Annotated in this window: 88 protein-coding genes and 1 pseudogene; 40 read left to right on the forward strand and 49 right to left on the reverse strand. The window is 51.5% G+C overall.

The annotated features are described in order from the left end of the window. Window positions 1-417 precede the first annotated feature (417 nt). The 7 genes from ispE (at window position 418) to GN107_RS06955 (ending at window position 8,340) form a co-directional block, all read left to right on the forward strand. Window positions 418-1,266, forward strand: coding sequence for a 4-(cytidine 5'-diphospho)-2-C-methyl-D-erythritol kinase (ispE, locus tag GN107_RS06925; RefSeq protein WP_155287006.1), 849 nt, complete (start codon window positions 418-420; stop codon window positions 1,264-1,266). A 27-nt stretch (window positions 1,267-1,293) separates the two neighbouring features. Continuing rightward, a complete protein-coding gene (locus GN107_RS06930) occupies window positions 1,294-2,175 on the forward strand; it encodes a cation diffusion facilitator family transporter (RefSeq protein ID WP_155287007.1) in 882 nt (293 codons plus the stop codon). A 432-nt stretch (window positions 2,176-2,607) separates the two neighbouring features. Further along, a complete protein-coding gene (gene purR, locus GN107_RS06935) occupies window positions 2,608-3,456 on the forward strand; it encodes a pur operon repressor (protein WP_155287008.1) in 849 nt (282 codons plus the stop codon). Continuing rightward, window positions 3,456-4,595 (forward strand): VanZ family protein, encoded by a 1,140-nt coding sequence (locus GN107_RS06940; RefSeq protein WP_155287009.1) that lies wholly within the window; start codon window positions 3,456-3,458, stop codon window positions 4,593-4,595. The genes purR and GN107_RS06940 overlap by 1 nt, the downstream gene beginning before the upstream one ends. Before the next feature lie 196 nt (window positions 4,596-4,791). Further along, entirely contained in the window at window positions 4,792-5,610 is an 819-nt protein-coding gene (locus tag GN107_RS06945; protein WP_155287010.1) for a LysM peptidoglycan-binding domain-containing protein, read from the forward strand. A 216-nt stretch (window positions 5,611-5,826) separates the two neighbouring features. Next, the gene (gene glmU / locus GN107_RS06950) at window positions 5,827-7,218 is read left to right on the forward strand and encodes a bifunctional UDP-N-acetylglucosamine diphosphorylase/glucosamine-1-phosphate N-acetyltransferase GlmU (protein ID WP_155287011.1); all 1,392 of its coding nucleotides are present in this window, start codon (window positions 5,827-5,829) and stop codon (window positions 7,216-7,218) included. A 138-nt stretch (window positions 7,219-7,356) separates the two neighbouring features. Continuing rightward, window positions 7,357-8,340 (forward strand): ribose-phosphate diphosphokinase, encoded by a 984-nt coding sequence (locus GN107_RS06955; protein WP_155287012.1) that lies wholly within the window; start codon window positions 7,357-7,359, stop codon window positions 8,338-8,340. Window positions 8,341-8,964: 624 nt separating this feature from the next. On the opposite strand, the gene GN107_RS11495 is transcribed toward GN107_RS06955, so the two are convergent. From GN107_RS11495 to GN107_RS06970, 3 genes are all read right to left on the reverse strand, one after another. Beyond that, a complete protein-coding gene (locus GN107_RS11495; RefSeq protein ID WP_371863481.1) occupies window positions 8,965-9,063 on the reverse strand; it encodes a type I toxin-antitoxin system Fst family toxin in 99 nt (32 codons plus the stop codon). 846 nt (window positions 9,064-9,909) lie between these two features. Then, a complete protein-coding gene (mscL, locus tag GN107_RS06965) occupies window positions 9,910-10,299 on the reverse strand; it encodes a large conductance mechanosensitive channel protein MscL (RefSeq protein WP_155287013.1) in 390 nt (129 codons plus the stop codon). 70 nt (window positions 10,300-10,369) lie between these two features. Then, window positions 10,370-11,428, reverse strand: coding sequence for a YdcF family protein (locus tag GN107_RS06970; RefSeq protein WP_155287014.1), 1,059 nt, complete (start codon window positions 11,426-11,428; stop codon window positions 10,370-10,372). A gap of 73 nt (window positions 11,429-11,501) precedes the next feature. Between GN107_RS06970 and GN107_RS06975 the strand changes: the two genes are divergently transcribed. Then, complete coding sequence (locus tag GN107_RS06975) at window positions 11,502-11,957, forward strand: NUDIX hydrolase (RefSeq protein WP_155287015.1); 456 nt, start codon at window positions 11,502-11,504, stop codon at window positions 11,955-11,957. Here the strand turns inward: GN107_RS06975 and yidA are convergent. Further along, window positions 11,954-12,769 carry a sugar-phosphatase gene (gene yidA / locus GN107_RS06980; protein ID WP_155287016.1) on the reverse strand — a complete coding sequence of 272 codons (816 nt, stop codon included), beginning with the start codon at window positions 12,767-12,769 and terminating at the stop codon, window positions 11,954-11,956. The two genes, GN107_RS06975 and yidA, sit on opposite strands and share 4 nt — an antisense overlap. A gap of 32 nt (window positions 12,770-12,801) precedes the next feature. Next, window positions 12,802-14,157 (reverse strand): HD domain-containing protein, encoded by a 1,356-nt coding sequence (locus GN107_RS06985; RefSeq protein ID WP_155287017.1) that lies wholly within the window; start codon window positions 14,155-14,157, stop codon window positions 12,802-12,804. 171 nt (window positions 14,158-14,328) lie between these two features. Between GN107_RS06985 and GN107_RS06990 the strand changes: the two genes are divergently transcribed. The 5 genes from GN107_RS06990 (at window position 14,329) to GN107_RS07010 (ending at window position 19,830) form a co-directional block, all read left to right on the forward strand. Beyond that, a complete protein-coding gene (locus GN107_RS06990) occupies window positions 14,329-14,766 on the forward strand; it encodes a YwiB family protein (RefSeq protein ID WP_155287077.1) in 438 nt (145 codons plus the stop codon). Between the two features lie 96 nt (window positions 14,767-14,862). Next, window positions 14,863-15,387, forward strand: coding sequence for a DNA-directed RNA polymerase subunit delta (gene rpoE / locus GN107_RS06995; RefSeq protein ID WP_230678572.1), 525 nt, complete (start codon window positions 14,863-14,865; stop codon window positions 15,385-15,387). An 817-nt stretch (window positions 15,388-16,204) separates the two neighbouring features. Then, window positions 16,205-17,806, forward strand: coding sequence for a CTP synthase (gene pyrG / locus GN107_RS07000; RefSeq protein WP_155287019.1), 1,602 nt, complete (start codon window positions 16,205-16,207; stop codon window positions 17,804-17,806). A gap of 347 nt (window positions 17,807-18,153) precedes the next feature. After that, a complete protein-coding gene (gene murA / locus GN107_RS07005; RefSeq protein WP_155287020.1) occupies window positions 18,154-19,425 on the forward strand; it encodes a UDP-N-acetylglucosamine 1-carboxyvinyltransferase in 1,272 nt (423 codons plus the stop codon). Between the two features lie 153 nt (window positions 19,426-19,578). Then, a complete protein-coding gene (locus GN107_RS07010; RefSeq protein ID WP_155287021.1) occupies window positions 19,579-19,830 on the forward strand; it encodes a type B 50S ribosomal protein L31 in 252 nt (83 codons plus the stop codon). Between the two features lie 130 nt (window positions 19,831-19,960). Here the strand turns inward: GN107_RS07010 and GN107_RS07015 are convergent, their stop codons facing one another. From GN107_RS07015 to GN107_RS07125, 22 genes and pseudogenes are all read right to left on the reverse strand, one after another. Continuing rightward, window positions 19,961-21,223 (reverse strand): tyrosine-type recombinase/integrase, encoded by a 1,263-nt coding sequence (locus tag GN107_RS07015; protein ID WP_125706618.1) that lies wholly within the window; start codon window positions 21,221-21,223, stop codon window positions 19,961-19,963. Between the two features lie 51 nt (window positions 21,224-21,274). Beyond that, window positions 21,275-21,547 carry a helix-turn-helix domain-containing protein gene (locus GN107_RS11460; protein ID WP_125706616.1) on the reverse strand — a complete coding sequence of 91 codons (273 nt, stop codon included), beginning with the start codon at window positions 21,545-21,547 and terminating at the stop codon, window positions 21,275-21,277. 349 nt (window positions 21,548-21,896) lie between these two features. Then, entirely contained in the window at window positions 21,897-22,154 is a 258-nt protein-coding gene (locus GN107_RS07025) for a helix-turn-helix domain-containing protein (RefSeq protein WP_107773120.1), read from the reverse strand. A gap of 20 nt (window positions 22,155-22,174) precedes the next feature. Beyond that, entirely contained in the window at window positions 22,175-22,573 is a 399-nt protein-coding gene (locus tag GN107_RS07030) for a sigma-70 family RNA polymerase sigma factor (protein ID WP_107773122.1), read from the reverse strand. Between the two features lie 688 nt (window positions 22,574-23,261). After that, window positions 23,262-24,686, reverse strand: coding sequence for an FAD-dependent oxidoreductase (locus GN107_RS07040; protein WP_155287022.1), 1,425 nt, complete (start codon window positions 24,684-24,686; stop codon window positions 23,262-23,264). Window positions 24,687-24,708: 22 nt separating this feature from the next. After that, window positions 24,709-25,038, reverse strand: coding sequence for an arsenite efflux transporter metallochaperone ArsD (gene arsD, locus GN107_RS07045; protein ID WP_107773126.1), 330 nt, complete (start codon window positions 25,036-25,038; stop codon window positions 24,709-24,711). A gap of 123 nt (window positions 25,039-25,161) precedes the next feature. Beyond that, window positions 25,162-26,457, reverse strand: a complete 1,296-nt coding sequence (locus GN107_RS07050) for an arsenic transporter (RefSeq protein ID WP_107773128.1) — start codon at window positions 26,455-26,457, stop codon at window positions 25,162-25,164. A 56-nt stretch (window positions 26,458-26,513) separates the two neighbouring features. Continuing rightward, on the reverse strand, window positions 26,514-28,244 hold the full coding sequence (gene arsA, locus GN107_RS07055; protein ID WP_155287023.1) for an arsenical pump-driving ATPase: 1,731 nt from the start codon (window positions 28,242-28,244) through the stop codon (window positions 26,514-26,516). Between the two features lie 82 nt (window positions 28,245-28,326). After that, complete coding sequence (arsD, locus tag GN107_RS07060) at window positions 28,327-28,689, reverse strand: arsenite efflux transporter metallochaperone ArsD (RefSeq protein ID WP_125706689.1); 363 nt, start codon at window positions 28,687-28,689, stop codon at window positions 28,327-28,329. After that, window positions 28,676-29,026, reverse strand: coding sequence for an ArsR/SmtB family transcription factor (locus GN107_RS07065; protein ID WP_155287024.1), 351 nt, complete (start codon window positions 29,024-29,026; stop codon window positions 28,676-28,678). Before GN107_RS07065 ends, arsD (GN107_RS07060) begins: the two co-directional genes overlap by 14 nt. Window positions 29,027-29,210: 184 nt before the next feature. Continuing rightward, window positions 29,211-29,528: pseudogene (locus GN107_RS07070) on the reverse strand (transposase); the annotation flags it as partial. 474 nt (window positions 29,529-30,002) lie between these two features. Next, window positions 30,003-30,926 carry a conjugal transfer protein gene (locus GN107_RS07075; protein ID WP_155287025.1) on the reverse strand — a complete coding sequence of 308 codons (924 nt, stop codon included), beginning with the start codon at window positions 30,924-30,926 and terminating at the stop codon, window positions 30,003-30,005. Beyond that, window positions 30,923-31,456, reverse strand: coding sequence for a hypothetical protein (locus GN107_RS07080; protein ID WP_054714498.1), 534 nt, complete (start codon window positions 31,454-31,456; stop codon window positions 30,923-30,925). The genes GN107_RS07075 and GN107_RS07080 overlap by 4 nt, the downstream gene beginning before the upstream one ends. 9 nt (window positions 31,457-31,465) lie before the next feature. Continuing rightward, window positions 31,466-32,461, reverse strand: coding sequence for a bifunctional lytic transglycosylase/C40 family peptidase (locus tag GN107_RS07085; protein ID WP_056962985.1), 996 nt, complete (start codon window positions 32,459-32,461; stop codon window positions 31,466-31,468). Then, window positions 32,458-34,548: a CD3337/EF1877 family mobilome membrane protein gene (locus GN107_RS07090; protein ID WP_155287026.1), complete on the reverse strand. Its 2,091-nt coding sequence runs from the start codon at window positions 34,546-34,548 to the stop codon at window positions 32,458-32,460. Before GN107_RS07090 ends, GN107_RS07085 begins: the two co-directional genes overlap by 4 nt. Further along, complete coding sequence (tcpF, locus tag GN107_RS07095; protein ID WP_155287027.1) at window positions 34,535-37,000, reverse strand: conjugal transfer ATPase TcpF; 2,466 nt, start codon at window positions 36,998-37,000, stop codon at window positions 34,535-34,537. Before tcpF ends, GN107_RS07090 begins: the two co-directional genes overlap by 14 nt. Continuing rightward, on the reverse strand, window positions 36,984-37,376 hold the full coding sequence (locus GN107_RS07100) for a conjugal transfer protein (RefSeq protein ID WP_155287028.1): 393 nt from the start codon (window positions 37,374-37,376) through the stop codon (window positions 36,984-36,986). The genes tcpF and GN107_RS07100 overlap by 17 nt, the downstream gene beginning before the upstream one ends. Window positions 37,377-37,437: 61 nt before the next feature. After that, a complete protein-coding gene (locus GN107_RS07105; RefSeq protein WP_155287029.1) occupies window positions 37,438-37,935 on the reverse strand; it encodes an antirestriction protein ArdA in 498 nt (165 codons plus the stop codon). Between the two features lie 3 nt (window positions 37,936-37,938). Further along, a complete protein-coding gene (locus GN107_RS07110; RefSeq protein ID WP_003606383.1) occupies window positions 37,939-38,160 on the reverse strand; it encodes a hypothetical protein in 222 nt (73 codons plus the stop codon). A gap of 98 nt (window positions 38,161-38,258) precedes the next feature. Then, a complete protein-coding gene (locus tag GN107_RS07115) occupies window positions 38,259-38,993 on the reverse strand; it encodes a DNA-methyltransferase (RefSeq protein WP_155287030.1) in 735 nt (244 codons plus the stop codon). 130 nt (window positions 38,994-39,123) lie between these two features. Continuing rightward, the gene (locus GN107_RS07120; RefSeq protein ID WP_155287031.1) at window positions 39,124-39,450 is read right to left on the reverse strand and encodes a hypothetical protein; all 327 of its coding nucleotides are present in this window, start codon (window positions 39,448-39,450) and stop codon (window positions 39,124-39,126) included. Then, on the reverse strand, window positions 39,440-40,630 hold the full coding sequence (locus GN107_RS07125) for an XRE family transcriptional regulator (protein WP_155287032.1): 1,191 nt from the start codon (window positions 40,628-40,630) through the stop codon (window positions 39,440-39,442). The genes GN107_RS07120 and GN107_RS07125 overlap by 11 nt, the downstream gene beginning before the upstream one ends. Before the next feature lie 344 nt (window positions 40,631-40,974). Between GN107_RS07125 and GN107_RS07130 the strand changes: the two genes are divergently transcribed. After that, a complete protein-coding gene (locus GN107_RS07130; RefSeq protein WP_155287033.1) occupies window positions 40,975-43,545 on the forward strand; it encodes a Spaf_1101 family AAA-like ATPase in 2,571 nt (856 codons plus the stop codon). Here GN107_RS07130 and GN107_RS07135 read toward each other — a convergent pair. The 11 genes from GN107_RS07135 to GN107_RS07185 all read right to left on the reverse strand — a co-directional run bounded on the left by GN107_RS07135 (window position 43,502) and on the right by GN107_RS07185 (window position 53,602). Next, window positions 43,502-43,774, reverse strand: coding sequence for a hypothetical protein (locus GN107_RS07135; protein ID WP_155287034.1), 273 nt, complete (start codon window positions 43,772-43,774; stop codon window positions 43,502-43,504). The two genes, GN107_RS07130 and GN107_RS07135, sit on opposite strands and share 44 nt — an antisense overlap. Continuing rightward, window positions 43,771-44,046, reverse strand: a complete 276-nt coding sequence (locus GN107_RS07140; protein ID WP_125706703.1) for a hypothetical protein — start codon at window positions 44,044-44,046, stop codon at window positions 43,771-43,773. The genes GN107_RS07135 and GN107_RS07140 overlap by 4 nt, the downstream gene beginning before the upstream one ends. Next, window positions 44,036-45,424 carry an FtsK/SpoIIIE domain-containing protein gene (locus tag GN107_RS07145; protein ID WP_155287035.1) on the reverse strand — a complete coding sequence of 463 codons (1,389 nt, stop codon included), beginning with the start codon at window positions 45,422-45,424 and terminating at the stop codon, window positions 44,036-44,038. The genes GN107_RS07140 and GN107_RS07145 overlap by 11 nt, the downstream gene beginning before the upstream one ends. Beyond that, entirely contained in the window at window positions 45,421-45,708 is a 288-nt protein-coding gene (locus GN107_RS07150) for a hypothetical protein (protein ID WP_125706705.1), read from the reverse strand. The genes GN107_RS07145 and GN107_RS07150 overlap by 4 nt, the downstream gene beginning before the upstream one ends. Window positions 45,709-45,727: 19 nt before the next feature. Then, window positions 45,728-45,979: a hypothetical protein gene (locus GN107_RS07155; RefSeq protein WP_125706706.1), complete on the reverse strand. Its 252-nt coding sequence runs from the start codon at window positions 45,977-45,979 to the stop codon at window positions 45,728-45,730. 13 nt (window positions 45,980-45,992) lie between these two features. After that, window positions 45,993-46,256: a hypothetical protein gene (locus tag GN107_RS07160; protein ID WP_155287036.1), complete on the reverse strand. Its 264-nt coding sequence runs from the start codon at window positions 46,254-46,256 to the stop codon at window positions 45,993-45,995. 74 nt (window positions 46,257-46,330) lie between these two features. Continuing rightward, complete coding sequence (locus GN107_RS07165; protein ID WP_155287037.1) at window positions 46,331-46,702, reverse strand: YdcP family protein; 372 nt, start codon at window positions 46,700-46,702, stop codon at window positions 46,331-46,333. A gap of 18 nt (window positions 46,703-46,720) precedes the next feature. Further along, window positions 46,721-47,044: a DUF961 family protein gene (locus GN107_RS07170; RefSeq protein WP_155287038.1), complete on the reverse strand. Its 324-nt coding sequence runs from the start codon at window positions 47,042-47,044 to the stop codon at window positions 46,721-46,723. A gap of 42 nt (window positions 47,045-47,086) precedes the next feature. Continuing rightward, window positions 47,087-47,329, reverse strand: a complete 243-nt coding sequence (locus tag GN107_RS07175; protein ID WP_045137143.1) for a hypothetical protein — start codon at window positions 47,327-47,329, stop codon at window positions 47,087-47,089. Between the two features lies 1 nt (window position 47,330). Continuing rightward, the gene (locus GN107_RS07180; protein ID WP_196246282.1) at window positions 47,331-51,140 is read right to left on the reverse strand and encodes a SpaA isopeptide-forming pilin-related protein; all 3,810 of its coding nucleotides are present in this window, start codon (window positions 51,138-51,140) and stop codon (window positions 47,331-47,333) included. A 674-nt stretch (window positions 51,141-51,814) separates the two neighbouring features. Beyond that, window positions 51,815-53,602: an ABC transporter ATP-binding protein gene (locus tag GN107_RS07185; RefSeq protein ID WP_155287040.1), complete on the reverse strand. Its 1,788-nt coding sequence runs from the start codon at window positions 53,600-53,602 to the stop codon at window positions 51,815-51,817. A gap of 1,048 nt (window positions 53,603-54,650) precedes the next feature. On the opposite strand from GN107_RS07185, the gene GN107_RS07190 reads away from it, so the two are divergent. From GN107_RS07190 to cshA, 4 genes are all read left to right on the forward strand, one after another. Then, window positions 54,651-55,316: a DUF2238 domain-containing protein gene (locus GN107_RS07190; protein WP_230678570.1), complete on the forward strand. Its 666-nt coding sequence runs from the start codon at window positions 54,651-54,653 to the stop codon at window positions 55,314-55,316. A gap of 92 nt (window positions 55,317-55,408) precedes the next feature. Then, on the forward strand, window positions 55,409-56,158 hold the full coding sequence (locus GN107_RS07195) for a hypothetical protein (protein WP_155287041.1): 750 nt from the start codon (window positions 55,409-55,411) through the stop codon (window positions 56,156-56,158). Between the two features lie 90 nt (window positions 56,159-56,248). After that, a complete protein-coding gene (locus tag GN107_RS07200; protein WP_155287042.1) occupies window positions 56,249-57,634 on the forward strand; it encodes a UDP-N-acetylmuramoyl-tripeptide--D-alanyl-D-alanine ligase in 1,386 nt (461 codons plus the stop codon). 245 nt (window positions 57,635-57,879) lie between these two features. Further along, on the forward strand, window positions 57,880-59,448 hold the full coding sequence (cshA, locus tag GN107_RS07205; RefSeq protein WP_155287043.1) for a degradosome RNA helicase CshA: 1,569 nt from the start codon (window positions 57,880-57,882) through the stop codon (window positions 59,446-59,448). Window positions 59,449-59,540: 92 nt separating this feature from the next. Here the strand turns inward: cshA and GN107_RS07210 are convergent, their stop codons facing one another. Then, the gene (locus GN107_RS07210) at window positions 59,541-60,074 is read right to left on the reverse strand and encodes a redoxin domain-containing protein (RefSeq protein ID WP_155287044.1); all 534 of its coding nucleotides are present in this window, start codon (window positions 60,072-60,074) and stop codon (window positions 59,541-59,543) included. Between the two features lie 277 nt (window positions 60,075-60,351). On the opposite strand from GN107_RS07210, the gene GN107_RS07215 reads away from it, so the two are divergent. After that, entirely contained in the window at window positions 60,352-60,699 is a 348-nt protein-coding gene (locus GN107_RS07215) for a hypothetical protein (RefSeq protein WP_155287045.1), read from the forward strand. A 286-nt stretch (window positions 60,700-60,985) separates the two neighbouring features. Beyond that, window positions 60,986-62,236 carry an N-acetylmuramoyl-L-alanine amidase gene (locus GN107_RS07220; RefSeq protein ID WP_155287046.1) on the forward strand — a complete coding sequence of 417 codons (1,251 nt, stop codon included), beginning with the start codon at window positions 60,986-60,988 and terminating at the stop codon, window positions 62,234-62,236. Between the two features lie 1,160 nt (window positions 62,237-63,396). On the opposite strand, the gene GN107_RS07225 is transcribed toward GN107_RS07220, so the two are convergent. Then, on the reverse strand, window positions 63,397-65,730 hold the full coding sequence (locus GN107_RS07225) for a cation-translocating P-type ATPase (RefSeq protein WP_155287047.1): 2,334 nt from the start codon (window positions 65,728-65,730) through the stop codon (window positions 63,397-63,399). 237 nt (window positions 65,731-65,967) lie between these two features. On the opposite strand from GN107_RS07225, the gene GN107_RS07230 reads away from it, so the two are divergent. The 5 genes from GN107_RS07230 (at window position 65,968) to GN107_RS07250 (ending at window position 70,265) form a co-directional block, all read left to right on the forward strand. Then, a complete protein-coding gene (locus GN107_RS07230) occupies window positions 65,968-66,879 on the forward strand; it encodes a proline iminopeptidase-family hydrolase (RefSeq protein ID WP_155287048.1) in 912 nt (303 codons plus the stop codon). A gap of 20 nt (window positions 66,880-66,899) precedes the next feature. Beyond that, on the forward strand, window positions 66,900-68,153 hold the full coding sequence (gene pepT / locus GN107_RS07235; protein WP_155287049.1) for a peptidase T: 1,254 nt from the start codon (window positions 66,900-66,902) through the stop codon (window positions 68,151-68,153). 102 nt (window positions 68,154-68,255) lie between these two features. After that, window positions 68,256-68,456, forward strand: coding sequence for a hypothetical protein (locus GN107_RS07240; protein WP_155287050.1), 201 nt, complete (start codon window positions 68,256-68,258; stop codon window positions 68,454-68,456). 79 nt (window positions 68,457-68,535) lie between these two features. Then, window positions 68,536-69,072 (forward strand): GNAT family N-acetyltransferase, encoded by a 537-nt coding sequence (locus tag GN107_RS07245; RefSeq protein ID WP_155287051.1) that lies wholly within the window; start codon window positions 68,536-68,538, stop codon window positions 69,070-69,072. Then, entirely contained in the window at window positions 69,069-70,265 is a 1,197-nt protein-coding gene (locus GN107_RS07250; protein WP_155287052.1) for a multidrug effflux MFS transporter, read from the forward strand. Before GN107_RS07245 ends, GN107_RS07250 begins: the two co-directional genes overlap by 4 nt. A gap of 55 nt (window positions 70,266-70,320) precedes the next feature. Here GN107_RS07250 and GN107_RS07255 read toward each other — a convergent pair whose 3' ends face one another. Then, a complete protein-coding gene (locus tag GN107_RS07255; RefSeq protein WP_155287053.1) occupies window positions 70,321-70,791 on the reverse strand; it encodes a MarR family winged helix-turn-helix transcriptional regulator in 471 nt (156 codons plus the stop codon). Between the two features lie 144 nt (window positions 70,792-70,935). Between GN107_RS07255 and GN107_RS07260 the strand changes: the two genes are divergently transcribed. Further along, window positions 70,936-71,865 (forward strand): alpha/beta hydrolase, encoded by a 930-nt coding sequence (locus GN107_RS07260; protein ID WP_371863482.1) that lies wholly within the window; start codon window positions 70,936-70,938, stop codon window positions 71,863-71,865. Window positions 71,866-72,206: 341 nt separating this feature from the next. Next, window positions 72,207-73,076: a DegV family protein gene (locus tag GN107_RS07265; protein WP_196246279.1), complete on the forward strand. Its 870-nt coding sequence runs from the start codon at window positions 72,207-72,209 to the stop codon at window positions 73,074-73,076. A gap of 349 nt (window positions 73,077-73,425) precedes the next feature. Here GN107_RS07265 and GN107_RS07270 read toward each other — a convergent pair whose 3' ends face one another. Further along, entirely contained in the window at window positions 73,426-74,802 is a 1,377-nt protein-coding gene (locus tag GN107_RS07270; protein ID WP_155287056.1) for a hemolysin family protein, read from the reverse strand. A 138-nt stretch (window positions 74,803-74,940) separates the two neighbouring features. On the opposite strand from GN107_RS07270, the gene GN107_RS07275 reads away from it, so the two are divergent. Then, on the forward strand, window positions 74,941-75,558 hold the full coding sequence (locus GN107_RS07275; RefSeq protein ID WP_196246280.1) for a type 1 glutamine amidotransferase: 618 nt from the start codon (window positions 74,941-74,943) through the stop codon (window positions 75,556-75,558). On the opposite strand, the gene GN107_RS07280 is transcribed toward GN107_RS07275, so the two are convergent. From GN107_RS07280 to GN107_RS07295, 4 genes are all read right to left on the reverse strand, one after another. Next, window positions 75,555-76,118, reverse strand: a complete 564-nt coding sequence (locus tag GN107_RS07280) for a class I SAM-dependent methyltransferase (protein ID WP_155287058.1) — start codon at window positions 76,116-76,118, stop codon at window positions 75,555-75,557. The two genes, GN107_RS07275 and GN107_RS07280, sit on opposite strands and share 4 nt — an antisense overlap. An 80-nt stretch (window positions 76,119-76,198) precedes the next feature. Then, window positions 76,199-76,564 carry a hypothetical protein gene (locus GN107_RS07285; protein WP_155287059.1) on the reverse strand — a complete coding sequence of 122 codons (366 nt, stop codon included), beginning with the start codon at window positions 76,562-76,564 and terminating at the stop codon, window positions 76,199-76,201. A gap of 25 nt (window positions 76,565-76,589) precedes the next feature. Then, entirely contained in the window at window positions 76,590-77,378 is a 789-nt protein-coding gene (locus GN107_RS07290) for a tyrosine-protein phosphatase (RefSeq protein ID WP_155287060.1), read from the reverse strand. Between the two features lie 615 nt (window positions 77,379-77,993). After that, a complete protein-coding gene (locus GN107_RS07295; protein WP_155287061.1) occupies window positions 77,994-78,392 on the reverse strand; it encodes a helix-turn-helix domain-containing protein in 399 nt (132 codons plus the stop codon). Between the two features lie 360 nt (window positions 78,393-78,752). Here GN107_RS07295 and GN107_RS07300 point away from each other — a divergent pair, with 360 nt between their 5' ends. From GN107_RS07300 to GN107_RS07335, 8 genes are all read left to right on the forward strand, one after another. Then, complete coding sequence (locus GN107_RS07300; protein WP_155287062.1) at window positions 78,753-79,199, forward strand: universal stress protein; 447 nt, start codon at window positions 78,753-78,755, stop codon at window positions 79,197-79,199. A gap of 171 nt (window positions 79,200-79,370) precedes the next feature. Continuing rightward, complete coding sequence (locus tag GN107_RS07305; protein WP_155287063.1) at window positions 79,371-79,934, forward strand: DNA-3-methyladenine glycosylase I; 564 nt, start codon at window positions 79,371-79,373, stop codon at window positions 79,932-79,934. Window positions 79,935-79,973: 39 nt separating this feature from the next. After that, the gene (locus GN107_RS07310) at window positions 79,974-80,891 is read left to right on the forward strand and encodes a DMT family transporter (RefSeq protein ID WP_155287064.1); all 918 of its coding nucleotides are present in this window, start codon (window positions 79,974-79,976) and stop codon (window positions 80,889-80,891) included. 133 nt (window positions 80,892-81,024) lie between these two features. Then, window positions 81,025-81,519, forward strand: coding sequence for a hypothetical protein (locus GN107_RS07315; RefSeq protein ID WP_155287065.1), 495 nt, complete (start codon window positions 81,025-81,027; stop codon window positions 81,517-81,519). A gap of 127 nt (window positions 81,520-81,646) precedes the next feature. Beyond that, window positions 81,647-82,948, forward strand: a complete 1,302-nt coding sequence (locus GN107_RS07320) for a pyrimidine-nucleoside phosphorylase (protein ID WP_155287066.1) — start codon at window positions 81,647-81,649, stop codon at window positions 82,946-82,948. Continuing rightward, window positions 82,945-84,042, forward strand: coding sequence for a metallophosphoesterase family protein (locus GN107_RS07325; RefSeq protein WP_155287067.1), 1,098 nt, complete (start codon window positions 82,945-82,947; stop codon window positions 84,040-84,042). Before GN107_RS07320 ends, GN107_RS07325 begins: the two co-directional genes overlap by 4 nt. A 1,602-nt stretch (window positions 84,043-85,644) precedes the next feature. After that, complete coding sequence (locus GN107_RS07330) at window positions 85,645-86,904, forward strand: carboxylate--amine ligase (RefSeq protein ID WP_155287068.1); 1,260 nt, start codon at window positions 85,645-85,647, stop codon at window positions 86,902-86,904. 24 nt (window positions 86,905-86,928) lie between these two features. After that, entirely contained in the window at window positions 86,929-87,387 is a 459-nt protein-coding gene (locus GN107_RS07335) for a universal stress protein (protein ID WP_155287069.1), read from the forward strand. A 64-nt stretch (window positions 87,388-87,451) separates the two neighbouring features. Here GN107_RS07335 and GN107_RS07340 read toward each other — a convergent pair whose 3' ends face one another. The 3 genes from GN107_RS07340 to GN107_RS07350 form a co-directional block, all read right to left on the reverse strand. Further along, complete coding sequence (locus GN107_RS07340) at window positions 87,452-88,048, reverse strand: TetR/AcrR family transcriptional regulator (protein ID WP_155287070.1); 597 nt, start codon at window positions 88,046-88,048, stop codon at window positions 87,452-87,454. Window positions 88,049-88,179: 131 nt separating this feature from the next. After that, window positions 88,180-89,103 (reverse strand): glycosyltransferase family 2 protein, encoded by a 924-nt coding sequence (locus GN107_RS07345; protein WP_155287071.1) that lies wholly within the window; start codon window positions 89,101-89,103, stop codon window positions 88,180-88,182. 6 nt (window positions 89,104-89,109) lie between these two features. Next, window positions 89,110-89,529, reverse strand: a complete 420-nt coding sequence (locus GN107_RS07350) for a GtrA family protein (RefSeq protein ID WP_230678571.1) — start codon at window positions 89,527-89,529, stop codon at window positions 89,110-89,112. Between the two features lie 323 nt (window positions 89,530-89,852). Here GN107_RS07350 and GN107_RS07355 point away from each other — a divergent pair, with 323 nt between their 5' ends. The 4 genes from GN107_RS07355 (at window position 89,853) to GN107_RS07370 (ending at window position 95,621) form a co-directional block, all read left to right on the forward strand. Continuing rightward, entirely contained in the window at window positions 89,853-90,896 is a 1,044-nt protein-coding gene (locus GN107_RS07355) for a GH25 family lysozyme (RefSeq protein ID WP_155287072.1), read from the forward strand. Between the two features lie 257 nt (window positions 90,897-91,153). Continuing rightward, window positions 91,154-92,212: an AI-2E family transporter gene (locus tag GN107_RS07360; protein ID WP_155287073.1), complete on the forward strand. Its 1,059-nt coding sequence runs from the start codon at window positions 91,154-91,156 to the stop codon at window positions 92,210-92,212. Continuing rightward, entirely contained in the window at window positions 92,199-94,862 is a 2,664-nt protein-coding gene (locus GN107_RS07365; protein WP_155287074.1) for a YfhO family protein, read from the forward strand. The genes GN107_RS07360 and GN107_RS07365 overlap by 14 nt, the downstream gene beginning before the upstream one ends. A 66-nt stretch (window positions 94,863-94,928) precedes the next feature. Continuing rightward, entirely contained in the window at window positions 94,929-95,621 is a 693-nt protein-coding gene (locus GN107_RS07370; RefSeq protein ID WP_155288056.1) for a 2,3-diphosphoglycerate-dependent phosphoglycerate mutase, read from the forward strand. Window positions 95,622-95,711: the final 90 nt, after the last annotated feature.

Here is a 95,711-nt window from a genome sequence, read left to right on the forward strand (position 1 = left end):
TTTGGACCTAGGCATCTAAATAACCTCCATTCAGAGAATGTAGATATTTAGTTGTCTCTCCAAAAGGGACCATATCAGGCTGATATGCTGGATTCAGCCGCCACCCCGTTTCGACTCAGGGGTGGGCGCGGAGGGACGAATATCGTTATCGGTCAGTGCAGATTACGGCAATGCATCCGCAAAATATTCTGGCGTAATCGTGTGCTAGCGGTGGCTTGAGGTTTTACTCTGGTTGAATTAAATTCCACCTGCAGTTACTCAGGCAACGAACCGATTGCACTGGTAATCTCTTGCTCTTTCGCCCCGAGCGCCGGCCGTGTTGCGGACTATCAAACCATACTTTCGTGAATTGACAATGCAATCGGCTGCGTAAAATCGTATACTGAGATTAATATTACGGAACGACTGGTGGTTTCTATGGAAATTATGCAAAAAGCCCCGGCCAAGATTAATCTGAGTTTGGATGCACTCTATCGGCACCGCAACGGTGATCATGAGTGGCGGATGGTGATGACGAGTGTTGACCTCGCGGATTATGTTCACATCCGACCCGCAAAGACGATAAGTGTAACTACTGATAGTGGTTTCTTGCCTGAGGATCCCCGAAACTTGGCTTACCAAGCGGCGCGTGCACTGCAGCAAGAGTCTGGCGTGCATGCTGGCGCCCGGATACACATTGAAAAACATATTCCCGTCGCTGCCGGTCTTGGTGGCGGCTCTTCGGATGCCGCTGCGGTCCTGCGGGGGCTCAATGAGTTGTGGCATTTAGGTTATTCCCGAGAGCAACTGGCGCGCATCGGCCTACGGGTGGATTCAGATGTGCCGTACTGCGTCTACTCGGAGACGGCGCTGGTGAGTGGCCGCGGCGAAATTGTTGAACCGCTGGGCAAGCTGCCTCAATTCTGGGTGGTGCTGGCCAAGCCGAGTCTGTCGATTTCAACCCCGCGGATCCTGCGGGCTTTTGACTACAAGAGCAAGACGCTCTGCCCGGATAACGATAAAGTGCTAGCTGGCATCAAGCAAAATGATTTTGCGCTGATGACTGCCGGCATGGCGAACAGTCTGGAAGCAGTGACGGCCCAGCGGCACCCGGAGATCAACGCGCTGAAAGAGCGGCTGCTCAAGTATGGTGCGGATGTCGCCCAGATGAGCGGCTCCGGGCCGACCGTGTTTGGTCTTTGTGCCAAGCGCTCCCGGGCCGTGCGGGTTTATAATAGTATGAAGGGCTTTTGCCGGGAGGTTTACCTAGTGCACACGCTCGGTTAGACCCGCGAATTAGGAAGGAAGATTCAAATGCACGAACACCCAACGAATAGGCGGGCGTTCTCGCTGGGAATGGCGATTAACACCGTCTATGTGATTATCGAAGCAACTGTCGGGCTACTGATTGGCTCAGTGGCACTGGTTGCGGACGCGCTGCACAACTTATCAGACGTCCTCAGCCTGGCCCTGTCCTGGCTGGCGGACAAGTTGACGCACCGCAGCCCAACGCTCCGGCGTACCTACGGAATGAAGGGCGGTTCGATCCTGGCCGCGCTCATCAACGCGTTTATCCTGCTCGTGGGGATGGCTGCGATTATTATCGAAGCCATCGGGCGCTTTCGGAACCCCGGTCACGTCGCGGGTACGCCGATGATGATTGTTGCCGGCGTCGGAATTTTGATTAACGGCGGCACCGCGCTGCTGTTCATGCACGGCCGCCAGGGTGATCTCAATATCCGCAGCGCCTTCTTGCACATGGCCGCTGACGCGGGGGTCTCCGCGGCGGTGGTTGTGGCCGGCTTCATCATGAACCTGACCGGCTGGAACTGGGTCGACCCGTTGATGTCGATCATCGTCGGTGTGGTCGTTTTGGTCGCAACTTGGGGCCTGCTGCGGGATGCCGTCAACTTGGCATTGGCCGCCGTGCCGCGTTCAGTGGACGTCAAGGAAGTGGGCAAAATCATTGCGAACTACCCAACGGTCAAGTCCTACCACGACCTGCACATCTGGGCTGTCAGTACCACTGATACAGCGCTGACCGTGCACCTGGAGCGCACGACGCGGGCGGACAACGACAAGTTCATCAGCAACCTCAGCGCCCGCTTGCGGCGGCACTGCGCGATTGACCACATCACGATTCAGATTGAATGCGGTGACTATGCGAAGATGTCGGCGATGGATAATAACTACTAAAATAAATTAATTAGCGATTCTGCTGACCAAGTGCTGATGGTGCTTGGTCATTTTTGTGCACAAAAACACCGGCGCTCTGGGGACGCCGGTGCTGGGAATCGATTAGGTGGAGAAAAATGAAGAAGATGAGGTGAGCCTCTGGGAAAACTCACTTCTATGCTGTTTAATATACCCGGCAGTTGTGAAGATATTGTTGCGGGGATGTGTTTTTACGGCGGCGGTGAATGTGATTGCGCCAAGAGAGCGCGAAATAGACAATGCCAAACGTTCGTAATTAAGCCAAAATTGGTAAAGTGACGAGATTTCGCGAATAATCACGAAAATATGGCCGATTTGTTTGCTTAATTCACGTATGATTATGTATAATCAACTGGTATAATCCGTTTCTAACAGAATAATCTAAATAGAGTAAGAACTAAGGAGATATGTAAAATGAAAACACGTCGTAGCGACCGGCTCATTGACATGACCCGCTACTTATTGGAACGGCCCCACACCCTGGTCCCGCTGACCTTCTTCTCACAGCGTTATGAATCCGCGAAGTCATCGATCAGTGAAGATCTGGCCATCATTCGCCGGACTTTTGCCCAGCGCCAAACTGGGATTCTGGAAACTGTTCCAGGTGCTGCTGGTGGGGTGCGTTACATCCCCATCATCGCTGAACCTGAAGCCAAGGAATTCATCACCAGCATTGCCCAGCGCCTGTCTGATTCCAAGCGCCTGCTGCCAGGAGGTTACGTTTACCTGACCGACCTGCTCGGCACACCGGAGATTTTGCGCCAAATCGGCCGTCTCATTGCGACCCAGTACCTCGACTCATCCGTGGACGCGGTCATGACCGTCGCTACCAAGGGCATTCCGATTGCCCAGAGTGTCAGCCAGTACCTGAACGTGCCGTTTGTCATTGTGCGCCGGGATTCCAAAATCACTGAGGGTTCCACTGTTTCCGTTAACTACGTGTCCGGTTCGTCCGACCGCGTGGAGAAGATGGAACTCAGTAAGCGCAGCCTCCAGAGTGGCGCCGGCGTCCTGATCGTTGACGACTTCATGAAGGGCGGCGGCACTGTCAACGGGATGAAGAGTCTGATTGATGAGTTCGACGCCAAGCTGGTTGGTGTGTCCGTATTCGCCGAGGGCAGTTTTGCTGGCGACCGGATGATTGATGATTACACGTCCTTGCTGCAGCTGGATCCAGTGGACCCCAAGGCGAAGACGATTAATGCTAAGGCAGGGAACTACTTGGTGAAGAACGCGGACCTGCTTGCCGGTTTCAATAAGTAATGTCGGCCTACGTGTTCCCAATCAAGATGGCCATCATCACCTTTCCATTCCTGGCCCTCCTGATTGCCTTACCCTTCCTGATCGTGCAGTACCGGCGCTACGGCAGCTTCACCTTTGTCCGCGCGCTGGTGCTGTACTCCTTTGTGTTTTACATGCTCACGGCGTACTTCATGATCATTTTGCCGCTGCCGTCCGTTGCGGCGGTGGCAAAATTGACGACAGCGCGCTACCAGCTGATCCCGTTCACGGCCGTCCGCGAGTTCTTCAATACTAGTGGCTTCGCACTGGCGAGTCCGGGAACTTGGCCGGGGGCGCTGCGCAGTGCGTCCTTCTTGCAGCCGGCGTTTAACATGTTGCTGACGCTACCCTTTGGTTTTTACCTGCGCTATTACTTCCGCCGCAGCTGGAAACAGGTTCTGCTCATGTCGTTTGGCCTCAGCTTGTTCTTCGAGCTGACGCAGCTGAGTGGCCTCTACTTCATCTACCCGCGGCCATACCGGCTGTTCGATGTTGATGACCTCATCGTCAACACACTCGGCGGGATGCTGGGCTACTACCTCACGCCGCTCATCCGGCGCGCGTTCCCGAGCCGGGAGCGCATGGACGCGCAGAGCTATGAGCGTGGCAAAAAAGTGGGCTGGCTGCGCCGCTTCGTCGCCTTCCTGGTCGATTACGTTGTGATTGGTGGCATCGTTCGCTTCCTCCTTGAACTGGGCCTGCACGCGTTGCACGTGCGCGCCACTACTAGCGCTCGCTGGTCCTATGTATTGATGATTGCCATCGTGTTCGGCCTGCTTGCTGGCCGCGATGGCGCCACGCTGGGCAAAAGTCTGGTGCGGCTGCGTGTTACTGGTGCTAGTGGCGAAACGCAGTGGTGGCGCGCGCCGCTGCGGTACGCACTGCTCTACTACTTCTGCCTACCAATCTGGCAACTCTGGCTTAGCGAGTCGAGCATGGTGCTGACGGAAATCAGCAAGCGGACGCAACTTAATTTCATCATCGTGGGCATCCTGAGCTTGTTCGTGTTGTTCTTCAGCGCCGACGTCGTGTGGACGCTGGTGCACCGTGATGGCCGCCTGTTTTACGACGACTGGGCGCAGACGCGCTTGATCAGTACGGCACCAACAAAAGCAAAATAAGCACAAGGCGGCGACAGGAATCATCCAGTCGCCGCCTTTTTGATATACGCACCAGTTCGTAGATTTTCTCAGTATGTTAAAAAACATTCAACATAATGAGAGTTAAGTTGCATTTTGCCATTGGCGGCCTTGCTATAGAGCCTTATAATCAGTAACAAGGGCTGGTTCTGGGGACATAGTCGAAGGAGGGTTAATCATGGGGCACAAACAAACATCTGCAGAATACATAAAACAAATTCGCACCGAACTCGATGGCTTGAATCACAGTGAGCGCTTGCGTCACTTGGAAAAACAACTGGAAAAAACGCACAATCGGATCGAGAAGCGCGAACTGACAGCGATGCTGCTTGAAGAACGCAAAATCGGCCGGCACCGTATCTACCTCCGGCTAGTCGGTTGGGGTGCCATCCTGGCGGTGATTTTTTTCATCCTCATCAAGTTTGGCAATCCGGACCACGAGGCGGACACGAGTTCCTCATCGACGCCGCAGAGCACCAAGGTGGCTACTAAAGCCAAAAAGCAGCCGGCTAAGAAGAAGAGTGTGCTCGTCGATGGCGGGGGCAGTAGCGTCAGCAGCAGCCACCACAAGCACCACAAGGCCAAGAAGAAGTTAGCCGCAACGAGTGCGAGTTCGACCAGTAGTACGACGGACTCCAGTAGTAGTGCGGCCGCAAGTAGTCGGGCTGCTGCGGCTGCCAGTTCATCGAGTGCCGCTGCCGCCAGTTCAGCCGCCGCTGCGAGCGCAAGTAGCGCCAGCAAGCAGTCTGCTGCCGCAGCTAGCAGCTACAGCAAAATGCTCGCTGCGCAAAGCAAGAAGGCCAGTGCACGGGCCGCTAGCAGTCGGGCAGCGGCCGCTCGAGCCCAAGCTGCCGCAGCTACCTACACCGTTAAGGAAGGCGACAACATGTACCGCATCGCCGTCAACCACGGTCTGACGCTCAAGCAGCTGCAGACAATGAACGGCCTGGGTAACAGCATTGCGATCACTCCGGGCGAAGTGCTCCGGGTTCACTAAACTAAGTAATTGATTGGAACCACTGCAGTAGCAACTGCGGTGGTTTTTTGATGGCTGCCAAGAAGACCAGCAGTAGCAGATAGCACTGAATAATCCGGCGGTACCGGGTGTTGAGCCCTGACGACAGTGACCTAGACCAATTCCTTAATACTCCCGCCGCGGTGCCGACTGTGCTATTATTGAAGCATTCAGACATTATATTAAGGAGCTATTTTGATGACAGAGAGCAAGTTCACGATTATTTTGGCTGCGGGTAAGGGTACCCGCATGAAGAGCAAGCTGTACAAGGTTCTGCACAAGGTCTGCGGCAAGTCCATGGTTGACCATGTGCTGACCCAGGTCGAGCAAATTCACCCCGACGACATCGTGACCGTTGTGGGCCACGGCGCCGAGGCTGTCGAAGCCGCAATCGGTGACCGTAGCCAGTTCGTTGTTCAGGAAGACCAGCTCGGTACCGGTCACGCCGTTTTGCAGGCAGAACCACTGCTCGGCGACAAGGACGGTGTAACGATGATCGTCAGCGGGGACACACCACTGCTCACCGCCGCCACTTTTGACAAGCTCTTCGCTTACCACCAGGATAAGGGTGCCAAGGCAACCATCCTGACGGCCAGCGCACCGGACCCGACCGGCTACGGCCGCATCGTGCGCGGCGACCTCGGCACCGTGCAGAAGATTGTTGAGCAAAAGGACGCGTCGACCGAAGAGGCTCAGATCCACGAGATCAACACCGGTGTTTACTGCTTCGACAACAAGGCACTCTTCTCCGCACTGCATGAAGTCAAGAACGATAACGCGCAGGGTGAATACTACCTCACCGATGTCATCGAAATCCTGAAGGGCCGCGGCGCCGTCATTGCTGCTTACAAGATGGCCGACTTTGATGAAAGCCAGGGGGTCAACGACCGCGTTGCCCTTGCTTCCGCCACCAAGGTCATGCGCAAGCGGATCAACGAGGCCCACATGCGCGATGGGGTCACCATCATCGACCCTGAAAACACCTACATTGATGTTGATGTCAAAATCGGCAGTGACACCATCATCGAACCCGGCGTCCACCTCGAAGGCAAAACTGTCATCGGTGAGGATTGCATGATTGGTAGCGACACCGTCATCATCGACAGTACGATTGAAAACGGCGTAACGACCCGCAGCTCGACCATCGAGAGCAGCATCATGCGTGCCGGTAGCGACATCGGTCCGAACAGCCACCTGCGTCCCCAGAGTGATATTGGCGAAGGCGTCCACATCGGGAACTTCTGTGAAGTCAAGAAGGCCACCATCGGCAAGAACACCAAGATCGGCCACCTGACCTACGTCGGTGACGCAACCCTTGGTGAAGACATCAACGTTGGTTGCGGGGTTGTCTTCGTTAACTACGACGGCGTTAAGAAGTGGCACACAAATGTCGGCGACAAAGCCTTCATTGGCAGCAACTCCAACATTGTTGCCCCAGTCGACGTGGCCGACCACAGCTTCATTGCCGCTGGTTCAACGGTCACCAAGGACGTACCATTCCACGCGATGGCCATTGCCCGTCAGCGCCAGACGAACAAGGAAGGCTTCTGGGACCGCCTGCCCTTAGCAGATTCTAAGGATTGGAACTAAGCTCTAATTTTGTAAGCGGTATGGTAACAGTTCAAATGATTTTCATGAAAGCAGTCCATAAACCTTGCTTGCTTTTTTCAGCCATTCCGTTAGACTTTACTAGGATGTTAAATAAATTATCAAAATATGGAGGCTACCATGTCTGCGCATTACGCTGACCCGAAACTCAAGATTTTTGCCCTCAATTCAAACAAGCCGCTCGCCGAGAAAATCGCTGCGGAAGTTGGAGTTGAGCTGGGTAAGTCATCTGTCCGTCGCTTCTCTGATGGTGAGATTCAGATTAATATCGAAGAGAGTATTCGTGGGGACGATATCTACTTGATTCAGTCCACCTCAGCGCCCGTTAACGACAACTTGATGGAACTGCTCATCATGATTGACGCTTTGAAACGGGCCTCAGCTAACACGATTAACGTTGTTATTCCTTACTACGGTTACGCACGGCAGGATCGCAAGGCACGGAGCCGCGAACCAATCACGGCCAAGCTGGTCGCAAACATGCTCGAGCGTGCCGGTGCTGACCGCGCCCTCGTGCTTGACTTGCACGCCGCCCAAATCCAAGGTTTCTTCGACATTCCAGTGGACCACCTGATGGGTGCACCGCTGATTGCCGACTACTTCTTGCGCAACCACTTTGTCGGTGACGACACGGTTGTTGTTTCCCCTGACCACGGTGGTGTGACCCGGGCCCGCAAGCTTGCGGAATTCCTGAAGTCACCAATCGCCATCATCGACAAGCGCCGGCCACGGCCTAACGTTGCCGAAGTTATGAACATCGTTGGTGACGTCAAGGGTAAGGATGCGATCATCATCGATGACATGATCGACACTGCCGGCACCATCACCCTGGCCGCCGCAGCCCTCAAGAACGCCGGTGCCAACTCTGTCCGCGTTGCCGCAACGCACGCTGTCTTCTCTGGCCCCGCTATCGAGCGCCTGCAGAACTCAGTTATCGAGCAGGTCGTTGTGACCGACTCCATCCAGCAGCCGCTGGACAAGAAGCTCGACAAGCTCGTGACGGTTTCCGTTGGTCCGCTCATCGGTCGCGCCATCAAGTACATCCACGAGAACCGGCCAGTTTCACCACTGTTCGAAAATCGCTTCCGTAAAGATGCAGAATAATTAATCAAAATTTGCTCGGATGGGTCTTCTCCAAATTGGAGGGGGCCCATATTTTTGTACTCTCGCGGTGAGGGGCGCCGCTGCTCCGCTACGTATATGCTTGGCGCGTGGAACAGCCCGGGGCCGGCTCCCGCGAAGCTCCGTGCTGCGCACTACGCTTTGCTCCCGCCTAATTTTGGGGCCGCCCTCGCTACGCTCAGTCGCGGTCCCAAAATCACCCCCAGTTGTTAGGCAGAAGAGCGCTGCCTAACAACTGTCTGGGCTTTACGTGGCATATACTACGCTACGCAGCGGCGCCCCTCCCGGCTACTACCTGCTGTCATGCGCCATGTTGTCAGACATTTTACGTACAATCCACGTTCTCTTGACCAATATACGCTGAATCTAGTTGTGTGTTCCAAGTTGGCGAAGCAGGTAGTTAACGTATCATCTAGTCAGGCTTGTTCGGTGGTGTTAAAATCTAAAGACATCAAAGTTGCTCAAGCAATCACCACCAGTTGCGTATTCTGATAGCTATGCGGCTTTTTTGTGCTTGAATTTAAGATTGTGGCATTTAAAAACACAGCCTCTGCTAGAAGACTGTGCTTTCCGGTGCCAGACGCTAGACATGCGTCGCTACTTACTTTACTTGTGGTCGTTTAGCCAGTGATGTACCAAAAGCAGAATCACACCAACGAGTAAAGGCGCAACAATCGCATTATCAAAACTGCTCAAAATCACCACCAACCGCGTAGTCCGCTAGCTGCGCGGTTTTTGTTTTACATATCCTTAATTGAACCAATTTAACCGTGTAGATAATGGCCAGTTCTGCAGTAGCAGCAAATGAAGGTAGGTATACAAGATACCTGGATTGTTGGGCGTAACTTTTATGCGCAATACTTGATTAGAAGGCCTCAGCTTCTGGAAATATTATCTCCATCCATTGCTTAATTGTGGGTTGAATACCTGGTCCTGTGTATATACGAGCGGTTGGTTTCCGAGACATTTTGCTAAAAGTTGCGTCAACTGCAGCTACCAATTGGCTATTGTAGATAGGCGGACGTTATGGCTCGGCGTTGTTTATGAATAACAGGCAGATGAAGATAGGGGATATTTCACGGCGTACTATATGCGTTCAGTACAGACGTGTGCAAATTGAGAACTTCTCTGTAGGGTGGCGGGCGCCTTTTCCGGGAATGCAGCTGGCGGTAGTGACCATGCTGAAACGAATATTGAAGGTAGTAGCCTTGTGGGCTTTACAAGGCTACTACCTTCAATATTCGGGGCGAGTGGAGAGACCGCTAGGATGTTGTAGTCGCTGAATGCAAGCTTACCGATTGTGCTGACTTAACATGGCGGGCTCGGAGCTCAGCGGAAGAATTGGCGCACTTTGCCAATCCTGCAGCGGCCCCAGCATGCCTGTCTGTCACTACCGCCAGCGTAGTGGGAGGAAAATGCGCCCGCCGCCCGGGAAGCAAAGGTAAGCAGCTGCTTCCCTCCAGGCGGGCTTCAACGACTCAAAATAATAGTTGCCTATGGACTAAAAAAACCGCACTCCACAAGGAAGTACGGTTAAACCGAATCTGGATTTCAGTGCACCTGTTTGGTGTCGTCGCCCTTTTGTTCCGCCAGCAAGTCGCGGATTTGCAGCAGCAGCTCAGCTTCCGTTGGCCCAGCCGGCGCCGCGGATTTTGGCTTCCGCAGCTTGTTGACTGTGCGGACCAAGAGGAAGACCACGAAGGCCATGATGATGAAGTTAATAATGTCGTCAACAAAGGTCCCAATCTTGAACTGCGCGCCTAGCACCGTGAAGGAGATGGCGCTGAGGTTGGCTTTGCCGACGAATAACGATAGCAGCGGACTGATGAGGTTCTTGGTTAAGGAGCCAACCAGGGCCGTGAACGCGCCCCCAATGATGACCCCAACGGCCATGTCGAGCATGTTGCCGCGCATGATGAAGTCCCGGAATTCCTTAAGCATAATGGTGTCCTCCTATAACTGTTGGCTAGTCTATACAATAATTATAAGCCCTTGGAAGCACTGATACTAGCTACGCAACGAGGCCGGTGAGGAGTGCAAAAGCCGCAATGATGCTGACCCAGATGATGTGCCGCCGCTTGTTGAGCAATAGGATCGCGACGTACTCGCGAATCGTGGCGTTAGGTAGGAAGTAGGGCGCTGTGTGGGCACCGAGACCGTTGGCATGTAGTCCGGCCTGACGGGCGTAAAGTCCGGCCCGAAACAGGTGGTAGTTGTTGGTGCAGAATTGGGCACGGTAAGGCGCACCTTTTGTCTCCTGCTGAATGAGTGCAGCTGAGAAACGCATGTTCTCGAGTGTGGTGCGACTTTTGTCTTCAAGCAAAGTGTCCACTTCCGGGATGCCATTTTGGATGGCATATTGCTGCATGGCCTTGGCCTCACTGAGCTGTTCGTCAGGGCCCTGGCCACCGGAGAAAATAATGCGCGGCGGCTTGCGGCCCTTGCTGACTTGGCGGCGGTAGTACTTAATGGCGCGGTCGACGCGGGCGCCCAGCAGCCGGCTGACTTTGTGGCCGTCAATCAGGCCGGCGCCGAGGACGATGAGGAAGTCCTGGCGGTGCCACGGCCGGTGCAAGTTGTAGGCAATGAGGGCCATCAGGAAGTTCGCCAGTGTGAGCAGGATGTAAGCACCCTCAAGCGTGATGAGGATGTCGATGGTCCGGGCGATGCGGGCCGGCAAGAGGCGCTGACCAAAAATATTAAATAGATAAATAATGATCAGGGCGACGGCGATGAGCAGCGTCAGCATGTTCGCCAGTGAATGGCTCTCACGTTTCCAGACCAGCACGGCGTTCCAGATCAGGAAGACCAAGTGGAAGGTCAGCAGCAGCAGGAAGGCAATCATGACGATTCCGAATACAACTACTGCTGGGATGATGAGCCATGACTCGTGGCTGACGATGACCAGCGCACCGCCGCCGATGACATCAAAGCCGAGGGCGAGGTTAATGAGGAGCCCGTTCAGCAAGCGCCGCGGTTCGATTGCGTAAGACGCAATGGCGACGGCGGTAGCTGCTGCGGCGAGGGCAACAAGGAAAATGACAAAATTATCTGTGTTTGCGACGTCCAAAGTTAGTGGTTTCCTTTCAGTCGAAAGCTAATTAGCTTATAATGTGAGGCACATAATAAGGCGGTGAAATAAAATGACAGATCCAGTATTTGGTACCAAGGATCCTCGTTATGATTATGTCAAACGCGTCGGTGTTTACGGCGTGATTCCAGACCATTCTGGCCGGCGCATCCTGATTTTGCAAGCTCCCAATGGCGCGGACTTTTTGCCCGGCGGCGGCGTTGAGGCCGGCGAGGACGACCATGCGACCCTGACGCGCGAATTGCTTGAGGAGTTCGGCGTCAGCGTTGATATCGGGCCGCGGCTCGGCCGGGCGGCGGAGTATTTCTACTCCCACCACCGGGAGACGGCTTACTACCACCCGGCGACCTTCTATGCGTGCAGCAACATGCGCATCACGGCCGACCCGCTCGAAGATTTCAACACCCTAATGATGATGCCGATTGATCTAGCAATCGCGCAGCTCAAGCGGCCGACGCACCGGTACGCGGTGGCGCAGTGGCTCAAAATGCAGCGGGCGACTGACTAGTCCTCCAGTACGTACTTGTGCAGGGCCTGGGCGACCCCGTCTTCGGCATTGGTGCCAGTTTCTGCCTTAGCCAGAGCCTTAACGGCGGCGTTGGCGTTCCCCATGGCGATGCCGGTGCCGGCGAATTCGAACATTGAGATATCATTGTTTGAATCGCCGAGACACATCACCTCGCTGGCGGGGATATCGAGACGCGCCGCCAGTTCCTTCAGGGCGGCGCCTTTGCTGACGGCAGGGTTCAGGAATTCAAGCAGGTAATCTTCGCTGCGGACAACGTAGAAGGACTTGCGGACTGCTTCTGGCAGCTGCTTTTCAGCCGCGTCCAGTTCAGCCTTCGTACCGGCGAAGAAGAACTTGGAGAACTCGCTGGTGCGGTTTAGCTGCAGTGGCGAGCGGAAGCGGAGCGGCATGCTGGTGCTCAGTGCCTCGTGCATGATCGTTGCGCCAACTTCCGGGGCGTCGGTGTACATGGCCTCTTCGTCCTCCGCCGCCATGGTCACGCCCAGCGTCGCTGCGAGTGCGTAAATTTTGAGGTAATCCGCGTAGCTCAGGGTGTGCCGGATCAGGACCGCACCCGTGGCGGTATTTTGCACCAGCGCACCGTTGTACGGAATCGCGTAGTCATCCTTGCTGACGAGGTTCAGCTGCGGCAGAAATGACATGACACCCGGCAGCGGCCGGCCCGAGGCGAGCACAACGCGGACACCGGTGGCCCGGACCGCGCGAACGGCCTCAGCAACGGCGGGGTTCAGCTGATTGTTCTCGTTCAGCAAGGTCCCATCCATATCAATTGCAATTAATTTGATTGGCATAAATAAAGTAGTCCTTTCGTTTGACCCGGCGCTTAGCCGTAAATGGCGGGGTCGATGACACTTTCATTGGCTAAGTAGCGCTGGAACTTACCGTAAACTGGCTTGTAATCTGGAGAAGACGCTGGCGTCAGCATGGCTTTCGGGAAGTAGAAGCGCTCGTCGCCACTGACCTTGCCCGTGATGGCGCCGACCAGTGGACTGAGCGTTGATAATTCCTCCAGCGTCTGGTCGTGCTGCATGATCTCGATTTGCGTTTTGGGCGTCGCGCTGGTGGGGTCGTACTGGTCGTAAGGCAGGTCGTAACTCGAGTTGGTCGCGGTGTAGTACTTGCTGTCCCAGCCGGCTTCGTCCACCAAGGCCGCCATTTCCGGCAGCAAGTGCTCCGTGTCGGTCGTGAAGCTAGCCGACTTGAGCGGGCGCCGGTTGAGGAAGGCCGCGCTGAGGTCCGCCAGAATTTTGTCGCTGGAATCGAGCCAGTAATGGAAGTAAGTGGTCAGCACGCCATCGTCTAACTGCAGGTAATCGTGCAGGGTGAAGTTATTTTCGAAGAAGGGTTCCAGCAGGCGTGGCGCCGTGCCGGGGTCGGTGAACTTGCCGGCTTCGTAGAGCTCCTTGGCCCGCTGCAAAATCCCCGTCAGGATGACTTCCATCCCGCGGGAAACTGGGTGGAAGTAAACCTGCTGGTACATCTGGAAACGACTGACGATGTAGTCCTCAACGGCGTGCATGCCGCTCGGTTCGAAAGCGATGCCGCCAGCGTATGGCCGCATGACGCGCAGAATCCGGGTTAGGTCGAAAAGACCGTACTTGGTACCGGTGTTGTAGGCGTCCCGCAGCAAGTAGTCCATCCGGTCGGCATCAATCTGACTGCTGATGATCTGGACAACTTGCGGATTCGGGTAGGTGTGGTCGATGACGCTGGCCACCTTTTGCGGAAAGTCCGGGGCAACGCGGCTGAGAATCTGGTTGACCGTGGTTTCGGGGCTGGTCAGGATTTGGCGCGTGATGGCCTCGTGGTCGGTGTGGAAGATATGTTCAAAAGTGTGCGAGTATGCGCCATGGCCGATATCGTGCAGTAAGGCGGCACAAAGGGTGACTAGCCGTTCTGAATCGTCCCAGAGCCCGTCGTCAGGTGCCTTTTTCGGATAATTTTGCTCAAAATTGTCGCATATTTCCCGGGCAATCTCGTAAACGCCGAGGGAGTGGGTGAAGCGGGTGTGCTCCGCTCCTTGGAACACGGTGCTGGCGACCCCAAGTTGGTGAATCCGCCGTAGCCGCTGTAATTCCGGACTGTTGATGAGGTCCAAAATTACGCGGTGCTGGACGTGAATATAATTATGAACTGGATCACGGAAAACTTTTTCGCGGGGAAGCATTTCAATCTTCAAAATTTATAGCCGCCTTTCACCGCGGCAAAAAGTCGCCGCGGAAACGCTGTATTTACCTCTTTATTATAAGGTAAGCAAACATATTTTGGAAACTCGCGGAAAAAGCCAAATAAGCCGGCCAAATTGCGTTAGCATAGAATATAATTAGCAGGTAGGAAAGGATTGATAATGATGGACATGTCACGTGGCGTTCCGGTGCAAGTGCACGTTGAAACTTGGGTTGACCAAGACGGAGAGAAAGAGCACCATCAGTTTGATGAGCCAGGCCAAGTGGTCCAACTTGGCGACACCTGGTATGTACGTTACATCGAGCCTGGGGACGAGCACTTGCCCGTCACCTTCAAAATTCAGGGGACTGAGGCGGTGACCTTGATTCGGGGTAGCAGCAACAACGATACCCACGTCAGGCTGCAGTTCATTGCCGAGAAGCAAGTTACGGCGCAGTACCACACGCCGTACGGAGTCATTCCAGTCGAGACGATTACGCCCCGGATGGATGTCGCCCTGAATAACGAGCCAACCGGCGGCGAAGCTTATATAGAGTACCGTTTGAGCGCAAACGGCCAACATATTGGCGATTACCGCCTCCGTTTGCTTTTTAATGCGTAGTCAAGTATATTTGATTGTATCTGTGAAAATGTTGAAAGGGGCGCGACTAGCTTGAAACTTGACGTATTGAAAGACGCCGACAAGAATGAGTTATCCATGATTGAAGTTGCCCATGCAATTCTGGAGGAAAAGGGCGAGACGATGGCCTTCGTGGACATCGCTAACGAAATCCAGACTTTCTTGGGCAAGAGTGATGAAGAAATCCGCGAACGGTTGCCACAGTTCTTTACGGACCTGAACATCGACGGGAGCTTTATCTCTCTCGGCGACAACGTCTGGGGGCTGCGTTCCTGGTACCCATTCGAATCCGTTGACGAAGAAGTCAACCATCCAGAAGAAGACGAGACGCCACAGCGCAAGAAGAAGCACAAGAAGGTCAACGCCTTCCTTGCCGACGCTGGTGATGACGATGACATCATCGATTACAACGATGATGATCCTGAAGACGATGATCTTGATGCAAGCGACGACACCGATACCGCTGATGGCTACGATGACACAACGGACAGCACCGATGACAGTGACACCACTGACGACGAAACCGACGCATTACCAGACGGCATCGAAGGCCAGCTGAGCGAATTCAGCGACGACGATGCGGATGATGATGAAGAGGAATAGTGCTTCAAAAGCCGTTTAGCTTCTGAGCATTAGGGGAAAATCCTGTTCAAGCACGTACTTTGTGCTTGGGCAGGATTTTTTGCTAAGCGGAAGAAGCTGGCTTTTGGAGCACGTATGTAGGCCGCCTTCGCGCCGCTTAGCTCCTACTCAGAAAGGTCCGAAGGCGGCCGGGGGTGGTGGCGGCTGTAACCGACAACTCGCAAAGCTTTGTAACGATCATGATTACGCAAGAAGCAACGGCTAAAACGATTTTTGTGTTTTGCAGGTGCTTTTGTACTAAGCGGAGCCATTTCCACTAGTGCAGCTTGCTGCCCGTAGTGGAATGGACAAAGGAGTAGGAGCTGGTTTGCGTTGCACGTTCAAAGGCCGCCTTCGCACCGCTTAGCTCCTACTCAGAAAGGTCCGAAGGCGGCCGAGGGTGGTGGCGACTGTAACCGACAACTCGCAAAGCTTTGTAATGGTCAGGATTACGCAAGAAGCAAGGGCTAACACGATTTTTGTAGCTTGCAGGTGCATTTGTACTAAGTGCAATGGACATCCGAGTAGAAGCTGGCTTTTGGAGAAAGACGACGTGTCTTATGACCATTTTCAGAAAATCATCTCCTCCTACCCTTGACACGCCCCTCTATTTTGGATAGGATACTTTTTGGGCACTCCGTGAGCACTTCGGCGGAGGCAATCGGTTACGAGCTCCCTGTTCTTATGAATGGGGAGCTTGTTTTTGTTTTTCCACCCCACGTATCGTAGCTGTAGATAATGGACATTAATGGGGCGTGCGTCTGCTTTGCGGGCGCTACGTCCAAGGATAGGAGCAAATATGACCAAGTATATTTTCGTCACCGGTGGTGTTGTCAGTTCTCTTGGAAAGGGGATCGTTGCGGCATCCCTCGGCCGGCTGCTCAAGAGTCGCGGCCTCAAGGTTACAATCCAGAAGTTTGATCCCTACATCAACGTGGACCCAGGAACCATGAACCCCTACCAACACGGTGAAGTTTTCGTTACTGACGATGGGGCCGAGACTGACCTTGACCTTGGTCACTACGAACGGTTCATCGACATTAACCTCAACAAGTACAGCAACGTCACTACTGGGAAGATTTACTCAGAAGTACTCGCAAAAGAGCGGCGCGGTGATTACAAGGGCGCGACCGTTCAAGTTATCCCGCACATCACGAACATGATCAAGGAAAAGATCATGCGCGCTGCTTCCCACACTGATTCCGATGTGATCATCACCGAAATCGGGGGGACCGTTGGTGATATCGAAGGCCTGCCATTCTTGGAAGCTATTCGCCAGATGAAGGCCGACGTCGGTGCCGACAATGTGATGTACGTGCACGCAACGCTGGTGCCTTACCTGCGTGCGGCCGACGAAATGAAGACCAAGCCAACCCAGCACTCCGTTAAGGAACTGCGGGAACTCGGAATTCAGCCCAACATGCTGATTCTGCGGACCGAAAAGCGCGTGACCGACTCCATGAAGGACAAGATTGCGCTCTTCACTGATGTGCCGAAGAAGGCCGTCATCGAATCACCAGACGTACCAACCATTTACTCCATTATCCGCGTCCTGCACGAACAGGGCATGGACGAATACGTCTGCAAGTTCCTCGGCCTCGAAACCAAGGATGCCGACATTTCCGACTTCATTACCCTCGAAGACAAGGTGCAGCACCTGCATGGTACCGTCAAGATTGCCCTCGTTGGTAAGTACGTTGCCCTGAAGGATGCTTACATTTCTGTTGCCGAAGCACTGCGTCACGCCGGTTACAGCTATGATTCTAAGATTCAGATCAACATGCTGCAGGCCGAAGACGTCAGTGATGACAACGCCCAGGAGCTCCTCGGTGACGCCGATGGGATCTTGGTTCCCGGTGGTTTCGGGGACCGTGGTCTGGAAGGCAAAATTGCCGCGATCCGTTACGCGCGTGAGAACAACGTGCCATTCCTCGGTATCTGCCTTGGGATGCAGATGGCATCCGTTGAGTTTGCCCGCAACGTTCTCGGCCTCGCCGATGCAGGTAGCACTGAAACGGAACCGAACACCGGCAATCCAATCATCGACATCCTGCCTGATCAGGACAAGGATGGCGACTTGGGTGGCACCTTACGTCTGGGTCTCTACCCATGTGACCTCAAGCCGGGCACCGTTGCCGCTGCCGCATACGGTAACGTTAAGGAAGTGCAGAAGCGCCACCGTCACCGTTACGAATTCAACACCAAGTACCGTAAGCCAATGGAAGCTAAGGGCTTAGTCTTCTCCGGGACCAGTCCTGATGACCGCCTGATGGAAATCATCGAGCTGCCAAAGAACAAGTTCTTCGTTGGTTGCCAGTACCACCCAGAATTCCAGTCCCGGCCAACCAAGCCAGAACCACTGTTCAAGTCCTTCATTAAGGCTGCTGGAGACTTTGATTAGAACTCACCAAACTAAATAGTTACAAACAGAGGCGCCCCTTGTTTTTTAAGGGGCGCTTCTATAAACTGGAATAATGAGTATCAAGTAGACTGGAACCGAAAGCGCGTTGGCGGCTTTTTTGGCGTGGTTCTCACGATTCGTCGCATTAAGGACGGTTGAACTCGCAAATTGTCAGCGCGGTTATCATTGGGTGGCAACATTTAGCACCTCGAGTGACTTGGGTTTCATTTTCAGATTCGCCCAGCGCCGTTAATTCAGGCGCGGGTTCGTACAAGTAACTGCAGGGTGCGATTAAACTTAAACGTAAACGCTCTGTCCTAAAAGTGATGTAGTGAGGAAACGTTTCGATGGAAAAAATGCTGATTCACGGCGGCAAGCGGCTGGCCGGAGAGGTCGTCATTGGCGGCGCAAAGAATAGTACCGTGGCGCTGATCCCCGCCGCGATCCTTTCGCGGACCCCCGTCACGCTAGACGCGGTGCCCCATATTCAAGATGTCTATAATTTAATGAGTATCTTGGGCGAGATGAACGTGCCCTCCGATTTCACGGGCAATATTCTCAAGGTGGACCCAACGAACATTAAGATGGTCGACCTACCAAGCGGTAAAATCAAGTCGCTGCGGGCGTCCTATTACTTCATGGGCGCGATGCTCGGTCGCTTTGGCCACGCGGTGATTGGTCTGCCGGGTGGGGATGATATTGGTCCCCGGCCAATTGACCAGCACATCAAGGGGTTTGAAGCCCTTGGTGCGACCGTGACCGCCCACAATGGGGTCATTGGTATTGAAGCCCCTAAGAGCGGTCTGCACGGAGCCCGAATTCACCTGGAAATGGCGTCCGTCGGGGCAACCATTAACATTATTTTGGCCTCTGTTACCGCTGAGGGGCAAACAATCATTGAGAACGTGGCCCGGGAACCGGAAATTATTGACCTCGCGACCTACCTGAACAACATGGGGGCCGTGATTCGTGGTGCCGGGACTGACGTGATCCGCATTGAAGGGGTCAAGCAGCTCGCTGCCCACAACGCGCACACGATTATTCCGGACCGCATTGAAGCCGGAACTTATTTGTCGATTGCCGCAACCATGGGCGAGGGCATCATGATCAAGAACATCATTTCCGAACACTTGGATGCCTACTTGGCCAAGCTGGAGGAAATGGGCGTGACCATGGATGTGGGCGAGGACTCGATTTTCGTCTATCCTTCCGGTGAACTTCAGGCTGTGAACGTGAAGACTGGCACCTATCCTGGTCTTGCTACCGACCTGCAGCAGCCCATGACCCCGTTGCTGTTGTGTGCCAAGGGCGAGAGCCGCATCGTTGACCGCATCTATCCCAAGCGGACCCGTCACGTCCCAGAACTAGCCAAAATGGGTGCTGACATTCACGTGAATGATCACGACCAGATCATTATCAACTATACTGATCAGCTCCATGGTGCCCAGGTGACCGCCGAGGAAATTCGTGGTGGTGCCTGCCTGATGGTCGCCGGCCTCATTGCGGATGGCGAGACGGTTATTTCCAAAGTCGACAACATCCTGCGGGGTTATGACCGGGTAGTAATGAAGCTCCGGAACCTCGGGGCGGACGTGGAACTTGAGGATTTACCAGACTAGACCAACTGCTACGTGGTCGAGCTCCGCAAGGTAAAAGGTTGCGCTCTGCTTATCCTGCGTTGCCAGAACTTGCAACTCGTGTTAAACTAATACAGTTATTGACAAGAATATCTCTAGACTAGGCAATAGTTTAGGGCAAAGGAGAAAAACATCATGAAGCAAGGCATTCACCCAGATTATCACAAGGTAGTATTCCAAGACTCTTCAACCGGCTTCAAGTTCATCGCTGGTTCAACTGTTACTAGTTCCGAAACCATCAAGATGGACGACGGCAACGAGTACCCACTCGTACGTGTCGAAGTTACATCCGACTCCCACCCCTTCTACACCGGCAAGCAGAAGTTTGCTAAGGCAGATGGCCGTGTTGAGCGCTTCAACAAGAAGTACGGTCTTACCAGCAAATAAAGACCACTTTGTCACATTGCGGCCACGAACCGCGGCGTGACGGGAATCTTAAAAGTTGGTTTTCGTACAAATTCATCAAATCGAGTGTGATTTGTACGAGAATTTGGCTCAATATGAGGACGTTTGGAGTTCAATCTGAATTCTGAACGTCTTTTTGTTTTTCTAGTCTTGCGGAATTCAGCCGATCTAGGAAGCGTTGGTGGGTGACTGTTGTTATTATATCCGGTGTATTCACGTAAGTTCTCGTGGTTGAAACACTGGAATGGGTGAGTGCACTGGAGATGTCTTCCATAGACGCACCACCTTGTCGTGCTAGGGTGCTAAACGTGTGCCGCATCTTGTGTGGATGCAGGTAGACCAATTCAGGGTGACGCCGGTTGACTGACTTGATTCGTGCGTTGAGGTAGTCGGAGTAAAGTGGCTGGTTGTGAACACCCTCACGAGTGACGTAGGTGAACAGCCATTGCTCACCATCTTGTTCTACCCCGATTGCTTCGAGCTGTTTGGCTTGTTCTGTCTTCCAGTCGGCCAACAGATACAGAATATCCTGTGGCAGGGTCATAATGCTTTGCTTGTGTCCCTTAGTGTCCTTAGCGTCGCGATCACTGTCGAGTGACTGAACCAGATATAACTTGCCAGCTTCCAGATCAATGTGCTTCCATTGCAAAGCGTAGGATTCGCTCTTACGGTCGCCTAGGTGCAACGTTAGGAGGAACAGGGTGTAATCGGCTAAAGATAGCTTACCGCGTTCATAGTCCTCTTTCGTGGCTTGTAGCCAGTCCAGAAGTTGCTCTGCGGTCAGGAACTCGCCTTTCTTCACCCGCTCCTTCTTGAGCTTATCTTTGTGTGGTTGCCCAACAAGGCGAAGGGACTTGCCAACGCGGTCATATTCGATGTAGTCGAGGATCTCGGCAACTTCAAACATTTGGCGCACATACGCCTTAACCGTTTTGATGTTAGCGAAGTGCTCTGACTTCTCCTTGAGCTGATCTACGACGAACTCTTTGTTGGAGTTCAGGTAGGTCATCGAATAGGAGCCGAACATTGGCAATAGGTGGTTCTTGAACAACCCACGCTGATATTCGACAGTAGCCTTAGTTGGGACAACCGGTGCCCGACCAGTGGAGCCAGTCAGATACAGTGGCATGAAGACATCTTTGTAGAACGTCTTGAATAGAATTTTACCTTTAAGCTCAAGAGAACGAGCGTTGCCGTTCTTTTGGGCTTCTTTGATTTTCTTGTTGATCTCACGCTCCTTTGCGACCGCGGCTTGTTTGGTCGAAATGGTTTCCCGAAAACGGGTCTGTCCGGCGACGCCCATGAGTTCGCGAACGGCTTTTGGATAGAAAACGCTGACCTGATAGGTACCAGCTTGGGTTTTTGTGATTGACATAATGATAGACCTCCTGCTCAATAAGGCAGTGAGGCGTAAGACATCATTATATTAACATCCAATACTCATGCCTTGCATCCATTTATCAAGTTCAATGCGATCAAATCTGACCGAGTTACCGATTGTGATCTTGGGCAAGCCCAGCATAATCCAAGCGTCTAACGTGTTGTACGAAACGTTGAGATATTTGCAGGCTTCGCCTTTCTTGAAGTAGCGGACGTTTAGCAGGGCTTCGTGCCGAACGCTATTTACTTCTTCACGGATAATCTCGAATACTTTGTTCCGGATTGTGTCGATCTGTCCGTCGCTCAAAACGAAGGACATCTCATGGTGGATTTCTTGGCTGATAGTGCCACTTCCCTTCAAGATTTCGTGCGTAAGGTGAGTGTATCACCTCCATTCAGAAAGTTGGTTAGGTGGCGTTGTTCAGCCCGGTTCCGACCGGCTAACTGATCCACAGCGGATCAGCTCTCCCGTTACGTGGGAGTGACGTGCAAGTATCTGGCCTTGGTGTTCGCTAACTCATACGAGGTCATGGCGACGGCTGGTGTTGCTGAACAGCGCTATTCAGTTGTCAAAGGACACAGCGAGCAAAAGAAAATCCCGCTTCTGCATATACAGACAACGGGAACGGGTCGAAATGAAACCAAAATCAGAAAAAAGTTGAAATTGATTATGTGTGAGTTAGTTGTGAACTTGATTGAGTGGACGGTTGCGATAGGTGTTCAGCCACGTTGAAGCGCTGAACGCTGAATACAAACTTGATTTGAAGTTCCTGCCTCAAATCGGGATCGACATAGCTTTTTCCGAATGCAGCCTCGCGATCGAAATCGTAGCTGAACATATCGAGTAGTTGGGACATTGCCTCTGCGTCTCCGTCCTGCGCTGCCAAGATAACCGGGATCAGGTTATCGACCTCTGTATAATGCATTGAACACTCCTCCGTATTCATCACATGTTTTCGTATGCTTCCTTAATTCGCGCTAGTGCCCGTCGCCGCCGTTTGTTCACCCCCTGACTAGTCTTGCCGGTGTAGCTACCGATTTCCACGTCGTTCAGTTCAGAATAGTAATACTGATACAACACCATCTTATCAGCTGTGGAAAGGGTTGCAATGGCCGTGGCAAGACGCTCATTTTCAATAAAAGATTCAAGGTGAGCAATTTGGTCATCAGTTAAAATAAAGTCTTCGAGGTGACCAGGATTGGCGATTTCTTCCAGTAGCCATTCCTCAAGCGGAGTTTCTTTGATGTCTTTAAGGTGTTTACGATAAATGTTGATTCTTTCATTACGAAGAACTTGTTGCATGTATCGAATGAACATTCGAGAGACTTCGCGTTCACTATTCATAATGCTGACCTCCTGATCTAAGTAAGTTGCGCTCGGCATATATACAGACGGAAATCAAAAGCCGAAATGAAACTGAATTTGACTTTTTTCGAAATTTAGCATCAAAAGGGCAAAACAAAACCGCCAGGCCGAGAAGGCTAGGCGGTTCATAAGGATGTCCACAGTAAGTTTTAGGCCTTTTTAGACGCAAGGAAGCCCCAGTGCACCGGAACTTTTGCTTGAATATCAACTTTCAAGCTTTAAATCGGTGATCCTTCCTCAATCGGATAATCGACTGTTTCTTCGCTTATTCGTTTAATAGTACTTGGGTAACTTAGTGTTGTTCCTGCGAGTAGAGCGAGTGAGTTTTATTGACGAGTGAGAGCTTGACATAATGCGAAAATGCTTGTTTGACATTTTGATCAGACATGACAATTCCTCTTTTACCAAGCAAATACTGAACAAGTGTTGAAAATGAAACCGTAGTAAAAAAAGATTTTAGATTTTGTTTGATTGATATATTGAAAAATGTAGTTTGCTTTTTAAAAATAGAGCAATCAACGAAATGGCATCGCTAATTACTCTATATTGATTGGACACTTTAATAATTTTGTTACGTTTTTGTTAGAATTAAATAGTACTTTAAAGAGAATTTTTTAAATTAATCAATATTTATTATAAAAAAAGATATTAAAATATCGTGTTCTAATTATACGGATTTTCGATTTATGGGTAATGAATATTTTGTGTTTTGTTGTTCCCAATTTTGTGCCGCAATTTGGACCGCATCCCAAGGCGATCCGACTGGTGGTGAATAGGATAAATCCAGATCACTGATTTCAGCCACGGTCATATCATTAAAAATTGCTATTGCAAAAATATCACTTCGTTTAGCCACTTCACTACCATAATGACCAATTAGTTGTACGCCTAAGATCCGCCCAGTTTTCTTATCACCAGTAATTCTGATTCTAATTTTTTGAGAGCCGGGGAAATAGGCCTTATGATCATCAACAATAGTGGTTACCGTTAGAGGATCAAATCCTGCATGTACTGCCTCGCTGGCTAATAACCCAGTTCGCACAACCACTAAATCGAATACTTTTAAAACCTGTGTTCCGATACTACCCTTAAAGGCACGTTTAATACCTACAATATTAAAGCCCGCAGTTCTTCCTTGTTTATGAGCAGTTGTACCTAATGGTAAATATGTTTCACCTAGCAAATGGTGTTTTGTTTCTACTAAATCACCAGCCGCCCATATATCAGGTAATGAGGTATGCATATATTGATCAACCTTGATTGCACCTGCAATTCCCGTCGTTGCTCCAGCCTTAATAAGTAATTCGGCATTAGGTTGTACCCCAACTACAATTAACACTAAATCGAACTTATAAGCTTCTGATTTATGACGTTCATTTAAGCCAATAACTTCCACATGTCGATTAGTTTCGTTAATTTCTGAAACGGTTAAACCAGTGACAACATTAACCGAATTCATAGACAATTTTTGATGAATAATTTGACCTAGATCAGTGTCTACTGTGGAAAGTATTTCCGTACCGCGTTGAAAAATGGTTACATCTAACTGGCGGTTTTTTAAGGCTTCTGCCATTTCAATTCCAATATAGCCCGAACCAACAATTGCCACTTCTTGAATATCATCTGTGGCTAGAACCTTTTCGATTGCAAAGTAATCCGCCATTGTGTGCAGAACATGAATCTTGCGTGACTGTTGTATTCGTGGTAGATCAACACCCTTAATATTCGATAGCTTTGGCTTTGCTCCGGTTGCCACAACCAAGTGATCATAGTGATATACTTTTAACTCACCTGCAAGCGAATGTGCCACAACTTCGTGTTGCTGTGGGTCAATTTTTTCTGCAACCATGTTCATTTGGAACTCGACACCGGTCGCGGTCAATTCTTTCAAACCGCGATGAGCCAATGATTGCCAATTAGGTACCTCACCACTGATTGCATAAGGTAAACCACAAATTGACAAATTGGGATATTCATCTGCCAACAAAACTTGAACTTCGAGTTCTGGCTTTAGTTCTTTGGCTTTTAAGGCTGCTGAAACCCCTGCATCACTACCACCAATAATCAATAACTTTTCCGCTTTATTTGCCACTTATTTATTTCCTCCACACTTGTTAATGGACACGTGCACGACTTAAATCTTGATGTAAATAATTTGAAAATTCCTGGAAGGTTGGGTATCCACCTTGTTTAGTAATTATCCCATCAACTATGGTTATGGGTAAAATCTCAATTCCATATTTTTCTAGCAACGCCTGTATCTGATGATTACGAGCAAAAGCATCTGGATTTTGAGTGAGATTTCTACGGATAATTAGGTTCTTACCATTTGCATTAACATGTCGTTGAATCGCAGTTGTTTGAACTAATATTTTATTTACGCTAGGCCCACACACACCGGTTGCACAACACATTGCTTCTTCAAATATTTGAATTTTAACCATAATTTACCTCGCTGATTAAACGATGAAAACGTTCAAACTCTTCTTATACCTGTGTATAATCACGAAAATAGCTGGCTGCTAAATTGTTTAAAACTAATTTGAATCATAATAAACCAGCCTTCCTTAGCCGAAAATACTTAACGATAACCATAAGCCGCATAACGTAATAAACAAAACTGGAATTGTGATCGTGATACCAATTTTAAAATAAGTTCCCCAAGCAATTTTAACGCCTTTTTGCCCCAAAACATGTAACCACACTAAGGTAGCTAGTGAACCGATCGGTGTGATCTTTGGTCCTAGATCAGAACCAATAATGTTTGCATAAACTAAGGCTTGATGCATTAGTCCTGATACATTGGCGCCTTTGATCGACAAGGCATTGATCATGACTGTTGGCATATTATTCATCGCTGATGATAGGAACGCTGCCAAGTACCCCATGCCCATAGTTGCTACGAAGCGGCCGCCAGTGGCCATTTTAGCAATCACATTGGCAAGTAGCGCCGTTAAACCGACATTTTGCAGTCCATAAACCACCACATACATCCCCAGCGAAAAGAAGACGATGTTCCATGGTGCGCCTTTAATGACTGCCCGCGTGTCAACTTGCGGGCTTTGTTGCCCGACCAACAAGAAAATCAAGGCGATCGTCAAGGCAATAAATGAGACCGGAATATTTAGAAAACTGCTGCTAAAGTAGCCGATCAATAGCGCCGCCAAAACGACCCAAGAAAATTTAAATAACCGTTGATCCTTGATTGCCGATTTTGGTTCAGCGACTTGGCTGACATCATAATGTTTGGGTAGCGCTTTGCGGAAATATAAGTATAAAATACTGATACTAGCAACTAGGGAGAACAAATCCGGGAGCCACATTCTCAGTGCATATTCGGAAAACGTAATTCCGAAAAAGTCGGCAGAGACAATATTAACTAGATTACTGACGACTAAAGGTAATGAGGTGGCATCGGCAATAAAGCCACTGGCTATAATAAACGGAAAAACCTTTTTTTCATCAAAATGTAACGCACGGACCATGGCTAAAACAATCGGGGTCAAGATCAACGCGGCGCCATCATTGGCAAAAAGTGCCGCCACGATCGCACCTAAAACGGCAATTAAAACGAACATCCGTACGCCATTGCCTTTAGCCAACCGCGCCATATGCAAAGCGGCCCATTCGAAAAAGCCGATTTCATCTAAAATCAATGAGATCAAAATAATCGCGACAAACGATAAAGTGGCGTTCCAAACGATTCCCGTAACGGTGCCCACATCTTGAAGCGTGACGACCCGAAATAATAGTGCCAGTAATGCGCCACCAATTGCAGTCCAGCCGATCGATAACCCTTTAGGCTGCCAGATAACAAATAGTAACGTGAGTAAAAATATAAAAACGGCTAAAAAAACTTGCATAATTCCCTCCAACGACCAAAATCAGGGTACCACTACCCTGATCAGTTGATTTTTATTTAAATAGTTAATAAAGTTTGTTCAAAATTAGGCTGCCATTGTTCCACCGCAAAATGATCGGCCGAAATGGCTTTGACCTTTTCGATCCATTCAACTTCATTTTGGGCGCGCGCCTGTAAACACGGATGCGTAGTTTGTGTGGCTAACATACTTTGGTTGACCAGCCACCAGGTATGCGCGATCTTTGCGCGCTTCAAGTCTTCATTAAGCCGCATTGATTCGTAGACCGGCGTGGTTTCTGGCAAAGTCACCATCACGATCTCAGTCTGAGCGGAATCTTGTAATCTTGGTAGTAGCTCAATAATGGCCTGTGGCACATCACCGGCCGTACGTTGCACTTCCTTAGCATAGCTTTGCGTTGAATCCAGCAGTAACAAAGTATGCCCAGTTGGCGCAGTATCGATCACCACCACATCGCTGTCATTTTGCGCTACAATATTGGCAAAAGCGCGGAAAACAGCAATTTCTTGCGTGCAGGGTGACCGTAGATCTTCGGCGACGTAATCGACGTCAGCCGACTTCATAGTCTGCCGTGCCACGGCTAACACTTCGGCTTGATAATCCTGCAACACCTGTTGTTCGTCAATATGACTGATTGTAACTGCTGGATCATCTGTTTTAAAAAAATCAAGATGATCGGCGGGATCAGTGGTCGCTAAGTGTACCGTTTTATGTTGGGCGACCAGCTTTTGCGTAATTTGGACCGCAACCGTTGTTTTACCGACACCGCCTTTACCCATTGTAAAAATGATTTTTTTATTTGTTTTGATCAAATCAGCAACAATCCGATCTAAGGCGGGATAATTATTGTTTAGTGGCAGGTAGGTCGCCAATACCGGTTGTTCCGCTTGTAAAACTAAACGCAATTTATCTAGGCCAGTCACATTATAGGCCCGTAATGGGACCTCATATTGGGTAAATTCCTTTAAAATCGCCGGCATCTGTTGTAGATCGGCTTGTTGTTGCGTATAAATAGCTTGCGAGGCTTGATCCGCTGGTGCTTTAAGCGTCCCGTTAATGATCAATTGTTGATTTTGTATCCCGATTGCAGCTAGTTCCTGGGCCGCCCGGGCCGCCTCAAGTAACGCTGCTTTTTGTGGTCGTGTGACTAACATTAAGGTGGTTAACTCGCTATTACTCAGTGTTGCTACGGCCTTGGCGTAAACGGCCTTTTTATCACCCATGCCTGCTAATTGACCAAGACAAGAAGCACCGCGATCATTTTCAGCTAAATAATTATTCCACGCCGCTGGTAGCTGTAACATTCGTAAGGCATGACCAGTCGGTGCTGTATCAAAAATAATATAATCAAAACGCTGGTCGATCGTCGGATCAGTTAGGAAATTGGCAAACTCATTAAACGAAGCAATCTCGACGGTACAAAAGCCGGATAGTTGTTCTTCCATGTTTTTAACTGCAGCATCAGGCAATACCCCGCGGTAAGGGCCAACAACACTTTCCCGGTACTCACCAGCAGCTGTCACCGGATCGAAATTAGCGGCAAATAGGCGGGGTACCCCTTTGATTGCCTGTGGTTTATTAGTTAATTCCGTATTGAAAACGTCTTGTAAATTACTGGCTGGATCGGTGGAAACCAACATAACTTGCTTACCTGCATCGGCTAAATTGATTGCCGTGGCGCTGGCCGTTGTCGTTTTTCCCACGCCGCCTTTACCAGTAAAAAACAAGTAATGCGTTAAATGTGCTTTTTGTGGATGATAGTCTTGCATTGTTTCCTCCTTAATTATATAGATGATTATCTATATGTTGTCCAAAAAGAAATGGCCGTGCCATCTCTTAGCTTAAGTAAAATCAGCAACAGCCACTAGCGCCGCCACAGCAACCGCCTGACTGCTTAGCCGGCACAAAAACCAGTCCCGTATAGTCAGATAACTCGTCAATAGTTGGATAATCGCCTGTCTTAACAATCTGTCCATCAACAACCGTAATTGGCAAGACGGCATCGGGGTCATCCTTGATTGCTGCTAAAATATCGGCCCGTTCGCTAAACACGTCAGGATTATTACTGAGATTGTAACGATCGGCTTCAATCGTTTTAACGCCTTGTAGAGCATCAAATGCCGATGTGATCATTAAGAGATCCTGATTGACCGATGGGCCACAAACTCCAGTAGAACAACACATTGCTGGTTCAAATAATTCAATTTTTTTCATTAGTAATAACAACCTCTCTGGAAGCGCACGCTTCACAATCTGCATCGTGACAGGCACATTGATTATCGCTGGATAATAATTGTGCCGTGTCTTGTTTAAAGGCCGATATGAACTCAGCTTGTAGGGTATAGTGCTGCCATTTACCTTCTTTACGTGCAGCAACGATACCAGCATTTTGCAATACTTTCATATGATGAGATAAAGTCGGTTGTGAAAAATCAAAATGCTCTAAAATATCGCAGGCACACAAAGAACCACAAGAAAGTAGATCGATAATTTTCAAACGAGATGAATTAGCCATTGCTTTAAGCATTTGAACATATTTTTGATAGTCCATTGTAAGCCCCTTTATAAGTTATGACTGTTAGATTATATATAGGCACTTGTTCATGTGTATAACATAGACCATTGTCTATGTAACAGTCAAGCTTTATTTTAAATTGATATAGCATTAATCAACAAAGCTTTGATTCTAGTTTAGGTCAATTGCATTAGTGGCCGTTAAATCAGCTCTCAATATTTCATTGGATCAGAGTAGATTTGGAGTCAATTCTGAACTTCTCGCCATCTAAGACAGTCATCAATGAAACTGGTCTAGTAAATGTTAAAAGCAGCTGTTTCAAATTAGCTATCACCACCGCCACATCGACCCGAACCGTAATGGTCTCTGCTGTGCGGTTCAATTCTAGGTCGAGGCCGAGCGTACCTTTGATGAACGCAAACTCTCGCCCGATTTCACCGCGTCGGTTCTTCGCACTTTGATCTTCGCGTCTCTGTGCGGCGTCAACGTGCTTAGGCCTGCGACCTAAGGGGGGACCACTTAACCGAATACCTAAATTGCTGCGCATCACTTTGACGATAAACCATAATTATACCTCCACTAGTACCACTAGAAATGTAAAGGAAATCTTGGAAAACTGGAAAATTCATATGCATTTATTATACGATAATAACGCAGAGATTAACCGGCGTTATTAGCTTGGACAATTTATTCAACTGCCACTATACTAGGACATGCTGGACGATGGTTTACTGCTGCGGTATACGTAGGAATTGGCTGTTTTATTCTGTTGGAGAGTGGGACTATTACGCACTTCTTTGAATAATCAGATTGCCTTATGCAAATATCTTGTCGCATACATCCCTAGAAGAACTAAGACATATGCATAACAGATACCCAGTCATCGTGGTGACTTATTTCCTGCACTTGCTCAAAAGACTTGATTGTGTGATTATACGACCAGAGCAACGACGATACCCGGCACGACCTGCTACGCCAGTTTCAGCGTGAGGTCGTGCCGGGTATTTTGCTTTTAGATGCCGTCGGTTATTATCCAGTTGTTGCTTTGCTTGGAGAGGGTCAGAGTGTACTGCGATACTTGGCTCATATTGTTGTCAGTGTCGAGATACTTCACAGATAAGGTGACGGTTAGGCCGTTCTTAGTCTGCTTAAAGATTGGATCTAGAAGTTCCACGAACTTGAGGTTACGTTCGATTGGGTGCGTACCGTTTTTGACGTAATACTTGAGTTCGTTACGATCGCTTTGCGGATATAGAGCAAAGAACGTCTTGAGAAACCTGGTTACGTCGTCTGTGGTGCTACTGTCTACCGAGTTATTAGATTGCGCATCAGGAAGCTTGATACGTGCCGTCGCCGGTTCAGCTGCGATGGTCGGATTCCTGGTGACCACCATATCGCCGCTGCTATCTTGCATGACGTTAATGGTGTAAGTGCTGGTCACAGATTTCTTGTCTTTGCCTTTGGTGAGGTCTTGTTTCACCGTGAATAGCACGCGGAATGTGTCTTTAGCTGTCTTGCTCACGTCCCAGACCTTGACCTCACTCACTATGGCAGTCGTGGGAATATCGCTTCGCACGGTATCGGTGTTCAGTGATTGCAGTTGTTCCACCAGATACGGCTGCAAAGCTTTCTGCCGCTGGTCTAGTGCTTCATGGCTGGGTTGCCACGAATAGTAGAGCTTAGCGAAGTCGGTGGTGAATGTCGCCAAGGCATGCGTGTCGATCACCTTGGTCTTAATTACTTGGACTTCATGCACCGTGTGGGTGTCGATGGCGGTCATGTTCTTGTAGACGCCGAAGCTGGTGCTACCGATCAAGACTGCCCAGCAAAGCAGTGTGACCGGACGGCGCAAGCCACGGTGCTTAATTTTAGGTGGCTTTGGCGCGGCTGGCTTCTTTTTGAACCAGCCGTTCTTTTGGGTTTTGTCTTTACTCAAGGTTCGTTCACCTTGTCCTTTCTAATTTCGTAACAGCGATAAAAGTCATCGTAAATATCGAGAAAACGCACGAACAGGCGTTGCAGCGAGATTCGCTTGTAGCCTTCATAGTCGGTTTCGATATACTGACCGAGTTCACGGTCGTTGTTGAAATATTCTTCGGCCAAGTAGCGTTCGCGGTCGAGGATATACTTGCGGTCTTCTGGGGCGAACACTTTGCCTTTGAGCCATTGATCAACGGCTACTTCATGCGCGACAGCGAGGCGATACTCGCGCCGGTGCCCGTACTTCATTTCCGGCATCCGGTCAACGAAGCGGTCGAGAACGTGGCACAGGTCGTCAGTATTGGGTAGGCGTTGTTTGAAGAACTTGATGCGTTCCCATTCGCCTGACGCAAAGTCTAGTTCCTTATTGCGTAATGCACGGTTGTCACCGAATTTGAGATCGACGTGCGCTTTTTGTAGTGCATCGTCATAGGTGTTGGTGATGAGATCCATCCAGTCAAAATAACCGATACCGTTTTGATCCATTATCTTCACCTACTTCTTCACACGCCCGGCGCCGATCAGGTGGGCTTGCCAGTAACTTGAGTTCAAGTCGGCATAGCCAAGCGGGTCGCCCGCATTGTACATTTTCATGCCGCCGACATAGATTCCAACGTGGGTCACATAGTCGGCGGTATCGTAGGTTGAGTGGAAGAACACGAGGTCGCCGGGCTTGGCGTCTTTGATATTCAGGTGTGCCGTGGCGTCGTATTGTGCTTGTGCGGTGCGGGGGAGTTTGATCCCAGCTTTGCCGTAGCACCAACTGGTCAGCCCGGAACAGTCAAAGCCCGTTGTTGGCGTTGAGCCACCGAAGACATAGCGAGTGCCTTGATATTTGAGCGCCTCATCCATGATCGCTTGCACCGTTTTGTCGTCGAATTTCGCACCACCTGTGACAAGGTATTGCGAGATGACCGACACGTAGTACATGTTCCCATAGGCATAGCGCCAACCATCCTTAGCAACCGCGTTGGTGTAGGTGACTTTCTTACCACCAGATTTTTCTTTAGCAAAAGATGTTGCCAGCTCAAGCGTGTACTTTTTGCCGTGCTTAGCAACGTAGTCAATAAAGCTGCCACCATAGTTGTAGCTTTGAATTGCAGTGTTGAGATCCACGCCCGCAGCTTTCATGCTTTTTAACAGCGAAGCGAAATATTTCACGCCTTGCTTGATGGATGCTTCGGTATCTAGCGTATTGACCGGCAGTCCCAGCGATTCACTAGCTTGCATCACGTCGCCACCCTTGCCGCCAGATTCGACCTGCATGATGGCGAGTATCACCATCATTTGGTCTGAAATGCCGAACTCTTTACAATACTTTTCGACCGTCAGCTTATGCTTGTAAACTTCAGCGGATAAGTTCATCGCGTCGGCTGTGATCGCAGAGGCAGGCTGGTCTTCGTCGTCATCAGAGGCAATGACCGCAAAAAACAGACCGCCGATCAACAGTATCGGGAGTGCGGCAAGCGCTAACCAGCGCCAGAGTTTCATCGCTTCTTATGCCCCTTAGCCTTTTTGATCCGCTGTGGCTTGGGGTTGCGTGGCTTGGCTGGCTTTTCGGAAACGAGGGTCAGGGATTTCTTGGTTTTATCTGTTGGCGGAGTAGGTTCTTGGTGCGGTTTGATGGTGGGTTCTGCTTGTGGTTTCGTGACTGGCCGCGGAGGCCGAGTTGAAGTTGGCTTTGTTGCAGCGCGCTTTGTTTTGTCGCTGACACTGCCTGATTTGGTAGGTGTGTCAGTAGTTGCCTTACGAGTTGGTTCACCCGATGTCTTGGCAGCCGTTGATTTTGGTTTATCGGAATCAGTTTTCGGCTTGATTGCGAGCTTGCGTTCTTGCATTTGCTTACGCCGCTGCTCAAGCTGTTTGTTACGTTCCTGTTGGTTCGCCTCGCGCCGACCTTTGAAGCTATCCTTAGTGGTTTCGGCGGCGTCCTTAGTCAGTTGTTTACCTCGATGAAGACCATACAAAACGTTGGTTGGTGCGTCCTTCACCTGATCGAGGCCACGTTTGGTCTTGTCTTTGAGCTTGTTACCGACATCAGATACATCCGCAAGTTTCTCACCCAGTCGTTGGCTGCGTGGCTTCTTGGGTTGTTGCGGCTTGGCAGCGTCCGCAGTTTGCTCGCGTTGCGTGCCAGCTGGGAGTTGCGGTTTTTGCGGCATTCCGCGCCCCTTACCGTAGCCTCGCGACAGGAAGCGCCCTGCCATCGCGCCACCCATTGCACTACCAACGAACTGCCGAAGCATTCGGTTCCCACGGCGCGAGAAACGTTGTGCGCCTTGTTGTGCGTCAGAGCTGTGGAGCTGCATCATGCCCATCAAGTCGCCGAGCTTCATCCAGATACCGGCGAAGATAGTGACTTGCAGGAAGGCCACGAGGAAAAACGGCGAGGTAGCCGACAATCCGTAGACCATTGCCGATAGCGAGAATGCCATCGTGATTACAAGAGTCACGCCTACGCGCGTCATGATCGTGTTGAACAACTTCATGATGTTTTGCTTCATCAATCCGTTAAACGACGGTAACATGGCGAGCAAGAATGACACTGGTAGGAACGTCGCGTAGATGATAAAGAGTATCTGGCTGAACAGCATCATCGCGGTCAAGAAGAAGACGAACAAGGTGATCGCGATATTGAACAAGACAACAAAGGTCGTGGTACCAAGTCGATTGATCGTCATGGTTGGCGAGAGATTCTCGTTGTCATTGTCTTCAATTTCAGCTTTCACCACGTCGGTGCGCGTTTTACCCTTGTCCCCGAATGGGTTAGTCTTCATCAGCTTGTTCACGCGGTCTTTGCCAACCGTATCAGCGTCGCTGTCACCGAACTGCAATAGCGTCCACGGCTGCTTCACTTGAATCTCAAAGAGGGTATCGCGGATTGCATCGACGCCTGATTTATCGGTGGCTGTATCAGTACCCATGATCATCTTGGAGCCGGTGTTGAGCGCACTGGTACTGATGTCAGAACTGAACCCGTTGATCTTGCTCACGTAGTCTGGGGCATAGGCGATAAAGCTGGCTGACGTAATGAAAATCACCACGAAGTTGACGATCGCCGAGATGGCTTTGGAGGTCTCACGCTTGATGATGCCGGTGTAAGCCACATAGATACCGACAACTAGCGTAATCATCAAAAGCATTCCGGGATAAAAGCCGTCGGTGGTGAAGCCATCTTTTGACACGCCGGCCAAGAGCTGCATGTTCTTTCCGATCGCGTCAGACGTATCTTTGATGAAGTCTAGCGAATAGGCTTGCTGAATCAAGTAGCCCGCAGCGTTTGACAGGTAGACCGAGAGTGTCCATAAAAAGTTGGTGATGGCATACAACCCGTAGCTCACGGATTTACCGATACCGTCGCCCCAATTCCAAGGCAACCAGTCCCAAGACGTATCGACGAAGTAGTCAAGCTGGTAGTGCGATAACGGGTACTTGGAATATTCGTTAGTGCCGCCAGATTGATCGTCTACCAGCCCTGCTGCGTGTACTGGTTGCCCACCGGCAGGTACCAGTACCAACATGAATCCCGCGACAACACCGAGGAACAGCAGAAGCCGCCGACGGTTAGCTTTCGTCATCAGCGATCACCTCCACGGGTTTCGGTGGCCGAGTGTCAAAAGCATGGTGCAGGTGTTCAAAGATATAGTCGAAGTGCAGCACGCCGACGTGTCCCCAGATGTCTTGGAACAAACACTCCCCGTTGTCTAGTGAACGGAGCCGGTTCTGATTACCTTCGTCTTCGGCATCAAGGCCAAAGAAGTTCAGCGTGTTCTTGATTTCCGTAATATCGGTACTACGGAAGGCAAACTTCTGGGCTATATTGTTCTTCATCTTTTCGTCGAGTAAGTCGTCCGCATTTTGAGTGACGAGGTAAACCCCGGCATTCATCGAGCGACCTTCACGAATCAGCTTCATCGACAGGGCTTTGCCTTGTGCCACGTTGAGAAATGCCCAGGCTTCGTCCAAGTCCACGATCTTGAACTGGGCGCGGTCTTGGTGAATGAAGTCGATGGCAAAGGTACTGATAATCATGAGCATGGCGACGGACAGCATTTCCGCAGTGATGTATTCTTCCTGCGTCTTGTCGGCGTCCGGCAGCACTAAGTCTGCGATTTGCACGATGTTGATCTTGCGGTCAAGCGCGATTGTCCGACGCGCCGTTCCGTCAGAGAACAGCAATGCCGCAAAGTCGTAGTCCGTAAAGGATTCGATATGATCGGCGATGTTGCGTGCGATTGGCGTGTCTTCGCGGCGTAGTTCATCAATGACTTTCAACAGTCCCGGTTCGGGCGCTTGTGTTACCGCGCGAATCGCTTTGCGCAGCGTCGGGAAGCGGTCGGCATCACGGCTTGAGATCCCCGTGAGGAAAGTCAGGGTATCAACGGCCAGCGATTCCGAATCTTTCAAGTTGGACAAGATGATATAAGGGTCAAGTAGCCCGCGGTTTTGTTCTTCACTGGTCAGGTTGACGATGTTGATTTGATCTTCCATAAAGTCGAGGTTCTCCGCCCAGCCGGTACGTTCTGACTTCGGGTCAAGAATCAATGCCTGCGCCCCGTAAAGAACAGCGTAGTAGACAAGCAAGTTGTTGGAGAAGGACTTCCCACCGCCTAGTGAGCCAAGAAAGGCTGCGGATAAGGCATTGGTGACAGTCCCCTTGATACCTTGCGCGGCAATGTCGGGTTGCAAGTAGACGTTCCTCCCGGTGTCCACGTTGTACCCGATGTAGATACCTTCCTTTTCACCAAGTGATTGCGTCGCACCAAAACCTAGTGAGGCGATGAAGTCGCTGGTCACATATTGGATATAGTCGTTGATATAACGCTTGGAAGCTGGGATAAACTCACTGTGTAGCCCCAGCATGTCGCCGAATGGTCGCACGAGTTTGACGTTGAGGCTGTCGTAGAAGTCGAGTAGCTGATCAGCGCGACGCTTCATTTCGTCTTCACTGCGACCAGCAACGCGAATGACGTAGCTGATCTTGTACATCGCGTCCTTAGTCTGATCGAGGTTGCTTTCAAGCTCATCGACGGAATCCAAGGCATCGCTGACGCCGCGTGTGGTTTCGTTGCCGGACTGGTAGGCGTGTTCGTCCAAGTCCTTAAGTTCCTTCTTCTTGTTGCGGACCTTGGTCAGCGCCTTCTTGTTGGTCACAATCTCAACGTTCAAGCTGGTGTCGATGGGAAAGTCGAACTGGCTTTGCTGGAAGTAGAAGATCTCGCTGCCGGGAAATTCGAGTTCACCCACGATGTCGGAAAGCGTCAGGTACGTCACGTAACTCGCATCCAATCCGTGAGTGATCTTGATTGAGCGTTGGTACTGCTCAATCAGTGAGCGGGTTGGCTTGATCAAATCATAGCGCTTGATGATCGTGTCGCGCTTAGACTTCTTTTGGGGCAAGTGGTACTCATAGTCGTCGTAGTCCTGACCCGTCATGCCGTAAAGATGCTCCAGCAAGTAGCCAAAGTCGTCTTTGTCGAGTGGCCGCACTTTGAAGCGCCGACCGATCTTCTCGGAGAGAAATTTTGCGGACTTGGCGTAACGTTCTACTTCGGCATTATTCATGGTGAAGAAGTCCCCAGCAAACGTCGTGTTGAACTCGGCAAAGAAGTCCCGAATGCCCAAGGACATATCCTTAAAGATGGACTTAGCGGTGACTTCCGCGTCGTTCAGCAGTAGCTTAAAGCCGATGAAGAAGCGGTAGTCCACTTGGTTGTCCCCGACGTTTTCAGTCAATGCCTCGGCTTGGCCGTCGATATGCTGAAAAGCGATGTCTTTGAGCGTTCCCTTGACTAACTTCTTCGAGCGGTCGAGGGTGTCCCAGACACTGGCTTCGGTGGCGAGCTGTAATAAATGGAGCTTACCGTCACGGTTCTGGGAAATCAGTTGACGGAAGTTCTCATGGACTTGTTGCTTCTGTTCGGGTGACAGAAAACTGTAATTGTAAGGGACTAGTTCAAAATAGGCGAAACACTCCCCGTCAGTGTTCCAGACGAGATTGTCTTCGATATACTTAATTGGAAATTTCATTGTTGTACCTCCAAACGTAGGTCACAGCGGCGGTTTGTTTGGCCTTTTGCGACTTCACGGGCTTACCAGCATAGGTGAGCTTCGGAGTGATGGCGTAGTTAATCACCGACCGCAAGAATCCCATTGGCTTCTTGTTGTCGAAGGTCTTTTGGCTCATGAACCACGTTAACCCTGCAGGAATGCCAACGTACTTGAGAAATACGCCGTCAATGAATGACAGAGGCGGTAAGTCGCCCAGCAGCATGACCGTAAACAGACTGACAATGAACCACGTCATTTGCGTAAACGTAATTGGAAATGGCAGTTGCAGGTCGTTGATGGCGTACAGCACTTTTTCCACCGACCAGATGCTGGTGTAGGATCTGACTTTCTTCATGTGCTCTCCTTTCGTAGTGAGATAAAAGGACTGACGCCTTTTGCAGCGCCAGCCCAGAGAGTTAGTCTAATAATTGGTAGATGCCGTAAGGTGTTTCAACGAAACCTCCTTCAATTTCGAGGTCACGTCCGACCTTGGCATAGTCGATATAGTTTTCGACTTGTGGCGGAATGTCGCCGAACCAGCCTTCGTTAGCCAGTTCTTCGGCCAACTCCGTCATGTTCGCAACGTGATAACAGGCGATGTCATCCTTGTGTGCAGCGAGTTCGATTACGTTGTCGTACCACTCGCCGATCAGCGCTTTGATGGCCGGATAAATCTCGGTACCTTTCAATGCTTCAACGGCTGCGGCAGCCTCGTTGATCTCACCAATCGCTGAATACTCACTAAAGACAACGGGGCCTTCGTAGTCCTGAACCATGTATTCTTCGTACTGGTCGTTCAGTCCTAGCTTTTCAGCGAGTTCTTCGTTGTTGATTGGTGGCGTGAACCAGGCGCCGATAATCTCGCCTTCGTTATACTTGCCAAGATTGGCAATAAATACTTTGATGTCGTCCATAGGCTAAGCCCCCATGACGCGATTGAACAGATTCAGCAACACGTCTTTAACCCCAGCGGTATTGAATACCAACCCCACGGCGATGATCGCAATGACCAAAAAGCCGATCAACTTGGAGAACTCGCGCTTGAAGCCAAGGTAAACCCCGATAATGGCGATTGCCATCAGTACCAAGCTCTGTGCGTTGGAGGTGAACCAGTTAAACAAGTTTTGTCCGAAATTCATAATAATCATCCTTTGATTTTTAGTTTTGTGACCAGGGCTCCTTTCAAATATGCCGCTGTTTTGGCGCGGTCAGCGGCGACCGGATTGTGAGTGATAAATCAGAATAGTTCAGTTTGCGTAGCATGATGTTGCTTGATTCGGTCGTTAGCACGCCGCCAGTATTCTTCGCTAATTTCATAGCCGATGAAGCGGCGATCAGTATCCATTGCCGCAATTGCGGTAGTACCAGACCCTATACAGTTATCCAGCACAATCTCGCCGGGCTGGGTGTAAGTCTTGATGAGATAGGCAAAAAGATCGACGGGCTTTTGTGTCGGGTGCCAGCCGGTGCGATCAGACTTGTAGTTGAGCACGTCAGATGGGTAGTTTGTCCACTCTTGCGTATAGCTATCAGGCGCGTTCCACGGGTGCAGCTGGTTGGTCTTCTCATACTTGCGTGAGTTGACGGTTTTGTTATAGGGGAGCAGCCCTTGAGGAAAGTAGTTCATGCCTTTGGTATCAGGGGAGTTACCAAAGTTGGCCGTGCCCGACTTGGAGAAGACAAGAATCTCCTCGAACCGGGATAGCGGACGGTTCTTGGCATTGACGAAGTTGGTGACAGTATTCTTGACCCAGACCCACTTGTAGCGGTACAAGGCCGGGTTTGATTGTACTAAGTCTGCAGAGAACCGTTCAGTTGCAGTGAGCACGATTGCGCCTTGAGGTTTGATGAGCCGTTCGTATTGACCCCAGAGATGGGCAAACGGGATCACCTTGTCCCAAGCGTTAGCTGTGGTGCCATACGGCAAGTCGCACAGGATCATGTCGATGGAGGCTGTCGGTAAGTCCGCCATGCCTTCCAGACACTCGCGATTGTAGATGACGTCGAGTTCGATTGCGTTGATACTCCTTTAGTTAAATTTGTGACCATCACTCCTTTTCGAATTGCGATTGTTTTGGCACGGTCAATCGCGACCAAGTTGATTAATCGAAAAATAGTTCTTCGACCGGTGCAGTGAACACCGGCCATCCCGAATCTTCGGCAGTTTGGTAAAGCAGTCTGCGTAGTTCGCCGTAATTCAAGGCGCGCCCATCACGACCAATCAGGGCCGACGGGTGTTTTTGTTGCTGGTGCCGCCAAGCGATGTAGTCTTGTGCCGTGAAGCCAAAACTGTTCATGTCGCAAATGCGCCGGTACTTCTTGTGCTCGACGACACCGACTAGCGCCGCCTTATAGACGTACACGTTTAGCACACAGTCTTTGAATGCCTTGCCGTGCAGCGGGTGGGAAGCCAGCACGTCATTGACCAAACATGTCACCTCCTAATTCCTCGCTACCGACGGTCTGTTGCTCAATCAGCTTGAGGTGCTTGTCGGTCAGCTTGGCGTCTTTGATCATGAGTTGCAAGTCAGTGGTACCAAAGTAGTCGTCGATTTTCTTGATGACCTTGAGCGTGGGCATGACTTGTTTTTGAAGCCATGCTTTGGTCTTGTTCAGGTCGAAGGGCTGGGGTGCAGTAGTTAGGCGGATTGGTTGGCGTCCTTTACCAAGGAAATATGCCCAGCGTTCGTTAAGCGGCCACTTGAGGCGGCTTTTGTCCGGAACAACATCCACAAAGCGCATGTAGCGGGTGATAATGCCAAATGCGACCTTTTCGGCGTCACGGGTAATCAGCATGCTCTCAATCGCCTTGATTGCCCGCTCGTTTTTCAAACGAATCTCAAAGCGGTTGATGATCGGGGTGTCGGCAATGGCAATTCCGCGCTTGGCAGCTTGTTCGGCGGCCTTTTCGTAGATGCAGAAATACACGTCGCTTTTCATCGTGCCAACGTATAGTGTGTTGCCCCGGCCAGCCTCGTCGAGATCCACGAGCTTACCTGATTGCAGCCCTTGGAACGACCGCATGACCGAGATGCACTCATTGTTCAAACACTTATCGACCAGCTCTGGAATACTTAGCAAGCCAACCATGTCGTTAATCGCAATATCGACCCGTTTGAAAATGCCGCCAGCTTCATCGACCCGAAGGAAGTAGTCGTACCAGTTCTCACCGTGACTAAGCAGAATCCCCTCAAACTCCCTGCAGCCTTGGCCTTTCATTTCGACCAGAGTGCCGAGGTTGGAGCCGACCGGTGCCACCATAATCTGAATGTTAGAGAAGATATACATGGCCGAATAACCGTAGAAGCCGTGTTCCTCAAATATCAGGTGTTCTGGGGTCAGACCGAGAATCTTGGTGATCACGGCCTTGGCGTCATGGGTGGGGAACCGCACGCGCATGTAGTCAAACATCAGCGTCAGTTCTGGCTCATCGTTCCAGTTCTTGAGCAGCCGGTCGATTTCCATTTGCAGCGACGCGCTAGGGTTAGTCTTACCGTTTTCCACTTGGACGTAATGCATTCGCGTGACACCTAAGCGCCGTGCGACTTGAGCTTGTGTCAGTCGTAATCGTTTTCGATGTAGCTTAACTTGTTCATGCCAAGAAACCACATTTTTGCCTCCTTTGATTTTTGGACAAAAAAAGATGGATGCGGGGTGCAATCCATCATTTTGTAACTATTCGATTTAAGCCTGTCATATCAGGCTTTCTACCTTGTGTTCAGGCACAGACGTTGCATTTAATACCCCCCTGTTAGAGTACTGGGGGTAAGCGGTCGGCTGGCGCCGACCGCTGCCACTCACGCTTGCGGCTTTCGCGCTGCACGCCGCGCGTGGCGGCAGTGAGCCACAAAGGAGGCCTATTTGAAACTTTGTTAGGCAGGTTGGGCTATTCTTGCCTCTCAAAAATGAAGTATCATTAAGGCAAAGAATGTATCTACTTTGGGGGAATTGCTGTGCCATTTCGTGAGAAAAAGTTGTTTCGTAGAATCCCGAGTTCTGATCTAAACCAGATATTGACAAAAATCGAGGGAATTAAGCAAATATATGGCGAATATCAGAAGACTTTGATTCACTTTCATTCGCCGGCGTCGCATGATTATCGATTTGTCGACAATTCTAAATATTTGCGACAAGATCAGGCGCGGAGATTGTTTACAAGTTTCGATCAACAGGAGATAGATAAGATTGCTACTGATTTTGGATTATTCAACTTTCCGCGGATTACTCCTGACTATTTAAAGAAGATGGTAGACAACAATCCACTGTTCGAGACAGTCAAGGAACTTGAGGCCTACCTATTGATGGCGATGAAACTGTATCTGGAATCAGTCAAAGTGGCTGTCATCACAGATCACAACACGATAGATGGCTATTATCGGTTTAAAGATGCTATTAGCATTCTAAAAAAATGTTTTCCAAATAGGTCAGTTCCGCAATTGATTTTTGGTGTTGAAATTTCGTGTGGAGATTCATTGCACGTCGTTGGTATTGCAGATAATTCTACTAAGAGTAAACGAATAGTGGCAAAATTTCTCGCCGATAATATTTTAAGTGTTAAGTCTGGAACATATTTGACCTCTTGGGAAGTGATTGAATGGTTTCGAGAAAGGGGATTTATCTCGTATGTGGCACACATCAATACTTCCGACGTATTCAAGTCTGACTACGGAAGTGGTGCATATAAAGAACGCCTCTTTTCTGTTAAAAACATGCAGGTAGTCGGTATTTCTAATGTTCTAACTAAGCAGGCCACCTTGCAGCGCCTGCACAATCACAAGGTAGAGGAACCCGCTGTGTTCCTGGACGAAGATTCACATAGTCTTGATGAGTTGGCTACTAATACTTTCTGGGTTAAAGGACAAGAACCGGATTTTAATATGCTGCGAAATGCAATTGAAGATTCAGATATATCGCTAAAATTTGATCGCCCAGAGTTGCCTAGTGTATTTATAAAAAGTGTCTCGATAGACGGAGATGGCTTTCTTGGAAAAGGAGGAAGTCCATTTTCGGTTTCATTTTCAACGGCGTTGAATTGTATTATTGGCGGGAGAGGAACGGGAAAGAGCACACTGTTGGATTGTGTCAGTTTTGTTTTGTCTCAGCATGTGCGTGATCTTGCACAACTAAAGAATATCTGCAAACAAGGTAGAATTTCGTTAACATTATCAGTTGATGGAAAGGTTTATTACGTTGTCTTTAACCCGGCCATAGAGGGAGTTCGTGAAGATGCATTTATCCGCGGCTATCTATTTGGTGAGGAGCATCAGCTTCAATATTCAGATCGAATGGAAGATCAATTTGATGAAGAAAAGATCACTAAAGCGACCCAAGGAAAAATTCAGATATTTTCCCTACACGATGATGCTATATTTGAGGTGAGTGAAAAAAAGAAGTTCTTCAATCGTGTTTTTCGTTCGTCATACTCTGTGAACGAACTAGTAAAGAAGGCATCAGATCGACACATTACGTCATTCATTGAAAGCCAACTAAATTCAACATCTATGAAGGTTAGCAAGATTCGAACGGCCACTATTGAAAACGATAAGCAATTACGAGAGCAGGCAGGTCGAGTAAAAACGACGTTGAAAAACCATAAAGCAGCCATAGTTGAGAAAATTGCGCGCATCAATTCTGAATCTAATCGGGTTCGCGTAACATACACACAAAAGCCGCTCAGCTCGCAATATTTTGATTGGTCAAGACAATTCGATCCAGATCTGTTTAAGACCTCTAAACGCTGGTTTCAAAATTACAACATTGACGCTGATGGATTGATGGATTTATTTGACAAAGGTTCAGATGAGTTTGGGATAATAGGTCTTTACCTGTTAGTCAGAAATGAGGATGTTGAAAAACTTGGCCCGTTATTGTTGAGCCTTACGACTCCCGTCGGCACACGAGAGATTGATAACTCAATCAAGGAAATTACGACCGAAAATATTAAAGAGGTACTCGGAAAAATTAAGGACAAGATTGTCAGACCAACAAGATTTCATATTTATGATTTGCTGAATCAATATTACAGAAGTGTTGATCAATTTGACCTGGAGTTTGACATCAATAGCTCTGAAAATGATAGCCAAACTACGGTATTCAAGTCTATTTCCGAAATTTCATTGGGTCAAAAAGTAGTAGCGTTATTAGACTTTATTTTCATGTTTGGTGCGGTTAGTGGTGATGTAACGCCACTTCTTCTGGATCAACCGGAGGATAATCTCGATAGTACGTATATATACCGACATTTGGTTGAATCATTGCGTAGACAAAAAGATCATCGCCAAGTTCTAATCGTTACCCACAATTCAACGATTGTGACAAATTCCAAGCCAGAGCAAGTGATATCGTTAAAATCGGATAACAAACATGGATGGGTTGAAAATACTGGCTATCCGACCGAAGCAGAAGTTGTCTTACAAATTGTTAATTTGCTTGAAGGGGGAGTAGCCTCGTTCAAACACAAGGAATTTGTATATAGCCCGATTATTGGAAGCGATAGCAATGGTGCGCCCAGTCATGGTAAGTGAGAACCATGCCGTCGCCAGAAATATCAGCCGTGAACCAGAAGTACACGGGTTTGCCTGATACGGTGCGGTCAGCGGTAAGCTCCAGCCAGTGATCACCTGCTTCCCATGGCTCGATGTAATCGCAAAGCTCCATCAAGGCGTCTTCCGCGTCACTCATTGTCCCAGCTTTGATTGTATTGGCGTAATCTTCTGTAAATTGCATCTTGTTTCTATATTGTGGTGTAATCATTCTTCATCACCTTCATCTGCGACGTTGGTGTAAGTCATGATCAAGCCACCGTCGTCGCCAGTAGTGACGTTGAACCAAAAGCGTTTCGGAAAACGATCGGCGGTCAGTCCGCCGGGAGCGCCCATCCAGATCCGTGAATCCGGGTACTCATGGGCGTGCATTGCCATCCATTGCAGCTGATCTTCCGCGTCTTCGTCAGACTGGAAGGGCACGTTCTCGTGAAAGTCGTTGAGGAATTGCGATCGGTTTTCGATTTTGACATCAGTGCTCATTTGGCACCTCCTGTTCTGTTGGGGTTGCGGGTACGGTATTGGCTGCGGCACCAATTTCGGTGAGGAAATCATAGCCGCGCGGTACTAGCGGTGTGTAAAATTCGGAGATTACGCTGCCGCCAGTGTCCACATAGCCGCGTCCCTTGATTGGTTTTTGGAAAAAATCTTTATTGGTTTCGCCGAACATCATGGAATAGCCTAGCTCACTCATGCGCCCAAGCGCCACGCGAAACATAAACTGATCTCTTATCCCGTCGCCGAGATATTTGGCGTCGGGGCGTTGGCAGGCCAACACGAGAAAGAATCCAGCTTGGCGACCAAGCATGACAATCTGCTTGAGTTTGGACATGACTTGCATGGCATCGCGGCCAAGCATATCCATAAAGGCCACGTATTCGTCAAAAATTAGGAAATGGGCGGGTAGTCCAAGATAGGCGTAGTTCTCGCCGGTCTTGTACCCGTCCATTTGTTTCATTTTGTCGTTGCGCGCCATCATGTCCTGATAGAAGGTTTCAAGTGCACCGAGCATGGCTTCCTTCTTGGCGAAGACTCCAGGCATCACGTCAGCTAGATCGGCTAAGTCTGCATTTTTCGGGTCAAGAATGGTGAGCTGGGCACCGTCTTTCAGCAGGGCTTCAATCAGCGTCAAAATGAAGTAGGTTTTCCCACCACCAGTCCCACCAGCGATTAACATGTGGGGCAGTGCGTCGTAGTGCCAAGCCACAGTTTCCATGAGCTGCATGGAGCCATGTTCACAGGTCACGTCAGCGATGGTAATACGCTTGCCAATGCTGTCGTAAAGCAAGGTGTACTCGACATAAGAATCGTGCAAGATCTTGTCGACCAGTTCACAGTAAAGACCAGCCTCTAACTTCTTTTCCAAGTGCAGGAGCTGATCTTGATAGGAAGACATGACGATTTCAACAGAAACGTGGATCAGCCCGTCTTTGAGCCGGTAGTAGATTTTGGGAAAGTGCGAGATTTTCTCTTTGGTGTGTGTTGAGCCTAAGTCCTTGAAGAAACTCTCACTGTTGGACTGGTCAGTTTGGTACCACTTGTTCTCCATGATCATGCGGGCGAGCTTCTGGCGGTGTTCCATCTGCTTGTAAGAATCCGCAAACCAAGTTCGGTATGCCCACAGTCCAGCACCAAAGAGTAGTGCTGTGCATAAACTGTTAATAATCAGCGGCAGCCATGACCAAGGCAAGGCCACCACGTCCGGCCAATTAAAGAATTTCCAGTTGATTTGTTTTAGCAGCGGCCAATAGGCAATGGCGGCTCCAGTTACCCACAAGCAAACCGCAACGGTCATCGCCGTGTTGTAGAGCAGGTTGCGTTGACGCAGATAGACCCGTGTACCGCGATACGTAAATTTCATTCGTCAATATTTACGCCGTCGTAGCCAATTACAAGTCCAAGTGGGCTACTTGAAACGTTGAAACTAAAGCGCGCGCCTTGGAGATAGGCGTCGGGTTTCGCACACTGCTCGCTGGCTAAAATCAAATCACAAGCATTCATGCCAGCTTGAACCGCGTGATTAGCTGCGTCGATTAAGTTGATGATGACGTCACCGGTGGGTGATGCACCGTTGTCAAAATCAGCGATGTGTTCGTAGTGAAGTTGAAAGTCGTCCAAGTTGACGAGGGTTACTTGATCATTCATAAAAATTCTCCTTTGGGCGTTACTTGACGCCAATGTATTTGATAGATGGTTGTCGGTCTTCGGTGTCGATATTGAAGCTGAACTCTTTGGATTCATGATCGCGGGTACACTCGCCGTCTACCCAAATAGAAAACGGTTCGCCAGCAGTTGCCTGTTCAGCAGCCATCAGCACCATGTCGATCAAAGCGTCCGGGCTAGGATCATGGAAGTCAGGGTCAACTAGCGCGGGATAGTCTTCCAAAAAGCCGTCAATACTTAGTGCTTGTGCCATGTCATCAGTCCTTTCATTCATCGCTGACGCCCAGATACGAGAGCCGCAAGCCATCGTCACCTTCGTATGAAGTGAACGAGAACAACTTATTCATGCCGTCGTTAGTTTGTTCGCTGTCGATATGCAGGTGTTGGTAGGATTCGGGGCTGTCTTCCATGAGTTCCACCATATCTTGCAGGATCTCGTCTGGGTCAAGGCGGTAGTCGTTGTCGATTTCTTCGTTATAGTCGTCGATGAACACTTCACGACCAACTACGGTCAATGTGGAAGTCATCATCAGGGATCAACTCCTTTCGTTAGTGACAAGTAACCGCCGCAGCGGGCGGCGCGCGCGAGGAGTGGGGCAATGAGCTATTTCTTGTCATTGTTGTTTGGCTTCTCCTGCGGCTTGACCGGTGCGGTGGCAATCACGAGATCCTTGGCCTTCATGTACCACGAGGTTTCAACTCGGTTGAAGTTCGCGTTTGCCACGGTGTCAATCACGGGATCAATCAAGGTCACAATCTGGTTGTACTTAAAGTCCTTGACCCCAGCCTCTGCCGGAATTGAAACTTGGATCATCATTCCTTGTTTCATAGACTTCAAGTCATAGGTGCGTTCCTTCACGTCGTCGGTACGGTTGCCGTCTTCGTCTTGCACGAAGCGTTCGCGGCGCTGACCGGAGAATTTCAAGACGCCAAAGGTTTCTTCTAGGTCGATAACGATGCCTTCTGCTAATCGCATGTGGGTTCCTCTTTTCTTTTATTTGACTGGGACAATATCGTCGGCATTGCAGATGTAGCGCACAAAGGCTTGTTCACCGATTCGGTAGCCAACGGTCGCAATGCGTGGCTTGATGACGGTGACTGGTGCATCAACTTCAATGCTCTCAGCCTTGTCGCCTTTCTTCGCTGGAATGGTGATTTCGATGTTGTCGGTTCGCTGCAAGTCGGAGAACAACTCGTAAGTGCGGGAGACAACCTTGCGATTGTCGCGATCACCTTCTGACAGTTCGCGCTTGAGCGAGCCGAAGTACAGGTGGCCGAACGTCTTTTCAATGTTTGGTGCAACAAATTTGAGTTCCATGTTGAAGTCTTCCTTTCGTATTCAAAAAGCCGGGTAGTTCGGCTACTCGGCTGTGGCTTGGTGATAGTATTCGGTTAGTTGTTGGAGCAGATAGTCGTAAAACGATTTGGAGATTGGGTGAACCGTGCGGCCATCAGCGTATCGTGGGAACTGAATATACCAGCGATACTGACCTTCGATGAGCTTCACGTTTTTCAAGATCAGCACATGATCCAATACGATGTCTCCTTGGAGCAGCACGTCGCCACCGGGATCGGGGTACATATTGATAGAAGAAATGCGCATGTTACTTGCCGTCTTTCTTCTTGGCACCACCGATCACAACCATTGCAGCGAGGATGCCGAGCAGCAGTACCACACCGATGACGATGAGCCAGCCGGATGTCGTATTACCGGTTTGTGGCAGGCCAGGCTTAGGCGTCTGTTTGTCGGTCATGACAGCCTTCACGATTTCACCGTCCTTAGTGATCTCGAATGGCACGAGGGCTTCGCTAATTTCGTAGCCCTTTGGTGCATCGTATTCTTGGAAGCTGTACTTGCCAGCAGGCAGGTTGCCAAAGGAGAAGACACCATTCTTGTCGGTGCGACCAGATACAACCGTCTTGCCGTTTTCGTCCAGAATGCGGATGCCGGTGTTTGGCAGTCGCTTCCCAGTAGAAACGTCGGTCTTGGTTAGTTCGCCCGTACCTTTGATCAAGTCGTTGGTCAGTTCAAAAGCGATAGTTGGTTCCTTGGCGTCAGCCTTGGTCCCACCGATCTGCTTGTCCTTGCTATCGAAGACCGTCACGCCGTCCTTGGTAGACACGAGCTTGAGAGTTTCCTTCGATAAGACAAGGTTGGTGGCAGAAGGCTTGGATTCACGGAGATAGAAGGTGCCGACTGGTAGGTGCTTGATGGAGCCAGTGGAATCTTTGCCGACGGTGATAGTCTGAATCACCTTTTTGTCAGCGTCGAGCAGTTCAAAAACCGCACCAGCAGCGTTACCGGTCATTGCATAGGAGTAGCCTTTACCCGAAACCAGCGTGGCAACTTCATTGATCTTCTTGAATGACAGTTCGTTTTCATGGAGCTTGTTGTTGATCACTTTGCCGTCATTGAGGTCGATGCGTTTGATCTTCTCGTTGTCGGTGGTGTGGAAGTGGAAGCCATACATAGCCGTGTTCAAGTCGTGCTTCTCACCAGCATCAAGTTCCTTGACGTAGTAGTAGCCTTCTGGCAACTGGATTGCGCCAAATTCAGCCTTACCGTCTTTGACCGTCGTGGTGGCGACGAGTGATTCAGATGGGATCACAGTTTCGCCAATCTTGGTTTCGCCTTGCGTGAACAGGCCGAAGATCTGGCCGTTAGCCGCAATGTTCTTGATTTCTGGGAGGTTGTCCTTCCAGCCAGTAATGCTTTCTTCTTGCTTGTTAAGCGTGATGTCGAGTTGTTGGAAGTCGTTCTTGGCTTCAAGTGAGGTAGAGGTTACCGTCACTTCTTGCCCGGCATACTTGAGCTCAAAAGCAATCGGATCAGGGTTCATGATGAAACCATTTGGTGCAGAAATTTCAGTTGCCGTGTACTTGCCAAGATACAACTCTGGGGTTTGAATCTGGCCTTGAGCATCAGTGGTACTAGTGGCAACCACGTCACCCTTGTGGGCACGAATGGTACCGTCAGCCGTTGTGATGTCTTCTGCTGCCTTGAACTCGAACTTCGCACCAGCGAGGGCGGTATAGTCGTAATTGAATTTGTACTGATCGCCGTATTCAGTTTCAACCTTTTCGACGGCGACTGGGGTAGCCCCGGTCTTGGTCAAGGTGGCGACACCCTTTTGGGAGAGGTCAGCGAACTTAATGACCACGATGCCGTCCTTATGGCTGCCGTCGATGGTGAACTTGGCTGGCTCCTTAGCCAGTACATAGCCTTCTGGAGCTTGAACTTCTTCGAGTTGGTACTTGCCGTAGCCGAGCGCTTCGGCTGTGATCAACTCGCCGGAATTGTCGGTAGCGAACTTATCAGTCGTACCGGCCTTGTCGGCAGTTGGCTGAACTTCGTACTTGTTGGTTTGCAGGTTCTTAATCCGGAAGATTGCACCAGCGCGCAGCACGGTCTTACCAGTTTCGGTATCGACTTTGACTACACGCAGCGTTTCTTCGATGACCTTGTTTTCGATGCTGTAATGCTGGGACTTCTGGGTACCGTCAACAGTAACCGTGAACGGCTTGATGCCGTTGTAGCCTGTTGGGGTCTTGGTTTCAGTAACGGTGTAGGTGTCGTAAGGCAAATCCGTGAACTTCACGTAGCCTTGGGCATCGGTGAGGCCGGTACGAACCACCTTGCCGGTGGTCTTACTGGTTACGGTGAATTGAGTATCCTTGAGCATGACCGGCTTAGTGCCTTTGACTTGGGTTGTCCAGTCGTAGTTCCCGTACTTGAGCAAGTCGAGATTACCGGTGATGACTTGTTCCTTGACCGTCGTGGTGGCAGTTGCAGTGGTGACGTTCTGACCTGCGTAAGCCAGCTTGAAGGCATGCTTTTGTGGGTCAAGCACGTAGCCAGTCGGTGCCTTGACTTCTTGCCAGTAGTAATCGTCCAGTTCCAAACCGGAAACGGACGCTGAATTATTGGCAATCGTCACTGCCTTCACGAGCTTGTCATCGGCTGCGCGGTGGAGCTCGTAGACAGCGCCGTTAAGGCTTGCAGCGCCCTGTGGCTGCTTACCCTTAACAGCATCAACTTTTTCGATGGTGGCAGTGCCACGTTGTTCTTGATCGGTCGTATCGACGTGAGCAGTGGTGACCGCGACAGTTTGACCAGCATACTTCAATTCAAATGGCAGCTTAGTCGTATTCAGAACGTAGCCAGCAGGGGCTTTTTCTTCCAGTGCGTAGTAGCTACCGAGCTTGAGGTTTTGCAAGGTGCCTTTGCCGTTACCATCAGTTGTGATTGCGTCAACCCGTGTTCCGGTGCTGGTATAGATTCCATAGACAGCGCAGTTCAGTGAGTAGTAGGCATTGAACATGTCACTACCGAACTCACGCCCAATCTTGGTGAGGGTCACGTTACCGAGCTGTTCCTTGTTGCCGAGAACAACTTCAACGGTCTTGCCAGGTTCGATGGTGACTTCTTTGAGTTCGCCCTTGTTGACATAGCCGTTCGGGGCGGTAACTTCGCTGATCTTGATCTTGGTACCAGCCTTGATTCCGTTCAGAGCAGCGTAGCCGTCAGTGCCAGTCGTGACTTCCTTGGTGGTGCCATTGTATTCAAACTTGAGCTTGGCACCTGGTAGCGCCTTGTTGGTGTCGGCGTCAACCTTCTTTGTTTTCACGTCACCATTCAAGTTGACCTTGATTGGCAGGATGAACTCACCGTTGTTGGAGAGCTTGAAGTTAACGAGCTTTTGTTGTGAGCCTTTCGTGTAGACGAAAGAGGTGCCCACGTCAGCAGCCTTGGCAATCGAATAAGCCACCTTACCAGATTCCTTCGACTGGGCAGTGGCCGTCAGCGTGAGCGTATTGCCAGACTTCGTAATCTTGAGATTCGCGGTGTTCGCCGTTTGTTGAGCGAAAGCCGCGAGCCGTCCGTTGGTGTCAGTCAACGTGATTGAATCACCAACTGCGAGCGTGATCTGTTTGCCATTAAAAGATGGCTTGCGATCATGAGCCGCAACCTTATCGAGAATCGCTTTCTTTTCAGACTGATAGGTCTTGTTCGGTGTGGTAAGCAACGAATCGCCGAGCGTTTCCCAAATAATCATCTGGGTCACGGCGTAATTGCGGTTGGTTGGGTTTTGGTAGTAGCCGTAGTAAGCAATCTTGGCTAATTGATCCTTTTTAGCGTCGGAGTAGGTGCTGGGGTTGTAGCCAGAGCCGCTCATATCGAGATCGACGCCGTGCTCCACACAGAAGGCAACCTTGCCGTCCACCTTTTTCATCCACATACCGGTGTCCGTCCAATGTAAGCCATTAAACAGATGCAGGTGCCAAGTGTTGCGCCAGTCAGCGACCTTGGTGTTGGTCATGCTGGCGGCAATCGCCATTGAAGCCGGGATAAAGAGCTGGACAAACAACGATACCAATGCGACAATCACAGCGGATCGTCGAGCTGTTTTCATCATAGTTGTTAGTCTCCATTCATTGAAAATTGGGTATTAAAAAAAGCAAATGAAATGTCTAAACGACTTCATTTGCTTCTATATATACGAGTTGCAATCAATGGTGACCTTTATCTGCTAGTGTTATGCCTATATGCTTTAGGGCTTGTCAGTTAGAGGGTCTTACGCCACATTTTTCGTGTACGAGAATTTGTACGCGTTCACTGAAACTTATTGAGAAAATTTGAAATATGCTACCGACAAGAAGTGTGCTAAAGCCTTATTCTATGCGAATTTTTGAGAAATTTTGAGAAAAATCCGTATAAAGTACGGTCTTAACAAGAAGTAATTCAATTGATTGCCAAACGCGGCGGGTGCGTCCCGCGGCATAAGGCGGTTAGTGAAAGTGTCTGGAGTGAACCACTGAATGGTAGTTCAGTTCAGACTAGTAGAGAAGCTCCGCAAATTCTTTGGAATCTGCGGGGCTTCTTTTGTTTAATGATAGCTGAGGTAATAGTCTGGGTATTAGCTCAATACAGGTTAAGAAGACGGACAGATTTTCAAAACGGATAATCAGCTGCGTGTATCCTACCAATCAATACTCTTGATTAGCCAGCTGTCCAGTAGGGCACAACAATAGCCCCATTCCAATAATCACTGGGATGAGGCTATTAGCATGTCATGGAATTATTGATCTATTCCTGTACATCGGCGTTCCGGTACCCTGCCGCTTGCATCTCGTACATCTCTTTGTAGTAGGGACTCGTCCGCAGCAGCTCCGCATGGGTGCCGAAGCCAACAATTTTTCCAGCTCGCAGCACGAGGACGCGGTCGGCCATTTGCACCGCGGCGAGGCGGTGCGTGATGAAGAAGACCGTCTTCCCATTGGCTAAGGTCAAGAAGCGCTGGTAGACATCGTACTCGCTGCGCGGATCCAGGGCGGCGGTGGGCTCATCCAGAATCATGATCTTGCTATCGGGCATGAACGCGCGGGAGATGGCTAGTTTCTGCCACTCACCCCCGGAGAGGTCGACGCCGCCGCGATACTGCTTGCCCAGGGGTGTTGCTGCAGTTAGTTCTTTCTTCTGCATCACCGCGGCCATTCCGCCGGCAGCCAGAGCATGTTGGATTTGTGCTTCATCGTTCATCTTCGCGGGATTACCGATGCCGACGCTATCTTTGATTGGTAGCAAGAATTTGGAGAAGTCCTGGAAGACCGCGCCAAAATGCTTGCGGTAATCCTGTAGGGCAAACTCGCGAACATCCGTCCCGTTCAGCTTGATCACGCCGGCCGCGGGGGTGTAGAAGCGCATTAGTAGTTTGGCTAGGGTGGTTTTGCCCGAACCATTCTCGCCAACGATGGCAATTCGTTCGCCCCCGTGGACGTGGAGTGAGATTCCGTCCAGGGCCGGTACTTTTTGGTTAGGGTAGCTGAAGTGGACGTCGTCAAGTCCGATATCTGTCACGGATTCAGGGAAGGATTGGTCACCAATTGCCAGTGGTGCTTTGGCGTAATTCATAAAGTCGAAGTACTTGCGCATGTAGAGCAGGGTGTCATACAGCAGGTTGGTATTCTCGATAAAAGAGTACACGGAACCACTGCAGGCGGTCAGTGTCGATGCAAAAACCAACAGACCACCAACACTAGCATTACCCGCCTGAATCGAAAGAATCATCCACCACAGGCTACCGCTGCTGATGAACGCACTGATTAGTAGGAAGACCAATGACACCTGCATTTGGCGAATGCGGACCCGCCGCACTTTGCCGTGAATGGTTTTGTACAGCTTGGAGTAAGCGTTGATGAAGAAATCAAACGCGCCGAACAACCGGACTTCCTTAGCATTCTTTGCTGTGAGCAGGGCCTCACTGTAGTACTGCAGTTTACGGGCGTCAGGGCTCCGCGTCACCATTGTCTCGAAGGCATCCTGTTGCACCCGGTAACTGATAATGCTTTGCGGAATGATGGCGATCACCATCAGGATGGCAATCCACACGTTGTAGTGTGCCAGTAACAGCACCATCGCAATCACGGTAATCAGCTCCCGGATGGCGCTAATGCCGAACACGATCAGGTTGACCGGTCGCCACGATGCTTCGGAACTGACGAGCTGCAGATTGTCGTAGAAGTCGGCGTCTTCAAAGGCACTCAATCCTTGAATCGAGCGGGACTTCTTCATTAACTCAACGTTAACGAAGGCAATCAGTTTATCAGTCAAAATACCTTGGACGGAGGTGTTGATGGGGATGGCAGCACTAGAGGCAAAGAACACCAGTCCCCAAATCAATGCCAACATGCCGATTGCTTGTTTAGCCACCAGGGTATCCAAAATCCGCTGCGCCAGCCAAATCATCCCGACTGGGGCCAGCGATTGCACCGGTACCAGAAAAATCAGCAGTAGGCTGCTGCCTTTAGCTGCTTGCCAAAACAGGCGGAAACTCTGCACGTAAAGTGACAGGTAATTTTTAAATTGTTTAAACATAATTCGTCCTCTATCTTTGTCAACAACTCCGTAGTCACGGTGACAAATCACGGACGAGTGGAGTTGCTTTTAGTTCTGTGCAGACAGAGTGAATGTGTTGTTCATAACGATGCCTCCTAACGAGTAAATGGTATGCGGTAAATCTAGCACTTTGTTAGACCGATAACAAGCAGTTAGGCGGTTGTGGTGAATGCTTTCAATTGGGGGGGTACGGCATCAGCAATGATTAGCTAGCTAACAGCATGAAGGGTGCCTTAATTATTAACACTAGTGTCAACTAGCGAAGCACGACCATTTTCGAGTCGATGCGTACGATCGCTTCATTACGATCCTGGTAGCAAATTGTTTAGCAGTATCGATGATCCTAATTTGGCTCAACACTGTGCTTGAGGGTGCTGGCTGCGGCTCAGCTATTTTGCTACAGACTAGCGATGAGTCAGGCTGGAGGGTTCATCTCTGAGAGTGGGCAATTCAGAGCACACGTTATTTAATTTTTAAGTGTTGAAGTTTAGTTGTTCAACATTCATTGATTTCAGCCACGAATTATTACTAATGCTAAGATAAGTATTAACCACAAGCCAGGGATGACCTTTGCCCTGACTAGTCACAGTGCTAGTAGTGCTACCATTATGGGGATGCTGGATGGTCACCGCTTCACGGTTTAGCTACGCGAAGTCGCTTACTCTTAATAACCGCTAGCTTAGGGATTATAAACTCTGTATCAAAGTTACAAACCATCAGCTTATGCGATTAATTAGCTGGCTTCAATCTTACCAAAAATTACCAAAAAAAGTTTACTAATATGCTTTATTAATTTCGTAGTAGAGAGTAATATAATACCTGCAAGGGCGATAAGCCAACACCTAAACTTGCACTCCCCAAAAAAGTTCCCCCAAACTTTCCCACCGCTAACGGTGGTTTTTTTTTGCCCTTTTTTGCGGGCAACGTCGCAATAACGACTGTTCTACCATTTTGCCGCGGTTCAGGCTTTGGCAAGCACGGCGGGGCACGGTACAATAGAAGGAGCAATGGCGAGGAGGACGGCCGCTTGAAAAAAATTGGGACAGTGTTTTACGGAATCAACATTATCGGGATGGTTTTGTACCTGCTGGTTTGCGGTGGGGCAATGGTTACTGGTCACCCCATCTATCCGGGACAAGCGACACTGCTTGCTGAGGTAGCGGCTGGGATCATTCTCGCGTCACTGCCGCGGCTCATTGAACATTTTGCCCAGGTTGAGTTGCCACCGCTTCTAGTGGCTTTATATGAAGTTTTCATCTTGATGGCAATCTTGCTGGGGTCGGGGATGCAGGCGTACTCGATTCCGTACTGGGATAAGTACGAGCACCTCTTTTCCGCTGCGATGCTTGCCGGAATCGGCTTCATGATTTATGCGGCCCGGACGCCGGATGATAAAATCATGCAAATCGACCCGCTGCTCATTTCGCTTTTCGGTACGGCCTTTGGCACCATGCTGGGCGTTTTCTGGGAGTTTTACGAGTTCACTGGTGACTCCCTGCTCGGGATGAACATGCAGCGCTTCATGGCGCATGGGCACCCGCTGGTTGGGCACCCGGTGCTTTACGACACGATGGGTGATTTAGCCATGGACGTGTTGGGCAGTGCACTGCTGGGTATCTACTGCTACTTTGCGATGCGGAAGAACCCCGCTTGGCTCAAAACGTTTATGCTGCGCAAGCGGAAGCGCAATTAATAGAAGCAAATTAGAGACCGCCTGCAAGTAGTGGCAGGGGTGTATTTTGCGGTGTACAATGGGCATGAGCATTTAGAAAGTGAAGATTAACCGTGCGTAATTCAATGATCTATGTGCGCTTTGAACCCATTTCAACGGCGTACGTCACGATGGGAATCGATCCTATCGACAGTTTAAACAGTGCCAATCCGGTCCCGCGGCACATTATGCTGCTGCCGCCCGTTACCGATGACTTGACCATCAACCAGCACACCGGCTTTAACGTCATTGACGGGCAAGACCAGGTGCGCAATTTTTTGAGCTCTGATCGCGGCCGGCAAGCAGCGTGGCTGGATTACCGCGAAGAGGGCTTTGTGGACGACCTCCTGCCACAGGAAATCGCCGAGCTACTGTATTTGGGCCACAAAAAAGCCCAAATGGTGTTGCCTTTCTACTATAAATTGCAGAATGAGTATGCCCGGGTGCCGCTGAAGACGGGACTGGTGAATAGTTACTGGCGGCACCCCGAGCGTTTTGCCACGGTTTTTGCGGTGGCGATGAATCGACACCTGCGCGATGTCCTTGCTCAGAAGCCCTTCTGGTTCCGGGCGCGCAATCACATTGGCAACGAAAAGACGCCACCAGCTGTGCAAAAGCAACTGGAGCAGTTGTTCCCGGATGGGGTCGCGTTTGATTGGCCGAGCGCGGCGATCAACGCTCGAGAAGTGGAAGTACCAATGCTGCGGCTGCCGGAACGGCAACTGTTTGCGGACATGAATCCCGATACCCTTGGCGGTGAGGAGCTCGGCAAATTGGTTTTGGACCGGCGCAGCGAACAGTGGCGCGTTGAGATGAACAAGTAGTTAATACTTAAATGGATAATCAAGGTAGTGGGGACTACGGCTCACATAACTGTGGTCCCCAGTATTTTGATTTGATTGGAGAAGTTAATCATGAAAATGACCCTAAGTGAAATTGCGGGTGTTTTGAAGACTGAGGCACCGGCCGGCAGCGAGCGCATCGCCGTCACTGGTGTGTGCTTCGATACCCGTAAGCTTAAGGAAGGGGACCTCTTTATTCCCCTCGAGGGAACACGGGATGGCCACGACTTTATCGCTACTGCTGAGCAGAAAGGGGCTGCGGCCAGCTTGTTTGCAATCGGTCACGATGCCGTGAATACCAAGTTGCCGCTACTGGAAGTGCGCGATCCGCTCCGCGCCCTGCAAGATTTGGCCCGCTACTATCTGCTGATGAAGGTCAACCCCAAAGTGGTCGCTATTACCGGCAGTAATGGCAAGACCACGACCAAGGACATGTGCGCGGCCGTGCTCTCAAGCCAATACAACGTCGTTAAGACGCAGGACAATTTTAATAATGAAATCGGCGTGCCGATGACCATTCTCAGTATGGAAACCAACACCGAGGTTTTGGTCGTTGAGATGGGCATGGATCGGCCCGGCCAGCTCGACTTCCTGAGCAAAATGGCCGCACCAGACGTTGCTGTAATCACCATGATCGGTGAGGCCCACATTGAATTCTTCAAGACCCGCGACCGGATCGCCGACGCGAAGATGGAAATCGTCAACGGGCTTAAAGAAGACGGATTGTTTATCTACAATGGTGACGAACCGCTGCTGCGGGAACGCGCGAAGAATGTGCAGCAGGCCAGCAAGACTTTTGGTCTGAGCCCGGAGAACGATCTCTACGCGCGGAACATCAACGCCAAGCAGACCTCCAGTGACTTTGACTTGTCCAAGTGGCCGGATCTGCACTTCGAAATCCCGATCATGGGTGAGTACAACGTCAGCAACGCCCTCGCCGCCATCCTGGTCGGCCGCCGCTTTCACATCAAGCCCGAGGCCATTCAGAAGGCGCTCAAGACCTTCCGCGCGACTGACAACCGCACGCAGTGGCTGCGTGGTGACAATGGTGAGATGATTCTGAGTGACGTCTACAACGCCAACCCGACCGCTGATGCGGCCGTACTTGGCGATTTTGCCAACTTCCCGACCAAGTCCCGGCGCATTGCGGTGCTTGGGGACATGCTCGAGCTCGGTGACGCCAGCAAGGACCTGCACGCCGGCCTAGCCAGTTCGCTCAACCCCCACAAAATTTCTGATGTTTACCTGTATGGGGATGACATGCGGGCACTTGCGGATAAGTTAAAGGATGTGTACGCACCCGAGCACCTGCACTACTACGCATTCGGTTCCCAGCCGGAACTCATCACCCAACTGGCTGATGATGTGCGGGCGGATGACCTGGTCCTGCTCAAGGGCAGCCACGGGATGCACCTGGAGACCGTGCTCACCGCACTGCAGGCAACGGAACGTGAATAGGTATTAATTAATATATTTATTGAAAAAGCATCTGTGAAAATGGTGGCATTCCTTTCCGCACATTTTGCAATTACCGTGCGGACATGCTACACTAATGCGAATGCTTTGTTTCATCATGACTTTGATAGCACTTTTCAAAACGGTTAGTTTAAGTAACTACTTTCATCCTGTTTTGTGAGGTGCCGGATACGCGCCAGAAGTTTCGCATGTGCGAACTGGTGCACACACAATAGGAGGAATAGTTTTTGAAATTTGCCGAATTAGGCCTTGATAAGGATCTGCTTGCAGCTGTTGAACGTTCTGGTTTCGAGGAAGCCACACCGATCCAAGCAGAGACGATCCCGCACGTACTCGCCGGTAAAGATGTTATCGGTCAGGCACAAACGGGGACAGGGAAAACGGCTGCCTTTGCACTGCCTTTGTTGCAGATGATTGACACCAGTGACCCTTCAGTTCAAGTTTTGGTCATTTCACCAACCCGTGAATTGGCTGTTCAGACCCAGGAAGAAATGTACCGTCTGGGTAAGGACAAGCGTGCTAAGGTCCAAGCCGTTTACGGTGGTGCCGACATTCGCCGCCAGATTCGCGGTATTGCGCAGCACCCCCAGATCGTGGTCGGAACTCCTGGCCGCTTGCTGGACCACATTAACCGCCACACCCTCAAGCTGGAGCACTTGAAGACTCTGGTTCTTGACGAAGCTGACGAAATGCTCGACATGGGCTTTATCGATGACATCGAAAGCATTGTTAAGACCGCGCCTGAAACTCGTCAGACCTTGCTCTTCTCCGCAACGATGCCTAAGCCAATCATGAACATCACCAAGAAGTTCATGCACAACCCAATCACCGTTGCAATCGAAAGCAAGGAACTGACCGCCGACACGATCGAACAGTACTACGTGCGCGCTAAGGACTTCGAGAAGTTCGACGTCATGACCCGTCTGTTCGACGTTCAGAACCCTGAACTGGCTTTGATCTTCGGCCGGACCAAGCGCCGTGTTGACGAACTCACCAAGGGACTCCAGGCCCGTGGTTACAACGCCGAGGGGATTCATGGTGACCTCAGCCAGCAAAAGCGGATGCAGGTTCTGCGTCAGTTCAAGGCTGGCCAGCTCGACTTCTTAGTTGCTACTGACGTTGCTGCCCGTGGTCTTGATATCACTGGTGTGACCCATGTTTACAACTACGATATCCCTCAGGACCCAGACAGCTATGTTCACCGCATTGGCCGTACCGGCCGTGCCGGTAAGTCTGGGATCTCAGTAACCTTCGTTGCACCTAACGAAATGGATTACATGCGGACAATTGAGGACTTGACCAAGAAGCGGATGCTTCCCCTCAAGCCACCAACCCAAGAAGAAGCCTTCAAGGGCCAGATGAACAGTGCCATTGTTAACGTTAAGGAACAGCTTAAGGGCGACGACCTGGATCACTTCCAGGACGAAGCCGAAGCATTGCTTGAAGAATACACCCCACTTGAACTTGTGGAAGCATACCTCAAGGAAGTTGCTCCTGACGACGCAAGCAGTGTTCCTGTGCGCATCACACCAGAGCGGCCATTGCCAAGTCACGGCCGCAAGCAGCACTGGGGCGGTCGCGGCGGCAACCGGAACCGTGGCGGCAATGGCCACAGTAACGGCGGCCACTACAACGATCACCGTAATGGCGGCAAGAAGCGTTACGGCAACGACGAACACCATAGCAGCAGCAACCGCCACGATGGCGGCGACCGTTACCATGGCAAGCGCGAAAACGGCGGCAGCAAAGGCGGCAACCGTGGCGGCGGCTTCGTCATTCGCGGTAAGAAAGACTAATCTGGTTTTTGATTAGCTGATAAAGCGCGGCGGTACTAAGCAGCATCTCCATTCGGGATGGGCTTAGTACCGCCGTGTTTTTGTGCTCAAAATTATTCTGGTTCTGCCGGTGCACTCTGCCCCGCAGCTTCCGCCGCAACTAGTTCCTGTAGGCTGGTAACCGCGGCGCCAAAGTCGGTCTGTTCGCTCTGCTCCCGTACCACCTGCCGGTAGCGGACTACGCGCTGCGGGTCAACGATGTAGAGGCTGCGGGCGAGGGTGTGGCTGCAGGGGATGTAGAGGCCCATCGCCAGCCCAAACTCTGCATCGGGATCCGCCAGCATGGTCATCGCGCGGCTGCCGATCCAGCCGCACCAATTATTGAGTTCGGCCGGCGCGGTAATCGCGACCGTGTAGAGTTTAACTTTGGAAAAGCGGGCCATTACTTGGTGGAACGCCAGAATGGCCTGGTCGCAAACCTGCTTGGCAAACACCGGCAGGATGGAGAACATTGACCAGCCGTGGAGACTGCTGGTCGGCACCCGCTTGCCACTTGCATCGTACAAGTTACACAAGGGCAACTTGGCGCCGCAGGGACAGGGGTCACCACTTAATTCAACTGGGATGCCATGACGTTCGATTTGCATACTGATTCGGCCCCATAACCACAGCTATTTCGCGGAGGCAAACTTGCCCCTACAATCATATTCCTGGTGGTGGAGGCAAAAGTAGGTATTAATATCGAAAGCCTGGCCGGACGGGGCGACTGGCAACTGAGATTTTGCTAATGGTGTGCGGGTTGTCCCAAAATTTTGCAGAAGTTACCACGATATTTTGCAAAACTTGCAGATATTAACGTGAACTGCTTTGCAAACTGGTCCTGATTAGATAAACTTAACAGAGACAATTATGGAGGACGAATATATGGAAATTGATAACAACCAACTCGTTGCCCGCTACCTCAAGTTGCAGGCAGCGAACAAGGCTTACTTTGCGGCCGTGAAGAGCTACATGAACCAGCAGATTGCGGACCTCTACGAGCGGCTCAACACGACGTTCCAAGATACGGTGATGCTGTCCGTGCAGGACGCGATTGCGTACGCTAAGGAGCAGGGAGCAACCCTTGAGAAGGGGACGAACGTTAACCTTGCGACCCTTAATTACATCTGCAAGGAGCTCGATAACCTCGGCATTCTCATTGAGGCTAATCCGTCCGCACCAGACGTGATTCTGGGCCGGCTGAACTTCGAAAACCGTGCCCGTTACATGTAGAATTGATTACAATTGGTCGCCTGACATAAATGTCGGGCGATTTTTTTGATTGTGAAACGGTCCTTAGAACTGCTGCCACATAACGCTTGCGGCTAGTTAACGGGCAAAATGTAGGGACCGCGTTGCTTATCAATTGTGTTGCAAGTCGTGTCAGGACAATTGCCGAGCGATGGCCTGTGCTAGAATGAAAAGGTAAATAATTAATTAAGATAACCACCAGAGGGACTGGGACCAGCTGTCGCTTTTGGGCAACTAGGGCTTTCTTGGCGGCGGAAGGAGTTAGTTTATGAAGTTGAAGCATCGATTAGCACTGCTGGCGGCGCTTGGCACCACTTTTGCGTTTGCCCTAACGCTGGGGCAGACTGCGCCCGTTAACGCTGCGACGGTCAACCAGCAGGCGGCTGCTTACAAGCCGGCGAAGATTACGACGATGAAGTCGACTTTCCCGTACAAGCAGGGCTTCCGTGCCGGTGTTGGCCGGCCGGAAGGGGTCCTCATCCACGAGACGGCGGAGCCCAACTGGAACGCTGCGACTACTGCGAAGAACATGAACAAGGACTGGAAGAGCAAGAGTAGCTACGTGCACGCCGCGGTCGATGCCACTGCAATCGACAAAATGATGAGTACGGATTACAAAACTTGGGGTGCCGGCGCGGTTGCCAACGCGCGCTTCATCAGCGTGGAGCTTTGCGAAACCAAATCGCAGACTGATTTTGTGAAGAGTGTTAATAACCTGGCCTACTACACAGCAACGCTGCTGCGGCAGTACAATCTGCGGCCGGATCTCGCAACGCACGATGGTCTAGGCACGGTTTGGTCTCACTTTGACGTGTCCCACTACCTTGGTGGCACGGATCATAGCGACCCAGTTGGCTATTTTGCCCAGCACGGTTACGACATGGATCAGCTCTACGCGCTCATCCAGACTTGGTACAACAAGCTGGGGTACATCAAGCCGCAAGCCAGCGCCAAGAACGCGAACGTCGTCAAGCTAGGTGCGGCAACGGGTGTCTACACAGGCCCAAGTTACAACTACCGCAAAATCAAGACGCTACGTAAGTCCAGCAGTTGGAAGTACTTCAGCGCGCAGGTGACACGCGGTCAGTTCTGGTTCAACTTGGGCGGTAACCAGTGGATTCGCGTCGGCGGCCTGAGCACCCCAACAATTACGGTGAAGGGCACGTCCGCAATTCAGAGCGGCCCCGGGAGTGACTACAAGGTCCTCGGCACCCTTGCTAAGGGCAAAACGGTTGGGTACAGTAACCTCGTCTACAACGAAGGTAAACTATGGTACCAATTTAAGCCCGGTCAGTGGTTCGCTAATGGGGTCAACTTCAAGACGAAGGTCACCCCAAGCAGCAGCACCCACGGCGTAATCTTCCTCGGCAAGACCAGTGTGTTGCGTGCCGGCACTTCTGACAGCGCAAAGGCGGTCCGCAACTTGATTGCGGGGACCAGCTGGAAGTACAGCGCCATTAAGAAGGTTAATGGCGGGACTTGGTACTGCCTCGGCGGTAACCAGTGGGTCAAAGCATAACTGATTAAGTAGATTGAATGCAGCTTATCACATTTAGTTATGTGGAAGCTGTCTTTTTTTGGGTTTCTACGCGGCTGAAGCCCGCCTGGAGGGGCGAAGCTGCCGTCCTCACTCCGTACGCCATGACTTACCAGCTGCGCTTTTTTACGTTCTGTAGCGTTTGGTAAATTTAATTTTGGCGTTTTCGGAATCACAATCGGCTTAACGGTATTTTGCGTGGCGATCGGGTTGGTCCTGCTGGGGCGGATGCATTTAACATTACAGGAACGGTAGATTTGAATAGCTGAGAATACCGCGGCGTATTTTCGTATGCATTGCCATTGCAATAGCATTTGTAAGGGCTGACATTGCTTACGATAATATCGAAAAACACACTTGACAAAATAACGTTTCTGAAGAATGAATGGCATATGAGGAAAATAATACAAAATACTAAACCACGCGATTTTGTTTTTCTTGCCGTCCTTGTTGTCGCACTAGTTATCTCTGGATTATTTTTTCGCCGTGTTTTCAATTTGATTCTGTTGGCTTGTGTACTGTTTACAGTATTCTACCTAGTGTATGTGTTGATTGGCGCGAGCATTGTGATGCATAAACAGAAAAAGCAGTAGCAAGGAGGTGAAAAAGGAGGCCCGCCATTGTGGTGGGCCTCCTTGATTTATGGCTGTTAAGCTGGTTGGTATTCATGCCGTTGTTTTCTCGTAGTGTTTGTCTAGTGTCGAGTACGTTCACGCCTAGATTTTTTGGGCGAATAGTCTAACTGGTGTGCTGAGTTTGCAGCCTCTAATTGAACGGACAATAGTGAATGTAAGTTTAGAATATCTCTGTAGGGTGGTGGGCGCCTTTTCCGGGAACGAATCTGGCGGTAGTGACCATGCTGAAACGACAAATGAAGACGGTACTCTTGCATGGTTTTCGCAAGGGTACCGTCTTCATTTGTCGGGGATAGCGTAGAGACCGCTAATAATAGTAAAGGTGCTATTTGAATTCTTACTGCTAATGCTGTGAAAACACGGCGGGCTCGTAGCTAAGGCGGAAGACTTGACCGGTTTTTGGTCAAGCCTGGAGCCGCGCCCCAGCATGCCTGTCTGTCACTACCGCCAGAGTAGTGGGAGGAAAATGTGCCCACCGCCCGGCCGAAAAGAAAGCCGCAATGGAGTTTACCGCCAGTTGATTCGCCCAAGCACTCGCCGCCCGAGGAACTCCTGCAGCAGCAAGTAGAACGGCACCGTGCTGACCGCCAGCGGTGCGTAGATCAGGAAGAGCTTGAAGTTCCACAGTGATTGCAGTGAGAATAACTTGTTGATGCCGAAGAACACCGTCACCAGCATGACCCCGACAACGACCAGCATGGCGGCCTTGTAACGGTTGAACGGCCGGGACACGCGGAACAGCACGTTGTAAGAGACACAGGCGATGAGCAGCGCGACGATGGTGCCCGTTTCTGCGAAACTCATGCGCAGGATCCAGGCCAGCCAGGTCATGAACAGGGTGTAGATGACCACGGCCAGTGCTGCCGGCGCCGCGTAGGTCATGACTTTCCTCATGAACTGGCCGGTAACGCGGGCAAAATTCGGTTCCAGGGTGAGGAAGAAGGATGGCACCGCCACCGCCATTGCGGAAACGGGGGTCAGGTTGATGGGAATGATCGGGTAGTCTGCGTTGATAAAGATGAAGATGGCCGCAAGCGCGCAGGAGTACATCGTTTTGATCAGGTACAGGGAGGCGACCGACTCGACGTTGTTGATGACGCGACGCCCTTCGTTGAGCACGCCGGTCATCGCGTCGAAGTTGGATTCCAGAAGCACGAAATCAGCGATGGCACTCGCGGCTTCGGAACCACTGGCCATGGCAATCGAGCAGTCCGCCTGGCGCAGTGCGAGGACGTCGTTGACCCCATCCCCCGTCATCGCGACGGTGTGGCCCAGTTCTTGGTAGGCCGCGATCAGGTGCTTCTTTTGCTGCGGGGTGACGCGGCCGAAGACGGTGTTGTTTTGCATCAAGGCACCGTAATCCGCGTCATCAGGGACTTCACTCATGTTGACGTAATTGTCAGCGCCGGCGATGTGCGCCCGCTTGGCGACGTGGGCAACGGTCACGGGATTGTCGCCGGAGATGACCTTGAGGCGGACATCCTGTTTAGCGAAGAAGTCAAAAGTGTCGATGGCGGTTGGCCGCAACTCGTCGGCGATGGTGATGATTCCCATGAGTTCAGGCTTGGTCAGTGCGGGCTGCAGTGCCTGTGCCCGGCCGACAACGAGCACGCGTAGACCCTTCGTGGACTGCTCCTTGATCAGCTTTTGGCACGCGGGGTCTAGGTTGTCGCCAAAAGTGAATTCGGGCGCACCGATGAAGTAATTGTTACCGTCTGCGAAGCTGGCACCGGACCACTTGCGGGCGGAGCTGAAGGGCACGGTTGTCAGCGGTTCAAGCGCATCCGGCTGGGGGCAGCGTTCCTTGATGGCGAGCGCGGTCTCGTTGTCGTCGCTCAGTGCGTAGACAACGGCACTGGCGGCGGTTTGCAGCTGCGCGGCGGTGACACCGGGCTGCGGGTAGAACTGGTCAATTTTGAGTTTACCACTGGTGATGGTCCCAGTTTTGTCCAGGCAGATGGTGTCCACGCGGGCGAGGGCCTCGATGGCGGTCATGGAGCGCACGAGGACGTGTTTACTGGCGAGGTTGCGACTGCCGACCGCCAGTGCGACGTTGGTCAGCAGCACCAGCCCCTCGGGAATCATGCCGATGACCGCACCGCTCGTGGTCAGGATGGCGCGGTTGTAATCGCCGCGCCGGATCATGGAGACGGTGAAGAGCGCAATGCCCAGTGGAATCAAGACGAAGGTGAGCACGCGGATGATGCGGTTGATGGTCGCGAGCAGCTGGCTGCCACTCGCCTTTTCCGCCTTAGCCTCCAGTGCCAGTTTGCTCGCAAAAGTCTCGCTGCCAACCTTGCGCACCTCCATGCTGCCGCTGCCGGCAACGACAAAGCTGCCGGAGTAGAGTTTGTCGCCGCTGCTTTTGGCGATGGCATTGGGCTCACCAGTCAGGGGGCTCTCGTCAATTTCCATTGGCGTAGCGCTAGTCGCCACACCGTCGACGGGCACCTGGCTGCCGCGGTGCAGGAGCAGGATGTCGCCCACGACCAGTTCGGACTGGGCAATTTCTTGCTCCTGACCATCACGGCGAACGTGGACCTTTTCCTGATTCAGGATGGTCATGGAATCGACTTGGTGCTTGGCGCGGATTTCCTGAAAGGTCCCGATAGCGGTGTTGACGATGGCCACCCCTAAGAAGAGGAGGTTGTTGTAACTGCCGGTCGTGATGATGAGCGCGGCGATGACCAGGTTGACCAAGTTGAAAAGCGTCAGCGTGTTGCCGGCGACGATTGACTTGACGGAGCGGGTCAGTTCCTGTTGCTCATTATTTTGCTTGCCCGCAGCAATCTGCTGGTGAACCTCTTGCTTGCTGAGGCCTGTTTTCGGGTTCGTTGCCATCTGGATTCCTCCCCTCTGAGTTAGTCTGGCGGTGCGGGTTAACCTGCGTGCGCAGCTTATATTCTTATTGTATAGGAATGAGCAGGTGATAGCGTCGGCATAAGGGCTGGTTTTAGACAAAATTTGCAGATTTGGCTGTTAAAGTGAAAGTAAATTGCAGATATTTACGAAAGCGGCTGCATTTTGCTTGCTTTTGCTAGATAATAGAACATAGTAACCGTAGAGAGGAATGATTTTATGCCAAAAACAGATCCGCAGGGGACACATTTTGTCACCCTCGATAATGGGTACCACATTTGGACACAGACTAAGGGTAACGGCGACATTCAGTTGCTAACGCTGCATGGTGGTCCTGGCGGCACGAACGAAGTCTTTGAGAATTTTGCTGAACGCCTGGCGCCATACAAGGTCCGGGTCAGTCGTTATGACCAGCTCGGATCCTTCTTCTCCGACCAGCCGGACTTCAGCCTGAAGGAAAACCGCGACCGCTTCTTCAACATCGACTATTACGTGGATGAAGTTGAAGAGGTGCGGACTAAGCTGGGATTAGATAACTTCTTCCTGCTCGGCCAATCTTGGGGCGGGGTGCTCGCAATCGAGTACGCCCTCAAGTACGGGCAGCATTTGAAGGGGCTGATCCTGTCCTCCATGATCGACAACCTGGACGAATACATCACGAACATTAACGCGATTCGCGAAAAGATGTTTGGTCAGGCGGACCTGGACTACATGCACCAGAAGGAAGCCGAGCACGATTTTGGCGATGCCCACTATCAGGAACTGGTTGCCCAGCTGGGTGAGAACTACTTACATCACACCAGCGACCCGCAGCCGCGGCACCTAATCAGCACCATGGCCACCCCGGTCTATAACTACTTTCAGGGTGACAATGAATTCGTCATGGTCGGTGCGCTCAAGGATTGGGACCGGCGCGGCAGCTTGAGCAAAATCACGCTGCCGACCTACCTGACTTTTGGCGGGCACGAAACCATGCCCCTCACCGCAGCCCGGCGGATGGCTGGCGAGCTGCCACACAGCCGGCTGCACATCACGCCGAATGCTGGCCACGGGCAGATGCTCGATAATCCTGATGATTACTTCAGCAACCTCGGCCAGTACCTGCGCGATGTCACGGACGGCAATTTTTAGCAATTACAGGAGGCGGTAGCATGCACATCGATTTGGCGGGAATCACGAACCGCTTCGTCAGGTACGCCCAAGTGGATACGCGTTCGGATGCGCGTAGTACCACGGTCCCAACAACTGTGGGGCAGAAGCACTTAGCCGATATGATTCGCATTGATATGGTTACGCTCGGCTTGGTGGATATTGAAATGCACGATAACGGTTACGTGACAGCGACATTGCCGGCAAACCTGCCCGCGGGTACTCCGGAACCGGATCCAATCGGATGGATCGCGCACCTAGATACCGCTGATTTTCCAAGTGCGCACGTCAAGCCAGAGGTGCACCGCAGCTGGGACGGCAAGGCGATTGATCTCCCTGGCGTGCCGGGGATGAAGCTGGACCCCGAGGCGTTTCCGGCCCTGAAGAAACTGGTGGGCCAGACGATTATTACGACTGACGGCACAACGCTGCTCGGTGCGGATGACAAGGCCGGGATTGTTGGCGCCCTTTCCGCGGCGCACTACCTGACCCTGCACCCAAACCTGAAGCACGGCAAGATTCGCCTTGCGTTTGGTCCTGACGAGGAGATCGGGCGCGGAGCAACGCGCTTTGACGTCAAGCGTTTCGGCTGCAAGTTTGCCTACACCCTCGATAACGGTGATCCTGGCGACCTGGAGTACGAGACCTTTAACGCTGCACAGGCCAAAATTCACATCACCGGCAAGGCGGTGCACCCTGGTAACGCGAAGGGCAAGATGATCAACGCACTGACTGTCGCCCGGCGCATCGCCGCGGCACTACCTGAATCTGAAGTGCCAGAACAAACCTCTGGCTATGAGGGCTTTTACCTGTTGGACCAGCTGACGGGCAGCGTGGGTAGTGCGGACATGACCTACATCATCCGGGATTTTGACAGCGCCAAATTCAACTCCCGCTGCGCCAAGCTGGCGGCAATCGTGGAGAAGCTAAACGCGGAGCACGCGGCGGTGGCGATCGATTTGCAGATCACTAATCAGTACACTAACATGGGGCCGGCGCTGGAGAAGTACCCTTACCCACTCAAACTCGCCAAAGATGCGATTGCGGCGAGCGGGCTCACCGTGCGGACGATTCCGTTCCGGGGCGGGACTGACGGCGCCATCATCACGGCTAAAGGTATGCCCACCCCGAACCTGTTCAACGGTGGGGGTAACTTCCATGGACCATATGAGTACGTATCCGTTGAGGGAATCGGCAAACTAGCGGAGACACTGGTCAACATCGCGACACTTAATGTTACTGAAAATAGCAAGTAACCTTTGATAGTGGCAAAATCAAGCACATCGGACCTAGGCCTGATGTGCTTTTTGCGTGCGCACGCTAAGCTTGCATTACCTGATTGCTTAGGAGGAGTAGTTATGCGAACGTGGTTGCGGAGTAAGTGTGCTTGTAAGGCGTACCGGAGTTTGGTGCGGATGTTCTTGATCGTGGGTGTGCTCTGTTTGCTGGCGGGGTGGCGCGGCACAGGCATTGTTTGTTTACTGATCGGTAGCATTGGCGGCGGAATTGCGGTTTTAGACGTCTACCAGCGGCACTTGCTGAAGCAGCCGCGGCGGTAGGGGAGGCACAAGGCTGAATTGCGGGCGGCCAAATTTTGCGCGATAATAATGGTTAAACCTTACATAAGGAGGCAACATTATGCCCGCAATTTTTGTTCGGCCGGGCGTCAGCAGTGACGCTTCGGCAATTCTTGACGTGATCGCCGGTGCGCGCCAGTTCTTGGCCAGTCAACACATTGACCAGTGGCAGGGAAGTTACCCTGACGCCGCGGCGGTGGAAAGCGACATCGCCGCCGGCACCAACCGCGTGCTCACGGTCGACGGGGTGGTGACCGGCACGGCCAGCCTGATCACCGGGCCTGACCCCTTCTACAAGTTCATTGAAGGGCGCGGCTGGCAGAACCCGAATAGTAGTGATTACCACGCGATTCACCGCTTTGCCATTGGGGATGCCGGTCGCGGCCTGCACTTATCCCGCGTCTTCATGAGCAGTTTGTTGTCCGAATTGTACTTCCGGGGTGTGCGGGATGTGCGCATTGATACACATCCAGACAACCGCATCATGCAGCACGTCGTCAGCAGTAATGGTTTCCAGCCGGTGGGGACCGTTTACCTAGACGAACCCGTGCCAGAACGTTTTGCTTACCAACTGCTCATGCAGGAGCCAAAAGCGTGACGGAGCGGGGCAAACGGCCCAGCTTAGCCCTCGGGATCCTGCTGGGGACGCTCTCCGCGTTTGGGCCGCTGTCGATGGATCTGTACTTACCGGCACTACCAATGATGCAAACAAGTCTGCACACCAGTGCGGCACTGGCCCAGCTGACTATTACCGCGAGCCTGGTGGGGATGGCGGCCGGGCAGCTGATTTTCGGGCCGCTTTCGGACCGCTACGGCCGGCGCAAGCCCCTACTTGCGGGGCTGATTTTGTTTGCAGTTTGCTCACTGCTGATTGCTTGGCAGAGCAACATTTGGGTCTTGATCGGCTTGCGGGTACTGCAAGGCGTCGGCGGTAGTGCTGGGCAGGTCCTGTCTCGGTCCATTGCGCGTGACTTCTACAGTGGTGCCCAGCTGACGCGCTTCATGGCGCTCTTGATGGCAATCAACGGCATCTTTCCCATCATCTCGCCCAGCATTGGTAGCCTTGTCTTGATGGCGACCAGCTGGCGGGGGATTTTTGTCCTGCTGGCGTTGATTGGGGTGTTCTTGCTGCTGGCCAGCTGGTTCATGTTACCGGAGACCCTGCACGGTGCGGAGCGGAGCAGGGACCTCTTCCGAGCTTTCCGGGACATGGTTTTCCTGCTCAAGGACCGGGCGTTTATGACTTACGTGATTGCGCAGGGCTTTGCTTACGGGGCCTTGTTTTCCTACATTTCGGGGTCTAGTTTCGTCTACGAACGCTACTATGGTGTGCCCGTCTTATTGTTCTCAATTCTCTACGCTGTGAACGGTTTGGGCATCGTGGTGGGCACTAATGCGGTCGGGCGCTTGTCTGGGCGTTACTCCACGCAAAAGCTGATGGCGGTGGCCCTGATCGGTGGGGTAGCTGCTGGCGGCTGGCTCGTGATCAACGCGCTCACCGCGGATTCACTTCTTTTAATGATTATCGGGCTCATCCTGATGCAGGTTTTCTTCGGTGGGGTCAACGCGACCGCGACCAGTTTAGGCATGGATGCCGAACCGCAACGTGCCGGTGGGGCGAGTGCCCTGCTGGGATTGGGCAGTAACGCCATCGCCGGCCTAGCATCCCCGCTTGTCGGCCTGTTTGGTGCCCGTGATTCCTTGCCGATGGTCAGTTTGATCCTCGGCAGCAGCGTTCTGGCTTTAATTACCTTTACACTGGGGCTCAGACCAAAATGGCAGCGGACTTAGAAATTGGGCAAACAAAAGGGGCTACGGCGTGCCGCAGCCCTTAAGCTATTATTTATTATTCAGAATCTTGGGCGGACTTTTGCGTCGCGCGGACTGGTTCCAGCACCTTCACATCGAGTTGCGTGAGGAGCTGCTTGAGCGTCTGGATATCATCGGGGCCGAGTGCGAGTAACAGGGTGCTGAGACGCCCGTCCATGTTGGTCTCGATTTGCTTCTCGACCTGCTGGCCACTTCTCGTTAAGCTGAGTACGTGGCGGCGCCGGTCCTCATCGGCCACTTTTTGGCGCATGTAGTTGAGGCTGCGCAAGGTCCGCAACTGGCGGGCAATGGCAGGCTTGGTAACACCACGCAATTTCACCAATTCAGTGAGACTGGTTGCGTTTTTGTGTGCAACGTCGCGCATGATTTGGTATTGTTCAAAAGACACCTTGTACGGTGCAGTCGCTGCCTGCAGGATGGTGGTCATGTCTTTCATTGTTTTGAAATACACATCTGTGAATGAACTCATCAATTCTTTGTCTTCCATTCTGAGGTCCTCCAAACGTATTTTTTGACATTTGTGAATTAATTGTACAATATCCGGAGCGATTTGTGTTAGTTTATCGCACGTAATTAGAACTTACCCGGCATTTTGTTGGAACAGGAAGGTAAAATCAACATGAAGTTATGGATCAAACGGCACCGCTGGCTTAGTGCCGCGGCAGTATTAATCATTGTCCTTGGTGGAGCGTACGCTGGAGCCTGCGAGTATTTCTACCGGGTGGCTTTTGTCCCCAGCAGTAAGAGTTTTCTCAGCAGTAAGATGTCCAAGGACGAGCGGGCGGACCGCAAGTGGCTTGCTAGCGTGCGCAAGGAACAGTGGCACGAGCAGGCGGTGGGGCATGCGCAGTGGCGGTTGCGCGCGGATTACGTTCCTGCCGCTACGGCGACCAAGCAGACGGTGGTCGTTGCACATGGCTACATGAACACTAAGGAGGACATGGCCTCCTACATCCGCATGTTCCACAACGCGGGGTACAACGTGCTCGCGCCCGACGACCGGGGACACGGGCAGTCTGATGGTAACTATATTGGTTACGGTTGGCCGGACCGTAAGGATTACAGTCAGTGGATCAAGCAAGTTGTCCGGCGCAATGGGCAAACGAGTCGCATTGCTCTCTTCGGGGTATCAATGGGCGGTGCGACCGTAATGTACACGGCCGGTGAGCACTTACCACGGCAGGTGCGGGTCATCGTCGAGGATTGCGGCTACACCAGTGTGGCTGATGAATTGTCCTTCCAAGCGCGGAGCATGTACCACCTGCCAGCGAAGCCATTCGTACCGAGCGTTTTGTTCGTCGCCCGTTTGCACACGGGGGTGAACTACGCTGCGGCTAAAACGAGTAGCACCTTGAAGAACAACCACTTACCAACACTGTTCATTCATGGGGCCAAGGATAAGTTCGTGCCGACCGCAATGGCGCGGCGCAACTACAACGCCACGGCTGGATCCAAGCAGCTTTGGATCGTACCTGGTGCTGCCCACGCGGCTAGCCAGGGAACGCACCCGCGCGCTTACCAACGCCACGTGCTGAATTATCTGGCGGCGCACATGCATTAAACCCGTCCGTGCAAGGCAAGTGTAGGCAATATCCGGCTGGAGCGGTTTTGCAGACAGCCGGCTAAAGGAATTCGTAAGTTTTTAACAGGATTTGTAAATCGATAGTGCGATAATTGCTTAAAAACGGGCCTCAGCATCCAAGCTGGGGCCCGTTTTTGGTTGGTGCTAATTAGGGTGGGCAATTAAGTGTAGTGATTTTAGCACATTGTGAGGCGTACTGGGGTTACAGCTGAAACGTTGCCGGATGGGCATTTGCACCATACACTGGGAGACACAAACGGTCCCGACGCGCATTGCAGGCGTACGCAGTTGGGCAGGATTCCGGTAAAGGAGAAATAATCGTGAAAACAGCAATCGTAACTGACAGTGGCGCGTATTTAACGAAGACAGAAATTGCGGCGCTCGGGGTGCGCGTGGTGCCACTAACCGTGATTTTTGGTACGGAAGAATTGTTTGAAAATGAAACGATCACTAGTGGCGAATTCTACGCCCGGCTGCAAAATAGTAAAGACTTGCCGACGACAGCTCAGGCACCGCTCTACCGACTGGATGAAGCGTACCAGGCACTTGCAAAAGAGGGTTACGACGCGGTGCTCTCGATTCATCTCAGTGGTGCGCTCAGCGGGATGGTGGACAGTCTGCGGGCGTTCACCCGTGACTATGAACCAATCAAGGTCTACGTGTACGACAGTCGCAGCATCAGCACCGGGGAAGCCAACCAAGTGAAGCTAGCCGCCCGCATGCTCGCTGCCGGGGCAACGCCGCAAGAGGTAATGGTGACGCTCGCGGCTTACAACGAGCAGGTCAGTGTTAATTTTGTGGTCGATGACTTGCGGCACTTACTGCGGACGGGGCGGATCAGTAGTTCCACCGCGTTTTTGGGCAACATTTTGGCTATTAAGCCGGTGCTGGTGCTGAAGGATGGTGCCATCGTGCCCACCAGTAAGGAGCGGACGGCAAAGCGGGCACTGTTGCGGATTGCTAAGAACGCGGTGGCGGCCGCGGAGCAAATCAATGGTCCGGTGCGCTTCACCATTATTGATGCAAACAATACCGCTGGAGCCGCACTGATTCGCAATCACGTTGCCAGTGCGTTTGCGGGCGGTACGATAGAGCGTGGCGTGATTGGCCCCGCAATCGGTGTGCACACCGGCGCGGGCGTGGTCGGAATCTTCACAGCGCCGGATTGGGAAAGCTTTCCCATCAAGTAGAAGTTGTGGATAAAAAGTGGGCCGCACATAATTAGGCGCTCCGAATTGACTGACAATCATCGCGCCGGCCGTTTCACTGTCCATTTCACTACGGGCAGCAAGCTGCGCTAGTGAAAGTGGCGACTCCTGACCGTTCGTAACTATGGTGAGGAGTCGGCCACCTTCTCTTCGCTACGGATGTAGGAGAGTAAGCGGCAAGCCGCAAACTCTCCTAGCATGTAAACGTGGCCCACAACGCAGCTCCTTCCGCTTAGTCTAAAAATGGCTGTACTCCCAAGGTTCGGGAATACAGCCATTTTTCTACTAATGCTCAGGAGCTGACCGCATTGTGGTCCACTCTCCTTTTGCTTTATTCTTCTGGTTCTTCTTTTTCTGGTTCTTTCTTGCTCTTATTGGGCTCCGGATCAACGGTCACCGTGAACCACTTCACGAAGCCACGCTCGTAATCGCTGACCAAGAAGTGATAGCGCCCGAGGTCGATTTCGTCGCCTTGTTTGATTTCGGGATTAGATTCCATCATTGAACCGCCGACCGTGATGATGTCGGACTTTTCAAAATCAGGAATGTCATCGCGGAAGAAGCGCTCGAAATCGTACAGGGTGGTCTTACCGCTGACCTTAAAGACATTGTCCTTATCAGTCTTAAGAATGTATTCATCGGAGACATCATCGATTTCGTCCTTGACGGTCCCGAAGAGTTCTTCGTAAATGTCCTTATCAGTGACGATCCCGCTGGTACCACCGTACTCATCGGAGACAACCACGATTGGGGACTGGCTCTTGATCATCTTCTGCAAGATGGTCTGAATCGGGGTAACTTCGGGCACGGTGACGATGGCCCGCAGCACCTTGGACATCGGCAGGGAGTCATCGACTTGAGCCTGCCGGATGAGGTCGTAGACGTAGGTGTAACCAAGGATTTTGTCCTTATCCCGGTTAGCAACGACTGGAAAACGGCTAAAGCCTTCCTGCAGGTAGAGCCGAAGGACATCCTTCACGGTATCGTTGATGTCGACCACGATCAGTTGGGTGCGGTCCACCATGACGTCGCGCGCGGTCTTGTCGTTGAATTCGAAGGCCCGCTTCATGTAAACCACGTCATTTTGCTCCAACTGTCCAGTTGCGACCGCACTCTTGCTCAAACTTAGAATCTCGGCTTGCGAGAAGGCCTCACTATTTTCTTCAGCAGGTTTCATGCCGAATAGCCGCAGCACTGCCGTTGAGGAGTAGTTCAGGAACCAGACGAATGGGTAGAACAGTACGTGGAAGTAGTGCAGAGGGGTGACGATGAACATCAAGGTCTTGATGGAAAAGTCGATTGCGATGTTCTTCGGCACAATTTCGGTCAAAACAACTTCCAAGTAAGTCAGGATGACGATCCCTAGAACGGCCCCGATAATGTGCAAACCGCCATCAGGCAGCTGCAGGTGGACGAGCCCCAGCAGGTTGATGAGTAAGTATTGCGCAACGTCTTCACCAATCCACCCCATGATCAGCCCGGCGAGTGAAACCCCGATTTGGGTCGTGGAGAGATATTCATTTAAGTTGGTAACCATTTTGAGGGCTAAACGGATCTTTTTCTTGTTGCCCTCGCCCTTATCGAGCATATCTTCGAGTGCAGTTGGCCGGCTCTGAACGAGCGCAAACTCACTAGCCACGAAGAAAGCGGCGAATAAGAAGGTAACAACCATGACCAATAGATTAGAGGCAACTTGGCCACTATCCATAATTACAATTCCCCATTTCAAAAAATTAGTTTAGTGCCCATTTTAGCATGAAACCCACAGTGAGGCGAATCCAAATGTTGCATTATTGCTCCCTGTGCGTGGTATGCTATGGAAAACAAGCTTATTAAGGAGATCAAAATGCAAATTGACCTAATGCAACACAGCGACAATCTGGGCTACAGCCAGATTGCGGCTTGGGCAGACCAAGCGGGCGTTGACCTGCGTGAATACCGGCCGGACTTGGGTGACGACATCGCCACCATCAATCCCGCTAAGGTTGACGGGCTGATCGTTCTTGGTGGCCCGCAAAGCGTGAACGACGAAGAAAGTTGGCTTGCCGCCGAACGGATCATCATTCGGAGTCTTGGCAAAATGCAGCGGCCGGTGCTCGGCATCGGTTTTGGTGCCCAGCAGATCGTGCGCGCGTTTGGTGCGGCCGTGCTGCCGCTAATGGTACCAACCCACGGCCCCGTGCAGCTGCACGATAGCCAGGGAGGCGATGATTTTACCGCTGTCACTTGGAATGACGAAACTATTAGTGAGCTGCCCGGAGCACAGACACTCTTTATAGCGGCAGACGGGCACCCGGCCGGTTTCGCCTATCACGACAACATTGTCGGCCTGCAATTTCACCCCGAACTCACGGGGTCAGACCTGCAGACGTTCTATGCAGCGCAGCGGGAGCCCGCACCTCAGTTTAACAGTGCTGCAGCGACGCGTAAACTGAACAGTATTTTGACTGAACTGTTCAGTTAGTCATGCAAGCGCTGGGAGCCAATGCGGCTACGGGTCAGGACGTGCATTGCGGCACCGCTGGGTAGCGGTTTGGCCTCGGCTTCGCGCCAACTGCCAGGGCGGCGATCAGCATCGTAAATTGCTTCGGTGAGCTGCCCAATGCTGCTGGCGTCACCGCAGAGAATAATGCTGCCGTGGCCGTGCCGGAACAGGCGGGGCAGGCGGCTGAGCTGGTCGATGTTGCTCGGCTTGACGGCAGTCACCAAAATGAGCGTGTACTGGCCACCGATAATTGACCACCTAGATTCGGGCATGAGCCGGTAACGCAGGCGGGATGAGCTCGCCATTTTGCGGGCACTCATAATTGCGGGACTGCTGGCATCAACTCCTTGTACCGTCAGGGCGCCGGCAACGACCGCGGTGCGGCAGAGCCAGCCATCACCGCAGCCTAAAACAAGTAGGCGTTCGCCACTGAGGTTGGGTAGCTGCGCGGCAATGGCCGCCCAGTCCGCGGTCGGAGCGGCGTGGGGCTGCTGCCCCTTCAGTTCGACCCCGGCGACTGGGGGGTAAACATTCGGCATAAATAGTAACTTCCTTTCTTAAACTTAATCAGAAACTACAAAGCGCTGGCAGCCACAAAATGGTTCCCAGCGCTTTTGCATTAATTGGCAAAAAGTAATTGGACTTCTTTGCGCTTCGTATCGATATTAACGCTGACGTGGCGGTTCAAATCGGCCACGATATTACGGGCGACACCGAGTTTGTCCTCCAGGTTAAACGCGTGCATGTCGGCAGCGAAAACCGTGAAATCATAATTCTCGGCAATGAAAGCCGCATCGGTCACGAAGGCCAAATTGTTTTGGTCGTGCCGGCTACCCGGACGCAGCACTGATTCAATGTAGGCATATAATTTGCTTGCTGGATAGTGGGGGGCCCGGTCGGCTTTAATGACCAGTTGGTAGTCTGGTTCATCGTCAATCATGTTGGTGTTAATGGTGATCTGGGTTAGTGCTTGGTAAAGTTTCATAACCGTCGGGTCCTTTCGTGGTCAATTATACTAGGTAAATGCGCTGCAGATCCGTGACTTGCTCGTCAGACAGATTCAGTGCTTCGTGCAAGTAATTGCGCATACTCCCGTAGTTGTGGTCGATCGTGGTCAGCGCGGAGTCCAAGTAGTCTTCCTTAACTGTCCACAAGTCAGTGATGCTTTGCTCCAGGTTGGCGTTTGCACCTTGTTTTTGCACGCTACTGAGGATCTGGCGCAATGGCTCCTGAATGTAGTCGTTAGCGGCGATGTAGTCCTGCTTGATGGTGGCCATATTCACGCCGAGTGCGGACATCAGGTAAACTGCGCCCATCCCCGTGCGGTCCTTACCGGCAGAGCAGTGGAAAAGTAGTGCCTGACCGTCGTCCGGATTGCTCAACAGGAGGTCAAAGAACTGGCGGTAAGCCTTTTGGGCGTCGTCTTGCAGCACCATGTCGGCATAAGTCTGCAACATGTTTTTGTAACCACCACGCGGGTCCGCAGCGAACTGTTTGAACTCTTCCTCGCGTGTTTTGGAGACCTGCGTTTCATCAGTTGGGAAGACGGGGAAAGAATAATAGGAAGCTCCGTGCGGCACGCGGTCGGGGGCCGCCTTCTTTTCGTCGGCAGACCGGAAGTCGACGTCAAAACGCACGCCGTAATCACTCAGAAAGTGCACGTCGCGGTCGCTCAGCTCATCGAGCTTGCCCGAGCGAATAAGCTTGTGCTTCTTGATTGTGTGCATCCCCGCGCCGGGATAGCCGCCCATGTCGCGGAAATTGAAGCCATGATGGATGTTAAGTAGCATAGGTTCCACGCTGATTACCGTCACTTTTTTTGGATTTGCGGCCAGTCCGCCGCATTTATTAATTCTATTGTATAACAGCTGGCGAAGGTGTGTACGCGCCAAATGCAAAAGTGGCGGCGAGAATGGGAAAATGTTTGATTGTTGAGGGCGGAGCGGGGAAGTTAAGGCGAAGTAGGCTACGGTGCCGAGTTGAGCTCCGCGGGGCAGAAGCTTGCGCTTTGCACACTCCGGAAGTAATGCCAAAAACCGGCATTTCTCCCGGAGTACGCAAATGCTCAGCTTCTAAGCGCCCCGCTGCGCATCCTAGGCTACGGTGCCGAGTTGAGCTCCGCGGGGCAGAAGCCTGCGCTTTGCACACTCCGGAAGCAATGCCAAAGCCCAGGCATTCCTCCCGGAGTACGCAAATGCTCAGCTTCTGAGCGCCCCGCTGCGCATCCTAGGCTACGGTGCCGAGTCGAGCTGCACGGAGCAGAAGCTTGTGCTTTGCACACTCCAGAAGTAATGCCAAAAACCGGCATTTCTTCTGGAGTACGCAAATGCTCAGCTTCTGAGCGCTCCGTTCCGCTCTGTATACAAAAAGCGCCGCCACCTTAAGTGACAGCGCCAGCTGTTGATAATTACTGACTAATCTTGCTTGTATTCCTTTTTGCTGAGCAACAAGCCGGAAACGAATGCGCCGATCAAGTGCTTGTCTTGGTCTGAAACCAGTTTGCCGTTGAAGCTTAGGTCTGTGTCTGGTGAGATGACATCTTCGATCCGGATGCTGTTGCTGAGGTCTTCCTCAGGGGCAGCTTCTTCTTTTGGTGCGTACTTGTCTGGGTAGGCAAGTGCTAACAATTCTACAGGTTCAATGCTGTAATATTCGGCGAGCTTCCGAACACTGCGTTCACTGGGAGTCGTCTGTTCATTTTCCCACTTTGTGAAACTTGCTGGAGATGTATGCGTTGCCTTAGCAACTTCAACAATTGATTCGCCCCGGTTTTTACGGATCCGGCGAAGTGCTGCACCAATTTCATTTGCCATAAAAAACACCACATTTCATAAATTATTTAAGACCACGACGTGTAATCTTTCTTTCACACATAATGTAACCACATAAGTCAAAAAAAGCAAGCGTTTTTGACGATAAATAGATATAAGTTTATTACAATTTTGCTTTGAATACGGTTATTCATATTGTCGGGGGATATGGCCAATCACGGTGGGGGTGGTTTGTAAAAAAACAGCGCGTTCATGATGAACGAAAGCGCTTAACACCGCGGCTAATGACCATTACCTGTCAAAATTAGCGTTTACAAAAAGCGACAATATAACCGTTTCCACTTGTATTTGGACCGGCACGGCCGTATGCTTGAATAAACACAAGCAAGGGAGTTGACTGGTATGGAACAAGAATATGAGCGTTTGTTGGTCCCTGTAGATGGCTCAACTGAGGCGGAACTAGCTTTTCAGAAGGCAATCAAGGTTGCTCTGAGTAATCACGCGCGCATCGATATTCTGAACGTGCTCGACACGAAGCAGTTTATCGGCAGCTACGGTGGAATGATTTCCGGGGATGCGATTTATCAACTTACCCAAGACTCTCAGGAATATCTTGAAGGCTTGCAGAAGAAGGCGGTTGACGCCGGCGTCAAGGATGTTGCCATTCACGTTCGTTTCGGGAACCCGAAGAACGTTATAGCTACGGACTTTCCACATGAATACCACACCGATTTGATCATGATCGGTTCGACTGGTTTGAACGCAATCGAGCGGGTACTGGTTGGCAGCGTTACTGAGTACGTCAACCGGACGGCACCATGCGACGTTTTGATCGTTAAGACCGAATAGCTTGCCCTGTTAGTTCACTTTACGCGCAGCGGCTGATAGCATCCACGGACACCTACAGTTGGTGGTCGGGGGTGCTATTTTTGCGTCTGGAGCAAGTCAGCCCTGCAAAATCTTTGGTGAGTGCGTAATCTATAGTGCAGCGATGTAAATTATTATTACTTGGAGGTAAGAATGATGAAAACCATTCCCGGTACATCACCAGATTTTTGGGCCAACCAAAACGCACTGTTGAACGAATACTACCAAACTGATTGGGGTCACCCTAAGCACAGTGAACGGGAAGTATTTGAACTACTAGTTATGGAGCAGTTCTCCGCGGGGCTGAATTGGCTGATGATTCTGAGCCGGCGGGACCAGCTGCGGCGGGCGTTTGCGGATTACGACCTGCCAACGCTTGCCGCCTGGACGGACGCTGATCAGGAACGGGCACTGCAGGCTGACGGGATGATCAAAAACCACATGAAGATTGCTGCCGTGCCGAACAACGCCCGCGTGGCACTGGCACTGCGCCCTGAGTTCAAAAACTTGGCTGATTACGTGTGGAGCTTCACAGAGGGTGAGCAGATCATTCACGCGCCAGCGTCAGCGGCGGAAACGCCAACCCAGGACGAGTTGTCGCAGCGGGTGGCAAAGGACATGAAAAAGCGCGGTTTTAAGTTCGTGGGGCCGGTGATTGTGTATAATTACCTTCAGGCCTGCGGAGTAATTGACGACCACATCGTTACCCCAGATTAAGCGGCCACAGCTCACTGAGCTGGAGGGGAGAAGTTTGGGGTGCGCAAAAAGCGGTATTTTGGCATCATGCTGGCGGCAGTTGCGTCAGCGTTCTGGGGAATTTCGGGTCCGGCTAGTGAATATTTGTTTGACCACGGGGTGACCGTTGGCTGGCTTATTAGCGCCAAAATGTTGATTGCCGGCGTGGTCCTGTGTCTCTACTGCTTGTTGCGGGACTGGCGGGGTTTCTTCGCGCTTTGGCGTAGTCCGAAGGCGGTGGTGCACATGCTGATTTTCGTGATTTTCGGCATGGTAACCATGCAATACATTTATTTCAAGGCGGTTGCCGTTGCTAATGCCGCAACAGCGACCGTATTACAATATCTTTCGCCAGTACTGATTCTGATTTGGGTGGCTTTTGCCAGCCGGACTTGGCCGCGACGCAGCGACATTGTCATCATCGCGCTGGCGATGATGGGGACGGTGCTGGTCGTTACCAAGGGCCAGATCACCACACTGGCCATCACCCCGACTGCCTTGTTCTGGGGCTTGATGTCTGGCGTTGCGGCCGCGGCGTACACCCTGCTCCCCCGCTGGCTACTAGCCAACTATTCGGGAACAGCGGTGACTGCGTGGGCGATGCTTCTTGGCGGCCTCGCGCTGAATATTAAGCAACCCGCGTGGCGGCACGTTCCGCCAATGGACTGGCGCATGCAGCTGTGCTGGGCTTTCGTACTGATTTTCGGTACCCTGCTGGCCTACTCCATGTATCTGGGCAGTTTGAACTACATTGCGCCGACCGCTGCCAGCCTGCTGGACGCTTTTGAGCCACTCGGTGCGGTCGTGACGGGCGTTTTGTTCCTGCACCTCAAGCTGGGCTTCTGGGAAATCATCGGTTCACTGGTGATTCTCGCCACCGTTGCGCTGATGACCCTGAACACGCCTAAGAGTCCTAGCGAGCGGAAGGATGCCGATTAGCTGAATTTTGGCGCTGTGGGTGGTTCGTGCTACAATTACTACTGAATTGCGCACCGCGCACGGACCGCAGTAGTGGTTCGCATAAGCAAGCTAAAAGATAATGACGGGCATTGTGCCCACGCAGGAGGATGCAATGGATCAATTCGGGATTAGTACTCTGGCCGACTGGCTTGAGGAGCAGACGGACGCTTTACTAAAGAAGCAGACCATTTTGGAACTAAACAAGGTGTATGCGGCGATTGACTACCTGAAGGTGCTCAAGAACCCGGCGGCAGCATATCCGGAGATGACTGAGGAGACCTACCTGCAGTCCGAATCCGACAAGACACTGAGCTTGCTCAACGACAAGCAGCAGCTGTCTAAGCTGGAGGACCGGATCATGGTTAACCATGTTGATGGTTCGATCAGTGGTGACAAAATCAAGTTTAACTTCAACCACGACACGCCATACGTTGACGGCAAATACCGCCCGCGGAAGGATCTCGAAATCCTGAAGTTCGGTCTGGAAGTTGTTGGTGCCGTTGCCGCAACGGGCCATGAAGATGCGGTTCAGTCCGCACTCACACCCGATTCAGTGGTCAGCCTCGTGCTGGCGGCACACGCACTGCACGCTTGGCAGTTAGCATAATAATGATTCAGAAGTCGCCTGCGCTGCAGGCGGCTTTTTATTTTTGCAAAACGGACTAAAACATTACCGGACCGGTGATGGAAGCTGTTACAATTAAACTAAATACGTAATTATGGGGGAAAAGATTATGCGAATGGTTGACCTAATCGCCAAGAAACGTGATGGCGGCGCACTGCGCAAAGAAGAAATAAATTGGATGATCACCGAGTACGTTGCCGGCACGATCCCGGACTACCAGATGAGTGCCTTCCTCATGGCGGTGTACTTCAAGGGAATGGCGGACGACGAGATGGCCAATTTTGCCGCGGCGATGTTGCATTCAGGTACGGTTCTGGACCTGTCCGCCATTCCGGGGACGAAAATTGATAAGCATAGCACCGGTGGCATTGGCGACAAAATCAGCCTCGTGCTCGCACCGGTCATGGCTGCGCTCGGCGTGAACGTGCCAATGATCAGTGGCCGCGGCCTCGGTTTTACCGGGGGGACGCTCGACAAGCTGGAGTCAATCCCTGGCTTCAACGTGAACCTGTCTACGGAGCAGTTCATCAAACAGGTCCAAGAGCACCACGAGGCCATCATTTCCGCCAATGATGACGTAGCACCTGCTGACAAGCGCTTGTACGCCCTGCGCGATGTTACCGCCACGGTGGAGTCCATCCCACTGATTGCGGGTTCGATCATGAGCAAAAAGATCAGTTCGGGCATTGATGCCTTAGTTTTGGACGTGAAGGTGGGTAACGGGGCCTTCATGAAGACGCAGGCGGACGGGGAGAAACTGGCTAAAGCGCTTGTCAGCATCGGTGAAGCCAATGGTGTGAAGTGTAAGGCGGTTCTCAGCGACATGGATCAGCCACTGGGCATCACGGTTGGCAACGCACTAGAGGTTGCCGAAACGGTGGCCACTTTGAACGGCCGCGGCCCCAAGGATGTGCACGAACTGACTGTTGCCCTGGCCGCCCAGATGCTGGTTTTGGCCGGCAAGACTGACAGTTTGGAAACAGCGGCAAGTCTCGCCGGAGATGTGCTGCGCGATGGTCGGGCCAAGCGGGCGTTCAAGCAGTTGATCACTGACCAGGGCGGGGATGCTAGCATCGTGGACAACCCAATGCTGCTGCCCAAAGCCGCCCACCGCTATCAGGTCAAGGCGACCACTAGTGGCTTCGTTACCGCAATCAATGCGCAGGCGCTCGGTACTGCGGCGATGCAGCTCGGTGCCGGCCGGGCCAAGGCGGGCGACAAGCTCGACATGGCTGCCGGGTTGGTGCTACACAAGAAGATCGGCACCCCAGTTACCGCGGGCGATACGCTAGTCACGCTTCACAGCAACAAGCCTGAGAATGACAAAATCAATGCGGCGGTCCAGGCGGCGTTCACCATCGGTAGCGACAAGCCAGAGAAGCCGAAACTGATCCGCGGGTTGGTTGGATGAGTCGGGCGCGGGATTACGGGCTCTTGGTCCGGCCCAGCAGCAAACGCTATTTAGACCAAGTTGCCGCGGCAATGGCCCCGACATTGAGCCATTATCCGATCAAAATTGCGGTCATCACGGACACCCATGACAAGTTTCGGCCGGCAATGACCTACTATGGACCAACCGGATTGATGCACGTCAGTGAGCAATCGTACCTGGCCCAATTAGTGGGGGCAGATCTGCGGGTGCACCTGGGCGACGCAATCGATGGTTCGGAGCGCCCAATGCTGGGCCGCATGCGGCTAGCATTAATGAGCGGTACCCTCGCGACTGGGCCCGGTGAGTTTATGCTCGCCAAGGGTAACCACGATGACAACGACAAATTTGCCGAAGCCCGTGGTGGCAGGGGTGCGTTTATGCCCGCCGAGTATGATGCCCTGGTGCAGCCAGCACTTGCTCTGCAGGAAGGAATCCATACCGCCGCTGGGGGAGTCCAGTACCGTGATTATGATCGGCTGCGGGTGATTATTTTGAATACCAGTGACAACGCAGTGCACCGGCATCGGGGCCGCAAAGTTCCGGATGAAAAGCGGCAGCTAGCTGTCCGTGAACCGCAGCTGCGGGCACTGGCGAAAATTCTTGCTGGGGCTGGACCGCGCGACATTTTACTGCTGGGGCACGCGCCGGCGCTGCGTCCTGGCGGCAGGGTAGGCCTCACCCACGGAGCGGAGGCTGTGCAAGGCCTGCTCGAAGCGTTTCGTGCCCGGCACAAGGGGCGTCTAGTTTTGCCTGAACCAGCAGATAGTGACTATGCTGGCAGCGTTGACTATGACTTCACCCAGGTGCGGGGCCGGTTTAGCGCCTATCTTGCCGGTCACTGGCACACTGAGGCTCAGTATCAGGTTCGGGGCGTTAATTATACGCTGCTGAACTGCAGCGCGCTGATGGGTCCTTACCACCTCATCACGACGGACTACAATCGCGCTTGGCACCGGCGCCTCGGCACCAGTACTGAGAGTGCCGGGTATATACTTGGCCTTGATCCGCGCCGCCACCGTTTAGCAATCTTGGGCTACGGGGCGACGAGCCGGGTAAGAATTATCAACTACTGACGCGGGATGGCCCCGAATCTTTTGCAAATTTGTAATATTAAAAAAGCAATAAGCGGGTAAAAAGCCCTTGTCAAGTAAGCGCATTCATGGCATACTATAGTCAAGGTTAAGGAAGCGCTACCAAGCATCTTGATAGCCAATAACCTCTCAACAGTTCCACACGTTTTAACGAATCATAGTACCAAAGAATTACAGCACCAAAGTAACAACGAACCATGAGCATCAAGTATCAGCATTAAGTTCACTGACCACGGACTGCGGTGGTTTAGCGAGCGGCACGACTAAGTGAGCAGGTTCCAGCACCAATATGATTTGTGACCCTATACGTCAGTAGAACGATTCACCAAGTTAGTTAGTAGTTTGCTAGTGTAGAGCTTCACGGGTCCTTGTGTCGGGCTAGTGAAGACGACCGGATACAGCCGCCTCGGATGGCGGTGACGTGACGAATGTGTTTGGTGGTTTCCGATAGTAGTACCCACCTGAACTCCAGAGAATCGGTGGTGGGTGTAGGTGATAAGGCTACTAGGCACGAACATTCGTTAGTAAATTAGAACCAATGTTGTAAAGTCGTTGAAGGATTCAAAACTTGATTGATTTAGCACATTGTGTAGAACGAATGAGTTAGAACATTGACGATTGAAGTACCGATACGGTAGGGCACAGCATAGATAAAAGGTATCGAGCAAAGTTTCAGAAGGGATTTGGTTCCGATGCCCAAAGTTGCTTAGCATTTAAGAAGAAGTTGAAGATTGTGCCGAAGGGAGCAGATAGCCGTTAAATTAACGAGCGTATCGACTCGGCAAATGCCGAGTGACTTTACGAAAATGCTCCGCAGCCTTTCCAGCTAGTAAATCGGGCCGAGCCTATTGGCAGCCCAACAACGCCAAGTTATCTGGCGACAGCGGTACTGCGGAAGCAGTGAAGCAACGCAAAGATCCAGGTAAGTTGCAACACACAAATGAATATCTTGTTAGAGGTGTAGAATATCCAGTTTAATCAGACAGTGCTCATCAAGATGCGAGCAGACTTAACCTAAACATTCCGGGATTGAGAGGCCTGGGATGTTTTTTTGTGGCCACAGGGCGAAGGCCCGCGGTCAGAAGCTGAGGATTAACGGACTCTGGGCAAAATGCCTGGGCTTTAGGCATTTGGACCAGAGTGTGTTAACCGCAAGCTTCTGCGGGCCGTAGCTCGACTCGGCACCGGCTGCTAGAATGTTTGTGGCTTTATTCCACACCATTCGCTAGAACGTTCCTGCACTTTGGCATTTGGACTGGAGTGTGCAAAGCACAAGCTTCTGCCCCGCGTAGCTCTCCTCGGCTTCTCTTAATGCAGTTCATCCGCGTATCCACCTAGTCGTTCCCTACAGTTCGTATTTGCAAAACCCGGACGAATATTTCCTAAATTTTGCAGTCCGAGCTGATGCGCAAGACTCGCTTTGCTCCCGCCGTTTGGCTTAAACCAAGGCCATCACCCGCGTCACGACAATGGTTATGGCCCCGAACGGAATGGCCGTTTACTTGCGTGATAATTTGCGTTTTCAGCAGCTGTGGTATACTGTCACCTGTGCGAAACAAACGATATAAAGCGAGGAGACTGCAGATGGCAGATTTGCCAGACTTTACCCCGATTCTACTCGGGAGCGATATGAACGTATACGGAATGGCACGCTCATTCCATGAAATTACCGGCCGCGCGGTTGATATCTACGCGCGCCTACAGCTCGCACCAACACGATTTTCTAAGATTGTGAATGTGCACTTAATTAAGGACTTTGACTCCGATCCCGCCTTCATCGAGGCAATGCGCGAGATTGCTAAGAAATATGCTGGCACTAAGCAGAAGGTAATTCTGGTTGCTTGTGGTGATGGTTATGCTGAACTGATTGCTAAGCACAAGGATGAGCTCAGTGAGACTTTTGTGTGCCCATACGTGGACTACAAGTTACTCAAGCGGCTCAACAGCAAGGAAAGCTTCTACCAGGTTTGTGATGAGTACGACTTGCCTTACCCGAAGACGAAGATCATCACGCGGGCGATGTATGAGAGCGGCGTGTCGATCACACCACCGTTCCCATTCCCAGTTGCTCTGAAGCCAACCAACTCAGTTGAATGGCTCAACATTCATTTTGAAGGGCGCAAAAAGGCCTTCACCATCCACTCCCAAGTGGAACTGAACACGGTGATCGGCAAAATCTACGACAATGGTTACACCAGCGACTTGATTCTCCAAGACTTCGTGCCTGGGGATGATAGCCACATGCGGGTGCTCAATGCGTACGTCGACAAGAACCATCACGTCAAAATGATGTGCTTGGGTCACCCATTGCTGGAGGACCCAACGCCAGCAGCCATTGGGAATTATGTTGCCATCCTGCCGGAATACAATCAGGATCTCTATGACAAGATGAAGAAGTTCTTGGAGGACATTCAGTTCACGGGCTTCGCTAACTTTGACATGAAGTTTGACGAACGTGACCAGACCTTCAAACTCTTCGAAATCAACATTCGGCAGGGGCGGAGCAGCTTCTTTGTTACCCTCAACGGTTACAATTTGGCCAGCTGGCTAGTTAAGGATTACGTGACCGACGAACTTGACGCTGCCGACACTGTCTTTGGCAACAAGGACGAGAGCAAAGCAAAGTTGTGGCTTGGGGTGCCGAAGCGGATCTTCAAGAATTACGCTAAGGACAACGAGTACAAACAGCGGGCCCTGCAGCTGATTGACGAGGGCCGTGTTGCAACGACCGTTTTCTACAAGCAGGATATGAGTCTGAAGCGGTGGGCATTACTAGAATACATGTTCTATAATTACTACGGACGTTATAAGCGCTACTTTGCGGAAAACAAGGGCGATAATTAAGATTGCCCACGGGAGGAATTAGTAATGACAACTGAAGAAGATTTTGAAGTTGAAACAATGCACTTCAAGCGTTTGTTGCTTGCGGTGGACGATGATGACGATGAATCCAGTCAGCGTGCCTTTAATTACGCTTGCACTTTAGCTAAGATTTACGGGATTCCTCTCGGGATTGTGTCAGTCCTCGAAACTGGGGACATGAACATCTACCAGTCACTGTCACCGGACATTGTTGCCGACCGGCGCGCTGACATCTCTAAGCACTTGAACACTTACGTCGATAAGGCCAAAGCGTTTGGGGTGATCGATGCGGAGCCGATTATCGGTGAGGGCCGGCCCGCGCGGGTCATCCTAGATGAGGTTGTGCCGAGCTTCAAGCCCGATTTGATCATCGTGGGTTCCCACGAAAACAGCCACCACCGGCTTGGTAGTGTCGCCTCTGAAGTTGCACGCTACGCTAATCCAAGTGTAATTATCGTCAGGTAGAGTGTTCCACTGCAAAATAAAGACCGCCGTGCATTCGAATTGATGAATGTACGGCGGCCTTTTTTTAATCCTGATTTTCTTTTTCTGGGGCGTTGATAACGATGTCGGGTACTTTTCGTGGTGGTTGTGCCGCCAGGTGGTTAGTGACGGACACCAGCGTGGGAATAGGTGTTTTGAAATCCTCCTTGATCCAGGCAATGGTGACGGCGTACAGACCCGAGGTGACAAAATGCTTCCAGTACTCGGCGTACGGGCCCGTGAACCAAGGCTGCCGGATGTACTCACTGAAGAAGTTACCAACCGTCTGGACGAAAGGTTCATAGAAGGCGTTGTCGCCGGCTGCCTTGATGGTGATACTGAAGCGTTCGGCGTGATCGTGGATGTATTCGAAGTATACAGGCGTTAGCCGTTCAGCCGTCAGTGGGTCCAGTTCGCTAATGCGGCCCACGATTTTGCTCAACTCAATGGTGAAGTAGTCGTTCAGAACGTCCTCTTTGGTCTTGTAATTGCGGTAGAAACCCATTCGCGAAATTCCGGAACGTTCTGCAATCGCACTGATGGTGATGCTACTGAGTGGTTCATCCGCCATGAGCAGGAATAGCGCTTCTTGGATGCATTCACGGCTCAGTGCTTGCTGGCTTCGGGTATATGCTGTCCCCAATGTGCTCGCTCCTTTGCTTGAGATTACAGTAGAGCCCACCGACGGCAAAAGTCGCGGCGGGCTCTAGGACGCGCCACTTACATAATTAAAGGATATGCCAATAATTACGTGGTGGCGAAAAAAATCCGATATTATTTAATTTTTTTGGCGATGAAGATTGGCCGGTGCTTGACCTCAACAAAAATTTTGGCAATGTACCGCCCCAAGATACCGACCGCCAGCAACTGCAGGCCGCCGATCATCAGGAAAACTGAGACCAGTGACGGCCAGCCCGGGGTGGGGTCGCCGAAAATTGCGGCGCGAATGACAATGAAAAGTAGTGCCAGTGCTGCCGCAACGAAACTAACGACGCCGAGCCAAGAAACGATGTTTAGGGGCGCGTCGGAAAAATCAACGATGCCGTCAATCGAGTAACGCAGCAGGCTCCAGAAACTCCAACTACTCTTGCCGTGCTGGCGTTCCACGTTCGTGTAGGGAAGGTACTTGGTTTTGAAGCCGACCCAACCGAAGATACCCTTGCTGAAGCGGTTGTTTTCCGACATGGCGAGGACCGCATCAACGACCTGCTGGGTCATAATGCGGAAATCGCGGGCGCCTGGTACGATCGGGGTCGAACTGATCCGGTTAATAATGCGGTAGAACATGTTGGAGAAGAAAGACCGAATCGGGGGCTCACCGGTGCGGTCGGTCCGCGCAGCGCCGACCATGTCGTAGCCACTTTCGATGCCAGCGAGCATATCGGGAATCATTGCGGGCGGATCTTGCAAGTCCGCGTCCATTACCGCGTACAGGTCAGCTTTAGCAGTCGACAGACCAGCGTACATTCCGGCCTCCTTGCCGAAGGACCGGGACATGTCGATGTAGTGAACATCCGGGTCGCTCGTTTGCAGTTTTTGCACTTCGGCGAGGGTGCCATCGGTGGAGCCATCGTTGATGAACCAAGTGATCAGCTTATAGTTCGGTAACTTGGCAAAAGTATCAACGAGCGCTTGGTGAATCAGTGGGACGTTTTCTTCCTCGTTGTGACTAGGAATGACGATTGCGACAGATTTCATGTTGTGCTATTCCCCCTTGGAAGATGGTTTAACAAAGATCAATTTGCTGAAAATGTAATTGGAAATAATGACGATGACTTGGGTGCCGATTTTGACGATAATCATTGGTAGCTGCAGTACACTGATGCCGAGGAACATGAGTCCATCATCCAAAAGCAGTGAGACCCCGCGCAGTGCGAAGAATTCAACTAATTCAATGATAAAGGCTTTGCGTGATGTGTATGCAGAGCGAAAGACGATCTGCTTGTTCGTGAAGAAGGCAAACACAACGCTGGCGAACCAGGCAATGGTGTTGGCGATAAGGTAGTTAACACCCAGAAATTTAAAGATATAGAAAACGACAAAGTTAATCGCCGTCGTGAGCAAACCGATGATGACGTAGCGAATGAACATCCCGTATTTGCTGAGGAGTTGCTTTATGTTCATGGATAATGCTCCTTCGATTTTGACATGCACCCGAATTATACCACGAGGCGGCGGCTATACACGGTTTAGATATTGAGGGCGGTTGGGGGACACAGCGGCCGTGATGGGTGTAGTTCTTAATTTGTAAAGATTGGTATAGATTTACTGACCGACCAGAGGAAGGCGTAAAGCTAACCGATATGCACTGATAAGTGTTGCATTTTGCAACATTACCCCCCGCGCGTGACGATGCCGTTTCATTGTCGTTACACTTCGGGTGGAGCCATTGAGGACGTCCCGAACCTCTGATACGATAATTTACGAAGTCAAACAGAAGTGGGGTAATGAATTTGAAAATCAGCAAGAAACTATTAGGAGCGTTTGTCTTGGGCATCGCACTGATTACCGGCGCGTTGTTCAACCAGAGTTCCGGCGTTTCTGCAGCTACGGAGCGTTATTTGGGCGTTGACTGGGCCGTTTACCAAGGTCCAAACGGAATCGTTGGTCCGAACGATAAGTTTGCCATCGTCCAAATTGGTGGTACTTATGGGGGCAAACTTTCGACCCAGAGCACCTACAGTTCCCAAGTTGCTAGCGCCAAAAAACAGGGCTTGCGGGCACACACATATATTTGGTACCAGGTTGGATCCAGTCAGGCCACCGCAAAAGCCGCGCTTGATTACTTCCTGCCTAAGGTCCAAACACCCAAAGGCTCAATCGTTGCTCTGGATTATGAGTCCGGAGCTAGCTCAAGCAAGACGGCCAACACTAGCGCCATCCTGTACGGCATGAACCGAATTAAGGCTGCGGGCTACACCCCAATGCTTTACAGTGGTCAGTCATACTTAAATACGCATATTAACTCAGCAAGCATCATCAAGAGTTATCCGAACAGTCTGTGGGTTGCGAAGTACCCAGATTACGCAGTTCGGAATACTCCAGACTACAACTACTTCCCAAGCATGGACGGCGTTGGTATCTGGCAGTACACCTCTACCCAAATCGCCGGTGGTCTTGATGGGAACGTTGACTTGGTCGGCATCACGCTGAATGGCTACAAGTCAACCAGCACCGCTGCACCAAAAGCAACGGCTGCTAAACCAGTCGCTGCCGCAACAACCTCTGGCGCGGGTGCTAAGCTCGGTACCGCCCACATCAACTACCCGTCTAGCTACGGGATCCAGATTTGGACGAAATCAGGCAAGGCCGTGACGTACAACGCAACCGATGCGAAGGCAGCTGGCAAAAAAGTCGGCGACGCCAAGAAGTTGCCGGGTCAGTCGAACTGGAAGGTCTTCAACAGTACCTACCACCAGAATGGTACGACCTACTACTGCTTAGGCGGCGATCAGTACATTGACGCAGCCTACGTCACATTCACCAAGTAACATCATAATTTAGTATTCACGGGCTCCAGCTGCACACTTCCCCATGTGTCTAGTCGGTCCGCATGGAAACAACTCAGCACAACTATTTTGACTTCGTTCCTTAAATCCCTACTGATTCCCCGCCATCGCGACGGGGAATTTTTTTGCATCCAGAGCAGGGGCACACAACTCGGCTTGGCACCGCAATCCAGACGGTTCACTCGCGCTAGCACACGCCCTTGTATTACAATGGCAATTGAATGCTAGGAGGTTTGTCAATGAGTGCATATGAACGTTTTCTTCAACATCCGTGGATCAGGCGGATGACGGTACTTGCTTCAGCAATCTTGGTTTTGTGGCTGGCGCGCAGCCTGATGAGCACGATTCTGCTGACCTTTATCTTTACTTTCCTGATTGTGCGCTTGGTCCGTTTTGTGCAGCGCTTCGTGCACGTTCGGCCGGCGCTAGTGGTCACGCCGGTCTTCTTGATTGTGCTAGCTGGTTTGTACTACGTGGTCACCCGCTACGTACCTGAGATTGCCAAGCAGAGCGTGCGACTGTTCACAACGGTGCAGAAGTTTTACGAGAGTGCCGCTTTTGACCACAACACGATCATTCAGTGGGGAGTGAAGGAGCTCAATGATCTCAATCTCAATGAGCAGCTCAAAGTTGGCGTTGGTACGCTGATGCAGTACGTCGGTAACGTGGGGACGATGCTCTTCACCGTCTTCAGTGCGCTCCTGCTTAGCTTCTTTTACACGATTGAACTGGATGAAATGAACTCGTTTGCCCGGGAGTTTTTGGACTCGGAGTACGGGTGGTATTTCCGCGATTTGAAGTATTTTGCTGATAAGTTCATCAACACCTTTGGGGTGGTGATGGAGGCCCAAATCTTTATCGCGCTGGTCAACACGATCATTACGGTAATCACGCTCATCGTCATCGGCATGCCGAACGTTCCTAGCTTAGGCGTGATGGTCTTCATCCTGTCCCTGATTCCAGTGGCCGGGGCAATTATTTCCGTAATTCCGCTCAGCCTGATCGGTTACACAGTTGGCGGCTGGCGGGACGTCGTGACCATTATTATTATGATTGTTGTTATCCATATTTTGGAAGCATACGTCCTCAATCCGAAGTTCATGAGCAGCCGCACCCAACTGCCAATTTTCTTTACCTTCGTCATCTTAATGTTGGCCGAGCATGTTTGGGGAACCTGGGGCCTGATTGTTGGGCTGCCGGTATTTACCTTCCTGCTCGACGTGTTTGGAATCAAAAAAATTTCGCCAGACGAGGAACAGGCACCGCGAAGTCCGGAGGCTGACCATGACAAACAGTAATTATTATTCACCAACACGGCGGGTGCGGTATTTGCCCTTACTGACCGGATTACTGGCACTGCTGATTTACTTCTTTGCTAGTGCGATTGGGCACGGTAATCCGCTACTCGGCGGCTCACAGCTGGCCGGTGACTTCAGTAACCAGTACCTATCGATGTTAAATTACCTGCACCAAGTTGTTTACAGTCACGCTAGCGCCGCGTACAGCTTTGGCAACGGGCTCGGCGGGGGGATGATGGCTAACTGGGCGTACTACCTGCTCAGTCCCTTCAACCTGATTTCGCTGCTGTTCAGCGAACGGCTGCTACCGATTGCCCTGTACATCATTATTTGCCTCAAGATTGCGTTTGCGGCTGGCGACTTTGCCTTCATGGCGCGCCGCAGTTGGCCACGGCTGCAGCCCGCACTGATCATGGCGCTGAGCCTCGCCTATGCACTCATGGGCTACGCGATGATTTACCAACGTGAATTCATGTGGCTGGATGCACTCGTCTTTCTGCCGCTGATTATTGCCGGACTGCAAGAACTGCTCGCGGGGCGAAACTGCTTACTCTACACGCTCAGCTTGGCGGTCCTGCTGATTGCCAGCTACTACTTAGGCTTCATGGTCTGCATCTTCCTGGTGTTGTTCACGGCCTACTTGCTAATGCGGCGGGACCAGCAAGATTGGTTGGGCGCCGCACTGCGTTTTGCCGGCAGCTCGGTTCTTGCTGCTTGTGCTGCGGCGGTCGTGCTTGTGCCGACGTTCATGGGCTTGCTCGGCGGCAAGTTGGGGGTAGATACCGGTGCACCGATTCTGCCGTCACTAACGCACCCGCTACCGATGCTGAGCCGGCTACTCATTGGGGCTGTCGACGACCACATTGAGCTGCACCCAGGTGCTCTGGCCGTGCCCACCGTCTTTGTCGGCGGCATGGTGCTGGGCTTGGCGCTGGTCAGCTTCTTTGCCCGGCGCTTGGCGCTATGGGAGCGGCTCAGCGCGCTGTTTCTCAGTGTGCTGCTCGTTATCAGCTGCTACAGCGGCCACGTTTACCTGCTTTGGCACGGGGGCGCTAATCCGGTCGGCTATCCGTACCGTTTCGCCTTCCTGATCAGTTTCTGGTTGGTGTGGCTGGCAGGGACGGTCTTGAATGAATACGTTGAGGAACAGCTAGACCGCGGCTCGCTGATTGGGGTTGGGGTACTGTTCTTCCTGCTCGGGGCGTACATGTTTTACCGACGGGCCGCTCTTGATGCGAACGCCGCGCGGGTGCTCCTGACAGTCATCTTTTGGTTGTTGCCGTTGGGGCTCCTATTGCTGCGGGGCAAAATTCAGCGGTATTTGCCAGGGTTGCTATTGCTGACGGTGGCGGTGGAGATGGGAATCAACTCGGCCCTCATCACCAACCAGACTCGCGGCAGTCGGGCCAGCACCTACACGAACTATCAACGGGAAATGCAGGAATTGAGCGCCGGCATTCACAATGATGCTGGTAGTGCCGCTCAGCCATACCGGGTGGAGAAGAACTTCATGCGCGGTAATGATCGTGGTGACGGGCTCGTCTATGATTTTGGCGGGGCTAGTATCTTCTCCTCCAATTTGCCCGCTGCAACGCCGAACCTGTTGCGTGGCTGGGGTCAGATGACTTCGGGTTATTACATTCAGTACACCAACGGGACCGCAATTAGCGACAGCCTGTTGGGGATGCGCTATTTGATTGGGACCAAGCGCACGGCGACTAAAACCAAGCGCGATGCCGTGGAAGTCTTCGGTCACCGGAACGAATTGCAAGGCAAGCAGGTGGCACATTACGGTAAGGAGACAGCTTACCGGAACGACAACGCCTTGCCGTTAGCATTCGTTGCCGCTAACACTGATGTCCACGCGCAGGCTTACCAAACTCTCCAAAATCAGGAGCGGGTGCTGCAGGATTGGTCTGGCAGCCAGCAATCTGTTTTGCGGCCACTCAAGGTTCAGACCACGCTGCACTTCGCTCAGCAGAGCAAGGGTCAGCTGAGTGCTGGTACCCAGCTGCTGAACTTTAAGGCGCAGTCGGGACGTAAGCATTACGCAATCACCTGGCGGGTCCACACGACTGCCAAGCAGGTCTACTTGAGCGTGCCGAGTGCATATTTTGCTAAGCACGAACGGGTTTACCTCAATGGCAAGCGGGTGCGGATTTTCCCTGGCTACCCAACGACAGTTAACTTGGGTGTCCGGCCAAAGAACGGACTGATCGTCTTGCAGGCAAGGTTCAAGCAGCCAGTTAACGCCGTGCCTGCCGTTACCGCCAGCAGCATTGACCAGAATGCTTTGCACCAGCAAGCAGCACGGATTCAAAAGCGGGGGCTACACTTTACAGATACCCGGGCCGGCAAGCTGGCCGGTACGATCCGGACGCAGGGCACGGCGACCCTGATGACCACGATCCCCGCTGAGGCTGGTTGGCACGTGCAGGTCGATGGCAAGGACACCGCCACGGGTACGGCGCTAGCGGGCACCTTCATGAGCGTGCCGCTGCGGGGGGCCGGCTTGCACCACGTGACGTTGCGCTACCGGACGCCAGGGCTGCGAATCGGTGCCCTCCTGTCGCTACTAGCATTTGCAGTAATTTTCGTGCTGTTTCTGCAAACGAATCGCCAGCGACAGGTGCGCAAACAGCTCTTTTAGTGTAAGATGGTAGGGATAAAGGTGCTGGGCAACCAGTACACTAAATAAAGTGAGGTAATTACTGACATGGCAAAATTGGTATTGATCCGTCACGGACAGTCCGAATGGAACTTGTCCAACCAGTTCACTGGCTGGCACGACGTTGACCTTTCCGAAAAGGGTGTTGAAGAAGCAAAGACCGCTGGTAAGAAGATCAAGGAAGCTGGCCTGCTGTTTGACCAGGCTTACACTTCAGTTCTGACCCGTGCAATCAAGACTCTGCACTACGTTCTTGAAGAATCTGACCAGCTTTGGATTCCTGAAACCAAGACCTGGCGTCTTAACGAGCGTCACTACGGTGCACTCCAGGGTCTGAACAAGAAGGAAACCGCCGAGAAGTACGGTGACGAACAGGTTCACATCTGGCGTCGTTCTTACGACACTCTGCCTCCTCTTCTGGACCCATCTGACCCAGAATCAGCTGCACAGGACCGTCGTTACGCTGACCTCGACCCACGGATCATCCCTGGTGGTGAAAACCTCAAGGTCTGCCTCGAGCGCGTTATCCCATTCTGGGAAGACGAAGTTGCTCCTAAGCTCCTTGATGGCAAGAACATCGTCATCGCTGCACATGGTAACTCACTGCGTGCCATGACCAAGTACATCGAAGACATTTCTGATGCTGACATCATGAATGTTGAAATGGCTACCGGCGAACCAGTCGTTTACACATTTAACGACAAGCTGGAAGTTACTGACAAGACTAAGCTTGGCAAGTAAGCACAGCTAATTAGGGGTTGTGACAAAACCCCTCAAAAGAAGAGGACGAGGCCAGAAATTTCTCAAATTTCTGGCCCCGTCCTTTTTTGT

Origin of the sequence: Lacticaseibacillus zhaodongensis, from assembly GCF_009687905.1 — a bacterium.
GTDB classification, from domain to species: domain Bacteria; phylum Bacillota; class Bacilli; order Lactobacillales; family Lactobacillaceae; genus Lacticaseibacillus; species Lacticaseibacillus zhaodongensis.

Excerpts from the sequence above, each read along its gene's own strand:
- GN107_RS07065 (WP_155287024.1), bottom strand. The coding sequence starts at position 29,026 with ATGGACTATCAAAAATATGTTCAAATGCTTAAAGCAATGGCTAATTCA.
- tcpF (WP_155287027.1), bottom strand. The coding sequence starts at position 37,000 with ATGAAATTTCCAATTAAGTATATCGAAGACAATCTCGTCTGGAACACT.
- GN107_RS07300 (WP_155287062.1), top strand. The coding sequence starts at position 78,753 with ATGGAACAAGAATATGAGCGTTTGTTGGTCCCTGTAGATGGCTCAACT.
- GN107_RS07165 (WP_155287037.1), bottom strand. The coding sequence starts at position 46,702 with ATGCGATTAGCAGAAGGCATCGTTATCGACCTAGAAGAAACCTTTGGC.
- GN107_RS07255 (WP_155287053.1), bottom strand. The coding sequence starts at position 70,791 with ATGGAAGACAAAGAATTGATGAGTTCATTCACAGATGTGTATTTCAAA.
- pepT (WP_155287049.1), top strand. The coding sequence starts at position 66,900 with ATGCACATCGATTTGGCGGGAATCACGAACCGCTTCGTCAGGTACGCC.
- purR (WP_155287008.1), top strand. The coding sequence starts at position 2,608 with ATGAAAACACGTCGTAGCGACCGGCTCATTGACATGACCCGCTACTTA.
- GN107_RS07295 (WP_155287061.1), bottom strand. The coding sequence starts at position 78,392 with ATGGCAAATGAAATTGGTGCAGCACTTCGCCGGATCCGTAAAAACCGG.
- GN107_RS07050 (WP_107773128.1), bottom strand. The coding sequence starts at position 26,457 with ATGCAAGTTTTTTTAGCCGTTTTTATATTTTTACTCACGTTACTATTT.
- GN107_RS07305 (WP_155287063.1), top strand. The coding sequence starts at position 79,371 with ATGATGAAAACCATTCCCGGTACATCACCAGATTTTTGGGCCAACCAA.
- pyrG (WP_155287019.1), top strand. The coding sequence starts at position 16,205 with ATGACCAAGTATATTTTCGTCACCGGTGGTGTTGTCAGTTCTCTTGGA.
- GN107_RS07225 (WP_155287047.1), bottom strand. The coding sequence starts at position 65,730 with ATGGCAACGAACCCGAAAACAGGCCTCAGCAAGCAAGAGGTTCACCAG.
- GN107_RS06975 (WP_155287015.1), top strand. The coding sequence starts at position 11,502 with ATGACAGATCCAGTATTTGGTACCAAGGATCCTCGTTATGATTATGTC.
- arsD (WP_107773126.1), bottom strand. The coding sequence starts at position 25,038 with ATGGTTAAAATTCAAATATTTGAAGAAGCAATGTGTTGTGCAACCGGT.
- GN107_RS07010 (WP_155287021.1), top strand. The coding sequence starts at position 19,579 with ATGAAGCAAGGCATTCACCCAGATTATCACAAGGTAGTATTCCAAGAC.
- GN107_RS07370 (WP_155288056.1), top strand. The coding sequence starts at position 94,929 with ATGGCAAAATTGGTATTGATCCGTCACGGACAGTCCGAATGGAACTTG.
- GN107_RS06930 (WP_155287007.1), top strand. The coding sequence starts at position 1,294 with ATGCACGAACACCCAACGAATAGGCGGGCGTTCTCGCTGGGAATGGCG.
- GN107_RS07330 (WP_155287068.1), top strand. The coding sequence starts at position 85,645 with ATGGCAGATTTGCCAGACTTTACCCCGATTCTACTCGGGAGCGATATG.
- GN107_RS07155 (WP_125706706.1), bottom strand. The coding sequence starts at position 45,979 with ATGGCACAAGCACTAAGTATTGACGGCTTTTTGGAAGACTATCCCGCG.
- GN107_RS07365 (WP_155287074.1), top strand. The coding sequence starts at position 92,199 with ATGACAAACAGTAATTATTATTCACCAACACGGCGGGTGCGGTATTTG.
- GN107_RS07085 (WP_056962985.1), bottom strand. The coding sequence starts at position 32,461 with ATGAAACTCTGGCGCTGGTTAGCGCTTGCCGCACTCCCGATACTGTTG.
- GN107_RS07135 (WP_155287034.1), bottom strand. The coding sequence starts at position 43,774 with ATGATTACACCACAATATAGAAACAAGATGCAATTTACAGAAGATTAC.
- GN107_RS06940 (WP_155287009.1), top strand. The coding sequence starts at position 3,456 with ATGTCGGCCTACGTGTTCCCAATCAAGATGGCCATCATCACCTTTCCA.
- GN107_RS07100 (WP_155287028.1), bottom strand. The coding sequence starts at position 37,376 with ATGAAGAAAGTCAGATCCTACACCAGCATCTGGTCGGTGGAAAAAGTG.
- GN107_RS07180 (WP_196246282.1), bottom strand. The coding sequence starts at position 51,140 with ATGAAAACAGCTCGACGATCCGCTGTGATTGTCGCATTGGTATCGTTG.
- GN107_RS07090 (WP_155287026.1), bottom strand. The coding sequence starts at position 34,548 with ATGACGAAAGCTAACCGTCGGCGGCTTCTGCTGTTCCTCGGTGTTGTC.
- mscL (WP_155287013.1), bottom strand. The coding sequence starts at position 10,299 with ATGCTTAAGGAATTCCGGGACTTCATCATGCGCGGCAACATGCTCGAC.
- GN107_RS07080 (WP_054714498.1), bottom strand. The coding sequence starts at position 31,456 with ATGGATCAAAACGGTATCGGTTATTTTGACTGGATGGATCTCATCACC.
- GN107_RS07170 (WP_155287038.1), bottom strand. The coding sequence starts at position 47,044 with ATGGAACTCAAATTTGTTGCACCAAACATTGAAAAGACGTTCGGCCAC.
- GN107_RS07325 (WP_155287067.1), top strand. The coding sequence starts at position 82,945 with ATGAGTCGGGCGCGGGATTACGGGCTCTTGGTCCGGCCCAGCAGCAAA.
- GN107_RS07185 (WP_155287040.1), bottom strand. The coding sequence starts at position 53,602 with ATGTTTAAACAATTTAAAAATTACCTGTCACTTTACGTGCAGAGTTTC.
- GN107_RS07110 (WP_003606383.1), bottom strand. The coding sequence starts at position 38,160 with ATGAATTTCGGACAAAACTTGTTTAACTGGTTCACCTCCAACGCACAG.
- GN107_RS07360 (WP_155287073.1), top strand. The coding sequence starts at position 91,154 with ATGAGTGCATATGAACGTTTTCTTCAACATCCGTGGATCAGGCGGATG.
- arsA (WP_155287023.1), bottom strand. The coding sequence starts at position 28,244 with ATGCAAGACTATCATCCACAAAAAGCACATTTAACGCATTACTTGTTT.
- GN107_RS07105 (WP_155287029.1), bottom strand. The coding sequence starts at position 37,935 with ATGGACGACATCAAAGTATTTATTGCCAATCTTGGCAAGTATAACGAA.
- GN107_RS07320 (WP_155287066.1), top strand. The coding sequence starts at position 81,647 with ATGCGAATGGTTGACCTAATCGCCAAGAAACGTGATGGCGGCGCACTG.
- GN107_RS07335 (WP_155287069.1), top strand. The coding sequence starts at position 86,929 with ATGACAACTGAAGAAGATTTTGAAGTTGAAACAATGCACTTCAAGCGT.
- GN107_RS07285 (WP_155287059.1), bottom strand. The coding sequence starts at position 76,564 with ATGAAACTTTACCAAGCACTAACCCAGATCACCATTAACACCAACATG.
- GN107_RS11460 (WP_125706616.1), bottom strand. The coding sequence starts at position 21,547 with ATGTCCTTCGTTTTGAGCGACGGACAGATCGACACAATCCGGAACAAA.
- GN107_RS07270 (WP_155287056.1), bottom strand. The coding sequence starts at position 74,802 with ATGGATAGTGGCCAAGTTGCCTCTAATCTATTGGTCATGGTTGTTACC.
- GN107_RS07240 (WP_155287050.1), top strand. The coding sequence starts at position 68,256 with ATGCGAACGTGGTTGCGGAGTAAGTGTGCTTGTAAGGCGTACCGGAGT.
- GN107_RS07160 (WP_155287036.1), bottom strand. The coding sequence starts at position 46,256 with ATGATGACTTCCACATTGACCGTAGTTGGTCGTGAAGTGTTCATCGAC.
- GN107_RS07150 (WP_125706705.1), bottom strand. The coding sequence starts at position 45,708 with ATGAATGATCAAGTAACCCTCGTCAACTTGGACGACTTTCAACTTCAC.
- GN107_RS07275 (WP_196246280.1), top strand. The coding sequence starts at position 74,941 with ATGCAAATTGACCTAATGCAACACAGCGACAATCTGGGCTACAGCCAG.
- GN107_RS07315 (WP_155287065.1), top strand. The coding sequence starts at position 81,025 with ATGGATCAATTCGGGATTAGTACTCTGGCCGACTGGCTTGAGGAGCAG.
- GN107_RS07215 (WP_155287045.1), top strand. The coding sequence starts at position 60,352 with ATGGAAATTGATAACAACCAACTCGTTGCCCGCTACCTCAAGTTGCAG.
- GN107_RS07175 (WP_045137143.1), bottom strand. The coding sequence starts at position 47,329 with ATGCGCATTTCTTCTATCAATATGTACCCCGATCCCGGTGGCGACGTG.
- arsD (WP_125706689.1), bottom strand. The coding sequence starts at position 28,689 with ATGAAAAAAATTGAATTATTTGAACCAGCAATGTGTTGTTCTACTGGA.
- GN107_RS06990 (WP_155287077.1), top strand. The coding sequence starts at position 14,329 with ATGGACATGTCACGTGGCGTTCCGGTGCAAGTGCACGTTGAAACTTGG.
- GN107_RS07220 (WP_155287046.1), top strand. The coding sequence starts at position 60,986 with ATGAAGTTGAAGCATCGATTAGCACTGCTGGCGGCGCTTGGCACCACT.
- GN107_RS07230 (WP_155287048.1), top strand. The coding sequence starts at position 65,968 with ATGCCAAAAACAGATCCGCAGGGGACACATTTTGTCACCCTCGATAAT.
- rpoE (WP_230678572.1), top strand. The coding sequence starts at position 14,863 with ATGATTGAAGTTGCCCATGCAATTCTGGAGGAAAAGGGCGAGACGATG.
- GN107_RS06955 (WP_155287012.1), top strand. The coding sequence starts at position 7,357 with ATGTCTGCGCATTACGCTGACCCGAAACTCAAGATTTTTGCCCTCAAT.
- GN107_RS07350 (WP_230678571.1), bottom strand. The coding sequence starts at position 89,529 with ATGAACATAAAGCAACTCCTCAGCAAATACGGGATGTTCATTCGCTAC.
- GN107_RS07025 (WP_107773120.1), bottom strand. The coding sequence starts at position 22,154 with ATGCATTATACAGAGGTCGATAACCTGATCCCGGTTATCTTGGCAGCG.
- GN107_RS07140 (WP_125706703.1), bottom strand. The coding sequence starts at position 44,046 with ATGAGCACTGATGTCAAAATCGAAAACCGATCGCAATTCCTCAACGAC.
- GN107_RS07015 (WP_125706618.1), bottom strand. The coding sequence starts at position 21,223 with ATGTCAATCACAAAAACCCAAGCTGGTACCTATCAGGTCAGCGTTTTC.
- ispE (WP_155287006.1), top strand. The coding sequence starts at position 418 with ATGGAAATTATGCAAAAAGCCCCGGCCAAGATTAATCTGAGTTTGGAT.
- GN107_RS07030 (WP_107773122.1), bottom strand. The coding sequence starts at position 22,573 with ATGAATAGTGAACGCGAAGTCTCTCGAATGTTCATTCGATACATGCAA.
- GN107_RS07115 (WP_155287030.1), bottom strand. The coding sequence starts at position 38,993 with ATGGCGGACTTACCGACAGCCTCCATCGACATGATCCTGTGCGACTTG.
- GN107_RS07210 (WP_155287044.1), bottom strand. The coding sequence starts at position 60,074 with ATGCAAATCGAACGTCATGGCATCCCAGTTGAATTAAGTGGTGACCCC.
- yidA (WP_155287016.1), bottom strand. The coding sequence starts at position 12,769 with ATGCCAATCAAATTAATTGCAATTGATATGGATGGGACCTTGCTGAAC.
- GN107_RS06945 (WP_155287010.1), top strand. The coding sequence starts at position 4,792 with ATGGGGCACAAACAAACATCTGCAGAATACATAAAACAAATTCGCACC.
- GN107_RS07280 (WP_155287058.1), bottom strand. The coding sequence starts at position 76,118 with ATGCCGAATGTTTACCCCCCAGTCGCCGGGGTCGAACTGAAGGGGCAG.
- GN107_RS07345 (WP_155287071.1), bottom strand. The coding sequence starts at position 89,103 with ATGAAATCTGTCGCAATCGTCATTCCTAGTCACAACGAGGAAGAAAAC.
- GN107_RS07245 (WP_155287051.1), top strand. The coding sequence starts at position 68,536 with ATGCCCGCAATTTTTGTTCGGCCGGGCGTCAGCAGTGACGCTTCGGCA.
- GN107_RS07200 (WP_155287042.1), top strand. The coding sequence starts at position 56,249 with ATGAAAATGACCCTAAGTGAAATTGCGGGTGTTTTGAAGACTGAGGCA.
- GN107_RS07355 (WP_155287072.1), top strand. The coding sequence starts at position 89,853 with ATGAATTTGAAAATCAGCAAGAAACTATTAGGAGCGTTTGTCTTGGGC.
- GN107_RS07145 (WP_155287035.1), bottom strand. The coding sequence starts at position 45,424 with ATGAAATTTACGTATCGCGGTACACGGGTCTATCTGCGTCAACGCAAC.
- murA (WP_155287020.1), top strand. The coding sequence starts at position 18,154 with ATGGAAAAAATGCTGATTCACGGCGGCAAGCGGCTGGCCGGAGAGGTC.
- glmU (WP_155287011.1), top strand. The coding sequence starts at position 5,827 with ATGACAGAGAGCAAGTTCACGATTATTTTGGCTGCGGGTAAGGGTACC.